103 protein-coding genes and 1 tRNA gene (1 of these 104 only partly in view) are annotated in these 113,841 nt (G+C 59.0%); 60 read left to right on the top strand and 44 right to left on the bottom strand.

The window, feature by feature from the left end:
• From BFP99_RS26640 to minC, 7 genes are all read right to left on the bottom strand, one after another.
• Positions 1 to 1,950, bottom strand: the 5' portion of a protein-coding gene (locus BFP99_RS26640; protein ID WP_065948617.1) for a mechanosensitive ion channel family protein. Its footprint begins 216 nt before the window's first position; only the first 1,950 of its 2,166 coding nucleotides appear in the window; it begins with the start codon at positions 1,948 to 1,950; the stop codon falls past the left edge of the window.
• A 52-nt stretch (positions 1,951 to 2,002) separates the two neighbouring features.
• Positions 2,003 to 2,170 carry a hypothetical protein gene (locus BFP99_RS33365; RefSeq protein WP_162494268.1) on the bottom strand — a complete coding sequence of 56 codons (168 nt, stop codon included), beginning with the start codon at positions 2,168 to 2,170 and terminating at the stop codon, positions 2,003 to 2,005.
• 167 nt (positions 2,171 to 2,337) lie between these two features.
• Positions 2,338 to 3,627 carry a M18 family aminopeptidase gene (locus tag BFP99_RS26635; protein WP_027603907.1) on the bottom strand — a complete coding sequence of 430 codons (1,290 nt, stop codon included), beginning with the start codon at positions 3,625 to 3,627 and terminating at the stop codon, positions 2,338 to 2,340.
• A 116-nt stretch (positions 3,628 to 3,743) separates the two neighbouring features.
• Positions 3,744 to 4,379, bottom strand: a complete 636-nt coding sequence (locus tag BFP99_RS26630) for an RluA family pseudouridine synthase (RefSeq protein WP_027603908.1) — start codon at positions 4,377 to 4,379, stop codon at positions 3,744 to 3,746.
• Between the two features lie 96 nt (positions 4,380 to 4,475).
• Positions 4,476 to 4,730 carry a cell division topological specificity factor MinE gene (gene minE, locus BFP99_RS26625; protein WP_003175252.1) on the bottom strand — a complete coding sequence of 85 codons (255 nt, stop codon included), beginning with the start codon at positions 4,728 to 4,730 and terminating at the stop codon, positions 4,476 to 4,478.
• A gap of 3 nt (positions 4,731 to 4,733) precedes the next feature.
• A complete protein-coding gene (gene minD / locus BFP99_RS26620; RefSeq protein WP_065927233.1) occupies positions 4,734 to 5,546 on the bottom strand; it encodes a septum site-determining protein MinD in 813 nt (270 codons plus the stop codon).
• Between the two features lie 200 nt (positions 5,547 to 5,746).
• Positions 5,747 to 6,484 (bottom strand): septum site-determining protein MinC, encoded by a 738-nt coding sequence (gene minC / locus BFP99_RS26615; protein WP_027603909.1) that lies wholly within the window; start codon positions 6,482 to 6,484, stop codon positions 5,747 to 5,749.
• Between the two features lie 119 nt (positions 6,485 to 6,603).
• Between minC and BFP99_RS26610 the strand changes: the two genes are divergently transcribed.
• Positions 6,604 to 7,539, top strand: a complete 936-nt coding sequence (locus BFP99_RS26610) for a lipid A biosynthesis lauroyl acyltransferase (protein WP_065948616.1) — start codon at positions 6,604 to 6,606, stop codon at positions 7,537 to 7,539.
• A 31-nt stretch (positions 7,540 to 7,570) separates the two neighbouring features.
• The gene (locus BFP99_RS26605) at positions 7,571 to 8,713 is read left to right on the top strand and encodes a patatin-like phospholipase family protein (RefSeq protein WP_065927235.1); all 1,143 of its coding nucleotides are present in this window, start codon (positions 7,571 to 7,573) and stop codon (positions 8,711 to 8,713) included.
• Between the two features lie 109 nt (positions 8,714 to 8,822).
• Here BFP99_RS26605 and BFP99_RS26600 read toward each other — a convergent pair whose 3' ends face one another.
• From BFP99_RS26600 to puuE, 7 genes are all read right to left on the bottom strand, one after another.
• Positions 8,823 to 9,608: an outer membrane protein OmpK gene (locus tag BFP99_RS26600; RefSeq protein ID WP_065927236.1), complete on the bottom strand. Its 786-nt coding sequence runs from the start codon at positions 9,606 to 9,608 to the stop codon at positions 8,823 to 8,825.
• A 230-nt stretch (positions 9,609 to 9,838) separates the two neighbouring features.
• Entirely contained in the window at positions 9,839 to 11,188 is a 1,350-nt protein-coding gene (locus BFP99_RS26595) for a nucleobase:cation symporter-2 family protein (protein WP_065948615.1), read from the bottom strand.
• Positions 11,189 to 11,303: 115 nt separating this feature from the next.
• The gene (locus tag BFP99_RS26590; protein WP_065927238.1) at positions 11,304 to 12,593 is read right to left on the bottom strand and encodes a urate hydroxylase PuuD; all 1,290 of its coding nucleotides are present in this window, start codon (positions 12,591 to 12,593) and stop codon (positions 11,304 to 11,306) included.
• A gap of 51 nt (positions 12,594 to 12,644) precedes the next feature.
• Positions 12,645 to 13,148: an ureidoglycolate lyase gene (locus BFP99_RS26585; protein WP_027603915.1), complete on the bottom strand. Its 504-nt coding sequence runs from the start codon at positions 13,146 to 13,148 to the stop codon at positions 12,645 to 12,647.
• Positions 13,149 to 13,300: 152 nt separating this feature from the next.
• Positions 13,301 to 14,296, bottom strand: a complete 996-nt coding sequence (gene alc / locus BFP99_RS26580; RefSeq protein WP_065948614.1) for an allantoicase — start codon at positions 14,294 to 14,296, stop codon at positions 13,301 to 13,303.
• Positions 14,297 to 14,337: 41 nt separating this feature from the next.
• Positions 14,338 to 14,853 carry a 2-oxo-4-hydroxy-4-carboxy-5-ureidoimidazoline decarboxylase gene (gene uraD, locus BFP99_RS26575; RefSeq protein WP_065927240.1) on the bottom strand — a complete coding sequence of 172 codons (516 nt, stop codon included), beginning with the start codon at positions 14,851 to 14,853 and terminating at the stop codon, positions 14,338 to 14,340.
• Entirely contained in the window at positions 14,850 to 15,776 is a 927-nt protein-coding gene (gene puuE, locus BFP99_RS26570; RefSeq protein ID WP_065927241.1) for an allantoinase PuuE, read from the bottom strand. The genes uraD and puuE overlap by 4 nt, the downstream gene beginning before the upstream one ends.
• 379 nt (positions 15,777 to 16,155) lie before the next feature.
• Here puuE and uraH point away from each other — a divergent pair, with 379 nt between their 5' ends.
• Positions 16,156 to 16,509 carry a hydroxyisourate hydrolase gene (gene uraH, locus BFP99_RS26565; RefSeq protein ID WP_065927242.1) on the top strand — a complete coding sequence of 118 codons (354 nt, stop codon included), beginning with the start codon at positions 16,156 to 16,158 and terminating at the stop codon, positions 16,507 to 16,509.
• Positions 16,510 to 16,664: 155 nt separating this feature from the next.
• Positions 16,665 to 21,734: a dermonecrotic toxin domain-containing protein gene (locus BFP99_RS26560; protein ID WP_065948613.1), complete on the top strand. Its 5,070-nt coding sequence runs from the start codon at positions 16,665 to 16,667 to the stop codon at positions 21,732 to 21,734.
• A gap of 31 nt (positions 21,735 to 21,765) precedes the next feature.
• Here BFP99_RS26560 and BFP99_RS26555 read toward each other — a convergent pair whose 3' ends face one another.
• From BFP99_RS26555 to BFP99_RS26545, 3 genes are all read right to left on the bottom strand, one after another.
• A complete protein-coding gene (locus BFP99_RS26555; protein ID WP_065926605.1) occupies positions 21,766 to 22,392 on the bottom strand; it encodes a LysE family translocator in 627 nt (208 codons plus the stop codon).
• A 14-nt stretch (positions 22,393 to 22,406) separates the two neighbouring features.
• Positions 22,407 to 23,753, bottom strand: coding sequence for an NCS2 family permease (locus BFP99_RS26550; RefSeq protein WP_065948612.1), 1,347 nt, complete (start codon positions 23,751 to 23,753; stop codon positions 22,407 to 22,409).
• Between the two features lie 191 nt (positions 23,754 to 23,944).
• Positions 23,945 to 24,379, bottom strand: a complete 435-nt coding sequence (locus tag BFP99_RS26545; protein WP_065948611.1) for a MarR family winged helix-turn-helix transcriptional regulator — start codon at positions 24,377 to 24,379, stop codon at positions 23,945 to 23,947.
• A gap of 81 nt (positions 24,380 to 24,460) precedes the next feature.
• On the opposite strand from BFP99_RS26545, the gene BFP99_RS26540 reads away from it, so the two are divergent.
• Both BFP99_RS26540 and BFP99_RS26535 read left to right on the top strand, forming a co-directional pair.
• Complete coding sequence (locus BFP99_RS26540) at positions 24,461 to 25,627, top strand: aminotransferase-like domain-containing protein (protein ID WP_065948610.1); 1,167 nt, start codon at positions 24,461 to 24,463, stop codon at positions 25,625 to 25,627.
• A 10-nt stretch (positions 25,628 to 25,637) separates the two neighbouring features.
• Positions 25,638 to 26,240 (top strand): glutathione S-transferase family protein, encoded by a 603-nt coding sequence (locus tag BFP99_RS26535; RefSeq protein WP_065926609.1) that lies wholly within the window; start codon positions 25,638 to 25,640, stop codon positions 26,238 to 26,240.
• Positions 26,241 to 26,300: 60 nt separating this feature from the next.
• Here the strand turns inward: BFP99_RS26535 and BFP99_RS26530 are convergent, their stop codons facing one another.
• On the bottom strand, positions 26,301 to 27,197 hold the full coding sequence (locus BFP99_RS26530) for a LysR family transcriptional regulator (RefSeq protein ID WP_065948609.1): 897 nt from the start codon (positions 27,195 to 27,197) through the stop codon (positions 26,301 to 26,303).
• A 130-nt stretch (positions 27,198 to 27,327) separates the two neighbouring features.
• Here BFP99_RS26530 and BFP99_RS26525 point away from each other — a divergent pair, with 130 nt between their 5' ends.
• Genes BFP99_RS26525 through BFP99_RS26515 form a run of 3 tightly spaced genes read left to right on the top strand, consistent with a single transcriptional unit; the run spans position 27,328 to position 30,270 of the window.
• On the top strand, positions 27,328 to 28,620 hold the full coding sequence (locus BFP99_RS26525; RefSeq protein WP_065948608.1) for a CitMHS family transporter: 1,293 nt from the start codon (positions 27,328 to 27,330) through the stop codon (positions 28,618 to 28,620).
• Between the two features lies 1 nt (position 28,621).
• Positions 28,622 to 29,947: an acyclic terpene utilization AtuA family protein gene (locus BFP99_RS26520; protein WP_065948607.1), complete on the top strand. Its 1,326-nt coding sequence runs from the start codon at positions 28,622 to 28,624 to the stop codon at positions 29,945 to 29,947.
• Complete coding sequence (locus BFP99_RS26515; RefSeq protein ID WP_065926613.1) at positions 29,944 to 30,270, top strand: AtuA-related protein; 327 nt, start codon at positions 29,944 to 29,946, stop codon at positions 30,268 to 30,270. Before BFP99_RS26520 ends, BFP99_RS26515 begins: the two co-directional genes overlap by 4 nt.
• A 46-nt stretch (positions 30,271 to 30,316) precedes the next feature.
• Here the strand turns inward: BFP99_RS26515 and BFP99_RS26510 are convergent, their stop codons facing one another.
• Both BFP99_RS26510 and folE read right to left on the bottom strand, forming a co-directional pair.
• A complete protein-coding gene (locus tag BFP99_RS26510) occupies positions 30,317 to 30,688 on the bottom strand; it encodes a glutathione S-transferase N-terminal domain-containing protein (protein WP_065926614.1) in 372 nt (123 codons plus the stop codon).
• Positions 30,689 to 30,789: 101 nt separating this feature from the next.
• A complete protein-coding gene (gene folE / locus BFP99_RS26505; protein ID WP_019826593.1) occupies positions 30,790 to 31,335 on the bottom strand; it encodes a GTP cyclohydrolase I FolE in 546 nt (181 codons plus the stop codon).
• A gap of 176 nt (positions 31,336 to 31,511) precedes the next feature.
• On the opposite strand from folE, the gene BFP99_RS26500 reads away from it, so the two are divergent.
• Both BFP99_RS26500 and BFP99_RS26495 read left to right on the top strand, forming a co-directional pair.
• Positions 31,512 to 31,922 (top strand): zeta toxin family protein, encoded by a 411-nt coding sequence (locus tag BFP99_RS26500; protein ID WP_256098232.1) that lies wholly within the window; start codon positions 31,512 to 31,514, stop codon positions 31,920 to 31,922.
• 210 nt (positions 31,923 to 32,132) lie between these two features.
• Positions 32,133 to 32,321 carry a hypothetical protein gene (locus BFP99_RS26495; RefSeq protein WP_065926615.1) on the top strand — a complete coding sequence of 63 codons (189 nt, stop codon included), beginning with the start codon at positions 32,133 to 32,135 and terminating at the stop codon, positions 32,319 to 32,321.
• Between the two features lie 52 nt (positions 32,322 to 32,373).
• Here BFP99_RS26495 and BFP99_RS26490 read toward each other — a convergent pair whose 3' ends face one another.
• From BFP99_RS26490 to BFP99_RS26480, 3 genes are all read right to left on the bottom strand, one after another.
• A complete protein-coding gene (locus BFP99_RS26490) occupies positions 32,374 to 32,931 on the bottom strand; it encodes a Smr/MutS family protein (protein WP_016976371.1) in 558 nt (185 codons plus the stop codon).
• Between the two features lie 75 nt (positions 32,932 to 33,006).
• Positions 33,007 to 33,327, bottom strand: coding sequence for a hypothetical protein (locus BFP99_RS26485; protein ID WP_027603931.1), 321 nt, complete (start codon positions 33,325 to 33,327; stop codon positions 33,007 to 33,009).
• Between the two features lie 141 nt (positions 33,328 to 33,468).
• The gene (locus tag BFP99_RS26480; protein WP_065926616.1) at positions 33,469 to 34,059 is read right to left on the bottom strand and encodes a cysteine hydrolase family protein; all 591 of its coding nucleotides are present in this window, start codon (positions 34,057 to 34,059) and stop codon (positions 33,469 to 33,471) included.
• A gap of 240 nt (positions 34,060 to 34,299) precedes the next feature.
• Here BFP99_RS26480 and prmB point away from each other — a divergent pair, with 240 nt between their 5' ends.
• On the top strand, positions 34,300 to 35,208 hold the full coding sequence (prmB, locus tag BFP99_RS26475) for a 50S ribosomal protein L3 N(5)-glutamine methyltransferase (RefSeq protein ID WP_065926617.1): 909 nt from the start codon (positions 34,300 to 34,302) through the stop codon (positions 35,206 to 35,208).
• Between the two features lie 138 nt (positions 35,209 to 35,346).
• On the opposite strand, the gene BFP99_RS26470 is transcribed toward prmB, so the two are convergent.
• Both BFP99_RS26470 and BFP99_RS26465 read right to left on the bottom strand, forming a co-directional pair.
• Positions 35,347 to 36,156, bottom strand: a complete 810-nt coding sequence (locus BFP99_RS26470; RefSeq protein WP_027603934.1) for a hypothetical protein — start codon at positions 36,154 to 36,156, stop codon at positions 35,347 to 35,349.
• 99 nt (positions 36,157 to 36,255) lie between these two features.
• Positions 36,256 to 37,218, bottom strand: coding sequence for an alpha/beta hydrolase (locus tag BFP99_RS26465; protein ID WP_065948606.1), 963 nt, complete (start codon positions 37,216 to 37,218; stop codon positions 36,256 to 36,258).
• Between the two features lie 143 nt (positions 37,219 to 37,361).
• Between BFP99_RS26465 and aroC the strand changes: the two genes are divergently transcribed.
• The 4 genes from aroC (at position 37,362) to BFP99_RS26445 (ending at position 40,630) form a co-directional block, all read left to right on the top strand.
• Entirely contained in the window at positions 37,362 to 38,453 is a 1,092-nt protein-coding gene (gene aroC, locus BFP99_RS26460) for a chorismate synthase (RefSeq protein ID WP_027603936.1), read from the top strand.
• Between the two features lie 10 nt (positions 38,454 to 38,463).
• Positions 38,464 to 39,624: an MFS transporter gene (locus tag BFP99_RS26455; RefSeq protein WP_065926619.1), complete on the top strand. Its 1,161-nt coding sequence runs from the start codon at positions 38,464 to 38,466 to the stop codon at positions 39,622 to 39,624.
• The gene (locus BFP99_RS26450; RefSeq protein WP_065926620.1) at positions 39,621 to 40,151 is read left to right on the top strand and encodes a 1,2-dihydroxy-3-keto-5-methylthiopentene dioxygenase; all 531 of its coding nucleotides are present in this window, start codon (positions 39,621 to 39,623) and stop codon (positions 40,149 to 40,151) included. Before BFP99_RS26455 ends, BFP99_RS26450 begins: the two co-directional genes overlap by 4 nt.
• Before the next feature lie 209 nt (positions 40,152 to 40,360).
• Positions 40,361 to 40,630: a response regulator transcription factor gene (locus BFP99_RS26445; protein ID WP_065926621.1), complete on the top strand. Its 270-nt coding sequence runs from the start codon at positions 40,361 to 40,363 to the stop codon at positions 40,628 to 40,630.
• A gap of 62 nt (positions 40,631 to 40,692) precedes the next feature.
• Here the strand turns inward: BFP99_RS26445 and BFP99_RS26440 are convergent, their stop codons facing one another.
• The gene (locus BFP99_RS26440; RefSeq protein ID WP_027603943.1) at positions 40,693 to 40,971 is read right to left on the bottom strand and encodes a DUF3509 domain-containing protein; all 279 of its coding nucleotides are present in this window, start codon (positions 40,969 to 40,971) and stop codon (positions 40,693 to 40,695) included.
• 395 nt (positions 40,972 to 41,366) lie between these two features.
• Between BFP99_RS26440 and BFP99_RS26435 the strand changes: the two genes are divergently transcribed.
• The 5 genes from BFP99_RS26435 to BFP99_RS26415 all read left to right on the top strand — a co-directional run bounded on the left by BFP99_RS26435 (position 41,367) and on the right by BFP99_RS26415 (position 47,070).
• Positions 41,367 to 43,193, top strand: a complete 1,827-nt coding sequence (locus BFP99_RS26435) for a long-chain-acyl-CoA synthetase (protein ID WP_065948605.1) — start codon at positions 41,367 to 41,369, stop codon at positions 43,191 to 43,193.
• Positions 43,194 to 43,289: 96 nt separating this feature from the next.
• The gene (locus BFP99_RS26430; protein WP_027603945.1) at positions 43,290 to 43,805 is read left to right on the top strand and encodes an ankyrin repeat domain-containing protein; all 516 of its coding nucleotides are present in this window, start codon (positions 43,290 to 43,292) and stop codon (positions 43,803 to 43,805) included.
• 41 nt (positions 43,806 to 43,846) lie between these two features.
• Complete coding sequence (locus BFP99_RS26425; RefSeq protein WP_065948604.1) at positions 43,847 to 44,377, top strand: hypothetical protein; 531 nt, start codon at positions 43,847 to 43,849, stop codon at positions 44,375 to 44,377.
• Positions 44,378 to 44,444: 67 nt separating this feature from the next.
• A complete protein-coding gene (locus BFP99_RS26420) occupies positions 44,445 to 44,636 on the top strand; it encodes a PLDc N-terminal domain-containing protein (RefSeq protein WP_003172956.1) in 192 nt (63 codons plus the stop codon).
• 346 nt (positions 44,637 to 44,982) lie between these two features.
• Complete coding sequence (locus BFP99_RS26415) at positions 44,983 to 47,070, top strand: LTA synthase family protein (protein WP_065926624.1); 2,088 nt, start codon at positions 44,983 to 44,985, stop codon at positions 47,068 to 47,070.
• A gap of 69 nt (positions 47,071 to 47,139) precedes the next feature.
• Here the strand turns inward: BFP99_RS26415 and BFP99_RS26410 are convergent, their stop codons facing one another.
• Positions 47,140 to 47,292, bottom strand: a complete 153-nt coding sequence (locus BFP99_RS26410) for a DUF3309 family protein (protein WP_015885095.1) — start codon at positions 47,290 to 47,292, stop codon at positions 47,140 to 47,142.
• Between the two features lie 328 nt (positions 47,293 to 47,620).
• On the opposite strand from BFP99_RS26410, the gene BFP99_RS26405 reads away from it, so the two are divergent.
• Positions 47,621 to 48,436 carry an SDR family oxidoreductase gene (locus BFP99_RS26405; RefSeq protein WP_027603948.1) on the top strand — a complete coding sequence of 272 codons (816 nt, stop codon included), beginning with the start codon at positions 47,621 to 47,623 and terminating at the stop codon, positions 48,434 to 48,436.
• A 127-nt stretch (positions 48,437 to 48,563) separates the two neighbouring features.
• Complete coding sequence (csrA, locus tag BFP99_RS26400) at positions 48,564 to 48,761, top strand: carbon storage regulator CsrA (RefSeq protein WP_065926626.1); 198 nt, start codon at positions 48,564 to 48,566, stop codon at positions 48,759 to 48,761.
• Between the two features lies 1 nt (position 48,762).
• Here csrA and BFP99_RS26395 read toward each other — a convergent pair whose 3' ends face one another.
• From BFP99_RS26395 to BFP99_RS26380, 4 genes are all read right to left on the bottom strand, one after another.
• Complete coding sequence (locus tag BFP99_RS26395; protein WP_003236706.1) at positions 48,763 to 48,990, bottom strand: YheU family protein; 228 nt, start codon at positions 48,988 to 48,990, stop codon at positions 48,763 to 48,765.
• 59 nt (positions 48,991 to 49,049) lie between these two features.
• On the bottom strand, positions 49,050 to 50,234 hold the full coding sequence (locus BFP99_RS26390; RefSeq protein WP_065926627.1) for an osmoprotectant NAGGN system M42 family peptidase: 1,185 nt from the start codon (positions 50,232 to 50,234) through the stop codon (positions 49,050 to 49,052).
• A 110-nt stretch (positions 50,235 to 50,344) separates the two neighbouring features.
• Positions 50,345 to 52,081, bottom strand: a complete 1,737-nt coding sequence (gene ngg, locus BFP99_RS26385) for an N-acetylglutaminylglutamine synthetase (RefSeq protein ID WP_065926628.1) — start codon at positions 52,079 to 52,081, stop codon at positions 50,345 to 50,347.
• Positions 52,082 to 52,084: 3 nt separating this feature from the next.
• Positions 52,085 to 53,857: an N-acetylglutaminylglutamine amidotransferase gene (locus BFP99_RS26380; RefSeq protein ID WP_065948603.1), complete on the bottom strand. Its 1,773-nt coding sequence runs from the start codon at positions 53,855 to 53,857 to the stop codon at positions 52,085 to 52,087.
• A 310-nt stretch (positions 53,858 to 54,167) separates the two neighbouring features.
• On the opposite strand from BFP99_RS26380, the gene BFP99_RS26375 reads away from it, so the two are divergent.
• Complete coding sequence (locus BFP99_RS26375) at positions 54,168 to 58,988, top strand: NEL-type E3 ubiquitin ligase domain-containing protein (protein WP_065948602.1); 4,821 nt, start codon at positions 54,168 to 54,170, stop codon at positions 58,986 to 58,988.
• A gap of 8 nt (positions 58,989 to 58,996) precedes the next feature.
• On the opposite strand, the gene mnmC is transcribed toward BFP99_RS26375, so the two are convergent.
• Positions 58,997 to 60,991, bottom strand: a complete 1,995-nt coding sequence (gene mnmC, locus BFP99_RS26370; protein WP_065948601.1) for a bifunctional tRNA (5-methylaminomethyl-2-thiouridine)(34)-methyltransferase MnmD/FAD-dependent 5-carboxymethylaminomethyl-2-thiouridine(34) oxidoreductase MnmC — start codon at positions 60,989 to 60,991, stop codon at positions 58,997 to 58,999.
• 141 nt (positions 60,992 to 61,132) lie between these two features.
• Here mnmC and pap point away from each other — a divergent pair, with 141 nt between their 5' ends.
• The 3 genes from pap (at position 61,133) to BFP99_RS26355 (ending at position 65,411) form a co-directional block, all read left to right on the top strand.
• Complete coding sequence (gene pap / locus BFP99_RS26365) at positions 61,133 to 62,647, top strand: polyphosphate:AMP phosphotransferase (RefSeq protein WP_065923921.1); 1,515 nt, start codon at positions 61,133 to 61,135, stop codon at positions 62,645 to 62,647.
• A 498-nt stretch (positions 62,648 to 63,145) separates the two neighbouring features.
• Positions 63,146 to 64,330, top strand: a complete 1,185-nt coding sequence (locus BFP99_RS26360) for a thiolase family protein (protein ID WP_027603956.1) — start codon at positions 63,146 to 63,148, stop codon at positions 64,328 to 64,330.
• Between the two features lie 124 nt (positions 64,331 to 64,454).
• Complete coding sequence (locus tag BFP99_RS26355; protein WP_065923919.1) at positions 64,455 to 65,411, top strand: DMT family transporter; 957 nt, start codon at positions 64,455 to 64,457, stop codon at positions 65,409 to 65,411.
• On the opposite strand, the gene BFP99_RS26350 is transcribed toward BFP99_RS26355, so the two are convergent.
• The gene (locus BFP99_RS26350; protein WP_065948600.1) at positions 65,408 to 66,790 is read right to left on the bottom strand and encodes a class II fumarate hydratase; all 1,383 of its coding nucleotides are present in this window, start codon (positions 66,788 to 66,790) and stop codon (positions 65,408 to 65,410) included. The genes BFP99_RS26355 and BFP99_RS26350 overlap by 4 nt on opposite strands.
• A 192-nt stretch (positions 66,791 to 66,982) precedes the next feature.
• On the opposite strand from BFP99_RS26350, the gene BFP99_RS26345 reads away from it, so the two are divergent.
• The 7 genes from BFP99_RS26345 to BFP99_RS26315 all read left to right on the top strand — a co-directional run bounded on the left by BFP99_RS26345 (position 66,983) and on the right by BFP99_RS26315 (position 74,681).
• Positions 66,983 to 67,501 (top strand): DUF2059 domain-containing protein, encoded by a 519-nt coding sequence (locus BFP99_RS26345; RefSeq protein WP_003236690.1) that lies wholly within the window; start codon positions 66,983 to 66,985, stop codon positions 67,499 to 67,501.
• 6 nt (positions 67,502 to 67,507) lie between these two features.
• Positions 67,508 to 67,804, top strand: coding sequence for a BolA family protein (locus BFP99_RS26340; protein WP_065923917.1), 297 nt, complete (start codon positions 67,508 to 67,510; stop codon positions 67,802 to 67,804).
• A gap of 118 nt (positions 67,805 to 67,922) precedes the next feature.
• On the top strand, positions 67,923 to 68,864 hold the full coding sequence (locus BFP99_RS26335; protein ID WP_065948599.1) for an oxygen-dependent tRNA uridine(34) hydroxylase TrhO: 942 nt from the start codon (positions 67,923 to 67,925) through the stop codon (positions 68,862 to 68,864).
• Positions 68,865 to 68,900: 36 nt separating this feature from the next.
• On the top strand, positions 68,901 to 69,503 hold the full coding sequence (locus BFP99_RS26330; RefSeq protein WP_175539041.1) for a DsbA family protein: 603 nt from the start codon (positions 68,901 to 68,903) through the stop codon (positions 69,501 to 69,503).
• Positions 69,496 to 71,298, top strand: coding sequence for an ABC transporter ATP-binding protein (locus tag BFP99_RS26325; RefSeq protein ID WP_065923914.1), 1,803 nt, complete (start codon positions 69,496 to 69,498; stop codon positions 71,296 to 71,298). The genes BFP99_RS26330 and BFP99_RS26325 overlap by 8 nt, the downstream gene beginning before the upstream one ends.
• Positions 71,299 to 71,369: 71 nt before the next feature.
• Positions 71,370 to 73,832 carry an EAL domain-containing protein gene (locus BFP99_RS26320; RefSeq protein WP_065948598.1) on the top strand — a complete coding sequence of 821 codons (2,463 nt, stop codon included), beginning with the start codon at positions 71,370 to 71,372 and terminating at the stop codon, positions 73,830 to 73,832.
• Between the two features lie 78 nt (positions 73,833 to 73,910).
• Complete coding sequence (locus BFP99_RS26315) at positions 73,911 to 74,681, top strand: TenA family transcriptional regulator (RefSeq protein ID WP_370737680.1); 771 nt, start codon at positions 73,911 to 73,913, stop codon at positions 74,679 to 74,681.
• 21 nt (positions 74,682 to 74,702) lie between these two features.
• On the opposite strand, the gene BFP99_RS26310 is transcribed toward BFP99_RS26315, so the two are convergent.
• A complete protein-coding gene (locus BFP99_RS26310) occupies positions 74,703 to 75,629 on the bottom strand; it encodes a GGDEF domain-containing protein (protein ID WP_065948596.1) in 927 nt (308 codons plus the stop codon).
• 282 nt (positions 75,630 to 75,911) lie between these two features.
• Positions 75,912 to 77,054: an FMN-dependent L-lactate dehydrogenase LldD gene (lldD, locus tag BFP99_RS26305; protein ID WP_065923910.1), complete on the bottom strand. Its 1,143-nt coding sequence runs from the start codon at positions 77,052 to 77,054 to the stop codon at positions 75,912 to 75,914.
• Positions 77,055 to 77,154: 100 nt separating this feature from the next.
• Between lldD and BFP99_RS26300 the strand changes: the two genes are divergently transcribed.
• The 11 genes from BFP99_RS26300 to BFP99_RS26250 all read left to right on the top strand — a co-directional run bounded on the left by BFP99_RS26300 (position 77,155) and on the right by BFP99_RS26250 (position 86,483).
• Positions 77,155 to 78,051: a LysR family transcriptional regulator gene (locus BFP99_RS26300; protein ID WP_065923909.1), complete on the top strand. Its 897-nt coding sequence runs from the start codon at positions 77,155 to 77,157 to the stop codon at positions 78,049 to 78,051.
• Between the two features lie 60 nt (positions 78,052 to 78,111).
• Positions 78,112 to 78,187 (top strand) — tRNA-Asn (locus BFP99_RS26295).
• Positions 78,188 to 78,308: 121 nt separating this feature from the next.
• Positions 78,309 to 79,196: a ParA family protein gene (locus BFP99_RS26290; protein WP_065948595.1), complete on the top strand. Its 888-nt coding sequence runs from the start codon at positions 78,309 to 78,311 to the stop codon at positions 79,194 to 79,196.
• On the top strand, positions 79,193 to 80,539 hold the full coding sequence (gene dnaB / locus BFP99_RS26285; RefSeq protein ID WP_065948594.1) for a replicative DNA helicase: 1,347 nt from the start codon (positions 79,193 to 79,195) through the stop codon (positions 80,537 to 80,539). Before BFP99_RS26290 ends, dnaB begins: the two co-directional genes overlap by 4 nt.
• A complete protein-coding gene (locus BFP99_RS33085; RefSeq protein ID WP_141690829.1) occupies positions 80,536 to 80,886 on the top strand; it encodes a hypothetical protein in 351 nt (116 codons plus the stop codon). Before dnaB ends, BFP99_RS33085 begins: the two co-directional genes overlap by 4 nt.
• Positions 80,886 to 82,613, top strand: a complete 1,728-nt coding sequence (locus tag BFP99_RS26275) for a ParB family protein (protein WP_065948592.1) — start codon at positions 80,886 to 80,888, stop codon at positions 82,611 to 82,613. The genes BFP99_RS33085 and BFP99_RS26275 overlap by 1 nt, the downstream gene beginning before the upstream one ends.
• Before the next feature lie 22 nt (positions 82,614 to 82,635).
• Entirely contained in the window at positions 82,636 to 83,187 is a 552-nt protein-coding gene (locus BFP99_RS26270; protein ID WP_083221261.1) for a DUF2857 domain-containing protein, read from the top strand.
• Entirely contained in the window at positions 83,187 to 84,491 is a 1,305-nt protein-coding gene (locus tag BFP99_RS26265; protein ID WP_065948590.1) for an STY4528 family pathogenicity island replication protein, read from the top strand. The genes BFP99_RS26270 and BFP99_RS26265 overlap by 1 nt, the downstream gene beginning before the upstream one ends.
• Positions 84,492 to 84,752: 261 nt before the next feature.
• Positions 84,753 to 85,535, top strand: coding sequence for a PFL_4669 family integrating conjugative element protein (locus BFP99_RS26260; protein WP_065948589.1), 783 nt, complete (start codon positions 84,753 to 84,755; stop codon positions 85,533 to 85,535).
• Positions 85,522 to 86,094 (top strand): DUF3158 family protein, encoded by a 573-nt coding sequence (locus BFP99_RS26255; protein WP_083221260.1) that lies wholly within the window; start codon positions 85,522 to 85,524, stop codon positions 86,092 to 86,094. Before BFP99_RS26260 ends, BFP99_RS26255 begins: the two co-directional genes overlap by 14 nt.
• 2 nt (positions 86,095 to 86,096) lie before the next feature.
• A complete protein-coding gene (locus BFP99_RS26250) occupies positions 86,097 to 86,483 on the top strand; it encodes a single-stranded DNA-binding protein (RefSeq protein WP_065948587.1) in 387 nt (128 codons plus the stop codon).
• Between the two features lie 98 nt (positions 86,484 to 86,581).
• Here the strand turns inward: BFP99_RS26250 and BFP99_RS26245 are convergent, their stop codons facing one another.
• Positions 86,582 to 86,944, bottom strand: a complete 363-nt coding sequence (locus BFP99_RS26245) for a hypothetical protein (protein WP_141690827.1) — start codon at positions 86,942 to 86,944, stop codon at positions 86,582 to 86,584.
• 36 nt (positions 86,945 to 86,980) lie between these two features.
• Positions 86,981 to 87,865 carry a hypothetical protein gene (locus BFP99_RS26240; RefSeq protein WP_065948586.1) on the bottom strand — a complete coding sequence of 295 codons (885 nt, stop codon included), beginning with the start codon at positions 87,863 to 87,865 and terminating at the stop codon, positions 86,981 to 86,983.
• Between the two features lie 148 nt (positions 87,866 to 88,013).
• Here BFP99_RS26240 and BFP99_RS26235 point away from each other — a divergent pair, with 148 nt between their 5' ends.
• The 13 genes from BFP99_RS26235 to BFP99_RS26170 all read left to right on the top strand — a co-directional run bounded on the left by BFP99_RS26235 (position 88,014) and on the right by BFP99_RS26170 (position 102,095).
• On the top strand, positions 88,014 to 89,054 hold the full coding sequence (locus BFP99_RS26235; protein WP_256098231.1) for a helix-turn-helix transcriptional regulator: 1,041 nt from the start codon (positions 88,014 to 88,016) through the stop codon (positions 89,052 to 89,054).
• Between the two features lie 204 nt (positions 89,055 to 89,258).
• Complete coding sequence (locus BFP99_RS26230) at positions 89,259 to 91,292, top strand: AAA family ATPase (protein WP_065948621.1); 2,034 nt, start codon at positions 89,259 to 89,261, stop codon at positions 91,290 to 91,292.
• Positions 91,289 to 92,605, top strand: coding sequence for an McrC family protein (locus BFP99_RS26225; RefSeq protein ID WP_065948584.1), 1,317 nt, complete (start codon positions 91,289 to 91,291; stop codon positions 92,603 to 92,605). Before BFP99_RS26230 ends, BFP99_RS26225 begins: the two co-directional genes overlap by 4 nt.
• A 321-nt stretch (positions 92,606 to 92,926) precedes the next feature.
• Positions 92,927 to 93,676 (top strand): hypothetical protein, encoded by a 750-nt coding sequence (locus BFP99_RS26220; RefSeq protein ID WP_065948583.1) that lies wholly within the window; start codon positions 92,927 to 92,929, stop codon positions 93,674 to 93,676.
• Between the two features lie 266 nt (positions 93,677 to 93,942).
• Positions 93,943 to 94,764 (top strand): hypothetical protein, encoded by an 822-nt coding sequence (locus BFP99_RS26215; RefSeq protein WP_065948582.1) that lies wholly within the window; start codon positions 93,943 to 93,945, stop codon positions 94,762 to 94,764.
• 682 nt (positions 94,765 to 95,446) lie between these two features.
• The gene (locus BFP99_RS26210) at positions 95,447 to 95,872 is read left to right on the top strand and encodes a LexA family protein (protein ID WP_065948581.1); all 426 of its coding nucleotides are present in this window, start codon (positions 95,447 to 95,449) and stop codon (positions 95,870 to 95,872) included.
• Entirely contained in the window at positions 95,865 to 97,142 is a 1,278-nt protein-coding gene (gene umuC / locus BFP99_RS26205) for a translesion error-prone DNA polymerase V subunit UmuC (protein WP_065948580.1), read from the top strand. The genes BFP99_RS26210 and umuC overlap by 8 nt, the downstream gene beginning before the upstream one ends.
• 257 nt (positions 97,143 to 97,399) lie before the next feature.
• Complete coding sequence (locus BFP99_RS26200; RefSeq protein ID WP_065948579.1) at positions 97,400 to 97,948, top strand: hypothetical protein; 549 nt, start codon at positions 97,400 to 97,402, stop codon at positions 97,946 to 97,948.
• Between the two features lie 296 nt (positions 97,949 to 98,244).
• A complete protein-coding gene (locus BFP99_RS26195; protein ID WP_065948578.1) occupies positions 98,245 to 98,760 on the top strand; it encodes a hypothetical protein in 516 nt (171 codons plus the stop codon).
• A 615-nt stretch (positions 98,761 to 99,375) separates the two neighbouring features.
• Complete coding sequence (locus BFP99_RS26185) at positions 99,376 to 100,089, top strand: competence protein CoiA (RefSeq protein WP_083221258.1); 714 nt, start codon at positions 99,376 to 99,378, stop codon at positions 100,087 to 100,089.
• 355 nt (positions 100,090 to 100,444) lie between these two features.
• A complete protein-coding gene (locus BFP99_RS34205) occupies positions 100,445 to 100,720 on the top strand; it encodes a winged helix-turn-helix transcriptional regulator (protein ID WP_065948575.1) in 276 nt (91 codons plus the stop codon).
• Between the two features lie 602 nt (positions 100,721 to 101,322).
• Complete coding sequence (locus BFP99_RS26175) at positions 101,323 to 101,613, top strand: type II toxin-antitoxin system TacA family antitoxin (protein ID WP_065948574.1); 291 nt, start codon at positions 101,323 to 101,325, stop codon at positions 101,611 to 101,613.
• Positions 101,571 to 102,095 (top strand): hypothetical protein, encoded by a 525-nt coding sequence (locus tag BFP99_RS26170; protein ID WP_256098229.1) that lies wholly within the window; start codon positions 101,571 to 101,573, stop codon positions 102,093 to 102,095. Before BFP99_RS26175 ends, BFP99_RS26170 begins: the two co-directional genes overlap by 43 nt.
• Positions 102,096 to 102,252: 157 nt before the next feature.
• On the opposite strand, the gene dsr1 is transcribed toward BFP99_RS26170, so the two are convergent.
• Together dsr1 and BFP99_RS26160 are read right to left on the bottom strand one after the other, a co-directional pair.
• On the bottom strand, positions 102,253 to 106,065 hold the full coding sequence (gene dsr1 / locus BFP99_RS26165) for an anti-phage defense-associated sirtuin Dsr1 (protein WP_065948572.1): 3,813 nt from the start codon (positions 106,063 to 106,065) through the stop codon (positions 102,253 to 102,255).
• A 148-nt stretch (positions 106,066 to 106,213) separates the two neighbouring features.
• Positions 106,214 to 107,581, bottom strand: coding sequence for an AAA family ATPase (locus tag BFP99_RS26160; RefSeq protein ID WP_065948571.1), 1,368 nt, complete (start codon positions 107,579 to 107,581; stop codon positions 106,214 to 106,216).
• A gap of 200 nt (positions 107,582 to 107,781) precedes the next feature.
• Between BFP99_RS26160 and BFP99_RS26155 the strand changes: the two genes are divergently transcribed.
• Entirely contained in the window at positions 107,782 to 108,144 is a 363-nt protein-coding gene (locus tag BFP99_RS26155) for a DUF3742 family protein (RefSeq protein WP_065948570.1), read from the top strand.
• A gap of 37 nt (positions 108,145 to 108,181) precedes the next feature.
• On the opposite strand, the gene BFP99_RS26150 is transcribed toward BFP99_RS26155, so the two are convergent.
• Together BFP99_RS26150 and BFP99_RS26145 are read right to left on the bottom strand one after the other, a co-directional pair.
• Positions 108,182 to 109,588 carry a conjugal transfer protein TraG N-terminal domain-containing protein gene (locus tag BFP99_RS26150; protein WP_256098233.1) on the bottom strand — a complete coding sequence of 469 codons (1,407 nt, stop codon included), beginning with the start codon at positions 109,586 to 109,588 and terminating at the stop codon, positions 108,182 to 108,184.
• 354 nt (positions 109,589 to 109,942) lie between these two features.
• Positions 109,943 to 110,890: an aromatic alcohol reductase gene (locus tag BFP99_RS26145; RefSeq protein WP_065947525.1), complete on the bottom strand. Its 948-nt coding sequence runs from the start codon at positions 110,888 to 110,890 to the stop codon at positions 109,943 to 109,945.
• A 96-nt stretch (positions 110,891 to 110,986) separates the two neighbouring features.
• Between BFP99_RS26145 and BFP99_RS26140 the strand changes: the two genes are divergently transcribed.
• Positions 110,987 to 111,445 carry a winged helix-turn-helix transcriptional regulator gene (locus tag BFP99_RS26140; RefSeq protein ID WP_003429427.1) on the top strand — a complete coding sequence of 153 codons (459 nt, stop codon included), beginning with the start codon at positions 110,987 to 110,989 and terminating at the stop codon, positions 111,443 to 111,445.
• A gap of 17 nt (positions 111,446 to 111,462) precedes the next feature.
• On the opposite strand, the gene BFP99_RS26135 is transcribed toward BFP99_RS26140, so the two are convergent.
• The 3 genes from BFP99_RS26135 to BFP99_RS33070 form a co-directional block, all read right to left on the bottom strand.
• Entirely contained in the window at positions 111,463 to 112,992 is a 1,530-nt protein-coding gene (locus tag BFP99_RS26135; RefSeq protein ID WP_042944682.1) for an IS66 family transposase, read from the bottom strand.
• Between the two features lie 81 nt (positions 112,993 to 113,073).
• On the bottom strand, positions 113,074 to 113,409 hold the full coding sequence (tnpB, locus tag BFP99_RS33805) for an IS66 family insertion sequence element accessory protein TnpB (RefSeq protein WP_003177794.1): 336 nt from the start codon (positions 113,407 to 113,409) through the stop codon (positions 113,074 to 113,076).
• Positions 113,406 to 113,738, bottom strand: a complete 333-nt coding sequence (locus BFP99_RS33070; RefSeq protein ID WP_003173944.1) for an IS66-like element accessory protein TnpA — start codon at positions 113,736 to 113,738, stop codon at positions 113,406 to 113,408. Before BFP99_RS33070 ends, tnpB begins: the two co-directional genes overlap by 4 nt.
• Positions 113,739 to 113,841: the final 103 nt, after the last annotated feature.

Below are 113,841 nucleotides of genomic sequence, written 5' to 3'. Positions count from 1 at the left end.
CAGCGGCGACCAGATATTGCGGCGTTGCAGCGGATCGTTACGCATTTTCTGGCCGACATCGCGCATCAGCTTGATCGCATCGTCGATTTCCATGTTGTAGGGGATCGCCACCCGGAAGATCGCGTAGCCGAACTCCCGCGAGTAGTTCTTGATGCTCTTGATCTCGCTGAACGGGATGGTGTGCACGATGCCGTCAATGTCGCGCAGGCGTACGGTACGGATGGTCAGACCTTCGACGGTGCCGAGGTGGCCGCCGACGTCCACGTAGTCATCGATGGCCAGGGAGTCTTCGATGATGATGAACAGGCCGGTGATCAAGTCGGCCACCAGTGACTGCGCACCAAAACCGATGGCCAGGCCGATCACACCGGCACCGGCCAGCAGCGGCGTGACGTTCATGCCCATGTTCGCCAGGGCGACGATGGCGGCGATGATAAAGATGGTCACGAACAGCACGTTGCGGATCAACGGCATCATGGTCTGCGCGCGGGCATTGGCCAGGCCTTTGCGCGAGCGGGTGAGGGCGTGATGGATGGCGGTGTCGCTGAGGATCCAGATCAACCAGGCAAATAGCAGCGTGCCGCCCAGGCCGAACAGCTTGACGCTGATTTCATGGCCGTCGCCTTCGGTAAAGCGGATCAGCGACAGGCCCCACACCCGCAGCCCCAGTTCGATAAACACCAGCCACACCACCAGGTGGGCGAGGGTGTAGACGAAGCTTTTCAGGCGTTCGGAGTACAGCGCATGGCGCTTGTGCCCACGCTGCGGCTTGAGCGCATGGCGCCGCACCAGGCCGTTGATCACCATGCACAACACCAGCAACACCGTGCACAACAGCGACTGGCGCAGGGCGGTGCTGGTGTCGCCGGCGGAGACGAACGTGGCGAACAGCGAGATGCCCACCAACAGCAAGGCGGGGATGTACCAGAAGGTGCCGATGATCTCGATGGTGTCGCTGAGGGCCCGGCGGGTCAGGCGGCGCGACAGGGGCTGGTTGCGGATCAGGTGGGCGATCGGCCGCCGGAAACGCAGGATGAACACGCCGGTGGACAGCGCGGCCATCACATTGGCGACCGTGGCCGCCGTGTGGGCCAGGTGTTGGCCGAGCGCAGCCACCAGCCGCGGGTCGCTCAAGGCTTCACCAAAGGCGGCAAAGCTGCCGATCCACCACAACGGGCGGAACGCCTGGTGGCGCAGGATATACAGCGCGCGGTGGCGGTGCGGGCCGTCGAGCAGGGAGAAGGCAATCACACAGATCGCCGAGAAACAGGTACCGACCACCAGCGCATAAGCCAGCACCATTGCCAGGGATTTGCCCAGGGACGAGGGCAGGGCGTAGCTCAGGTACACGGTGATCACCAGTGCGATCAGCCAGGGCCCCAATTTGCGCAGGGCGAAGCGCAGCATGTCCCAGGTACGCGGGTGTTGCGGCAACTCCTCGGGCAGGCCGAAGCGCTCGCGTACCCGGTGGCTCAGCCAGATCAACGCGGCTGCCAGCAGGCTCCATACCGCGAGAATCACTGCAAAGCCGAAAATGATCGGCAGCCATTCGCTGGCCGGCAGCATCAGTGCGCTGAGTTCGTCCTTGGCCAGGTCGATTTCATTCGACCAGCGCCCCAGCGGGCTGTCGGCGCCGGAGAACTGCTGCTCCAGGCCCGACAGCGTACTGCCGATCAGCCCGAGCACGCCTTGCTCGGCGGCGGGCTGGGCCTTCTGGGTAGCGGCGCGCAGCTTCTTCAAGTCGCTCAGCAACTGGGTGCGTTGCTGGTCGTTTTCCAGGGTCTTGATCACCTCGTCCAACGACTGCCCCAACGGCACGTCGGCCTGGGGTTGGGTCTTGGTGGTGCCGAGCAGCCCGGGCAGGCCCACCGCTTGGGCAGACGAGAGCGGCAGCAGCGTGAGCAGGGCGATCAGGAAACAGCAGGGCAGCGCAAACAGACGGGAAAGCACGAGGCGGTCAACCTTGGAAACGACGGGTTGAGCGAGTGTACGAGTGCAAGCGTCATTCGGCCAGTTTGGCGAGGATCTTGTACACAACGGTGCCCAGGATCAGCAGCATGCCGACCCACATGCCGAATACGCCGAGGGGCTTGTCGCGGAAGTTGAAGCCAACGGCGAGCATGATCATGCCGATCAGGATAGGGATAAGCATGGCGTGGAAAGAGGACATGGAGATCATGGGGCGACGGCCTTGTCGGAGTGGGAATACTGACAAGTCTAGGTCGGATTGCAGGAAATGCAGGTGATGCAGATCAGGTGGACGTAAACCAAATGTGGGGGGCAAGTGCGAATCGTCGCACCGCCCCTCCCACATGTTGACGACATCCATTCCTGGTCTTAGGGCAGGTCGTGGCTGGCGTAGAACGCGCCCAACACCTTCACCAGATGCGCCAGGTCATGGCTGCCGCACAGTTCACGAATGGAGTGCATGGCAAACGTCGGCAAACCGATATCCACCGTACGCACACCCAGGTGGCTGGCGGTGATCGGGCCGATGGTCGAGCCGCAGCCCATGTCGCTGCGCACCACAAAGCTCTGCACCGGCACTTCCTGGGCCATGCACAGGTGACGGAAGAACCCGGCGGTTTCGCTGTTGGTGGCGTAGCGCTGGTTGCTGTTGACCTTGATCACCGGGCCGGCATTGAGCTTGGGGCCGTGGTTGGCGTCGTGCTTGTCGGCGTAGTTCGGGTGTACGCCGTGGGCATTGTCGGCCGACACCAGCAGGGATTTCTGAATGGTGCGTACGAATTCATCACCTTCAGGCAACAGGCGACGCAGGGTCTGTTCCAGCATCGGGCCGTCGGCACCGCAGGCCGAGCAGGAACCGACTTCCTCGTGGTCGTTGCACACCAGCACGCAGGTTTCGTCGCTCTCGCTGGTGAGCAAGGCTTGCAGGCCGGCGTAGCACGACAGCAGGTTGTCGAGGCGCGCGCCGGCGATGAAGTCGCCATTGAGGCCGATGACGGCGGCGCTCTGGGTGTCATAGAAGCTCAACTCGTAGTCGAGCACCACATCGGCGTTCAGCCCATGCTCCCGTGCCAACTGCTCGGTGAGCACGGCACGGAAGTCCACGCGTTCATCACCGGCAAATTGCGCGAGGATCGGCGGCAATTCGGTCTGGGCATTGATCGCCCAGCCCTGGTTGGCTTCACGGTTCAGGTGAATGGCCAGGTTGGGGATGATGGCGATGGGCAGCTTGAAGTCGATCAGCTGGCTTTCGACCTTGCCGTCACGGCGGAAGGTGACGCGGCCGGCCAGGGACAGGTCGCGGTCGAACCACGGCGCCAGCAGCGCGCCGCCGTAGACTTCCACGCCGAGTTGCCAGAAGCCCTGGCGTTGCAGCTCAGGCTGGGGCTTGACCCGCAGGCACGGGCTGTCGGTATGGGCGCCGACCAGGCGAATCCCGCCTTGCAACGGCGAATGGCGGCCGAGCTTGAAGGCGATGATCGAGGAATCGTTGCGGGTCACGTAGTAGCGACCGTTGGCTTCGGTGGCCCAGGTCTCGCGCTCGTCGAGGCGCTGGAAACCGGCCGCTTCCAGGCGCTGGGCCAGGGCGGCGGTGGCATGAAAAGGAGTAGGGGAGGCCTTGAGGAAGTCGATCAGGCCTTGATTCAACGCTTCGCGCATAAATAGCTCCAGACAGCAATGCGCGGAGTTTACCGTTCGAGGGCGAGAAGTGCACAGAACAAATGTGGGAGGGGGCAAGTCGCACCGCCCGTCCCACATGTACTGTATTTACAGCTTTAGAAGGGAGCCGGGCACTCAAAGCGCAAGCGCTCGCCGCTTTGCGGGTGAGTGAAGCTCAGCATGCTCGCATGCAGGCACAGGCGCGGCCACGCAGCCAGGGCCTGTTCATGGGCATACAGACCGTCACCGAGCAACGGATGCCCGATGGACAGCATATGCACGCGCAACTGGTGCGACCTTCCGGTAATCGGCGTCAGCTCGACGCGGCACCAGTCGCCACACCGTTCCAGCACTTTCCAGAAGGTCAGCGCGTGCTTGCCGAACTCGTGGTCCACCACATGGCGGGGTTTGGTCGGCGGGTCATAGCGCAAGGGCAGGTCGATGCTGCCGCTGTCCAGTTCCGGCTGGCCCCAGGCCAAAGCGGTGTAGGCCTTTTCGGTTTCGCGGTCGTGAAACTGGCGGGACAGTTCGCGATGGGTATCGGCGTCCCGGGCCAGCAGGATGATCCCCGAGGTTTCCCAGTCCAGGCGATGGACGATGCGGGCTTCGGGGTAGCCGTTTTCCTGCAGGCGGGTGATCAGGCAGTCCTTGTTGTCATCGGCGCGGCCAGGCACCGAGAGCAACAGGGTCGGCTTGTTCACCACCAGGACAGCGTCGTCCTGATGCAGGATATGAATAGTGGACAGCGGCATTAAACAGCCTCGTAACAAACGCCAACGGCGGCTCGACCACCCGGTTCCCGCAAAGGGATCAAGGTGACCGAGCCGCCGTGGCGGCCGCCTGTTCGATCAACGATCAGGCAGGGTGATATTGAGTTCCAGAATCGAGCAGCTGCCGTCATTTTCCAGGGCGACATGCACGTCATCGTTGCCGATATTGACGTACTTGCGGATCACCTCCACCAGTTCCTTCTGCAAGGCCGGCAGGTAATCCGGGGTACTGCGTTGGCCGCGTTCGTGCGCCACGATGATCTGTAGACGCTCTTTCGCGACCGACGCGGTGCTTGGCTTTTTGTTGGCGCGAAAGAAGTCGAGAAATTTCATTGTTTAGTTGCCTCCAAAGATACGCTCGAAGAATCCCTTCTTCTTAACATCGAGGAAGCGATGTTCCACGGTCTTGCCCAGCAAGCGATCAACCGCATCGCTGTACGCCTGGCCGGCGTCGCTCTGGTCGTCGAGAATCACCGGGACGCCCTGGTTGGACGCCTTCAGCACGGCCTGGGATTCCGGGATCACGCCCAGCAGGGTCACGGCGAGGATGTCCTTGACGTCTTCAACACCGAGCATTTCGCCGTTACTGACGCGCTCAGGGTTGTAGCGGGTGAGCAGCAGGTGTTCCTTGATCGGGTCCTGGCCTTCCTCGGCGCGCTTGGACTTGCTGGCCAACAGGCCCAGCATGCGGTCCGAGTCACGTACCGAAGACACTTCCGGGTTGGTCACCACGATGGCTTCATCGGCGAAGTACATCGCCAGGTGAGCACCGGTTTCGATACCGGCCGGGGAGTCGCATACCACGAATTCGAAGGTTTCCTTCAGCTCGGCGAGAACCTTGCCTACGCCTTCCTTGGTCAGCGCATCTTTGTCGCGGGTCTGGCTGGCGGCCAGTACGTACAGGTTCTCAAGGCGCTTGTCCTTGATCAGGGCCTGTTGCAGGTTGGCTTCACCGTTGACCACGTTGACGAAGTCGTACACCACGCGGCGTTCGCAGCCCATGATCAGGTCGAGGTTACGCAAACCGACGTCGAAGTCGACGATGACTGTCTTGTGGCCGCGCAGAGCGAGGCCGGTACCGATAGCGGCGCTGGTGGTGGTCTTACCCACACCACCCTTGCCGGATGTAACCACGAGAATCTTGGCCAAGGTGTTTCACCCCTAAGGAAAAAGGACTTTTCAGCCCCTGAAAAACATCTCTTGGAACTCGCCGCAGGCGGACAGCCTTTGTAGGAAAAAGACGGGTTTTCGCAGGAAAAACGCCAACCTTCAAATGTTCCTACGCAAGTAATGCCAATTTCGCTGTGCTATCAGAGTCTAGAGATGCTTGGAAAATGCGGCAGTATCCGTTAAAGACGGATGATGTTCAACACATCGCCCGACAGGCTGACCTGCACCGCGGCTCCCCACAGTGGATCGCGGCGCAAATCTTCCGAAACCTTGTACTGGCCCGCGATGGACACCAGCTCAGCGGTCAATTGCTGGCAAAAAATGCGCGCCTTGGTATCCCCCTTGATGCCGGCGAGGGCACGTCCGCGCATCGGGCCGTATACATGGATATTGCCATCGGCGAGAAGTTCCGCGCCGGGACTGACCGAAGAGATCACCACCAGGTCGCCGCCCTGGGCGTAAATCTGCTGTCCGCCGCGTACGGGCGTGGTGATTATCTTTGTAGGCTTGATCGTCGGTTCCGCTGGTTTTTCCGGTTTTTTCTGCACTTCGCCGACCAAAGGTTCCAGTGGACGCTCACGCGCGCCGGAGGGTGGCAGTACTGGCAGTTCAATGGCGATGGCTGCGGCAATGTCTTCGATGCGGCTGGCACGAATCGCCAGGGTTCGCAGGCCATGGGAGCGGCACACGCGCATCAGGCCGGGCAGGTCGATGCTGCCCTGGCCGGCCGGCAGTTTGTCCAGGGCCAGTACCAGCGGGGCGTTGTTGAAGAAGTTCGGCGCCAGGGCAACCTTGGCGGCGAGCTGGCGGTCCAGGGCGTCGAGGTCGTTGCGGGCCAGTTCCAGCACGGTGATGGCGAGCATGCTGCCTTTCAGCTGGAACACGGGATCTTGGTCTAGCGGTTCGGTTTGGCTCATGGTCGGCAAAAAGCGGCTTGTCACGAAAAGTGTCGAGACTTATAACGAGAACACTCACTGGCCGCAAGCCGAGTCGAACCGTTGTAGAATGCGCGGCCCTGTCTTTCCCGGAATCTGTAATGGATCGCCCGCGTTTTCGAGCTGTATTTTTTCACCCGCGCTTTTGGCTGTTATGGCTGGGACTCGGCCTGCTCTGGCTGGTGACCCAACTGCCGTACCCTGCGCTGCTGACCATTGGTCGCCTGCTGGGTGCAGGCATGTACCGTGTGGCCGGCGAACGTCGCCGCATCGCCGCACGCAACCTGGAACTGTGCTTCCCGGAAAAAACCGCCGCAGAGCGCAAGAAGCTGCTCAAGGAAAACTTTGCCTCCACCGGCATTGCCTTCTTTGAAATGGCCATGAGCTGGTGGTGGTCGCGCCAGCGCCTGGCGCGCCTGGCCCATGTCGAAGGCCTGGAACACCTCAAGCAGGCCCAACTGGATGGCAAGGGCGTGATCCTCATGGCCCTGCACTTCACCACCCTGGAAATCGGTGCGGCCCTGCTGGGGCAGAAGCACACCATCGACGGCATGTACCGCGAGCACGGCAACCCGCTGTTCGACTATATCCAGCGCCGTGGCCGCGAGCGGCATAACCTCGACTCCCTGGCGGTCGAGCGCGAAGACGTGCGCGGCATGCTCAAGCTGCTGCGTGCCGGTCGCGCCATCTGGTATGCACCGGACCAGGACTACGGCGCCAAGCAAAGTATCTTCGTGCCGCTGTTCGGCATCCAGGCCGCCACCGTGCCTGCCACCAGCAAGTTCGCCAAGCTGGGCAAGGCGCTGGTGGTGCCGTTCACCCAGGAGCGCCTGGCGGATGGCAGCGGTTACCGCCTGGTCATCCACCCGCCGTTGACCGACTTCCCCGGCGAAAGCGATGAAGTCGACTGCCTGCGCATCAACCAGTGGGTCGAAGCCTCGGTGCGTGAATGTCCCGAGCAATACCTGTGGACCCATCGCCGCTTCAAGAGCCGGCCACCGGGCGAACCCAAGCTGTACGAAAAACGTCGTCGCTAAGACCGACTTTCCCCCCACGTGGAGTGATGCAATGCGCGCAGCTGAACCGGTTACAGGCTTGATTCTTTCCGGCGGCGGGGCGCGAGCGGCGTATCAGGTGGGGGTATTGGCGGCGATTGCCGAGCTGTTGCCGCCGGGGGCGCCCAATCCGTTTCCGGTGATCGTCGGCACGTCGGCCGGTGCGATCAATGCGGTGAGCCTGGCCAGCGGTGCGATGGACTTCACGGCGGCCATCCAGCGCCTGACCGCGTTCTGGCAGGGGTTTCGCAGCCACCTGGTATTGCGCAGCGATTGGCCGGGGGTGGTGCGCCAGGCGAGTCGCTTCTTTACCCACAGCTTGCTGGGCCTGGGCCGGCAGTTACCGGTGGCGCTGCTCAACAGCTCGCCGCTGCGGGACTTGTTGCAGGACAAACTGCATTTGGCAGGTATCGACGAGGCCATCCGCCAACAGCACCTGCATGCGGTCGCCGTCACGGCCTTCGGCTATGAATCCGGGCAGGCGGTGACCTTCTATCAGGGCGGCGGCACCATCGACGCCTGGTTGCGCCATCGGCGTATCGGTGTGCCGACGCAACTCACGGTTGAACACCTGCTGGCCAGTTCGGCGATCCCCTTGCTGTTTGCCCCGGTGAAGCTCGACCAGGAATACTTCGGCGACGGCGCGGTGCGCCAGTCGGCGCCCATCAGCCCGGCGCTGCACCTGGGGGCGACCCGGGTGCTGGTGGTGGGTGTCAGCGGTAACCCGCGGGGCAATGAACCGATGGCGCAACGCACCTATACCGGCCAGGAGCCGACGTTGGCCCAGATCGGCGGGCATATGCTCAACAGCACGTTCATCGACAGCCTGGAAAGCGATATCGAACTGCTGGAGCGTCTGAACCAGTTCAGCCATCACCAGCCAGCCGACAGTGCGGCCCGTGGCCTGGCGCCGGTGGAAGTACTGGTGATTGCGCCAAGCCAGCCGATCGACGAAATCGCCGCAAGGCATCGGCAGGAATTGCCGGCGGCATTGCGTCTGTTCCTGCGTGGGCCGGGGGCGACCAAGACGAGCGGGGCAGGGGTGCTGAGTTACTTGCTGTTCGAGGCGGGGTATTGCAGCGAGTTGATTGAGTTGGGCAGGAAGGATGCGCTAGCCAAGCGTGAAGAGATCATGCGGTTCCTGGGCTTGGCATGAACCCTTGTAGGAGCGAGCTTGCTCGCGAAGAACCCATAGGCACCGCTTTTGTTCTGAATAAACGCGGTGATCTCTGGTTTTTCGCGAGCAAGCTCGCTCCTACAGGGGGTCAGAAGTGGTACTTGACCAGGAAGCTCGCCGTGTCCTGGGTCGTCTTGAACGCGCCGGAATCCTCGATCCCGTACTTGTTCTTCCAGTAGTCGTATTCAAAGCCCACGTACAACTGCTTGTCGCCCCAATGCAGTGCCTTGCCCAAGTCGTATTTGACCTGCGGGTTGAAGTGCAGGTTGGCGTGGTAAGTGCCACGGGCGTTCTTGTCGTTGTCCACCACCCAATCCATAAAGCCGTCGATCAGGATGTCGGAGTTGCCCACCGGCAGGGTGTACGACCATACCGGGGTGATCTGCCATACACCGTCGCCTGGGCGATTGCCTTCGGTCTGGCGCTGGTAGAAGTTCAGCTGGAAGTAGTCGAAGCCCGGGATGTTCAGGTCGAAGCCAGGGCCGAGCAGGTACGACTCGTTGTCGCCTTCGCCGAACTCATACGTGAAGGCCAGCAACACATCCTTGATCGGGCCGAAGGACAGGTCCTGGTCGAAAATCTTACCGAACGACAGTCGCGGGCTGATCTCACCGTAGTACGTGCTTGGGCCGACGTTGCCGTCTTCCTTGCCGTTGTAAAAGATGCGGTCGACGAAGACGAAGTTGTCGCCGTACTTCCAGGCATCGGCATGTTCGAACGTGACGGTTTGCTGGATCTGTGGGTTGACGGTAAAGCTCTTGCCCCACAGATACGTCAGGCTGTTGTTCTGCCACTGCAACAAGTCACCGGCCACGGCCTGGCCGCCGGCCAGCAGGGATCCCGCCAGCATCAGGCCTTTGAACAGAGGTTTCATTCGGTTGCTCCCGAGTTAAAGTTTTATGGTTTTTCTTCTACACAAGCGCTCTGGTGCGGCGCCTTTGGTGGTTACAAAAGTGGTCTGAATGGTCAGCTTTATTGCTACAGCAAGACCCGCGCCAAGGCGGCAAACAACCGTCGATTCAAGCGGGCGCGGAGAATACTGGCTCCCACGTCAGGGCTCAAGTGCGCCGTTACAGCGCGCACAGGGCGACAATGGGGCATGTGTCAGGTGTGGGCGGGGTCGACTACGGGGCGTTCGGCCCCGCCGAGAATGTTGAACAGGATATTCAGCGACAGTGCGCTGAGTGTCGCCATGGCGATGCCGCTGTGGGTGATCGGGCTCATCCACACGGGCAACTGTGCGAAGAACTCCGGGCGCACCACGGGGATCAGGCCCATGCCGATGCTCACCGCCACCAGCAACTGGTTGCGACGGTCGGCGATATCGGCCTCCTGGAGGATCTTGATGCCGGTGGCCGCCACCATGCCGAACATGGCGATCGCCGCCCCGCCGAGCACCGCCGGGGGAATCGACGCCACCAGGTACGCGGCCTTGGGCAACAGGCTGAGCACAATCAGGAAGGCACCGGCCATCATTGTCACCGAACGGCAACGCACGCCGGTCATCTGCACCAGGCCGATGTTCTGCGCGAAGGAGGAGTGGGTGAAGGTGTTGAAGAAACCGGCGAAGAACGACGCACCGGCATCACACAGCAAGCCACGGCGCAGCATTTTCGGCGTGACGTCCTGGCCGGTGATCTTGCCCAGCGCCAGGAACATTCCGGTGGATTCGACAAAGATGATCACCACCACCAGGCACATCGACAGGATCGGCGCCAACTCGAACTTCGGCATGCCAAAGTGCAGCGGCGTCACCACTTGCACCCACGGCGCCCGGGCCAGGCCGCTGAGGTCGACCATGCCGATGGCCCCGCACAAGGCGTAACCCAGGCCCATGCCGATCAGCACCGAGATATTCACCCAGAAGCCGCGCATGAAACGGTTGATCAGCAGGATGGTGGTCAGTACCAGGGCGGCAATTGCCAGGTAAATCGGTGAGCCGAAGGTGGCGGCTGCGCTGCCGCCGCCGGCCCAGTTCACGGCCACGGGGAATAGCGACAGGCCGATTGCGGTGATCACGGTGCCGGTCACCAGCGGCGGAAAAAAGCGCACGATCCTGGACATGAACGGTGCGATCAGCATGCCGAAGAACCCGGCGGCGATGGTGGCGCCGAAGATTCCCTGCAGGCCGATACCGGGCATGCCGGCCATGGCGACCATGCTGCCGACAGCGGCGAAACTGGCGCCCATCATCACCGGCATACGGATGCCCACCGGGCCGATGCCGAATGACTGCACCAGGGTGGCGATGCCGGCTACCAGCAGGTCGGCGTTGATCAGAAAGGCGATTTCTTCACGGCTCAGGCCGGCGGCCTGGCCAATGATCAGGGGGACGGCGACGGCGCCGCCGTACATCAGCAAGACGTGTTGCAGGCCTACCAGAATCAGTTGCAAGAGGGGCAGCCGCACCATGGCGGGCGCGGCAGGAATCTGCGGTTCGACTAACTCGGTCATGCAACACCTCGGATCTTTTTTATTTTTGTGTTGTGTGGAACGCAATCTTCAAAACACTGCAGGTCAAAATGTGGGAGGGGGCAAGCCCCTCCCACATTGGAACTATGTGAATCTGTTAGTTGGTACGCGCCCCCTGATTGATCCATGTGCCAATCAAATCCCGCTCCTGCTGGGTCATCTGGGTGATGTTGCCCAACGGCATGATCTGGCTCGCCACCGCCTGCGCCTGGATGCGCGCCGCCTGTTGCTGGATCTGCGCCGGGGTATCGAACATCACCCCGGCCGGTGCGGTGCTGAACAGCGGGCTGGTGGGTTTGGCCGAATGGCACACGGCGCAACGCTCCTGTATCACCCCGTGGACCTTGTCGAAATCAACCGTCGCCTGGGCAGGCGCAGGTGCAGCCGCGGGTTCGGTCGCCGCAGGCGCGGCGGGTTTCAGGCCACCCCCCAATGCGGTTTCCGGCAACGGTTGGTACTCGATGGCCGCAGGTGCCTTGGCAATCGGTTCGGCCGGCTTGGGCCCGGTCACATACGCCAGGCAAATCATGGCCAACGCACCCACCGGCAGGGTCCACGCATACTTCTGGCTGTTATGCCGCGTGTTGAAGTAGTGCCGCACCAACACCGCCGCCACCGCGATCCCCGCCAGGATCAGCCAGTTGTATTGGCTGCCGTAGGTGCTCGGGAAGTGGTTGCTGATCATGATGAACAGCACCGGCAGGGTGAAGTAGTTGTTGTGCCGTGAGCGCAGCAGACCCTTGGCCGGCAGGGCCGGATCGGGGGTGCGGTTCTCGGCGATCGCCGCCACCAGCGCGCGCTGCGCCGGCATGATGATGCGGAACACGTTACCGACCATGATGGTGCCGATCACCGCGCCCACGTGCAGGTACGCACCCCGGCCGCTGAACACTTTGCTGAAGCCGTACGCGGCGGCAATCAACAGCACGAACAGGATCAAGCCGAGCAGGGCAGGGCGTTTGCCCAGGGCCGAGTCGCAGAGGAAGGAGTAGATGAACCAGCCGGCGAAAAGTGAGCCGATGCCCAGCAAGACGCCTTCGCTGCCACTGAGGCTGCTGCCGGGGGCGAGCAGGTACAGCGTCGGGTTGAGGTAGAACACCACGCACAGCAGCGCGACGCCTGACATCCAGGTGAAATAGGCTTCCCATTTGAACCAGTGCAGGTTGTCCGGCATGGTCGGCGGGGCCAGTTTGTATTTTTCCAGGTGGTAGATACCGCCACCGTGGATCGCCCACAAGTCACCGGACAGGCCGTCCTTGGGGTTGACGCGGTTGAGGTTGTTTTCCAGCCAGACGAAGTAGAACGAAGCGCCGATCCAGGCGACGCCAGTGATCATGTGAACCCAGCGCACGCTGAGGTTCAGCCATTCCAACAGATGTGCTTCCACAGTCTTTACCTCTCGCCTGTCACCCTTGTTGTCGGGTGATCCGGCCTTCTCTTATTGGTGGGGGGCGAGGATCAACCGCTCATCCTCTTTGAAAAAATGCTCATCGCAGTTATTGCCTGTGCCACTGCGATCAACCACCAGGAAGTCATCCCGCTTTTCGATCGTCAGCACCGGGTGGTGCCAGACGCCGCGATGGTAATTGATGCCCTGCCTGCCGTTGGTGACGAAGGCGCGGACCAAGCCTGATACAGGTGCATCGCCAAGTGGCGCGACCACGATCAGAAAGGGGTTGCCGAGCAGCGGAATGAAGGCCTGGCTGCCCAGCGGGTGTCTCTCCAGCATGCACACGGTCAGCGGCATATCCAGCGCGTCGGCGCGGAAGATGCTGATGATCGCGTTGTCTTCAGGCTGTGCGGTTTCTACCGTTGCCAGCTTGTGAAAGCGCATGGTCGACCCGTTGTTGATCATGAAGTGATCGCTGCCGTCGGTTTCGATAACGTCTCCGAAAGGGGCGAAGGCTTCTTTGGTCAGGGGTTCGATCATCAGTGTGCGCATGGCTGTCTTCTTTTCCGAATGCTGTGTTGTTTGATCTGCTTGTTTTTGTAGTGAGCGGGCTTGCCCCGCGCTGGGCTGCGTAGCAGCCCCAAAAGACAGGGCCGCTTCGCGCCCCAGCGCGGGGCAAGCCCGCTCACCACAGGGTTCACCGCTTACTTGGCTACTTTGCCCAAAACCCGCAGGCGGCTCACACCGCCATCCGGGAACACGTTCAGGCGGATGTGGGTGATCGGGCCCAGTGCCTTGATCTGCTCGGCGAAGGTGTGTTCGGCGTGCATTTCCAGTTTCTGCGCCGGCAGCAGTTCGCGCCAGAACAGCGATTGGGTTTCGATCTGGCTGTCGGTGCCGCCCTTCACGAAGGCGCCCTGGATCGAGCAGGTGTCCGGGTAGTTGCCCTTGAAGTGCAGGGTGTCGACGATGATTTTCTCGATTTCGCCGGGGTGGCCCAGGGCGACGATCACCCAGTCATTGCCTGGCGTGCGACGGCGGGCGGTTTCCCAGCCATCGCCCATGTTGACGCCACGGCCTGGGTTGAGGATGTTGCTCATGCGCCCGAAGTGTTCATCGGAACACGCCAGTGCGCGGCCACCGTTCAATGCGGCAGCCAGGTCGATCTGTTCGTTGTCGCCCACTGCCGACCAGTCGCGGAACGGCACGCCGTACACCCGCAGACGGGCCACGCCGCCATCCGGGTAGATGTTGAAACGCAGGTGGCTGAACGCCTGGTCGTTGCTGATCTCGTGGTAGTGGTGGCTGTTGCCTTGCAACTCGACGGCCGACAGGACTTCTACCCACTGGGTGTTGTCGTCAGGCTCGCCCGAGGCCAGGAAGCAGGCTTCCAGGGACGCCGACGGCGGATAGTTGCCGGTGAAGAATGAGGTGTCGATGTCCACGCCCTTGATCGAACCCGGTACGCCCAGGCGGATCACTGCGCTGTCGTAGCCTTCGAAGCGCTTGCGGCGTGACTCCCAGCCGTCCATCCACTTGCCGTTGTCATCGAAAACGCCCTCCTTCCACACGGCCGGGGTCGGCTGGAACAGGCGGTTGGCGTCGGCGAACCAGTCATCTGTCACGGAGATGATCTTGGTGCCCAGGCGGGCGTCGGCCAGGTTGACGAACTTTTCGAAAGGTACGGGTTGCGCTTTCATTCTTCTTGTCTGCCTTAAATAGAGTGGCTGGGGATGGTGGTTTAGAGGGTCAGTAAACGGAACAACGCGATCTTGTTGATCTCGTCCAACGCGCACTTGAACTCGGCATCCACCGAGTTGTGAATGCGCGTTTCGAACGCGGCGAGAATCTGGTGCCGGTTGCTGCCTTTTACCGCCATGATGAAGGGAAACTTGAACTTGGCCTTGTAGGCATCGTTCAGCTCGGTGAAGCGTGAGAACTCTTCGGCCGTGCAGTGGTGAATCCCCGCGCCAGCTTGCTCATCGGTGCTGGCTTGGGTGAGTTGGCCCTGGACGGCAGCTTTGCCGGCCAGGTCAGGGTGAGCGTTGATCAACGCCAACTGACTGGCGTGATCGGCGCTCAACAGGATGTCGCTCATGCGCTGGTGCAGGGTTTCGATCTGGTCGATCGAGGCGTCCTGGCCCAGGTCGAAGGCCTTTTCGGCCACCCATGGCGAATGTTCGTAGATGTCGGCGAAGGCCTGGACGAAGGCGTCGCGGCTCAAGGTCGAGGGTTTCAAGGTCTGGAAGGTGCTCATTTGGCCGCTCCATGGAACGGGTGTACGTCATGCCAGTGGCGGGCGATGTCGACGCGGCGGGTGAACCACACCTGGTCATGGCCCTTGGCGTATTCGATAAAACGCTTCAACGAGGCCAGGCGCGCCGGGCGGCCGATCAGGCGGCAGTGCAGACCGATGGACAACATTTTCGGTGCCTCGCTGCCTTCGGCATACAGCACGTCGAAAGCGTCCTTGAGGTACTCGAAAAAGTCATCGCCCTTGTTGAAGCCCTGCACCTGGGTGAAGCGCATATCGTTGGTGTCCAGGGTGTAGGGGATCACCAGGTGCGGCTTGCCGGTGGGGGTGTTGGGTTCCCAGTAGGGCAGGTCGTCGTCGTAGGTGTCGCAGTCGTAGAGGAAGCCGCCTTCCTCCATCACCAGCCGTCGCGTGTTGGGGCCGGTGCGCCCGGTGTACCAGCCCAACGGACGCTCGCCGGTCAGTTCGGTGAGGATGCGGATGGCTTCGAGCATATGCTCGCGCTCCTGGGCCTCGTCCATGTATTGGTAGTCGATCCAGCGGTAGCCGTGGCTGCAGATCTCGTGGCCGGCGTCGACCATGGCGCGGATCACATCCGGGTGGCGCTGGGCAGCCATGGCCACGGCGAAGATGGTCAGCGGAATGTCGAATGCCTTGAACAGCTTGAGGATGCGCCACACGCCGGCACGGCTGCCGTATTCGTACAGCGACTCCATGCTCATGTTGCGCTCGCCCTGCAGCGGCTGGGCCGAGACCATTTCTGAAAGGAAGGCTTCGGACTCTTTGTCACCGTGCAGGATGTTGCGCTCGCCGCCTTCTTCGTAGTTGAGTACGAACGACAAGGCGATGCGTGCCTTGCCCGGCCAGTGGGGGTGAGGAGGGTTACTGCCGTAACCGATCAGGTCGCGTGGGTAGTCAGCGCTCACTGCAGTCTTCCTTCTTGTTCGTGGTAGCAAGTGTGTGGCGGCCAGCGGAAAGACTGGGTGGCGTCACAGCGATGCGCTGATTGTATACAACTTAATGGTCACTTTGTAAGCCTGTATTTCCGCATTTTTTCCGTGGAGTTGCCGCCGTTCAGCGCTGCAAGAAACTTGCCCGATTGGTCAGTAAACGGACAAAAGGTCTTTTAAAAGCAAGGCTTGCTGGGAAATTCCGTTGAGGATCGAGACGTCGCAGCGTGTGCGAAACTTTGTGATTTTTATTGTGTACAATTTTTATTAAAAGTGTCTTAATCGGCCCATCAGCGGCTTTTTGATGCCCCGTAAAGGTGCAGCCTATTTCACTTCATGCAAGGGAGCCCGCCCCATGGGACGACTGACGACACACGTACTCGACGCAGCCCACGGCTGCCCCGGCAGCGCCATCCAGGTTGAGCTGTACCGCGTCGACGGCGCGCAGCTGGAACTGGTCGCCACTGCGCTGACCAACAGCGATGGCCGCTGCGACGCGCCGTTACTGCAAGGTGATGACTACCGCAGCGGTGTCTACCAATTGCAATTCAGCGCCGGCGATTACTACCGCGCCCGTGGCGTGCAATTGCCGGAGCCGGCCTTCCTCGACGTCGTGGTGCTGCGCTTTGGCATCAGTGCCGAACAGGATCACTACCACGTGCCTCTGCTGATTTCGCCTTACAGCTACTCCACTTATCGCGGTAGCTGAGTCGTCAGCTCGCTTCACACCCCCAAAGCTCTTCGTTGGTTTCGCCCGCGCACACTGCGGGCTTTTTTTTGCCTGCCGGTTTTGCGCTCAACTATGTAGCGCCGCAGTGGTCCGTCCGTTGCCTAGCCTTTTCCTTCCATATACAGGGAGGCGATATGAGCACGGTAACGGACAATCAGTTGGACCCCATCAGAGCCGGGTTGACCCGGCGTATCAACGCAACGGCGCAACCGAGCCGGGTCATCAATGAACTGCACAATGCGGGCCTGCGCTGCGAGGTCACGGCCAAGGGCCTTGGGCAGTTGCTCGACCGTGCGCCACGGATTGGCTCGATCATTCGCCAGGCCTTGCGCGACGCATTCGGTGTCGACCCCGACACCCAGTTGCTCAAGGTGCCCCTGGCGCTTGAGGGCATGCCCCACACGCGGGACTTGGTTGAGGCCAGCCTTGGGCTACTGGCGGCGCGGCAGCAGACGCCCCCGGCCCCCGTCCCGGATGATAGGGCCGGGCAGGCGCTGAGCCAAGCCTTAGGGCCGGACTGGCCCGGTCGCTTCGACACCGTAATGGCCCGCTACTGGGACGGCCTGGCCGCAGACTCATGGCGATCAAGGCGAGCCCGCTGGCATGAGTTGTATCAGGCCTTTCTTGCGAGCCAGGCCGTACTCGCCCATGGCGTGTTCGAGTTGTCGGATCATGGCCTGGACATGGTGCAAAGCCTGCTCGACGCGCCGACGGCCGAAGCGCGCCAACGGGCGGGCGGCGACTGGGCGAGCTTGAACGTATCGTCGCTGTACTGGCCACTGAAAGGCGCGACGCCCGTGGCCTTGAGCGGCGGGTTGCACCTGTACCGTGCGGGCCAGCGTCATCAGCGCCAAGTGATTTTTCTACCGGGGTTGGCCCAGGGATTTCACGAATTCGGCTCCTTGGTCCAATTGCAGGAGGCGTTGCCGGCATTGGTCAGTCGCTACCTGGACGGCTGGTGGCAGCGTTTGCCGCTGCGTCAACGACACGCGGTGCCGGACCTGTTCGTTGCTGAATTTCCCGGGTTCAGCCTGCAGCCGGCAGACCCCATTGAAGACGATGCACTGCAACAGGCCGCCGACGCTTTACTCGCCACCCAATGGCAAAACGAATGGGACACCGTGGCGCAGGTCAACCTGGCCTTGTTGTTTCCCCGGGACGCCATCCGCGGTACCCACGGCAGCCTCGTCGAGCGCTTACGCACGGTTGAGCGGCAGCGGCGGCAGTTGATCCCGCTGCGTCCGTCCTTGCATCGAGCGCTGGAGACTTTGCTTGGCTGGGACGCACACCGATGTCGTGATCACATCCACTTTGCCAGCCTGGCCCGCGAGCTGCCCAAGGGTGCCTGTGAACAGACGGTGGCGCGTTATGAGCAAGGCTTGTTGGCGCTGCTGGACCCTGCCGATGCCAGCCAAGAGACCCCAGCCTGGACGCAGATGCAGGTGCTGCATCAGCAATGGCAAACCCATCAATCCCAGGCATTGGCGATGCTGGAGGCGCATGAAGCAAGCCTTGGCGACCTGGATTTCTGGAGTCGAAAAGTCGCGGGGCAACCGCCCAGGGGCGTCCTGTTATTGCGGGCCCGGCGCGGCGCGCTCGAGAGCGAGGCACGGTTGCAGTGCCACCTTAAATTGATCAGCGAGGGCCAGCAGCAACAGGTCGCGCAGGGCATGGTCAATCCCGGCGCCACGTGGGTAACGGGGGTTGTGATTGAACACCAGCGCCTGCTGGGCGCGCTGGTTATCTGCACGGCTGAGGCCGTCCAGCAACCGGTGATGTTGTATGTGCCTGGACGGCAGGGAGGGCTTCAGGCGTTTGCATCGCTGGCAAGGTTGTCCGAAGCACTCAGCGCCAGCTTCAAGGCGATCGACCGTTCGCCGCTGTGGGATTGTCTGCATCGCACCCAGCGCAGTGCCGTCCTGGCCAAGGTCCGAGCGTTGAAGGTCGACGAGCCGGTGAGCGTCGAGTATCCGCAGATCGACGGCGACGGCTTGCTGCTGGCGATCAAAGAGCAGATTAAGGGCTTCAATCAGCTCGACCATCTGTTGGCAGCCGGCGAGCCCGTGTTCAGCGAAGTCAGTGATCCGTCGTTCGCCAGGCTGGCGCTGGCGGATGAGGCGGTCAACAGTCTGCAGGTGCCACCTTGCGAGGCGTTTGAACAGGCCCTCGCCAGCGTGCAACTACTGCGGCTTGCCGCTGCCGAGCGAAAGCGGCTTCCAGCCTGGCTGGAGACCGCGCAGGCTTGGCCGCGCAAGCGTTATCGGCGCCTACAGGCGTCATCCCTGCGCAGTTGGCAGGCGCTGGAGTCAGGCGTATTCGAGCGTTTGCCGGCACTGACGGTGTTTGCCCGCGACGCGTTGATCAAGCGGCTGCAAGATGACGGTTTTTACCCTGGGTTGGATATTGACCAGCCGCTGTTGGACATGCCCGATGATGTCAGCGCCCATTGGGTGGGGCATCCAGAGCGGGCGGTGGGGGAGTCCGGCGCGAAAATCGTGGTCAGCCAGGAGCGGCAGACCTACAGCCTGTTGCAATTGGCGTTGCATAACCTTGATGCGAAAGCGCCCTGGGCACGTTGGCGGCTGCAGAAGGCCCATTATCTGCAGCCAGCCTGGAAGGATCGCCTCAGCCCCGACTACTTGCTGGCCACGCTATCGAGGCTGGACCTCGCACAGCGCTATGCTCAACAGATTCGCCAGGCGTTTTATGGCGACCCCCACAGCGACGATCCACAGACCCTGCGACCAGCATTGCTGCGTGCGTTCAAGCAGGCGGCGCAGTGGCATCTGTTCAGCGCCGCCAACAGTGGCCTGAGCGCGCCCGGCCAGCGTTTGTTCGCGCTGGCATTGGCGGCGCAGAGCCGTGCCGATCTTGAGCGTGACGGCCACAGCGTGCAGTTGTGCACGGTCAGGCTGGAGGCGCTGACACTGCCGGCGCCACGGCATATCGCCGGCGTGGTGGTGATCATTGACGAGGTGGATGATCGCTGCGTGCTGTATTGGCCTGACAGCCCTGAACAACCGAGCATTACCGAATACAGCGGCCTGGCAGAGGCCCGCACGGCGTTGATCGGGCTGGCCTCGACGCCGGGCGCAAAGGCTGCGCTGGCCCAAGGGGTTGCCCCGGGGTGGGAGGCTGATGGCCTCGCGGGGTACCCGAACGACCTGCGTGTTGAGGTCGGTTGGATGGAAGGGCTGCTCCGTTATGCCCTGGGTTCCGACGTGTTTCATCTGGCGCGCTGGTTTAACCGCAGTCGAGTGTTTCCGGCCAAAGACTTGAGTGCGATTGAGGCGGAAATTGACGAGCAGCGCACTCATTCCCCAGACAATTGGTTAGGCATCACTCCCACCGAGGGCAATCACCTGCTTGAGCTACTCGCCCACTCCCGCGTATTGACGGCGCAACGCCAGGCTTATAGCCAGTGCAACTCCGATGACGAATTGAAGGTGTACCGCGCGTGGCGTCTCGGCGAGCAGGCCGATACACGGTGGCGAGGGCTGTTGTCATTCGTGCCGGTGCTGGGGTTGGGGATCAAGCTGTATGAAGTGTTATTGGCTGCGCGGCGGCTTCATCAGCAGCATTCACCTGAAGGAATTTTCGAGTTGGTGACCAGCGTGCATATGTTCGTGCTCGAAGTGGCCATGACGTTGCTCCCCGTGCGGGGTTCCCGAGCCGGCGCCAAGCCGCAGGCGCCCAATATGAGCCGGGTCTTGCAAAGGCTGCATCGTCAGCAGCACTTGGCGGCCGGCGGCAGTTTTTTCATGCGTACCTCATTGCCCGCCAAACGGTTCAAGGGCTTGGAAGGCTACCGCAGTCCGAGCGCAGCAGGCGATGGCATCGCGCTAGGCGGGCGCAACAAAGGCAGCTACCTCAAGGATGGCGAACAATTTGTGGTGGACGGCAGGGACCACTATCCCGTTTATCGTCGGCCGGGTGAGTCTGCTTTGCGTCTGAAAAACCGACAACGCCCAGGAGAAAATGAATGGCTGCTGCAGATCGACGAACCTCGACAGTGGCTGCTGGGCGCCGATGCTCCCGAACCGCAGCCGGGGCCCAGTACGGCGTTGTTCCGGCCCTGGGAGCGGCCTGCACCCGGCACGTTCTGGGCTGTTCGCTCACGCCCGACGGCGGAGCGCGTACGCAGCCAGCCGGTGTTGACCGAGAGCTATTGGCAGGCCTGGGGGCACGAGGTGCCCGGAGTCTCGCCGCAGGTGTTGTCGGCGTCCAAACGCTTGTACCGGGTGTATGGCGAGGCGCCTTTCGATGCCGTGAAGCTGGGGGAGAACTACTTCGAGATAGTGCCCGGTGGCCTGCACGCGCCCCATGATGTGGTCTTTGTAAAAAGCCCCAGGGCCCTGGCCCATAACGCAATGGATGACCTTGACCGCTGGTTGGGCGTCAGTCTGGGTGAACAGCCCATTCCCTTCGTCTATGGCGCAGACGGCCGCTGGACGCCTCATCAACCCCTGTTCAATCGCCCCTTGGCGGAGTCGGTCGGGGCTGTTTTTCCAGGCCTGACCCAGGGGAGTCGGCGTTTCGCCGTGCAGCGTCTGGTGGAAGTGGCCGACAGCAGCCGCTCGATGACAGCGACGCGGTTGTTGAACCTGCGCACCACGCTCGACGATTGGCTGCCCGCCGTGCCGCGAGCGGCGGGGTACACCGATGACTTGCTGAAAATGCTCCGGCCGATCGAGTTAGAGGGCAAGTTCAGTGTGAATATCAGCGTAGATGGCTTAGGGCCTGGGTTTGAGCGGGTGGACTTCCTGGTGCCTTTTAGGCTGGAGCCGCGTCTGCTGGACAAGCGCACAGCGCCGGCCTCAAGCAAGATCATCGTTGCTCAGAATGCAGTCAGGCAGGTGTTGGAGCGTCAGGGGTTTCACCTGGAAACGGTGCCCAAGGGCAATCGCGGCGACTTGAACAACTTTATCGTCACGCACCCTAAATCCAACAACGTATATTTCATCCTTACGCGTTGGACGGATTCGAGCAGCATTCCGTTGTCGTCCAATAGGATCTTGCAGTTATCTGACGTGTGGTTCGACCGCAAGCTCGCCAGCCGGGGCAGCCAACGCAGTGTGCAATACGAAACCGTCAAGAAGGCCATCAAAGAACGTCGCCTGGTCCGGCTGGTGGGGGGCATTCAGCAGGACACGCGCGGGTCGACGTTCACGGTGTTTTTCAGCCGCGTGGCCGGGTTGGACTGACCCCGACGCACCCGCGCCGGGGCTGGCAGGCTCAGCGGCTCAATAGCGAGGCCGCGCCCGCACCACTGAACAGCCCGGCGCTGATGCGGTTGAACCAGCTCTGGCCTTTGCCGCTGCGCAGGTAGCGCGCGGCACCGTGGGCACCCAGGCCGTAGGCCAGCTTGCACAACAGGTCGAGCACGGTCCAGGTGGCGATCATTATCAGCAACTGCGGCAGGAACGGCTGCTGGCTGCTGAGGAACTGCGGCAGGAACGCGGCAAAAAACAGGATGTCCTTGGGGTTGCTGGCCCCCAGCACGAAGGCGCGGCCGAACAGCGCGCGAAAACGCGGCACCGGCGCCGCCTCCGGGACGGTCGCGCCGTGGGACGGCTGGCGCGATTGCTGCCAGCTCTGCCAGGCGAGGTAGAACAAATAGAGCGCGCCGACGATCTTCAACGCGCTGAAGAGTTGTTCCGAAGCGAGCAGCAATGCGCCCAGACCCAGGGCCGACGCGCTCAACAGGCAGATCGAGGCAATCACCCCGCCGAGAAATGCCGGGTACGAGCGGCGCAGGCCGTAGTTCAGGCTGTTGCTGATCATCAGCAACGACAGCGGCCCCGGGATCAGGATCACCACCAGCGCAGCGCCGCTGAACAGCAGCCAGGTTTCCAGACTCATTGCATGCTCCTTTTCTATAGAAAGACGAACTTGGCGATAAAGATCGCGCACAACACCCACAGGCTTACGGAAATCTCGCGGTACTTACCGGTGCCGGCCTTGAGCGCCACATAAGTGATAAAGCCCAGGGCGATACCGTCGGCGACCGAGAAGGTCAACGGCATCATGATCGCGGTGACAATCGCCGGGATGCTGTCGGTGGCCTCATCCCAGTTGATATGGGCCATGCTCGCCATCATCAGCATCGCCACATAGATCAGCGCGCCGGCGGTGGCATACGCCGGGATCATGCCCGCCAACGGTGCGAAGAACATGGCCGCCACAAACAACACGCCGACCGTCACCGCCGTCAACCCGGTACGGCCGCCTGCGGCCACACCGGCAGCGCTTTCCACGTAGCTGGTCACCGGCGGCACGCCCACCATGGCACCGAACACACTGGAAGCGCTGTCGGCCTTGAGGGCGCGGGACAGGTTATCGATCTTGCCGTCGGCGTTGACCAGCCCGGCGCGTTGCGCAACGCCCATCAGTGTACCCGCAGTGTCAAACATGTGCACAAACAGGAAGGCAAATACCACGCTGATCATGCTGACATTGAATACACCTTTTATGTCCATGGCCATCCAGGTCGGCGCCAGGCTCGGTGGCGTGGAGAGAATGCCGTTGTAGTGCACCAGGTCGAGGGACCAGCCGGCCAGGGTCACGGCGATGATGCTGATGAGGATCGCGCCGAACACCCGGTGGTAGCTGAGGATGGCGATCAGCAGGAAACACACCGCCGCCAGCAGTGGCGCTGGCTCGTGCAGTGAACCGAGCTTGATCAGCGTGGCCGGGCTGTCGACGATGATGCCGGCGGTTTTCAGGCCGATCACGCCCAGGAACAAACCGACGCCCGCGCCCATCGCGTGGCGCAGGCTGACCGGGATGCTGTTGAGCAGCCATTCGCGGATGCGCGACAGCGTGAGGATCATGAACAGCACACCGGAGATAAACACCGCACCCAACGCGGTCTCCCAGTGGTAGCCCATGGTGCCGACCACGGTATAGGTGAAAAACGCGTTCAAGCCCATGCCCGGTGCCAGGCCCACCGGCCAGTTGGCGTACAGGCCCATCAGCAGGCAACCCAGGGCGGCGGCGATACAGGTGGCGACAAACGCCGCGCCGTGATCGATACCGGCGTCGGCCATGATGTTGGGGTTGACGAAGATGATGTAGGCCATGGTGATGAAGGTGGTGAGCCCGGCGATCAGCTCGGTCTTCACTGTGGTGCCATGCAGGCGCAGTTTGAACAGGCGTTCGAGCCAGCCGTTCTGTGAGGGGGCAAGGTCCAGCGGCGAGGCTTCGGATTTGCGGCTATCCACAGCGAGTACTCCTCAAGCATTTTATTGTTATGTCCAGCGCGGGGCGCTGTGAGGTACTGGCGGGTTTTGTTGACCAATAGGTCAGGAACTCGCACGAAGCGAATTATGCTTTTGTATACAAAGAAAGCAAATAATGTTTTCTATTTTCTGCGTGAAAAGGATGAAAGGCAAAGCCAGGGCGCCACCGAGGATCAAGGCTGGCCTGCAAGTGCCTGGTTGACTGCGAGCCAACCGTTTACCGCTTCTTCGCCCGCTTCGCCGAAGGCGCGCTGCAACAACTTCACCTGTTCACGGCGCAGCGATTGCTCGAAACGCTGGCCTTCTTCGGTCAATTCCAACAGGCGTTTGCGCTTGTCGGTCTCGGACGCAACGCTGTCCACCAGGTGCATCTCCTGCAATTGGCGCAAGGGCATGTTCAGCGCCTGCTTGCTCACACCGAGCAATTCCAGCAGTTCCTTGACGCTCAGCGCCGGGTAGCGTGCGATAAAAAACACGATGCGCTGATGCACCCGGCTCAGCCCACGGCGCTCAAGCATTTCATCGGCCTTGGCAGTGAACGCCTGGTAACCGAAGAAGAACGCTTCCATGGCTTGTTGCTGGCTGCTTTGGTTTTTAAGGTCAAGCATATTGACGTATCCACTCAAGCTGTCGTAATTTCGGTCAACCAGTTTGACGTATTTCCAACAGGCTTCGCTAGCGGTGACCTTATGGCCTTCTCTGAACGTGTTACTCGCCTCAAAAGCTCCTTGATCCGTGAAATCCTCGCGGCCGCCCAGCGCCCGGAAGTGATGTCGTTTGCCGGTGGCCTGCCGGCCGAAGCCATGCTGCCGGCGCTGGACTGGGATGATATGCCGCTGAACATCGGCCAATACGGCATGAGCGAAGGCGAGCCGCAGTTGCGTGAACTGCTCGCCGCCGAGGCACGTGCGTTGGGTGTGCCGTGCCAGGCCAGCCAGGTGCTGGTGGTCAGCGGTTCCCAGCAAACCCTGGACCTGGCGGCCAAGCTGTATATCGACAAAGGCACCAGGATCCTGCTGGAGGGGCCGACCTACCTGGCCGCCCTACAGATCTTCCAGCTGTTCGGCGCCGACTGCCTTACCGTGCAACTGGAAGCCGATGGTCCCGACCTGACCAGCCTGCGCGCCAACCTCGAGCGCCATCGCCCAGCATTCGTCTACCTGATCCCGACGTTCCAGAACCCTTCGGCCGTGCGTTACAGCGAAGCCAAGCGCGAGGCCGTCGCCGCCTTGCTCGATGAGTTCGGCGTGACCCTGATCGAAGACGAACCCTATCGCGAGCTGACCTTCGACGGCGGCAGTGCGCAGCCCATCGTCGGCCGCTTGAAAAAAGCCAGCTGGATCTACACCGGCACGGTCTCCAAGACCCTGCTGCCCGGCCTGCGCGTGGGTTACCTGATCGCCAGCCCGGACCTGTTCCCGCACCTGCTCAAGCTCAAGCAATCGGCGGACCTGCACACCAATCGCGTCGGCCAGTGGCAGGCCATGCAGTGGATCGGCACGCAGAAATACCAGCAGCACCTGGTGGAACTGCGCGGTTTCTACCGTGAGCGCCGCGACGCATTCCAGGCTGCGCTGGCGCGTCACTTCGCCGATCTGGCCGACTGGCAAGTGCCCCAGGGCGGATTATTCTTCTGGCTGACCTTGAAACAGCCGCTCGATACCCGCACCTTGTTGGCACCTGCGCTCGATCAGGACGTCGCGTTCATGCCCGGTGAACCGTTCTTTTCCGAGCCGGACCAGCATTTAGGCTCACTGCGACTCAATTTCAGCCATATCGACCCGGCCCGCCTGGACGAAGGGCTCAAACGCCTGGCCGCGGTGGTCCGTCAAGCACAGCACGCGCAAGCGGCATAAGGGGAGCCCCATGTACAAGGTTTATGGCGATTACAAGTCGGGCAACTGCTACAAGGTCAAATTGATGCTCAACCTGCTGGGCATCCCGTATCAATGGGTGGATATCGACATCCTCAACGGCGATACCGAGACCCCTGAATTCCTGGCCAAGAACCCCAACGGCAAGATCCCGGTGCTGGAACTGGAAGACGGCACCTGCCTGTGGGAGTCCAACGCGATCCTCAACTTCCTTGCCGATGGCAGCGAATTCCTGCCCACCGAACCGCGCCTGCGCACACAAGTGCTGCAATGGCAGTTCTTCGAGCAGTACAGCCACGAGCCTTACATTGCGGTGGCGCGGTTTATCCAGTTCTACCTGAACATGCCGGAAGATCGCCTGGAGGAATACAAGACCACCCACAAGCGCGGTTACAAGGCCCTGAAGGTCATGGAGCGTCAGCTGCAAACCACGCCATACCTGGTGGGCGAGCAGTATTCGATTGCCGATATTGCGCTGTATGCCTACACCCATGTGGCCCATGAAGGTGGGTTTGACCTGACGCCTTACCCGGCCGTGCAGGCCTGGTTGAAGCGCGTGGCCAGCCATCCCAGGCATGTGGGCATGCTCGACTGATCACCGCGGTGAAAAAATGTGGGAGGGCGGTGCGACGATTCGACTTGCCCCCTCCCACATTCAGCTCGATGCCGTGCCAGATAATTCATCGTTCAGCAGGTCGAAACAGCGCTGTGCCGCCGGGCTCAATCCCATCCCGCTACGACTGATCAAGCCGATCTCGCGGTTCACCCCGGGATGATCGATGTGGATGCGCTTCAACCCCTCCAGACTGTCCGCCGCCGACTCCGGCAGTACGCTGATCCCCAGGCCCTGACGCACCAGCGCCAGCACCGTCGACATGTAGTTGGCCTCCATCCCGGCGTTCATCGTCAGCCGCGTCTCATCGAACAGCGCATCCACTTGCTCGCGTACGCTGCTGTCGCGGCCGGTGAGGATGATCGGCTGGTCCGCCAGTTGCTCCAGGGTCAATTGGCGATGGTGGGCGAGGGTGTGATCCAGGGGGACGAACGCACACAATCGATCATTCAGCACCGGCACGAACTCCAGGCCATGGCTTAGCCGCGCCCGTACGCCAATACCGAAATCCACTTCGCCTGCGCGGACCTGGGCATGAATGCGATGGGCCACCAGGTCCTGCAGGCGCACTTCGATCCCGGCAAAACGCTCGCGAAACAGGCGCAAGGCCGGGGGCAGGACGCCGGCGCAGACCGACGGCAGGGCCGCGAGGGTGACCACACCACGGCGCAAGGCCGCGAGGTCGCGGGAGCCGGTGACGATGTTGTCCAGGTCCAGCAGCAGTTTTTCCATCGGCCCGCGCGCGTCCTGGCCGGCAGCGGTGATGCTCACATGCCGGGGGCTGCGGTCGAGCAGGGCGACGCCGAGCCAGTCTTCCAGTTGTTGCACCTGCACGGTGAGTGCCGAAGGCGAAAGATGCAGCTCATGGGCGGCCTTGATAAAGCTGCCGGTGCGGGCCACCGCAAGGAACGCCTGAATGTGCTGGATCGAATTTTTCATTGTTGTTGTTCTCGAGCGTTTTGTTTTTACGAACATGACTGGCTGAACATTCCAATTTACAAAGAGTAACGCGCTTCCAATACTCCAGGGAAAACAATAACCGGCCACCAAGGCCGCTCTGGAGTAACCCATGCTCGCAACCCTGGGTGTCATTACCATCCTGTGCCTGCTCGCTGCCGTCATGAGCAAACGCCTTTCGCCACTGGTGGCTCTGATCGCATTGCCGATCATCGCCGCGCTGCTCGGTGGATTCGGCCTGCAAACCAGCGCCTTCATCATTACCGGCATCAAGAACGTCGCCCCCGTGGTGGGCATGTTCGTGTTCGCGATCCTGTTTTTCGGGATCATGACCGATGCCGGTATGCTCGATCCCATCATTGATCGCATCCTGCGCACGGTAGGGACACGTCCTACACGGATTGTCGTTGGGACTGCGACCCTCGCCCTGTTGGTGCACCTGGACGGTTCCGGTGCCGTGACCTTTCTGGTGACGGTGCCGGCGATGCTGCCGTTATATACGCGGCTGGGCATCGACAAACGCATCCTCGCCTGTGTTTGCGCGATGGCCGCCGGGGTCAATTTCCTGCCGTGGACCGGCCCGGTGTTGCGCTCTTCGGCGGCCTTGCACGTGCCGGTGGCGGACCTGTTCCAGCCACTGATTCCGGTGCAGATCGTCGGCCTGATCTTCGTCTTCGCCTGCGCCTGGTGGCTCGGCCGGCGAGAAGAAAAACGCCTCGGCCTGGGCGCCGGCTCCAGCGTGGACGCTGTGCCGCAACGAGTGCTCAGCGACGACGACATCAAGCTGCGCCGCCCCCGCCTGTTCTGGGTCAACCTGATCCTGACCGTGCTGGTCATGGTGGTGATGATCGCCGGCTGGGTCGACCCGGTGGTGATGTTCATGCTCGGCACCGTGGTAGCGCTGTGCATCAACTACCCGAACGTGGACGCCCAACGCGCACGCATTGATGCCCATGCGAAAACCGCCCTGACCATGGCCAGTATCCTGCTCGCCGCCGGGGTGTTCACCGGCATCATGCAAGGCACCGGCATGCTCAAGGCCATCGCTGAAGTGGCGGTGGCGCAGATTCCGGCGGGCCACGGCAAGTTGATTCCGGCGGTGGTGGGCTTTTTGTCCATGCCGCTGAGCATGCTGTTCGACCCCGATTCCTATTATTTCGGCGTGATGCCGGTGATCGCCGAAGTCGGCAAGGCCCTGGGCGTCGACCCGCTGCAAGTGGCCCAGGCGTCGTTACTGGGCGTGCACACCACCGGTTTCCCGGTCAGCCCGCTGACCCCGGCGACCTTCCTGTTGGTGGGCCTGTGCAAGATCGAATTGGCCGATCACCAGCGCTTCACCATCCCTTTTCTGTTTGCCGCGTCGGTGTTGATGACCCTGACGGCGTTGCTCTTGGGAGTGATTTGAAATGAAAACCTTGCGCATCGGTTCCGGCGCCGGCTACTCCGGCGACCGCATCGAACCTGCCGTGGAACTGGCCGAGCTGGGCGACCTGGATTACCTGGTGTTCGAGTGCCTGGCCGAACGCACCATCGCTTTGGCGCAACAGGCGCGAATCAGTGACCCGCAGGGGGGGTATGACCCGCTGCTCAGCGAGCGCATGCGCCGGGTGTTGCCCTTTGTCGGCCAGCATGAGGGGCGCCGTCGCCTGCGGGTGATCACCAATATGGGCGCGGCCAACCCGGTGTCGGCGGCGCTCGAAGTGCGGCGGATTGCCCATGAGCTGGGCCTGGGCCTCAAGGTGGTGGCGGTGGTCGGCGATGACGTGCTGGACGTCTTGCGCCCCGAGCAGGTACTGGATAACGGCCGAACCCTGGGTTCACTGGGCGCGCGACTGATTTCCGCGAATGCCTACCTGGGCGTCGACGGCATTCTTGATGCCTTGCGCGCCGACGCCGATGTGGTGATCACCGGGCGGGTGGCCGACCCGTCGCTGTTCCTCGCCCCGCAGGTGTTTGAATTCGGCTGGGCGATGGACGACTGGCAGCGCCTGGGGCGCGGCACGTTGGTCGGGCATCTGCTGGAGTGTGCCGGGCAGGTCAGCGGCGGCTATTTTGCCGATCCCGGTTTCAAGGATGTGGATGACCTCGCACGCCTGGGTTTCCCGTTGGCTGAAATCGATGCTGAGGGTGAGGCCGTGATCACCAAGGTTGCAGGCTCCGGTGGGCGGGTCAGTCGCGCCACCTGCACCGAGCAATTGATCTACGAAGTGCATGATCCTGCGGCGTATCTCACCCCGGACGTGACCGCCGATTTTTCCCAGGTGGGGTTTGACGAGGAGGGCGTTGATCGGGTGCGTGCCCACGGTGCTGCTGGCCGCGCACGGCCCGAGCAGTTGAAGGTGAGCGTCGGTTACCTGGATGGCTGGATTGGCGAAGGGCAGATGTCCTACGGCGGCCCCGGCGCGGTAGCACGGGCGCAGTTGGCGCGGGATGTCGTACTCAAGCGTTTGCAACTGATGGGTGTGAAGATGCAGGACGTACGCGCCGAACTGATCGGCATGGACTCGCTGCACGGTCCGCGCAGCAGCGTAGAGCCCTGGGAAGTGCGCCTGCGCGTGGCGGCCCGCTGTGAAGACCGCAGTGAAGCGGTGCGGGTCGGCAATGAAGTGGAAACCCTCTACACCAACGGCCCGTCCGGCGGCGGCGGTGCCAGCAAGAGCGTACGGCAGGTGGTGGCGGTGGCGTCATTGCTGCTGCCCCGTGACGCGGTCAACCCGAGGATCGAAGCATGAAACTGCACACGCTGGCCCATTCCCGTACCGGCGATAAGGGCGACACCTCGAACATTTCGATCATTGCTTACCGAGCCGAGGATTATCTGCTGTTGTGTGAACAGCTTACCGCCGAGCGCGTGGCCGACTTTTTTGCCGGCCTGCTGGAGCCTTACGCTGCCCCGGTGCGGCGCTATGAACTGCCGAATGTGCAGGCGCTGAACTTCGTACTGCCGGGGATATTGCGCGGCGGCGTAACCCGCTCGCTGGCACTGGATGCCCATGGCAAGTGCCTCGGCTCGGCGTTGCTGGAGCTGGACCTGGATTTGCCAACACCGAACTGAATGTGGGGGGGCAAACTCCCTCCCACATTGGATCTCAGCAGGTCTGTCAGACCGCAGCGAAACGCTTGTCCAGGTAATCGATGATCACCTTGGAGTCATACATCCAGGTGGTCTGGCCATTCTCTTCGATACGCAGGCACGGCACTTTGATCTTGCCGCCTTGCTCCAGCAGGGTCTGGCGGTCCTGCTCGTTGTTCTTCGCATCCTTCAGCGCCACCGGCACATTCAGGCGGTGCAGGGTGCGGCGGGTCTTCACGCAGAACGGGCAGGCGTGGAATTGATACAGGGTCAGGTCCTTGGCCGCTGCGTTCACCTGTGCCTGTTGTTCGGCAGGGCGCTGCTTTTTGCGCGGACGGGTAAGTAAGTCGCCGGCGATGATGACGTGGCCGAGGCCCACTCGAAGTGCTTTGACGAACATGGCTGAAACCTCTTGCCCATGAAGAAGGGGCCGCAGCTTACCTTAATTCTGCAGGCGAAAAAAAACCGGCGATGAACGCCGGTCTTTTCCTACGCAGCCTGTTACTTGATCAGGCTGAGGAATTCACTGCGGGTGGCCGCGTTTTCGCGGAACTCACCCAGCATCACCGACGTGATCATCGACGAATTCTGTTTCTCCACACCGCGCATCATCATGCACATGTGCTTGGCTTCGATCACCACGGCCACGCCCAAGGCGCCGGTCACTTGCATCACCGCGTCGGCGATCTGGCGGCTGAGGTTTTCCTGGATCTGCAGGCGGCGCGCATACATGTCGACAATCCGCGCGACCTTCGACAGGCCCAGCACTTTGCCGCTTGGGATATACGCCACATGCGCCTTGCCGATAAACGGCAGCAGGTGGTGTTCGCACAGCGAGTACAGCTCGATGTCCTTGACCAGCACCATTTCGCTGTTGTCGGAGCTGAACAAGGCACCGTTGGTGACTTCTTCGAGTGTCTGTTCATAGCCGCGGCAAAGGTACTGCATCGCCTTGGCGGCACGCTTGGGCGTGTCGAGCAGGCCCTCGCGGGAGACGTCCTCGCCGAGTTGGCCGAGGATCGCGGTGTAGTTTTGTTCCAATGTCACAGGACTGTTTCCGTATGGGTTTCAGAACGGTACGGTGTATGCCTGTACCAATGTGAAGCGCTGCCCGGCGCGCAACAGCGGCGGGTGATGTGGCGCACATAGTAGCGTAGGTGCGCCGACAGTTGTATTCCCGGACGATACCGATGTTAGAGTCGGCCTCCGTTGAGGAGGACGTGATGACCCCGCTGGAGCGAAGTATTTCTGAGCGCGCCCTGATCTTTGCCAAAGCAAATCGGACCCGCATTGCCCGTGAACTTGCCTGCCTGACTAAGTACCCAGGTGAAAATTATCCGGTTTCAGTGTTTATGGCGGGCTCGCCTGGCGCCGGCAAGACAGAAGTGTCCAAATCATTTATTCGCTTGATGGAGGAGGGGGGATCCAGTGCATTGCGAATCGACCCCGATGACTTCAGGGAATACTTTCCTGACTACACAGGCGCAAACTCCAGTCTTTTTCAACGTGGCGTAACTGCCATGGTGGAGAGGACTGTCGACCTCGTTTATCAGCAGCGCCAGTCTTTCCTGTTGGACGGAACGCTGGCCAACTTTGCCGTGGCTCGGAAAAATATCCAGCGCGCCCTTGATTAGGAAAACCGGTCTGCACAGGTTATCTACGTCTACCAGAAGCCTGAGCTGGCGTGAGTTTCTGGGGCGTCTTCAAGTCGATGTGCTCATCAAGGACACTGATGGCGGGGAGTCATACATCGGCATCGACCTATCGGCTGAGGAAATTGACGAACTCGTTATACAGCCCTACCATCCTGATCAACTTGAGCAAATTTTGACCGGAGTAGCCTTATGAAAGGCGAAATTACGGAAGTTGTAGAAAAATATTCATCCACCACCATGTCAGATTTTTTTCGAAGTGGTTCGGTAGAAGAAAAACGTGCTGTTTACAGAAGCGCAGCCGATACTGCGATCACCATGCAAAAGGCAGTGATCTCGCTGGCGAAAGAGAAAAAAGCGAAAGAGCTTTTCGACAACTGACGTTACTGGCAATACCACAATAGCCCAGCTCAATTGCTGGGCTTTTTATTACTTATTCGTCGCGCCCTTCCATCATCGTGCGCTTGAGCATCACATACACCGCACCCGCGCCCCCATGACGGGCCTGGCACGAGGTAAAGCCGAGCACCTGGGCATGCTGGCGCAGCCAGGTGTTGACGTGGCTCTTGATCATCGGCCGCTTACCGTCCAAGCGCACCGCCTTGCCATGGGTGACGCGCACGCAGCGAATTTCGAACTTGGTGGCTTCGGCGAGGAAGGCCCACAGGGTTTCCCGGGCTTTTTCCACGTTCATGCCGTGCAGGTCGAGGCTGCCTTCGAACGGGATCTGACCGGCCTTGAGCTTGCGCATCTGGCTTTCCTGTACGCCGTCGCGGGCCCACATCAGCTCGTCTTCGGGGCCGACGTCGATCACGAACTGGTCTGACAGGCCATCCACGGTGGTGGCATCGGTGCGCACGGTAGCAGCCTGGCGCAGCTTGGCGATCTGTGCGCGGTCGGCCTTGGGTTTGCCGGTGTCGGCGCGGTCGTGCTTGATCGGCTTGACGCCGCGCAGCTCGTTTTTGAACAGGGAAAAATCGTCGTCTTGCATGTCAGCCTCCGCGAAGGGCGGGCAGTTTACCTAAATCGCGGCGGCCGGGGCGCAGGAAACGCTATCCAAGCGCCATCAGTCGTGCTTTTTCATCAGGTGCGAGGCGATGTTCAGTGACAACGGCTGGCGCATCTTCCGACGGCTGCGGCGCCACAGCCACACGCCCAGCCACAGCACCAGCAGCCCGATCCCCAACAGAATCGCCGAGCCGCCAGGGCTGGCATTCAGTTCGCCAAGGGCCGGCGAGTGGCCAAACAAACCGGCGCCACCAGCGCCGGTCAACAGCAAACCTACTACCGCCAGCAGCGCGGCAATGCCGGCCACCAGGCGCAGACGCCAGTTGCTCGGGCCCTTGGGGCGCAAGCGACGAGCGTCAAAACCATCGGATATCTTCATTCCGACCTTTCCTCCAGGGTATCGGCCCTTCGACCGGAAGATACACAGGTTGTTCCTGTACCCGAGGTAAATGCGCCAAATGAGAGGGCTTTGCGGATGAGCGGGACCTTCAACAGGCCGCACCGCTCACCCGAAGGGCGATCAGATCAGGTCTTTAGTCAGTGCGAGAGTGGCAAAATTGTCAGCCATGATGGCCATCTCGGTCTGCTGCACATGCTCGGCGCTCAGGATGCCACCTTTGTAAGGCAGGTCGCGGGTGGCGCAGGCGTCTTCCACCAGGGTGCAGCGAAAGCCCAGGTTCTTCGCGGCACGCACGGTGGTGCTGACGCTGGAGTGGCTCATGAAGCCGCAGACGATCAGGTCCAGGGAACCGAGGTCCTGCAGGTGTTTTTCCAGGCCGGTGCCGTGGAAGGCGCTGGGCAGCAGCTTGCCGATGATGGTTTCGTCACCTTGAGGTTCGAGGCCGGGGATGAACTCACCGCGCTCGCCCTGGGGGTCAAACAGGCCGCCCACGGTACCCAGGTGGCGCACGTGCACGATCGGGCGCCCGGCGTTGCGCGCGGCGGCGACCAGTTGCTTGATATTGCCGACCGCCGCGTCCATGCCGGAGAGGGCGAGCGGGCCACTGAGGTATTCCTTTTGAGCGTCGATGATCACGAGGGTCGCATGGCCAAGGTTGGCAGCTGCGTAACCACGACCGCTGAGTTGAAACATCGTCTTTGGAACGGACATTCTGGGGCTCCTGTGAGGGGGGCTTTTGCGTCATTGTCCACTGGCTGAGCGGTTCTGTGAATCGCTACTATCGTAAGGTACGCCGTTGCTGGCGTGCAGCCATGTCAAGTGGCGGCGATGTTTAACCGAATGATGGCGATTTGGATGAAATCCGACGTATGGCAACAGCTTTTCGTACATCGTCGGTACAGGCGAAGGCTGTTAGAATCGCCAGTCGTTTTTTCCAGGAGTCTGCCCCCCGTGATCACATCTCGCCTGCGCACCTTGCGCGACCACATCCGTTGGGCCGTCAGCCGTTTCCATGGGGAAGACCTGTTTTTTGGCCATGGCACCGACAATGCCTGGGACGAAGCCCGGCAGTTGGTGCTCGGCGCTTTGCACCTGCCATGGGAAATTGCCGACAGCTACCTCGATTGCAACCTGGAAGAAGAGGAAATCTCTCACGTACAGCGTTTGTTGCATCGCCGTATTCATGAGCGGGTGCCCACGGCCTACCTGTTGAAAGAGGCGTGGTTCTGTGGCATGTCGTTTATCGTTGACGAGCGCGTGCTGATCCCGCGTTCACCCATCGGCGAGTTGATCGAAAACCGCTTCGAGCCTTGGTTGGCCCAACCGCCGGCGCGCATCCTCGACCTGTGCACCGGCTCCGGTTGCATCGGCATTGCCTGCGCCTACGAGTTCCAGGACGCCGAAGTGGTACTCGGCGACCTGTCCTTCGAAGCCCTGGAGGTGGCCAACCAGAATATCGAGCGCCATGGTGTCGACGAGCGCGTGTACACCGTGCAGGGCGACGGTTTCGACGGCCTGCCGGGCCAGCGCTTTGACCTGATCGTGTCGAACCCGCCGTATGTGGATGCCGAAGACTTTGCCGACATGCCGGACGAATACCAGCACGAGCCGGAGCTGGGCCTGGCCTGCGGCGACGATGGCCTGAACCTGGTGCGACGCATGCTGGCCGAGGCGGCGGACCACCTGACCGAGAAGGGTTTGCTGATTGTCGAGGTGGGCAACAGCCAAGTGCATGTTGACGCGCTGTACCCGGAAGTGGACTTCGCCTGGCTGGATTTCCAGCGGGGTGGGCATGGGGTGTTCATGCTCACGGCCGAACAGTGCCGGGAACACCAGGCAATCTTCGCCGCTCGGGTTTAACCAACCTTAGGGTAGAAAATGTGGGAGGGGGCAAGCCCTAATGCCAGTCAGTTAAGCGTACATCGCCTCCTACAAAAAGCCTTAACTGACTGGCATTAGGGGCAAGCCCCTCCCGCATTTCGATGGCTTTCCAGCCGGCTAGCGGTGCGTGGCAATCCAGATCAACAGCCCCGCCTGAAACACGGTGAACGCCACCAGGCAGGTGATGGTAAAGCGCAACCCGCTGTCCTCACGCTTGAACTTGGTGACCTTTTCTTCTTCCTTGCGCAGTTTCACTTCCTGCTCCAACAGGTTGTGCTCGGCCTGTTGCAGCATCTGCGCGGCTTCAAGGATCTCCACGAACTGCACCTTCTCGGTGTTCCAACTGTCCAGTACATCGCTGACCTTGCCCGGCTGCACGTTGCCTTTGAGGTGCTGCACATCGGCGTAGGCCACATCGAAACCCTGGACGCGCAGGAAGTGATCGCGGCGCAGGCGTGTGGCTTCGTTGAGTGCGTCCTTGTTGGCCAGGTCCACGCCGTCGACGCGGTAGCTTGACCATTTTTTCTTCGCCCACGCGGCGCCCTGGGCCACCAGGAAGCGACCGATGCCGCGGTTGGCCGGTTCGATTTCCAGGCTGTTGCCCGGGCCGAAGTGCACGCGGTGTTTATCGTGATCCACCCAGATATCCAGATGGTTCTGCTCGCGGCGCACCCGCTGCCCCGGTAATTGGATCACCATGCGCAACAGGCTGTGGTGTTTGTCATGGCGCTCGGCATAGCCGAACTGTACGAACCGCAGCGGCCGCAGGCCGGTGGCGCGGTCGGTGGCCAGCGGTGCCAGGCGCAGCATCTTGAAATGCTCGGCCTGAACATCCGCCCACGGCAGGGGCGCCGCCGTGTCGATAGCCTCGGTTTTTTCAGCCGGGGTGTCGGCGGTCGGTTCCGGTGTTGCTTCAGTGGTTGTCATGCGGTGCGATCCTGTCCAAGCCCTGCCAGTCGACAGTCTTTTTGCTGTCGACTCTGGGCTTATCGGCCGCTTTTTGCAGGACTGGAGGCAAATTGTCGCTTAACGGGGTTGAAGTCCGTCGATAAAGCCTGCCAAGCGGGTGCCCAGCTCAGCGGCGAGCGGCAATTGCGGGTCATTGTAGGAGGCCAATTGTTGCTTTACGTCGTTGGGCACGATGCGCATCACGTGGTTCATGCCTTCGATCACCGCCAGTTCGGCATCGGGCTTGGCCCTTTTGAGTTGCTCGGCGTCGCCCACACCGACCTGAATATCGTTGGTGCCCTGGATGATCAATGCCGGCATGCGCAGTTTTGCAAACGCCGCTGAAGGGTCGGCGCGAAACAGGCTGATCAGATACGGCTGCACGCTGGGTCGGAAAATGCCCTCCAGCGGGCCAGGCACATCGGCATCCACCTGGCCGGCCTTGAGGTGATCGAGGATTTCATTGCTGCGCAGCAGCAGGGCAGGGGGCAGGTGATCGGCCAGTTGCTGGCGGATGACCTGGTCGACCGGGCGGGCGCTGCCGGACAGGGATATCACCCCGGCCGGGTCGAGTTGCGGTGCGGCCAGTGCCGCCACCAGCGCGCCTTCGCTGTGGCCCAGCACAATCAGCGGGCCCATGCGTGTGTCGGCCTTGAGCAATTTGCCCCAGGCCACCGCGTCGGCCACGTAGGCCTCCAGGGTCAGGTTGCGTTCGTCGGGCGTGGCGGCGAGGCTGGCGGCCACACCGCGCTTGTCGTAGCGCACGCTGGCGATGTTGTGCCGGGCCAGCACCCAGGCCAGGCGCTTGAGGCTGTCATTGCGAGCGCCGTCGGCGCTGTTGCCGTTGCGGTCGGTGGGGCCGGAGCCGGCGATGATCAACACCACCGGCACCGGTTTATCGGACTGCGGCAGCAGCAGCGAGCCAAACAGTTCGCCGCTGCCGGTGTCCAGGCTGATCGGGCGTTGCAGTACGACAGGGGAGGCGGCGTCGGCCACGGCGGTAAACAGGGTCAGGGTAAACAGAAGAACTCGCAGCATCATCGCGCCATCATGAGGAAGGTGCCGGTTGGACCAAGGTCTACCGGTAAGGTTTCGAGGATGAACTAGTCGGTTAGCCTGCGTATACTGGCCGCCTTAAGTTATTACGGTTGACTTGATTCAACTGATTTCACGGAGCGCCCTGCATGTCCGGCAATACCTTCGGCAAGCTGTTCACTGTCACCACCGCGGGCGAAAGCCATGGCCCGGCGTTGGTCGCCATTGTCGACGGCTGCCCGCCCGGCCTCGAGCTGTCCCTGGAAGACCTGCAGCGTGACCTCGACCGCCGCAAGCCCGGCACCAGCCGCCACACCACCCAGCGCCAGGAGCCCGATGAAGTCGAGATCCTTTCCGGGGTGTTCGAAGGCCGTACCACCGGGTGCGCCATCGGCCTGCTGATTCGCAACACCGACCAGAAGTCCAAGGACTACTCGGCGATCAAGGATCTGTTCCGCCCGGCCCATGCCGACTACACCTACCACCATAAATACGGCGAACGCGACTACCGTGGCGGCGGCCGCAGCTCGGCGCGCGAAACGGCCATGCGCGTGGCAGCCGGGGCCATCGCCAAGAAATACCTGGCGACCCAGGGCATCGTCATCCGTGGCTACATGAGCCAGTTGGGCCCGATTGAAATCCCGTTCAAGACCTGGGACAGCGTTGAAGACAACGCCTTTTTCTGCCCTGACCCGGACAAAGTGCCGGAGCTGGAAGCCTACATGGACCAGCTGCGCCGCGACCAGGATTCGGTCGGCGCCAAGATCACCGTGGTCGCCGAAGGCGTCAAGCCGGGCCTGGGCGAGCCGATTTTCGATCGCCTCGACGCCGAACTGGCCCATGCGCTGATGAGCATCAATGCGGTGAAAGGCGTGGAAATCGGCGCCGGGTTCGCCTGCGTGTCCCAGCGTGGCACCGAGCACCGCGATGAACTGACGCCGGAAGGTTTCCTCAGCAACAACGCGGGCGGCATCCTCGGCGGTATTTCCTCCGGCCAGCCGATTGTTGCGCACCTGGCACTCAAGGCCACCTCGAGCATCACCACCCCGGGCCGTTCGATCGATGTACACGGCAACCCGGTGGACGTGATCACCAAGGGCCGTCACGACCCGTGCGTGGGCATCCGGGCCACGCCGATTGCCGAAGCGATGATGGCCATCGTGTTGATGGACCATCTGTTGCGCAATCGCGGGCAAAATGCCGATGTGCGCGTGAGTACCCCGGTGCTGGGCCAGCTGTGACGGCGCGGCGGTGACAGCCCTCCCGTACTGGCGCCTCTCCAGCTTCTACCTGTTCTACTTCGCCCTGCTCGGGGCGACGGCGCCGTTCCTGGCGCTGTACTTCGACCACCTGGGGTTCTCCAGCGCGCGCATCGGCGAGCTGGTGGCCATCCCCATGCTGATGCGCTGCGTGGCGCCCAACCTGTGGGGCTGGCTGGGCGACTACAGCGGCCGACGCCTGGCTATCGTGCGCTTCGGCGCGGTGTGCACCCTGCTGAGTTTTTCCCTGATCTTCGTCAGTCACACCTACGCCTGGCTGGCCCTGGTGATGGCCCTGCATGCGTTCTTCTGGCACGCGGTGCTGCCGCAGTTTGAAGTGATCACCCTGGCCCACCTGCAAAAACAGACCTCGCGCTATAGCCAGGTGCGCCTGTGGGGCTCCATCGGTTTTATCCTCACCGTGGTGATCATGGGCCGCCTGTTCGACTGGCTGAGCCTGGATATCTACCCGGTGGTGGTCGTGGTGATCATGGCCGGCATCATCGGTGCCAGCCTGTGGGTGCCGAATGCGCAGCCCGCCAGCCACGGCAATCGCCTGGCCGCTGATGGTTTCCTCAAACAGCTGCGCAGCCCCGGCGTACTGGCGTTTTACGCCTGCGTGGCGCTGATGCAAATGAGCCATGGCCCGTATTACACCTTCCTGACCCTGCACCTGGAACACCTTGGCTACAGCCGTGGCATGATCGGCATGCTGTGGGCCCTGGGGGTGGTGGCGGAAGTGCTGATGTTCCTGGGCATGAGCCGCATCCTCACACGTTTTTCGGTACGCCGGGTGCTGCTGGCCAGTTTCCTGCTGGCGGCCCTGCGCTGGCTGTTGCTGGGCTCGTTTGCCGAACTGCTGTGGGTGCTGTTGCTGGCGCAGGTCATGCACGCTGCCACGTTCGGCAGTTTTCACGCGGCGGCGATTGCCTTTGTGCAGCGCAGTTTTGGCGATAAGCAACAAGGCCAGGGCCAGGCGCTGTACGCCGCCCTGGCCGGCACCGGCGGTGCGCTGGGTGCGCTGTATTCCGGTTACAGCTGGAACCTGCTGGGGCCGACCTTCACCTTTAGTATTGCCAGCGTCGCCGCCCTGGCCGCGGCCGCTATCATCGGTTTTCGATTGCAAGAGCAGAACCAAGGAACCCTTCAATGAGTTATGTCGCCGTCTACCCCGTCGCTTCACCGGATACCCCGAACAAGGTCCTGACCCATGTCGACGACATCGCCGCTACCCTGGCCGAGCACGGTGTGCGGTTCGAGCGCTGGCAGCCTGCCCTGATCGAGAGGGGCGCCAGCGACGCTGAGATGATTGCCGCCTATCAGCCGCAGATCGATGCCCTCGGCTACGGTGCGGTGGCGGTGCTCAGTGTCACCAGCGACCACCCGCAAAAAGCCGAATGGCGTGCCCGGTTCCTGGATGAACGCCGCTACAGCGAAGACGAAGTGCGTTTTTTCATCGCCGGCCAGGGCTTGTTCAACCTGCATGTTGGCGACTACGTGTATGCCGTGCGTTGTGAGAAAAACGACCTGCTGGTGATCCCGGCTGGCATGGCGCACTGGTTTGATATGGGCGAGAACCCCCACTTGGTCATGCTGCACTTGTTCAACACCGCGCAGGGGTGTGTACCGACGTTCACCGGCGACGATGTTGCCAGCCATTTCCCAGGTTTGGACGATTGAACTCAGGTAATTGGAATCTTCAACCCCGGCGAGTTGGAAGTTGTTGTGGGAATAAGCTTAGTTACGCGTAGGGTTTGGCTGTTTATCCAGGGCAATGCGCACTGAAACCATTCGTTATGTAACTCTCTGCGTCGCCAGTGTTTGTGCCACCTGTCAATAGGAGGAATCCGAATGGTGGTAGGGCATCAGCCAATAAAAGGAGAGATGTAATGAATGGCCCAGAGGAGTCGTGTCCGCCGCCGTGTGTCGTAACCAATGCTGTCAGGAGACGCCTGAGCCTGTCCGGTAAGCCCCTGACTCCAGCGGAATTGGAGATCTTACGCTGGGCCTCGGAGGGCAAGACTGTCTGGGAAATCAGCCAGATTCGTGCCACGTCCGAAGCCACCGTCAAATTCCACCTGCGCAATATCTACGGCAAGCTGGAAGTCACTAACCGCGTGCAGGCGATGAATGAGGCGGCTCGCCAAGGCCTGTGCTGACACACATCAATAAAAAGGCCGCGACGCTCAATAGCGTCGCGGCCTTTTCATGACTGCGGTATTTACGCCGAGTGGTAGGTCGGCAGGGCAAAGCGGTTCTGGCTTTGCAGCATGGAAATTTGCGGCAATTCACTGGCTTGTTCGGCCAAGTCGCGACGAATCGCGCTGATCACCCAGGTCAATTGATCGGCGGTGTGCAACTGCTGGTAAGAGATCGAACGCTTGACCTGCTTGCCGTCACTGTTGCGCAGGGTCAACAGAATGCCGCCGTCGGGACGTGGCTGGGTGGTGACATCGTAGTTGGAGAATACTGAAGCGAATTTATCTTGGATCAGGCTCATGTCTATCAGCTCCTTTGGCTCAAGTTGGCAAGCATGGAGTGATAGGTGCAGTGATTGTGCCAGCTCATGATTTATAAAAATATCGTTATAAATCAATAGATTGAAAATATCTTGGATTTTCGATTTCGTGCAATTTGCATGAATGGCCATCATGCATCCTGCATTTTGCGCTACTCGATAGGGTGGGATGGGCGCGTCGATACTCGTAAAGACTGTTTCTGCGCAGCTAAATTCCTTTTTTGAGGGCATGCCGGTTGGGATACAAAACTTTTCAAATCCCGCGTGTACAGCCGAAGAACGGCTGACGTATTTTCCTGCAATGCATTCGGCCTTCCGCTTACGGAGGTATCGGTGCTTTTGGATCAGACGAAGAATAAGAAAAAGGACGTTCCTCCATGAGTCACCCGCACAACGACATGATCACCTGGGGCAAGCTGCTGAGTAAGGTGCCGGCCATCGTCCGTGCCTTGCCGCGCGTAGTGCGGGGCATGCGTGCCGCCAATGTCACCGACCCCGCGCAGCCTTGCGGGCTGGGCTGGCACTTTGAGCAAGCCACCCTGCGCAACCCCGACGGCAACGCGTTGCTGTACGGCGACCGTGTGCTCAGCTACACCGACGCCAACCAGCGTGCCAACCGTATTGCCCATCACCTGCAAGCCCAGGGCATCGGCAAGGGTGACGTGGTGGCGCTGTTTATCGAAAACCGCCCCGAATTACTCTTGAACGTGCTGGCCGTGGCCAAGCTGGGTGGCATCTGCGCGATGCTCAATACCGCGCAAACCCAGGCGGCGCTGGTGCACAGCCTGACCCTGGTGAGCCCGGCAGCCATTATTGTCGGCGCGGAACTGGTGGCCCCCTATGACGCGGTGCGCGATCAGGTGGCCATCGCGGCTGATCGAACCTGGTTCGTCGCCGATCAACCGTCCAGCCTGGTACCGCAGGGTTATATCGACCTGGTGGCTGCGAGCGCCGAGTGCCCGGTGGACAACCCTGCCAGCACTGCGCAGATCTTCTTTAACGACCCTTGCTTCTATATCTACACCTCCGGCACCACCGGCCTGCCGAAGGCCGGCATCATGAAACATGGCCGCTGGACCAAAACTGCCGTCAGCTTCGGCAGCATCGCGCTGGACATGGGCCCTGACGACGTCCTGTATTGCACTTTGCCGCTGTACCACGCCACCGGCCTTTGCGTGTGTTGGGGCTCGGCGATTGTCGGGGCATCGGGCTTCGCCATTCGCCGCAAGTTCAGCGCCAGCCAGTTCTGGGACGATGCGCGCCGATTCAAGGCGACCACCCTCGGCTACGTCGGTGAGTTGTGTCGTTACCTGCTCGACCAGCCACCCGGTGAAAACGACCTTGATAACCGCGTGACCAAGATGGTTGGCAATGGCTTGCGCCCCGGCGTGTGGGCGCAGTTCAAGGCACGCTATGGCGTGGAGCATATCTGCGAGCTGTACGCGGCCAGTGACGGCAATATCGGTTTTACCAACGTGCTGAATTTCGACAACACCATCGGTTTCTGTCTCCAGCACTGGGCGCTGGTGGACTACGCCCATGACAACGGCGAGCCGCTGCGTGGCAGCGACGGTTTTATGCGTAAAGTCCCCACGGGCGGGCAGGGCCTGTTACTGGCCAGGATCGATGAAAAATCGCCCTTCGACGGCTACACCGACCCGGAAAAGAATCGCCGGGTGGTACTCACCGACGTGTTTGAAAAAGGTGATCGCTACTTCAATACCGGCGATTTGTTGCGCAGCATCGGCTTTGGCCATGCGCAATTTGTGGATCGCCTGGGGGATACCTATCGCTGGAAAGGTGAAAACGTGTCCACCACCGAGGTCGAGAACGTCCTGCTGCAACACCCGCAGATCGCCGAAGTGGTGGCTTATGGCGTCGAGATCGAAAACACCAATGGCCGTGCGGGCATGGTCGCCATCACCCCGAGTGAGTCCCTGGCCTCGCTGGACATGCGCGAGTTGCTGCAATTCGCCCACGGCCAGTTGCCGCACTATGCAGTGCCGCTCTTCCTGCGGATCAAGGTCAAGATGGAAACCACCGGTACCTTTAAGTACCAGAAGGTCAAGCTCAAGGAAGAGGCCTTTGATCCGGACAAGGCCGGCAATGACCCGGTGTATGCCTGGTTGCCGGGGTCGGACTGCTATGTGCCGGTCACCGGGCAACTGTTGGCACAGATCCAGGGTGGTCAGTTCCGCTATTGATTCTGTCTATGGCCGCTTTTGGTAAAAAGGGCATGACAGTGGGGAACTCCCTCGCGACACTGGCGGCCTATAAAGCACCAGACAAGGAGCCCCCACATGTCAGACCACGCCAAACAAATGACTGAAGACGAAGCCGCCGAATTTGCCGAGCAGGTCTTCGACGTCGCCCGCAAAGGCGACGCCGCCATGCTCGCCGCGCTCCTGGCCAAAGGCTTGCCGGCCAACTTTCGCAATCACAATGGCGATACCTTGCTGATGCTGTCTGCCTACCACGGCCATGCCGAAGCGGTAAAAGTGCTGCTGGAGTTCAAGGCCGACCCGCTGATCGCCAATGACAAGAACCAGCTGCCCATCGCGGGCGCGGCGTTCAAGGGCCACTTGCCGGTGGTCAAGGCGCTGATTGAAGGGGGCACGCCGATCGAGGCCGCCTCGTCCGACGGTCGTACTGCGTTGATGATGGCCGCCATGTTCAACCGCGTCGACATGGTCGACTACCTGCTCAGCCAAGGCGCCAACCCCAAGGCCACCGATGCCCAGGGCGCGACTGCGCTGGCGGCGGCGCAGACCATGGGGGCGAAGGACACGGCGGCGCAGCTGGAGAAACTGGTGTAGGCTGTGCGCCCTCAAAAACCAGCCCGCTACAGGATCACCCCATGAAAACCGCCCTCGTCGAACTTATCAGCAAAATCAGCGCCGGGGTCATGGGCGAGGATGAGGTGGCGCGCATCGCCGAAGAGGCCGCCCAGGCCTACGCCGACCCGGCGGCCTTCCTGGCCGCCAACCCGGATATCAACTACGACGACAGCTTTCCGATCCCGCTGGGGGAGTGGGTGGTGGTCGGCAGCCTGCCGGATACCGTGCTGTTCCAGGCCGATACCTATGGCGACCTGTTTGCGCAGATCGTCGCGTCGTTCGGCCCGGGTGTGGCGTTCAACCTCAAGCCCAAGCAACTGGCCAAGACTGACGGCCTCACCGCCCTGAACCGTATCCAGATCCAGATGAGCGCCCTGAGCCCGGAAGACGGCGGTTATGTGCTGCTCAACTTCAGCCAGTTGCTGGACGACGAGATCCAGGCGGTGCTGGTGTTCGGCAATGACCTGCCGCGCGTGCTGGCGTTGTGCGCCGAAGTCGGCATCCAGGCCGAGCCGTCCCTGGAAGCGCTGAAGGTTGCCGTGCACGTCTGAAATAAAACGGAACCCCGGCCAGGGCTGGCTATCCTACAAGGGCATGCCCTCACTTAGGAGCGACACCATGGGTTCCACTTTCAACGGTCTGATCGGGCTGATCATCCTGGCGCTGGATATCTGGGCGATCATCAATGTGTTCAAAAGCGGCGCAAGCACCGGGGCCAAGGTGTTGTGGATCCTGTTGATCCTGCTGCTGCCGGTACTGGGCCTGATCATCTGGGCTATCGCCGGGCCGCGCGGCAACGTGCGGATCTGACCCCGCACCCTCCTTGTAGCAGCTGCCGAGCCTTGGCGAGGCTGCGTCAGCGGTGTATCAGACACACCGCACACGCAGCCTCGCCAAGGCTCGGCAGCTGCTACGGTACTTGCTCGTTTCTTCGCTGCATTTTGTGTATCGAAATATTCGCTGCACACAATTTTCACATCTTATCCAAGACAATCCGCCGGCTCTATCTTTCCCTGCCAAGGCCCTGCCTCAGGTGCTTTTAAAGGCGGCGCAGCGGTGCTCGTTCAGTAATTAATAGCCTTGATGCCGTTGATCGGGCACCATTCGCGCCACTGCACTACTTCGTCACTAAACTTCCAATGGGTCCTGAAACGACATGGCAAACCCGGACGCCCTGAGTCAGCAGCGAGCTTCTAATCGCCTGCTGCAACCGACCGTCAAATCCCATCTGGCGTACACGCTGCTCTGCGCACTGGTCATGATGGTGATGCTCTCCCTGCTGCGCCTGGCGCTGCTGGTCTACAACCGCGAGATGATCCTCGACACGCCGGCCTCGACCTTCCTTGAAGCGTTCGCCAACGGCCTGCGTTTTGACATCCGCCTGGTGGTCTACCTGCTGATCCCGCTGCTGCTGGCACTGTTCAGCGTACGGGCCATGGCCGCGCGTGGGTTCTTCCGCTTCTGGCTGACCCTTGCGTCCAGCATCGCCCTGTTCCTGGGCTTGATGGAGATGGACTTCTACCGCGAGTTCCACCAGCGCCTCAACGGCCTGGTCTTCCAGTATGTGAAGGAAGACCCGAAAACCGTGATGAGCATGCTCTGGTACGGTTTCCCGGTGGTGCGCTACCTGCTGGCCTGGGCCGTGGGCACGCTGATCCTGAGCATCGCGTTCAAAGGTGCCGACCGCGCCACGCGCCCACGTGGTCCGTTCAGTGGTGGCAGCATCGGCACGCGCCAGGTGGCGCCGTGGTACAGCCGCATCGCGGTGTTCGTGGTATGCCTGCTGATCGCCGTGGTTGCCGCCCGTGGCACCCTGCGCCAGGGCCCGCCGCTGCGTTGGGGTGATGTGTACACCACCGATTCGAACTTCGCCAACCAGTTGGGCCTCAATGGCACCTTGTCGCTGATCGCGGCGGCCAAGGCCCGGTTCGGTGAAGACCGCTCCAATGTCTGGAAGGCGACCCTGGACCAGCCGCTGGCCACCCAGACCGTGCGTGACATGCTGGTGCTGCCACAGGAAAAACTGGTCGATACCGACATCGCCGCCGTGCGCCGCGACTACACGCCGCCGGCCGAGAAGACCCTGCCGATCAAGAACGTGGTCGTGATCCTGATGGAAAGCTTCGCCGGTCACTCGGTAGGCGCCTTGGGGCGTCCCGGCAATATCACGCCGTACTTCGACAAACTCTCCAAGGAAGGCCTGCTGTTCGACCGTTTCTTCTCCAACGGCACCCATACCCACCAGGGTATGTTCGCCACCATGGCCTGCTTCCCGAACCTGCCAGGCTTTGAATACCTGATGCAGACCCCGGAAGGCAGCCACAAGCTGTCGGGCCTGCCGCAGTTGCTCAGCGCCCGTGATTTCAACGACGTGTATGTCTATAACGGCGACTTCGCCTGGGACAACCAGTCGGGCTTCTTCAGCAACCAGGGCATGACCAACTTCATCGGCCGCAACGACTTCGTCGACCCGGTGTTCTCCGACCCGACGTGGGGCGTGTCCGACCAGGACATGTTCAACCGTGGCCTGGAAGAGTTGAAGGCCCGTGAAGGCGGCAAGCCGTTCTACGCACTCCTGCAAACCCTGTCCAACCACACGCCGTACGCATTGCCGACGCCGTTGCCGGTGGAGAAAGTCACTGACCGTGGCAGTCTCAACGAGCATTTGACGGCCATGCGTTACTCGGACTGGGCCCTGGGCCAGTTCTTTGAAAAGGCCCGCAAGGAGCCGTACTTCAAGGAAACCCTGTTCGTGATCGTGGGCGACCATGGCTTCGGCAACGAACAGCAGATCACCGAGATGGACCTGGGTCGCTTCAACGTACCGATGCTGATGATTGCACCGGGTGTGCAGGAGAAGTTCGGCGAGCGTGACCACACCGTGGGCACCCAGATCGACATCGTGCCGACCATCATGGGCCGCCTGGGTGGCGACACCCTGCACCAATGCTGGGGCCGCGACCTGCTGAACCTGCCGGAAGGCGACAAGGGCTTTGGCGTGATCAAGCCATCGGGCAGCGACCAGACCGTGGCCTTGGTCACCGCAGACCGCATTCTGGTACTGCCCAAGGAAATGCCACCGAAGCTGTGGCAATACGAACTGGGCGCCAACCCGAGCGGTAAGGTGATTGCCGAATCGCCGGACGAGGCTGCACTCAAGCAGAAACTCGAAGCGTTCCTGCAAACCGCGACCAAGAGTTTGCTGGATAACACCGCAGGTGTTGTAAACGGTAAGCCGGACTAATTAACCGGCAATAAAAAAGAGGCCTTTTTCAAGGCCTCTTTTTTTTGCTTCGTTATTACCGCGGGGCGGTTATATCCGGCCCAGCAACAACAGGACCAGCAGTACCACCAGCACTACACCGAGGATACCCGACGGGCCATAACCCCAATTACGCGAGTGCGGGAATACCGGCAGGCCGCCGACCAGCAGGAGGATCAAGATAATGATCAGAATGAGGCTCATGGTTTTTTCCTTATTGTCTTTCTGCAAAGACCGGTTGTTTAACGATAGGCCTGCAGAGTTAATTACAGACGCCTTAACTACTCCGACTCTGGTGCTTCGCAGAAAATTCCATGTTTTTTTAAAGCATTTCGATCAGTCGCTTATTTCTTTTAATTCGCGCTCATCCAGCACTTATTAGTTGAAAAACATTGAACTTAGGCGGACGGCAGGTATCCGACCCGGCCCACGGTTTGCCTGGGGCATTCATCACTCTGATGGTGCGTGGGTGCAGGAAAAACCTTCGCTACACTGCCGATCACTTCTTCTGTGAACCACAAGGCTACTTCCTATGCAAAATCGCATGATGATCACTGGCGCCGGGTCCGGCCTGGGTCGTGAAATCGCTCTGCGCTGGGCCCGTGAGGGTTGGCAGTTGGCCTTGTCGGACGTCAGCGAGCCAGGCTTGCAGGACACCCTGAAGCGCGTGCGTGAAGCCGGTGGCGATGGCTTTATCCAGCGCTGCGACGTGCGCGACTACAGCCAGCTCACGGCGTTTGCCCAGGCCTGCGAAGTGAAGCTGGGCGGCATCGATGTGATCGTCAACAACGCCGGCGTAGCCTCGGGCGGCTTCTTTGCCGAGCTATCGCTGGAGGACTGGGACTGGCAGATCGCAATCAACCTGATGGGCGTGGTCAAGGGCTGCAAGGCGTTCCTGCCGCTGCTGGAAAAGAGCAAGGGCCGCATCATCAACATCGCCTCGATGGCGGCCCTGATGCAGGGGCCGGCCATGAGCAACTACAACGTGGCCAAGGCCGGTGTGGTGGCGCTGTCGGAGAGTTTGCTGGTGGAACTCAAGCAGCAGGAAGTCGGCGTGCATGTGGTGTGCCCGTCGTTCTTCCAGACCAACCTGTTGGACTCGTTCCGTGGGCCCACACCGGCGATGAAGGCGCAGGTAGGCAAGCTGTTGGAGAGTTCGCCGATCTCGGCGGCGGACATTGCCGACTACATCTACCAGCGTGTGGCGCAGGGCGAATTCATGATCCTGCCCCATGAGCAGGGGCGGATGGCCTGGGCCCTGAAGCAGAAGAACCCGCAGTTGCTCTATGACGAAATGACCACCATGGCCGACAGGATGCGCGCCAAGGCACAGGCTGTTAAGGGCTGATCAGGCAGTAGTCTGTCAGGCAATTTACCTGCATGGGTAGGCATTGCCTGATTTTGCCGCGAGGCATTGCTGCGCCCACACCCAGCGCGCATGGTCGGGGTCCTGTCATTCAATAAGGACAACCGCCATGCTGGTCTTAAGCCGCGCCGTAGGCGAAATCATCGCCATCGGTGATGACATCACCGTGCGCATTCTCGAGCTGAACGGTAATCAGGTGAAATTTGGTGTTGTTGCGCCCGTCGGGGTGCATGTCCATCGCGCCGAGGTGTACCAAAAGATCCTCAAGCGTCAAACCCCGCAATCCCAGCCCGCCACCAACCCCTGAGTCAGTCGAACAGATGCTTGGGCACATCGTGCTTGAGCATCAACTGGCACTGCTCGCTGTCCGGGTCGAACACAATCAGCGCCTGGCCCTTGGTCAGCGCCTGGCGCACCCGCAGCACGCGGGTTTCCAGGGGCGTGTCGTCACCATTGTCGGTGCCGTCGCGGGTCACGAAGTCTTCGATAAGGCGGGTCAGGGTGTCGACTTCAAGTGCGTCGTAGGGAATCAGCATACAAGCCTCAGATGATGGATCCCGGCGATCCTACTGCGCCGGGACCGCAGTTGCCAGCGTCAGGACTTCTGGCCGACCAGGCTGTCCACCGATGGCACACGCGTGTCGCTCTCCATCTGCGTTTCGTGCTCGATCTGATGGCTGAACCGATCCAGTGAGCCCTGGGCCGGTTGTGCGTCACTGGCGAACACCGGCGGGCTGAGGATATACGCGCCCAACAGCCGGCTCAGTGCTGCCAGGCTGTCGATATGGGTGCGCTCATAACCATGGGTCGCATCGCAACCGAACGCCAGCAGCGCCGTGCGGATGTCGTGGCCGGCCGTCACCGCCGAGTGGGCATCGCTGAAGTAATAGCGGAACAGGTCGCGGCGCACGGGCAAGTCGTTATCCGAAGCCAGGCGCAGCAGGTGGCGGGAGAGGTGATAGTCATACGGCCCGCCGGAATCCTGCATGGCCACACTGACCGCGTGCTCGCTGGAGTGCTGGCCGGGAGCGACCGGGGCGATATCGATACCGACAAATTCACTCACATCCCAGGGCAGGGCCGCCGCAGCGCCGCTGCCGGTTTCCTCGGTGATGGTGAACAGCGGGTGGCAGTCGATCAGCAACGGTTCGCCGCTGTCGACGATGGCCTTGAGCGCAGCCAACAGCGCGGCGACGCCGGCTTTGTCGTCCAGGTGGCGGGCACTGATATGCCCGCTCTCGGTGAACTCGGGCAACGGGTCGAACGCCACATAGTCACCGATGCCGATCCCCAGGGAATCGCAATCGGCGCGGGTGGCGCAATAGGCGTCCAGGCGCAATTCCACGTGGTCCCAGCTCACCGGCATTTCATCCACGGCGGTGTTGAACGCGTGCCCGGAGGCCATCAACGGCAACACGCTGCCACGGATCACCCCGTTGTCGGTAAACAGACTGACGCGGCTGCCTTCGGCAAAGCGGCTTGACCAGCAGCCAACCGGGGCGAGGGTCAGGCGGCCATTGTCCTTGATCGCACGCACGGCGGCGCCAATGGTGTCCAGGTGCGCCGACACCGCGCGGTCGGGGCTGTTTTTCTGGCCCTTGAGGGTGGCGCGAATGGTCCCGCGCCGGGTCATTTCAAACGGGATGCCCAGCTCTTCCAGGCGCTCGGCGACGTAGCGCACGATGGTGTCGGTAAACCCGGTGGGGCTGGGAATGGCGAGCATTTCCAGCAGGACTTTTTGCAGGTAGTTGAGATCCGGTTCGGGGATGGTTCGGGTCATAAAGGTTTCCTTTAGTTGCAAGCTTTGAGCTGCAAGCTTCAAGTTAAAAGCGGTATCTGAGGCTTGCCGGCATTGCTCTAGGCTTGAGGCTTGCAGCTTGTAACTTGAGGCTATCCACTGTGGGGGAATAGCAGGTCCACAAACTTCTCCGCCGTCGGCTGCGGTTCATGGTTGGCCAGGCCGGCCCGTTCGTTGGCTTCGATAAACACGTACTCGGGCTGATCGGCAGCGGCCACCATCAGGTCCAGGCCCACCATGGGGATATCCAGGGCGCGTGCGGCGCGCACGGCGGCGTCCACCAGCGTGGGGTGGAGGATCGCCGTGACGTCTTCCAGGCAACCGCCGGTGTGCAGGTTGGCGGTACGGCGCACGGCCAGGGTCTGGCCCCGGGGCAGGATGCTGCTGTAGTCGTAGCCGGCGGCGTGCAGGGTGCGTTCGGTTTCTGCATCCACGGGGATTTTGCTTTCGCCGTCGGTGGCCGCCTGACGGCGTCGGCTCTGGGCTTCGATCAGCGCGCCGATGGAATGCTGGCCGTCACCGGTCACTTCGGCGGGGCGGCGGATCGCGGCGGCGACCACCTCGAAACCGATCACCAGGATGCGCAGGTCCAGGCCTTCGTGAAAGCTTTCGAGCAATACGCGGCTGTCGAACTGCCGCGCCGCTTCGATCGCCTGCTGCACCTCTTCGATGCTCTGCAGATCCACCGCCACGCCCTGGCCTTGCTCGCCATCGAGCGGCTTGACCACGACGCGCTGGTGTTCGTCGAGGAACTCCAGATTGTCATCGGCGCTGCCCGCCAGTTGTTGCGCAGGCAGTTTCAAGCCCGCCGCTTTCAACACCTTGTGGGTGAGGCTCTTGTCCTGGCACAGGGTCATGCTGATCGCGCTGGTCAGGTCGCTCAGCGACTCGCGGCAGCGCACGCGGCGGCCACCATGGCTGAGGGTGAACAAACCGGCATCGGCGTCATCCACCTGCACATCGATGCCGCGTCGATGGGCCTCTTCGACAATGATCCGCGCATACGGGTTGAACCCCGCCTGCGGGCCGGGGCCGAGGAACAGCGGTTGGTTGATACCGTTCTTGCGCTTGATCGCAAAGGTGGTCAGCGCACGGAAGCCGAGCTTGGCGTAGAGGTTCTTGGCCTGGCGATTATCGTGCAGCACAGACAGGTCGAGATAGCTCAGGCCACGGCTCATAAAGTGCTCCACCAAGTGGCGTACCAACACTTCGCCCACGCCGGGGCGTGTGCACAGCGGGTCGACCGCCAGGCACCACAGGCTGCAACCGTTTTCCGGGTCGTGGAAGGCTTTCTGGTGATTGAGGCCCATCACGCTGCCGATCACCGCGCCACTGTCTTCGTCCTCGGCCAGCCAGTACACCGGGCCGCCTTCATGGCGCGGTGTCAGGCGTTCGGCGTCGACCGGCAGCATGCCGCGGCCTTGATACAACTGGTTGACCGCCAGCCAATCGGCCTCGCTCTGCACCCGGCGAATGCGGAAACCGCGAAACACGCGGGTGGACGGGCGATAGTCGCTGAACCACAGGCGCAGGGTGTCGGATGGGTCGAGGAACAACTGCTGCGGATCAATCCCGAGGATCTGCTGGGGCGCGGCCACATACAGCGCGATATCGCGCTCGCCGGGCTGTTCGTTGAGCAGCTCCTGGGCCAGGCTGGCCGGGTCCGGGAAGGTATGGCCGATCAATAGCCGGCCCCAGCCGCAATGCACCGCAATCGGCTCGGCGGCCAGCGGGCTGCCATCTTCGGCCAGGCGCGCTTGCAGGCGCTCGTAGGTCGGCGCCTGGCCCTTTAACAAGCGTTGGCTGTAAGCCGCTGCATGGGGTTTCATCAATCAGATTCCTTGTTCGCTGAGCCACAGGTTCAACGCGGCCAGTTGCCACAGCTTCGAGCCGCGCAACGGGGTCAATTGACCTTGCGGGTCGGTGAGCAGGCGGTCGAGCATGGCCGGGTTGAACAGGCCGCGATCCTGGCTTGGGTCCAGCAGCAGTTCGCGCACCCAATTCAGGGTGTCGCCCTGCAAATGCTTGAGGCCCGGCACCGGGAAGTAGCCTTTCTTACGGTCGATGACTTCGCTCGGAATCACCCGGCGCGCGGCCTCTTTCAACACTTGCTTGCCACCGTCGGGCAATTTGAATTTGCCCGGCACGCGCGCCGACAGTTCCACCAGGCGGTAGTCGAGGAACGGCGTGCGCGCTTCCAGGCCCCAGGCCATGGTCATGTTGTCGACGCGTTTGACCGGGTCATCCACCAGCATCACCGTGCTGTCCAGGCGCAGGGCCTTGTCCACGGCGGCGTCCGCGCCGGGCATCGCAAAATGCTCGCGCACGAAGTCGCCGGCGGCGTCGTTGGCGGTCAGCCATTTCGGTGCGACGGTGGCGGCGTAGTCATCGTAGCTGCGGTCGAAGAACGCCTCGCGGTAGGCGGCATACGGGTCGCTGGCGCCATCCACCTGCGGGTACCAGTGGTAACCGGCGAACAGCTCATCGGCGCCCTGGCCGCTCTGCACCACCTTGCAATGCTTGGCCACTTCCCGCGACAGCAGGTAGAAGGCGATGCAGTCATGGCTGACCATCGGCTCGCTCATGGCGCGGAACGCCGCCGGCAGTTGTTCGATGATCTCGCTTTCGGCAATGCGCAGTTGGTGGTGACGGGTGCCGTAGTGCTTGGCGATCAGGTCCGAATACTGGAACTCGTCGCCGCGCTCGCCGCCGGCGTCTTCAAAGCCGATGGAGAAAGTCGACAGGTCCTGCACGCCGACTTCACGCAGCAGGCCGACGAGCATGCTCGAGTCGACGCCGCCGGAGAGCAGCACACCGACATCCACGGCCGCCCGTTGACGAATGGCCACGGCTTCGCGGGTGCTGTCCAACACGCGGTCGGTCCAGTCTTCCAGGCTCAGGTTTTTTTCATCTTCATGGGGGCCGTAGGGCAGCGTCCACCAGGTTTTCTGCTCGGTGTTGCCTTCGGCATCGATGCGCATCCAGGAGGCCGGCGGCAGTTTTTCAAGGCCCGCCAGCAGCGTGCGCGGAGCGGGCACGACGGCATGGAAATTCAAGTAGTGATTGAGCGCCACCGGATCGAGGATCGGGTTGATATCACCGCCCTTGAGCAGCGCCGGCAGGGCCGAGGCAAAGCGCAGGCGCTGACCGGTGCGCGACAGGTACAACGGCTTCACGCCGAGACGGTCACGGGCGATGAACAGGCGCTGGGCATCGCGCTCCCAGACGGCAAAGGCAAACATGCCGTTGAGCTTGGGCAGCAGTGCTTCGCCCCAGGCGTGGTAACCCTTGAGCAGCACTTCGGTGTCGCCGCCGGAATAGAAGGCGTAACCCAGGGCTTCAAGCTCCTGGCGCAATTCCGGGAAGTTGTAGATCGCGCCGTTGAATGCCAGGGACAGGCCCAGTTGGGCGTCGACCACCGGTTGGGCGGAGCCGTCCGACAGGTCCATGATTTTCAGGCGTCGATGGCCCAGGGCAATCGGCCCTTGGGCATGGAAGCCCCACGCGTCAGGGCCGCGGGGTGCCAAGTGATGGGTAATTCGCTCCACCGCTGCGAGGTCCGCAGGTTGGTGATCGAAACGTAACTCGCCAGCTAATCCGCACATAGGTTCCTTACCGGTTTTTCCGTTGGGGAGGGATAGAAAGACCCGCACCAAAATGGCGGGTACCTAGGGACTGACCCGAGGCTATACGCGGAGTTTTAGATCAATAAGTTATATGGCAAACCGCCGCCCCCCATTCGGAACACCCCTGCAGCCTGTGCGGCGTGGGTGAAAGGGGCGGTAATTAAGTCGAGGCGAGATGCAAAAAATCGACGCTTGCGTGGGCTGAACCTGCAGCTATTTGAACCCTTTTGCGCAGTCGCAGCGCTTATCGTCTGGCGTCATTGTTCAACGCGATAAAGGAACATTGCGAATGACGCAAACCACTGATTTGACCCAGGCGCTCGAGCCGGTGCCCCACGACCAATTGATGGCGGCGCTGCTGAATATCACCGGCGACCTGGATAAAGCGCAGGTCTTGCATGGCACGCTGCCGGCCTGGTTGGTCAAGGCTGACTCCCACGTATTGCAGGCCATCGAGCAGGCGTATGCCGACAGCGAGCGCCCCCGTGAAACCCTGCACCGGGTGCTGAACCGTCTGCAACCGCTGGATAAATTCTGTGCCGAACGGCTCAAGGCTTTCCTGGACGGCAAGGGGCATGGGGGCCTCGACATCGAAAACGACACCCTGGAAATCCCCCGGCGCTCGTTCAGCGGTGTCAGCCAGGACCTGGGCGGCCAGGTGGTCGAGACCGTTACCCTGGAGAAGCACAGCCTGCTGCAAGCGGCCATGCAGAATTTCTCCCAGGCGGCTGCCGAGCCTGGCGGCTCGCCGACCACTGCCGTGGTGCGCATCGGCCCCAGGCGCCGAATTGCGCAAACCCTCAGCGCTCAGGCCTTTATCGGCTACTGCCGCGAGCTGAACCTGGGAGAGGCCTATCAGACCCATGTGCGCGAAGTGTTCAACCTGGTGGCGCCCGACCAGGACTTCAATCCTTCGGTGACGCAGGTCGGCCAATCCCGTTGCGTGGACATGCAGATCGACCTGCATCTGGCCCATGCCAAGGGCGATATCGATGCACCGACCCGCGCGTTGCTGCTGGGCCTGGCCAAGGCGGATATGCCCGCCGGTGACATCCGGCAATTGTGGTTCAACCAGCAGCCGCTGACCTGGCAAGGCCTGAACATCGACGGCGCCTGCCTGTGGGGGGTATTGGTGTTTTCCAGTGCATCGGCCGAAGGGTTCTCCAGCGGCCCGATCGTGGTGTATATGCCCAACGAGCCCGTGCGGCCGTGGTACCGCTATGAATCACTGGAGCATTTCAAGCTCTACCTCACCCTCAAGCTTCACGTCAGTACCTATCGTGATTTCTTCAAGGGTTACCTGGACGAGTCCGAGCGTTTCGGTTTTTTCGAGCGTTTTGACCAGGAGGCCATCGTCGTGCGGGTGGCGCCGCTCCCGGTCACAGACAAGTTGTCGACATTCTTTTTCAATGCCTGCGTTGGCAAGATCCAGCTGGATGCGCAGGTATTGGCGGTTCCCAATGCCCAAGCCGATGACGACGCGCGTCGCAAGCGTATCCAGGATTACCTGGATGTCGGCTTGACGGTGCTCAACGTCGCCGGGTTCGTGGTACCGGTGGTGGGCCAACTGATGACCGGTGTGGCCATTGGGCAATTGCTTGGCGAGATGTTCGAGGGGGTGGATGACTGGCTGCACCATGACAAGCTCGGCGCCCTCAGGCACCTGACGAACATCGCGGAAAACCTCGCTGCCATGGCGTTGTTCGCCGCGGGTACAAAAGTCGTGGGCCGGCTGTGGCGAACCACACCGTCGGCGGCGGGGTTCTACGACAGCCTCGAAGCCGTGCGGCTGCCCGACACGTCCACGCGCTTGTGGCGCAGTCGTACCGAGCCGTATCGTCACACCGTCTCGCTCGAAGGCACAGTGGCCAGCCCGCGTGGGGTCTATCAGCTCAATGGCCAGTCCTACGTGAATGTCGACGGCGCGCTGTATTCGATTGTCTTTGACGCCCGCACCGGGCGCTGGCGAGCCCGGCATCCGCAGCGGGATTCGGCCTATCGGCCACCCTTGACCCACAACTACCAGGGCGGCTGGCAGTTCTCGTTCGAGCAGGCGGATGAATGGCGCAGCCCTGACTATATCCTGAGGCGGCTGGACCCCAGTCTCAGCGCCTTACCGGCCGGACACCTGCAGGAGATCGCCGCTATCACCGGCTCGACCTTACCGCGCTTGCAGCAACTGGCCAGGCAGAACCTGCCGCTGCCGGAGCGGCTGCGCGACTGTGCGCTGCGGTTCAAGCTGAACCAGGGGGTTCGCGACCTGATCTGGCAAATGGAGCATCAAGCACCGCTCGATGCGGCCACCACCCGTGTGCAGATGCTGGCCCTGCCACTGATGGACGGGTGGCCCCGTGGGCGTTTTTTCGAACTGCTCGACGACGAGGGCTACCTGCTTGAGCGCCATCCAGACACCGCGCCGTTCGATTACGAGGACTTGAGCATCCACCTCACCACGCAACAACTGCGGAACGGACAGATCCTGCCTACCCTGCTGGCCGCACTCGATTCCGAAGAAACCGCGCAATTGCTCGGCGGCACCTTCCACGCCGATGAAGCGCAAGCGGTACTGGCGCGGCGTCTCACCGCCTCGCTCAAGACCACGCATCAGGCGGTCTATGAGCGGCTGCGCATGGATGCCGATTTCATCGATCAGACCGATCACGGCCAGCTCAAGCAGCGCTTGCCGCAATTGCCGATCCGGGTGGCCTGGGAGGTCATGACCCAGGCCTCCACGGCCGAGCGCTGGCACTTGCGCCATACCGGGCGTGTGCCGCTGCGGGTCAGCCAGTGGGCCCGGGAAGCCCTGGAAGCGTTGGAGGAAGACGACGCGCTGGCCGGCCTGTATTTGCCGGAGCTGGCCACCGATGTGACACGGCGCGTGGCCACCGGCTTGCTGCAACGGGTTCCAGGCTGGCCCGAGGATCTGTTCTTGCAGGTGCGCCGCGAAAGCGTACAGGGCGCTGTCCTGGGACAGGTGGGCGACCCAGGCGCTGATATCAGTCGTTTCGTGGTGCAGTCGGCCAAGGGCTTTCGCGCCTACGATGGGCAAGGTAAGGCCTTGGGCGCGCTGGCCGGCGGGCCGGAAGGTTTCTACGAGGCGTTGCTCAACAGTTTGTCTGCCGCCCAACTCGACGCGCTGCGCCTGACCGCGAGCGGCAGGGCCAGCCAGTTGCGGCATGCATTGATTGGCAAGGCCCAGGATGAACGCAATCGCATCGGCCGTTACTTATGGCCCGAGCGCGCGGTACCCGAGGAGCCGGCCCTGTCGTGTGTGCAAGGCTCGCCGCCTGCGCTGCCTCCACAGCCTGCGGGCCTGATGCGCAAAGCTCGCAAACTCTTCCCGTTATTCGATGACCGGCGCCTGTCGACCTTCCTGCAGGACTTGGGCACCGATCACCTGTCCCGGGCCAAAGCCGTGCGCACCCTTGAGCAGCACTATGAGGCACTGCAGCGGGCGCTGAGGCTGTGGGCCAAGGGCAAACCGGCGCAGCCACACTCGGACGTCGCGCTGCAAGACTACCGCCTGGCTCGACACCAGGCCGCACGGGCCATCGAGCGCAGTTGGCAATATGCGTCGCTGGCGCCGGATGAACACCATCGGCAAGTGCCGAGCCTGTCCCTGGACGGCATGGCCATCGGGGCGTTGCCGACCTTGCCGGCGCACGTGCAGTTCGAGCATGTCCGGCAATTGTCGTTGAAACGCATGGGGCTCAACGATGACGTCGCGTATTTCCTCAAGCACTTCAAGGGGCTGCGCAGCCTGGAGTTGAACGGTAATCGGCTGACGCGGCTGCCGGAAGTGCTCCAGCACATGCCGTGGCTCAGGCAGCTGTACATGGCCGATAACCACCTGCAACTGACCGAGTACACCCGCACCAAACTTGCGGACCTGAAGAGCCTGGTCGTGCTCGACCTGAGCAACAATCCCCTGGTGGACCCGCCGGTCGTCAACAAGATGTTCGAGTTGCGCAACCTGATGCTGCGCAACTGCCGGCTGACCAGTCTGCCCACCGGCTTTACCCGCGTTCCGTACCTGGAGCAACTCGACCTGCGGGACAATGACATCGCCAGTTTGCCGGCATGGTTGTTCAATGCGCCGCGCGAGCACACCGAAGTCATCAATGTGCGGCATAACCCTTTGGACGCCAGCACTCGTCAGGCCTTGAACCGTTACCGGGACACCATCGGCGTGGGCATGGGCTTCGTGGAGGATGACATTGCGCGACTCAACGAGCAGACCGCACGTGAGCTGTGGCTGGGCGATGAGCGCGCGACGCACTTCGCCGAAAAGGCCGAGACCTGGCTGGGGCTCAAGGATGAACCCGGCTCCGACGGCCTGTTCAAATTATTGGCCGGCCTGGGCGGAGCCGCCGACACCAGCCACGTGCGCGAGGACATGAACCGCCGCATCTGGCGCGTGCTGGATGCCGCCGCAGCCGATACCCGACTGCGTGCCGAGGTCTTCGAGCGCGCGGCCACGCCGTTGAACTGTGATGACGCCGCTGCCGTGAGCTTCAGTAGCCTGGAGGTGCTGGTTGAAATCCACGAGGCCGCGCAGCGGGTGGAGGGCGGCAGGGTCACGGCCAAGCCGCTGCTCAGGTTGGCCAGGGGCTTGTTTCGCCTCGACCGCCTGGAGTCCATGGCCAGCCGGCACAGCGCCGAGCATCCGACGCTCGATCCGCTGGAGGTCAGCCTGGCTTATCGCACCGGGCTGGTGGAGCGCTTTCATTTGCCCGGGCAGCCCCGGCATATGCGCTTCGCCAGCCTGGCTGGGGTAACCGAGCATATGCTGGAGGTTGCCGAAGCGCAGTTGAAGGAGGCCGAGCTTTCCCCGCAACTGCTGAACTATATGGTGAAGCTGCCATTCTGGAGCAGTTACCTGAGGCGCACCCATGGCGGTTCGTTCGACACCCTGACCCAGCCCTTTGGCGAGCGCATGGAAGCGGTGTGGGCGCAAAGGGAAAGCTTGGGTGACGCTGACTATCACACCCAGATGGGCGCGATCCAGCGCGCGCGGGAAAGCGCCGAGCTCGTCGAGCTCAAACGCCTGACCCAGGAGGCGTTGAGGTTCGATGCGCTGGGCACCTGCGAATTGTCCCCGGCGGGTTGAAGCGCCGCCTACGGGGTCGTTTTTGCAACGTTGCTGCGAATCAACCCGCGCACCGCAAAGCGATTCGGGTGACAGGCCTCGGCCACGCTGCGGGGCAGGGGCAGCGGTTCGTTGTCCAGCCATGCCGCCAGCAACTCGCCGGACAGCGGCGCGGTGATCAGGCCCCGGGAGCCGTGGCCGCTGTTGATGTACAGGCCGTCCAGCCACGGGCAAGTGGCCTGTGGCGTGTGGCGGGCATCTTTGCGCAGCACGTCGTAGGCCTGGGCGAATGCCAGGCTGTCGGCCAGCGGCCCGACAATCGGCAAGTAGTCCGGGCTGGTGCAGCGGAAGGCGGCGCGGCCCTCCAGGGTCTCTGCGGCAAGGTCGGCGGCGTGCAGGCGCTGGGCCAGGTCCGGGGAAATCTCTTGCAGCAGCTCAAGGTTACCGGCGTGCTCGGCGGCGGTAGGGGTGAGGTCATCGTTGTTGAAATCAAAGCTGGCCCCCAGGGTGTGTTCGCCCAGGCGAGCCGGCGCCACGTAGCCCTCGGCACACACCACCGTGGCCAGGGCCTGGCTGGCGGCGGTCTGGGGCAGGCGGGTGATCTGCCCGCGAATCCGCTTGAGGGGCAACTCGGCGCCGGCGGCAAATCGTTTGACCTCAGCGGCCCCGGCCAGCACCACCACGGGGGCGCTGGCCAGCAGCCGATCACCGTCCCAGGCCTGCCAGTGGCCGTCGACTTTGCGCAGGTCCAGCACCTCATGATGGGCCAGCACCTCGATACCTGGCTGGCGCGCCTGCCATTGGCACAGCGCGGGGGGATGCACCCAGCCGCCGTCGGGGAAAAACAGCCCGCCCTGTTCCAGGCCCACCCCGGCGCGAGCCTGGGCTTGAGCCTTATCCAGCAGATGCAGCAGCTGCGGGGCGAATGCCTGGGCCAGTTGCGCCTGGCGTTCGGCCTCCTTGGCATTGAAGGCCAGTTGCAGCACGCCGCAGCCGTCCCAATCCACGCCGCGTTGCAGGTGCTCCAGCAGGCGCCGGGTGTACCCGAACCCGCTGACGATCATCTGCGACAACGCCGTGCCGTGTGCCGACAGCTTGAGATAAAGCACCCCTTGCGGATTGCCGGAGGCCTCCTGGGCGAGGCCGCCATGGCGCTCCAACAGGCTGACCTGCCAACCCCGCGCCGCCAGGCTGGCCGCGCTGGCGCAGCCGGCCAGGCCGCCGCCGATCACCAGGGCGTGGCGCTCGCCAGTGGGCATGGTCGGGCGGGCGAACCAGGGTTTGGCGGCGGCCGGTGCCGGCGTGTCGGTCGGCCAGCCGAGAAACTCCCCGCGCAGGATTTCCCACTTGTGGCCGATGCCCGGCGTACGCTTCATCTTGAAGCCTGCGGCGTTGATCAGGCGGCGCACCCAGCCGGTGCTGGTGAAGGTGCTGATGGTCGAGCCCGGGGCCGCCAGGCGTGCCAGCTCGGCAAACAGTTCGGCGCTCCACATCTCGGGGTTTTTCGCCGGGGCGAAGCCGTCGAGAAACCACGCGTCGATCTGCGCATCCAGTTGCGGCAACTGTTCCAGGGCATCGCCGATCAGCAGCGTGAGGGTGACGCGGCCGTTGTCCAGCACCAGGCGCTGGAAGCCTTGGTGGATGGCGATGTAGTGCGCCAGCAGTTGCTCGGCGAACGGCGCCAGCTCGGGCCAGAGGGCGAGGGCGCGTTGCAGGTCGGCGTGGCTCAGGGGGTACTTTTCCACGCTGACAAAATGCAGGCGCGCACCGGCCACGGCGTGTTGCTCGAACAACTGCCAGGTACAGAGGAAATTCAGGCCGGTGCCGAAGCCGGTTTCGCCAATCACCAGACGCCCGCCCGCCGGCAGGGCGGCGAAGCGCTCCTGCAAGCGGTTCTGTTGCAGGAACACATAGCGGGTTTCGTCCAGGCCCGATTGGTCGGAGAAATACACGTCGTCGAACACCCGCGAGTGCGGGCGACCTTGATCATCCCAGTCGAGCTGGGCGTGGGTTACGGGGTTCATGGGCGGCTCGGTAAAGGCAAGGCGGCCATTCTAGCCGATCAACAGGCTTTGAATTGACCCACGGCAAGCCCCGGTGGAATTTCCTCCCGCGCGTTGTTGCCCAATCCGCTAGTCTTGCTCACTTCTGGAACGGAGCCGCCCATGTTCGAATCTGCCGAAATCGGTCACGCCATCGACAAAGACACCTTTGAGGCCGAAGTGCCCGCCCTGCGCGAGGCTTTGCTGGAGGTGCAGTACGAGTTGCAACAGCAAAAGCGCTTCCCGGTGATCATCCTGATCAACGGCATCGAAGGCGCCGGTAAAGGTGAGACGGTCAAACTGCTGAATGAATGGATGGACCCGCGCCTGATCGAGGTGCGCACCTTCGACCAGCAGACCGACGAAGAACTGGCCCGCCCCCCGGCCTGGCGCTACTGGCGCCAACTGCCTGCCAAAGGCCGCATGGGCATTTTTTTCGGCAACTGGTACAGCCAGATGCTGCAAGGCCGGGTGCACGGCGAGATCAAGGATGCGCGGCTCGACCAGGCCATCGCCGGCGCCGAGCGCCTGGAGAAGATGCTCTGCGATGAAGGCGCGCTGATCTTCAAGTTCTGGTTCCACCTGTCCAAGAAGCAAATGAAGGCACGGCTCAAGGCCCTGGCCGACGACCCGTTGCACAGTTGGCGCATCAGCCCGCTGGACTGGCAGCAATCCGAGACCTACGACAAGTTCGTGCATTTCGGCGAGCGCATCCTGCGCCGTACCAGCCGCGATTACGCGCCCTGGCATGTGATTGAAGGCGTCGACGCCAACTACCGCAGCCTCACCGTGGGCAAGATCCTGCTCGAAGGCCTGCAGAATGCCCTGAAGCTGCCCAAGGGCAAGGCCAGCGGGATGAACCCGGCGCCGTTGCCCTCGGCCATCGACCAGATGAGCCTGCTCAACAGCCTCGACATGACCTTGAGCCTGGACAAGGACGATTACGAAGAACAGCTGATTACCGAGCAGGCGCGCTTCTCCGGCCTGATGCGCGACAAACGCATGCGCAAGCACGCGCTGGTGACGGTCTTCGAAGGTAACGACGCGGCGGGCAAGGGCGGGGCGATCCGTCGGGTGGCGGCCGCGCTCGACCCGCGCCAGTACCACATCGTGCCGATTGCCGCGCCCACCGAGGATGAACGGGCCCAGCCGTACCTGTGGCGGTTCTGGCAGAAGATCCCGGCGCGGGGCAAATTCACCGTGTTCGACCGCTCGTGGTACGGCCGCGTGCTGGTGGAGCGTATCGAGGGCTTCTGCACCACGGCCGACTGGATGCGCGCCTATGGCGAGATCAATGACTTCGAGGAGCAACTGCGCGACGCCGGTGTGATCGTGGTCAAGTTCTGGCTGGCCATCGACAAGCAGACCCAACTGGAACGCTTCCAGGCCCGTGAGGAAATCCCTTTCAAGCGCTTCAAGATCACCGAAGACGACTGGCGCAACCGCGACAAATGGGACGACTACCGCGCCGCCGTGGGCGATATGGTCGACCGCACCAGCACCGAGGTTTCGCCGTGGACGCTGGTGGAGGCCAACGACAAGCGCTGGGCGCGGGTCAAGGTGTTGCGCACCATCAACCTTGCCCTGGAGGAAGCGTTCGCCAAGTCCGACAAGCACGACAAGAAGAAAAAGAAATAACCACTGGCCTGGTGTTGTTCAGGATGCAGCCCTCTGTGGTGAGCGGGCGTGCTGTGGTGAGTGGGCCGGTTGTGGTGAGCGGGCCTGTTTTGGTGAGCAGGCTTGTTGTGGTGAGCGGGCCTGTTTTGGTGAATGGGCCTGTTGTGGTGAGCGGGCTTGCCCCGCGCTGGGCTGCGAAGCGGCCCTGACCAAGGCGCCGCGTTATTTCAGGCAGACCTTATTGGCTGGTTTTGGGGCCGCTTCGCAGCCCAGCGCGGGGCAAGCCCGCTCACCACAACAAGCCCGCTCACCACAACAAGCTCGTTTGCCACTACAAGCCTGCTTGCCACGATAAGCTCGCTCACCACAACCGGCCCGCTTGCCACAACTAGCCGGCCAGCCACAGGTTTATGTCCGTCACCATGCTTTTGTATACGCCGGATGAATGATCGTCGCGGTGGGGCAGGCCTGGATCTATCCTCGATCCATCTCCCCACAACGACAAGATCGAGGTAGCCCATGCGTGAAGTAGTGATCGTCGACAGCGTGCGAACCGGCTTGGCCAAATCCTTTCGCGGCAAGTTCAACCAGACCCGCCCGGATGACATGGCGGCCCATTGCGTCAACGCACTGCTGACCCGCAACGGCATCGACCCGGCCAGCGTCGAGGATTGCATCGTCGGCGCGGGTTCCAACGAAGGCGCCCAGGGCTACAACATCGGGCGCAACGTGGCCGTGCTGTCGCAATTGGGCACAGGTACGGCGGGCATGACCCTCAACCGGTTCTGCTCGTCGGGCTTGCAGGCGATTGCGATTGCGGCCAATCAGATCGCGTCGGGTTGCAGCGACATCATCGTTGCCGGTGGCGTCGAGTCCATCAGCCTGACCATGAAAAGCGTCAACACCGATAACCTGATCAACCCGCTGCTCAAGGAGCAGGTGCCGGGCATTTACTTCCCCATGGGCCAGACCGCGGAAATCGTCGCCCGCCGCTATGACGTCAGCCGCGAAGAACAGGACCTCTACGCCCTGCAAAGCCAGCAGCGCACCGCCCAGGCCCAGGCGGAGGGCTTGTTTGATGATGAAATCGTGCCGATGGCGGTCAAGTACAAGGTCGAGGACAAGAACACTGGCGCTGTGCAGATCCTTGACGGCGTGGTCGACCGCGATGACTGCAACCGCCCGGACACCACGTTGGCCAGCCTCTCTGGGTTGAAGCCCGTATTTGCCGAAGACGGCTCGGTGACGGCGGGTAACTCCTCGCAGCTCTCCGACGGTGCCTCGATGACCCTGGTGATGAGCCTGGAGAAAGCCCTGGCACTGGGACTCAAGCCCAAGGCGTTTTTCCGCGGTTTCACCGTGGCCGGTTGCGAGCCGGATGAGATGGGTATCGGCCCGGTTTTCTCGGTGCCCAAGCTGCTCAAGGCGCGGGGCTTGCAGGTGGCGGACATCGACCTGTGGGAACTCAACGAGGCCTTTGCGTCGCAGTGCCTGTATGCGCGCAATCGCCTGGGCATCGATAACGCCAGGTACAACGTCAACGGCGGCTCGATTTCCATCGGCCACCCGTTCGGCATGACCGGCTCGCGGCAGGTGGGGCACCTGGTGCGTGAGCTGCAACGGCGCAATGTGCGTTATGGCATCGTCACCATGTGCGTGGGTGGCGGCATGGGCGCCACGGGGCTGTTCGAAGCCGTGCGCTGATAAGTGTGGGAGGGGCAGTGCGACGATTCGACTTGCCCCTCCCACATTTTAACTGCGGCGTATCCCAATTCGCTCACTTCCCCCTAGAATGCCCGCTCCACTTCCTCTGGCTTCTGGGGCACTCATGCACATCTCTTCCGGCCGCTGGGTCTACGGTTTTCTCCTGACCCTGCTGACCGCGCTGCTCTGGGGCATTCTGCCGATCAAGCTCAAGCAAGTGTTGCAGGTGATGGACCCGATCACGGTCACCTGGTTTCGCCTGGTGGTGGCCGGCAGTTGCCTGTTCGTGTACCTCGCCGCGACCAGGCGCCTGCCCAGTCGTAAAGTACTCGGCCCCAGGGGCGGCTGGCTGGTGGCGATGGCGGTGTGCGGCCTGGTGGGCAACTACGTGTTGTACCTGGTGGGCCTGAAACTGCTCAGCCCCGGCACTGCGCAACTGGTGGTGCAGATGGGCCCGATCTTCCTGATGATCGCCAGCGTGTTTGTGTTCAAGGAGCGTTTCAGCGTCGGGCAGTGCGTGGGCCTGGTGGTGCTGATCGTCGGCTTCGGTCTGTTCTTCAACCAACGCCTGGGAGAGTTGCTGACGTCCCTTGGCGCCTACACCGCCGGCGTGCTGACGATCCTGCTGGCGACTTCGGTCTGGGTGTTCTATGCCCTGGGCCAGAAGCAGTTGCTGACCGTGTGGAATTCGCTGCAAGTGATGATGGTGATCTACCTGTCGTGCGCCGTGCTGCTGACGCCGTGGGCGCATCCGCTGGAGGCCCTGCAACTGAGCCCGCTGCAAGGCTGGCTGTTGCTGGCGTGCTGCATGAACACCCTGGTGGCCTACGGTGCATTTGCCGAAGCCCTGGCTCACTGGGAAGCCTCACGGGTGAGTGCGACCCTGGCCCTGACGCCGTTGGTGACCTTTGTCGCGGTGGCGTTGGCGGCGTGGCTGTGGCCGGACTATGTGCAGGCCGAAGAGATCAATGCCCTGGGCTATTTCGGCGCGCTGGTGGTGGTGCTGGGGTCGGCGGCGGTGGCGCTGGCGCCGTCGTTGCTCGCCGGGCTCAAGGCCCGGCGGCTACGCATGGCGTCCTAGGCACCCAGCATGTTTTCCGGGCGTACCCACTGGTCGAACTCTGCGTCGGTGAGGTAGCCCAGGTCCAGCGCCGCTTCCCGAAGGGTCAAGCCTTCGGCGTAGGCCTTCTTGGCGATCTCTGCCGACTTGTCATAGCCGATGTGCGGGTTGAGCGCCGTGACCAGCATCAGCCCGCGCTCCAGGTGCTCGGCCATTTTCCCGGCGTCGGGTTCGAGGCCGGCGATGCAGTGCTCCTGGAAGTTATTGCAGCCATCGGCCAGCAGGCGGATCGATTCCAGCAGGTTGTGGATGATCACCGGCTTGTACACGTTCAACTGCAAATGCCCCTGGCTCGCTGCGATGCCGATGGTCACGTCATTGCCCAGCACCTGGCAGGCCAGCATCGACAGTGCCTCGCACTGGGTCGGGTTGACCTTGCCGGGCATGATCGAGCTGCCAGGCTCGTTGGCCGGCAGTTTCACCTCCGCAAGTCCGGCACGCGGGCCGGAGCCCAGCAGGCGCAGGTCGTTGGCGATTTTCATCAGGGCCACGGCCAGGGTTTTCAGGGCGCCGTGCAGGGTCACGATCGGTTCATGGCCGGCCAATGCGGCGAATTTGTTCGGCGCGGTGACGAAGGGCAGGCCCGACAAAGCCGCCAATTCCGAGGCGATCGCCTCGCTGAAGCCATGGGGCGCATTCAGCCCGGTGCCCACCGCCGTGCCACCTTGGGCCAGCTCGCATACCTGGGGCAGGGCGCTGCGGATCGCCCGTTCGGCGTAGTCGAGCTGGGCGATAAACGCCGAGAGTTCCTGGCCGAAGGTGATCGGCGTGGCATCCATCATGTGGGTGCGGCCCGTCTTTACCAGCTTTGCATGCCGCGCCGACAGTTCCGCGAGGCCGCCGGACAGTGTATTGATCGCCGGCAACAATTGCTGGTGCACCGCTTGCACCGCCGCAATGCTCATGGCGGTAGGGAAGCAGTCGTTGGAGCTTTGGGAGCGGTTCACATGATCGTTGGGGTGCACCGGGCTCTTGCCGCCACGGGGCTTGCCCGACAGCTCGTTGGCGCGGCCGGCGATGACCTCGTTGGCGTTCATGTTGCTCTGGGTGCCGCTGCCGGTTTGCCAGACGACCAGGGGGAACTGGTCATCATGTTGGCCATCGAGCACTTCGTCGGCGGCCTGTTCGATCAGGCGGGCAATGTCGGCGGGCAGGTCACCGTTGCGGTCGTTGACCCGGGCGGCGGCCTTCTTGATCAGGGCCAGTGCGTGCAGTACCGCGAGGGGCATGCGCTGCTCGCCGATGGCGAAATTCACCAGCGAGCGTTGGGTCTGGGCGCCCCAGTAAGCGTCTTCCGGGACTTCCACGTCTCCCAGGCTGTCGGTTTCGATACGGCTCATCGGGCACTCTCCTTCAGGTTCGTTTGCGCAGTTTAGGCCCTGATCGGCCTGGGGGGTTCCCTAAAAGACTTTTCATCGGATTCATTCACTGCAATCCGCGCCCGGTCAGGCCCGGGGTTGAGCCGCAGCGTTTTTTAGGCGCAGAATGGGCGCCCTTGGGGTCTTACCTCGCCTGCTAGAAAAGGAAACTCGATGACTCGTCTTCGTGCCATCTGTACCGCGGTTGCTCTGGTTTGCGCCAGCGGCCAGGTTTTTGCCGATACCGCCAGCCACAACGCCAGTGCCGAAGCCTTCCTTACCCTGGCCCATGCCGACAAGCTGGGTACCCCGGTGTACATGCAAGTGCAGCAAATGTTCGCCCAGCGTTTCGAACAGACCAAGGCGCCTGCCGCCAAGCAGTCCGTACTGGACAGCTACCAGGCCAAGGCCAACGCCGCCCTGGACCAGGCCATCGGCTGGCCGAAGCTGAAGCCGGACATGGTCAAGCTCTACACCACCAACTTCAGCGAATCCGAGCTCAAGGACCTGGTTGCCTTCTACCAGTCGCCACTGGGCAAGAAAGTCCTGGAAAAAATGCCGCAACTGACCCAGCAATCGGCCCAGATGACCCAGGCCAAGCTGGAAAGCGCCGTGCCGGTGGTGAACAAGCTGTTGGAAGACATGACCAACGAGCTCACGCCAAAAGCCGCCGCACCGGCCAAGAAGAAGTAAGCAGGAATGACCATGCAACAGCGTATCGAAACGGCGCTCGCCGCCCTGGCCCCGGAGCACTTGAGCGTGCTGGATGAAAGCCATATGCACAGCCGTGGGTTGCAGACCCACTTCAAGGCCGTGCTGGTCAGCCAGCAGTTCGAGGGGCTTAACCGCGTCAAGCGCCACCAGAAGGTCTACGCCACCCTGGGTGACCTGATGAGCGAATTTCATGCGCTGGCGCTGCATACCTACACGCCCGAAGAATGGGCGAAAATCGACGCAGCCCCGGCCTCGCCGACCTGCGCCGGCGGGCATAGCTGATACGCGGGTGTCTCTGACACCCTGCATTTGCTAGAATCCGCAGCGCGCCGCTCAGCCGGCGCGTTTTTTTTGCATCCGGTTCACCCCTTACGAGGGTAGCCACCTGGAGAGAACACCCATGACTCAACCGATTGTCGTGGCGGCACTGTATAAGTTCGTCACCCTCGAAGATTACGTCGCCCTGCGCGAGCCACTGCTGCAGGCGATGGTCGACAACGGCATCAAAGGCACCTTGCTGATCGCCGAAGAAGGCATCAACGGCACCGTTTCCGGCAGCCGCGAAGGCATTGATGGCCTGATGACCTGGCTGAAGAACGACCCACGCATGGACGACATCGACCACAAAGAGTCGTACTGCGATGAGCAGCCGTTCTACCGCACCAAGGTCAAGCTCAAGAAAGAGATCGTGACCCTGGGCGTCGAAGGCGTCGACCCGAACAAGAAAGTCGGCACCTATGTCGACCCGCAGGACTGGAACGCGCTGATCAGCGACCCCGAAGTGCTGTTGATCGACACCCGCAATGACTACGAAGTGTCGATCGGCACCTTCGAAGGCGCAATCGACCCGAAAACCACCAGTTTTCGTGAATTTCCCGACTATATCAAAGCCAACTTCGACCCGGCCAAGCACAAGAAGGTCGCCATGTTCTGCACCGGCGGCATTCGTTGCGAGAAGGCGTCGAGCTACATGCTCAGCGAAGGTTTCGATGAGGTCTACCACCTCAAGGGTGGCATCCTGAAGTACCTCGAAGAGGTGCCGCAGGCAGAAACCAAATGGCAGGGCGACTGCTTTGTGTTCGACAATCGTGTCACTGTGCGCCACGACCTGAGCGAAGGCGACTACGATCAATGTCATGCCTGCCGCACACCGGTGAGCGCCTCCGACCGCGCATCCGAACACTATGTGGCTGGCATCAGTTGCCCCCATTGCTGGGATAAGCTGCCGGAGAAAACCCGTCGCAGCGCGATCGACCGGCAAAAGCAGATTGAGCTGGCCAAGGCCCGCAATATGCCGCACCCGATTGGCTTCAACTACAAGCAAACCCCTTCCGAGGCCTGACCCATGCCCGCGCGCCTGCTCTATGTGATGGACCCAATGTGTTCCTGGTGCTGGGGCTTTGCCCCGGTGGCGCAGGCGCTGGTCGAGCAGGCCCAGGCGGCCGGCGTGGACGTGCACCTGGTGGTGGGCGGCTTGCGTACCGGCAGCGGCGCGGCACTGGAACCGACCACGCGGCGCTACATCCTCGAGCACTGGCAGGCGGTCACCGACGCCACCGGCCAGCCGTTCAAGCGCGATGGCGCGTTGCCCGACGGCTTTGTCTACGACACCGAGCCTGCGTGTCGCGCCATTGTTACCGCGCGTAGCCTGGCACCGGATTGCGCATGGACGTTGTTAGGGCTGATCCAGCGCGCGTTTTATGTCGAGGGCCGTGACGTGACCCTCGCCAGTGTGCTGGTGGAGCTGGCTGAAGAGGCGGGCATCCCGCGCATCGAGTTTGCCGGCGCATTCGACCGTGCCGAGCAGCATGCCGCGACGGCCGCTGACTTCACCTGGGTCCAGGACCTGGGGATCGCCGGGTTTCCGACCTTGCTTGCCGAGCGTAATGGCCAGTTGGCGTTGCTGACTAACGGCTACCAGCCGCTGTCCGAGCTGTCACCGTTGTTGGGGCGATGGCTGGAGCGAGCAACCTGTGCATGACCAGTCACCACGCACCGACCGACTGACCTGGGCGGAAATTCGCCGCCTGGCCCTGCGGCACAAGAAGTCCCTGTGGATCGCCAATGGCGTCGCCGTGCTGGCGACCCTGTGCAGTGTGCCGATTCCCCTGCTGTTACCGTTGCTGGTGGATGAAGTGCTGTTGGGACACGGCGATGCCGCGCTCAAGGTCATGAACCACGCATTGCCCCTGGGGTGGCAGAAGGCGGCCGGCTATATCGGCCTGATGCTGCTGGTGACGCTGTTTCTGCGTTGTGGCGCGCTGCTGTTCAACGTGGCACAGGCGCGGTTGTTTGCGCGCTTGGCCAAGGACATCGTGTACCGCATCCGCGTGCGCCTGATCGAGCGGCTCAAGCGCATCTCCCTGGGCGAATACGAAAGCCTGGGCAGCGGGACCGTCACCACCCACCTGGTCACCGACCTGGATACGCTGGACAAGTTTGTCGGTGAAACCCTCAGCCGTTTCCTGGTGGCCATGCTGACCCTGGTGGGTACCTCGGCGATCCTGGTGTGGATGCATTGGCAACTGGCGCTGCTGATCCTGCTGTTCAATCCGTTGGTGATCTACGCCACGGTGCAGTTGGGCAAGCGCGTCAAGCACCTGAAGAAGCTGGAAAACGACAGCACCTCGCGCTTTACCCAGGCCCTGACCGAAACCCTGGATGCCATCCAGGAAGTGCGCGCCGGCAACCGCCAGGGTTTTTTCCTCGGGCGCCTCGGCCAGCGGGCCCAGGAAGTGCGTGACTACGCCATTCACTCGCAATGGAAAACCGACGCTTCGAGCCGCGCCAGTGGGTTGCTGTTCCAGTTCGGTATCGACATCTTCCGTGCGGCGGCGATGCTCACCGTGCTGTTTTCCGACCTGTCCATCGGCCAGATGCTCGCGGTGTTCAGCTACCTGTGGTTCATGATCGGCCCGGTGGAGCAACTGCTTAACCTGCAATACGCCTACTACGCGGCAGGCGGGGCGCTGACGCGGATCAACGAACTGCTGGCGCGTGCCGATGAGCCGCAATATGCCGGCGGTGCTGATCCGTTCACCGGGCGCGACACCGTGGGCATCGAAGTGCGCGGCCTGGACTTCGGCTACGGCGAAGAACTGGTACTCGACCAGTTGAACCTGACCATCGCGCCCGGTGAGAAGGTGGCAATCGTCGGCGCCAGCGGCGGTGGCAAAAGCACCCTGGTGCAACTGTTGCTCGGGCTCTACACGCCCCAGGCGGGCAGTATCCGTTTTGGTGGTGCCACCCAGCAGGAGATTGGCCTGGAGACCCTTCGCGAGCACGTTGCGGTGGTGCTGCAACACCCGGCGCTGTTCAACGACACCGTGCGCGCCAACTTGACCATGGGCCGGGAGCGCAGCGACCAGGCCTGTTGGCAGGCACTGGAAATCGCCCAGTTGGATGCTACCGTCAAGGCACTGCCCTTGGGCCTGGACAGTGTGGTGGGGCGTTCCGGGGTGCGTTTTTCCGGTGGGCAGCGCCAGCGCCTGGCGATTGCGCGCATGGTCCTGGCCGAACCCAAGGTGGTGATACTCGACGAAGCAACCTCCGCCCTGGACGCCGCCACCGAGTACAACCTGCACCAGGCGCTGGCACGGTTCCTCAGCGGGCGTACTACACTGATCATCGCCCACCGTCTGTCGGCTGTTAAGCAAGCGGATCGAGTCTTGGTGTTCGACGGCGGTCACATTGCCGAGGATGGTGACCATCAGCAGCTGATTGCCGATGGCGGGCTGTACGCCAAACTGTATGGACACTTGCAACAGGTACGTTGATTTAGCCTAGGCTGAGCTATCGAAAGCGGGTTTTCGCGTGCGTATCCAGCAGTGCATGTGCAAGGGACTTCATGAAGCAAAAGCGGACTTTAGGAACGCCCCGGTTGTTGGGCATTGTCTGGCCATTTATCGCCGTGGTGCTGTTCCAGGCATTATTGGGCTGCGTCAGTCTCTACGTGCTTTCGGCCGTGCGTGGTTACGTGGCCGGCGAGAGCCTGTGGTCCAAGGGCCAGAAGGACGCCATCTATTACCTGACGCTCTACGCCGATAATCGCGACGCCGGCACGTACCTCAAGTACCAGCAGGCCATTGCCGTGCCCCAGGGCGGGCACGAACTGCGCATTGCCCTTGACCGTCCCGTGCCCGACCTTGCCGCAGCCCGCCTGGGTATCCTCAAAGGGGGCAACCATCCGGATGATGTCTCCAGCCTGATCTGGCTGTACCTCAACTTTCGCCATTTCAGCTACCTGGAAAAAGCCATCCAACTGTGGACCGTAGGCGATGGTTACCTGCTTCAACTGGATGACCTGGCCCGGGAGATGCACCAGGCGATCATTCACGACCAGATCGGCGCCAACGATGTGCGCCAGTGGAAGGCGCATATCATCGCCATCAACGAAGGCGTGACACCCGCCGCCAAGGCCTTCAGCGATGCTCTCGGCGAAGGTTCGCGCATGATTCTGCGGTTGCTGGTCATCACGAACCTGGCGACGGCCCTGGGCCTGATCGTATTGGCACTGTTGCGCACCCATAAGCTGCTGGCCCAGCGCCATGCCTTCGCCGATGCCTTGCAGGAAGAAAAGGAGCGGGCGCAGATCACCCTGGAGTCGATTGGCGACGGGGTGATCACCACCGACGTCGACGGTGCCATTACCTATATGAACCCGGCGGCCGAGGCGCTGACTCACTGGCACTCGGCGCAGGCCCAGGGCCAGCCCCTGGCAGCGTTGTTCAAGTTGCTGGAAGACCACGCACAGCCGGACGGCTTCACCTTGATCGAACACATCGTCAAGGGCCAGCTCAGCGGCGGCAGCGAGCATTCGAAGACGATCCAGCGCCTGGATGGCAGCACGGTCTCGGTCACCCTGGTGGGCGCGCCGATCCGCAGCGCCGGCAAGGTCTCGGGCGCGGTGCTGGTGCTGCATGACATGACCCAGGAGCGCCAGTACATCGCCAATCTGTCATGGCAGGCGACCCACGATGCGCTGACCGGCCTGGCCAACCGCCGCGAATTCGAGTATCGCCTGGAGCAGGTGCTGCACCCGGCAGGGCAGGCGCAGGCCGGGCGGCATGCGTTGATGTTCCTGGACCTGGACCAGTTCAAGCTGGTCAACGACACCTGCGGCCATGCGGCGGGCGACGAACTGTTGCGGCACATCTGCGCGCTGTTGCAGTCGGACCTGCGCGAAGGTGACACCCTGGCGCGCCTGGGCGGCGATGAATTCGGCATCCTGCTGGAGAACTGCCCGGTGGCGGTGGCGGAAAAAATCGCCGAAAGCCTGCGTCATACCGTGCAGAGTCTGCATTTCGTATGGAAGGGGCGGCCGTTCATGACCACCGTGAGTATCGGCCTGGTACACATTGCCAGCACCCCGACCACCCTGGAAGCCTCGCTGCGGGCCGCCGACATGGCGTGCTACATGGCTAAGGAAAAAGGCCGCAACCGCGTGCAGGTGTACCACGCCGACGACTCCGAACTGTCCCTGCGCTTTGGCGAAATGGCCTGGGTGCAGCGCCTGCACATGGCGCTGGAGGAGAACCGCTTTTGCCTGTACTCCCAGGAAATTTCCCCCCTCGGGCATACCGACGGCGGCAATGGGCATATCGAAATACTGCTGCGCCTGCACGATGAGGCGGGGCGTGTAATCCTGCCGGACAGCTTTATCCCGGCCGCCGAGCGCTATGGTTTGATGACGTCCCTGGACCGTTGGGTGGTGGAGAATGTATTTGAGATTATTGCCCGTTGCATTAACGAGCGTCCGGGCCGTCCCATGGCCCTGTGTGCGATCAATCTGTCAGGTATAACGATTGGCGATGATGACTTTCTCGGATTCCTACGAGAGAAATTTCATACTTACGCTATTCCGCCCAGCATGATCTGTTTTGAAATTACCGAAACCAGCGCCATCGCAAACTTGGGCAGTGCCATCCGCTTTATTAATGAACTCAAGGCCTTAGGTTGTCATTTTTCGCTGGATGACTTTTGCGCCGGAATGTCCTCATTCGCTTATCTCAAACATTTACCTGTAGACTTCCTGAAGATCGATGGAAGTTTCGTAAAGGATATGCTGGACGACCCGATTAACCGCGCGATGGTTGAAGTGATCAATCACATCGGCCATGTCATGGGTAAGCGCACAATTGCCGAGTTTGTTGAAACACCGCAAATCGAACAGGCCCTGCTCGATATTGGTGTGGATTACGCTCAGGGCTACCTGATTGAACGACCGCAATTGTTTACCTTCGATAGCTTGCAGTGTCGACCCGTGCGGCCGCAGCCTCTGTTATTCAGGGCGCCCGGCACATTCCGCTGAAACATTTGCCGGTCTGTAAATCACACTTAAAAAGGAGCCTTAATAGTGATCGACACATTCAGCAGAACCGGCCCGCTTATGGAAGCCTCAAGCTACCCCGCCTGGGCTCAGCAATTGATCCAGGACTGCAGCGAGAGCAAGCGCCGGGTTGTCGAACACGAACTGTACCAACGCATGCGTGACAACACGCTCAGCGCCAAGACCATGCGTCACTACCTGATCGGTGGCTGGCCCGTGGTGGAACAGTTTGCCTTGTACATGGCACAGAACCTCACCAAGACCAAGTTTGCCCGCCATCCGGGGGAAGACATGGCGCGCCGTTGGTTGATGCGCAATATCCGTGTGGAGCTGAACCACGCGGACTATTGGGTGCATTGGGCGCGTGCCCATGGCGTCAGCCTCGAAGAACTGCAGGCCCAGGACGTGCCGCCGGAGTTGCATGCGCTGAGCCACTGGTGCTGGCACACCAGCTCGGCCGATTCGTTGATCGTGGCCATTGCCGCGACCAACTATGCGATTGAGGGGGCGACGGGGGAATGGTCGGCGGTGGTGTGCTCCACCGGCGTGTATGCGGCAGCCTTTCCCGAGGAAGAGCGCAAGCGTGCGATGAAGTGGTTGAAGATGCACGCCCAGTACGACGACGCCCATCCTTGGGAAGCCCTGGAAATCATCTGCACACTGGCCGGGATGAACCCGACCAGGGAACTGCAGGCAGAGCTGCGCCAGGCCGTGTGCAAGAGCTACGACTATATGTACCTGTTCCTGGAAAGTTGCATGCGCCTGGAGAAAGAAAAACCGGCGAGCGCTGCTGTGCGCGAGCGCCCTTTGCGCGTCGCCAGCGAAGCGTGATGTAACGGGGATGGCGGGGTTTTACCCCGCCATTGCCAGGCGATTGCGGCCTTCGCGCTTGGCCACGTACAAGGCGCTGTCGGCGCGACGCAACAGGCTCTCGGCCGACTCGGCGGCCAGCAAGGTCGAACAACCGAGGCTCACCGTCAATTCGATCCGTCTTCCTTCCGCCCAATAATCCTGGGCCTGTGCCGCCTGGCGCAGGCGCTCACCGACCATGGTCGCCGCATCCCGGCCGGTGTTGGACAGCAGGATCAGAAACTCTTCCCCGCCAAACCGAAACACCATGTCCACGTTACGCAACTGGCTCTTGATCGCTCCGGCGACGGCGCGCAATACGTTATCGCCGGCCGCATGGCCGTGGGTGTCGTTGATGGTCTTGAAGTGGTCGATGTCCAGCATCAGCAGGGACAGCGGGTTCAGGTGCCGGCGCGCCATGTCGATTTCCCGTTGCAGGGTCTGGTCCATGGCAATGCGGTTGCCCGTTTCGGTCAACGGGTCGCGCAGGGCGCTGCGGGTGGCGACGCGGTAGAGCAGGGCGTTGCGCATCGGGTAGAGCAGGGTCGACAGCAGTGATTCGAGCTGGCCGAGTTCCTCTTCCAGCAGGCGCTGGTTGCGGCGAAAGACCAGCTCGCCGAGGTGCTCGCCTTCGTGGCTGAGGCTGTAGCTCACCGAGTGGTGGCCACGGTGGCCGAACTCCAGGCGCAGGTCACTGGTTTCGTGGCGATATTGCAGGGCATCCAGGGGGACCAGGCGCTGGATCTCACGGAAAAACACCGCGAGGATACGCTGCGGTTCCAGGCTGGTCTGCAATTGCATCCCCAGTTGCTGGCGAAGTTGTGCGACGGTCGTCGGGCGGCGAGGTACGAGTGATGGCTGACCAAAGCCCAGGCGTTGCAATTTTGCACTGTCGAAGTCAATTGCGTTGGTCTGGGTGGGGGTTTTCATAAGCAAACGGCCTCTAAGCACTTAGCTGTCTTACAGGCTGGATGAGAGTGGCAAATGCCAGGCGTCTTACTGTTCCTTCAGTTCCGTAAAACATTGGAAACAGTTTAGACCGCTTTACTGGGGGTTTATAACCCCTGGGCACTGCCGCACGTCTTGTCATCGCTTGACCTGCTTGGAAGGTGTTAGAGCGAGATTCGTGCCATTTCGTTTAAATAAATAAAAAACCTTACAAATCAAAGACCGTTTTTAAAGTAAAAAACGGTCGTTAAGCACTGACGTCAGTTATTTGGCTGATTGCACCAGCGTGTTGTGGTCAATCTGGTCGATGGACGTGACACCGGTCAACGTCATGGCCACGCGCATTTCCTTGGCGAAGATGTCCAGCAGATTCTCTACCCCGTGCTGCCCGTCGGCGGCCAGTGCATAGGCGGTGGCGCGTCCGAGCAGGCACGCCTTGGCGCCGAGGGCGAGCATGCGCACCACGTCCAGCCCGGAACGGATGCCGGAGTCCACCAGCACCGTCAGGTCATCGCCCACGACATCGGCAATTGGTGGCAGAGCCTTGGCGGTGGACAGCACACCGTCCAGCTGACGGCCGCCATGGTTGGAAACCACGATGCCATCGGCGCCGAAACTCACTGCGTCCCTGGCGTCCTGAGGATCGAGGATGCCCTTGATAATCATCGGGCCTTTCCAGAAGTCGCGGATCCACTCCAGGTCTTTCCAACTGATGGAGGGGTCGAAGTTATTGGCCAGCCAGCCGATGTAATCTTCCAGGTGAGTGGGTTTGCCGAGGTACCTGGAGATATTGCCCAGGTCGTGGGGGCGGCCCATGAGCCCTACGTCGAACGCCCATTGCGGCTTGGTGACGGCTTGCAACATGCGCCGCTGCGCCGCGAACGGCCCGGACATGCCCGAGTGGGCATCGCGGTAGCGCGCACCGGGCGTGGGCATGTCCACGGTGAACACCAGGGTGGTGACCCCCGCCGCCTGGGCCCGCTCCAGGGCATTGCGCATAAAGCCCCGGTCCTTGAGCACATACAGCTGGAACCAGATTGACTGCGGGCTCTGCGACGCCACTTCTTCAATCGAACACACCGACACTGTCGACAGGCAGAAGGGGATGCCCTTGTTCGCCGCCGCCTTTGCCGCCTGTACTTCGCCGCGCCGCGCATACATGCCGGTCAAGCCGACAGGGCTGAGGATGACCGGCATGTCCAGGGCCTGGCCGAACAGCGTGGTCTTGAGGCTCAGGTTATCGACATTGCGCAGCACGCGTTGGCGCAGGCTGATCTCGGCCAGGTCCGAACTGTTCGCGCGCATCGTGTGCTCGGCGTAGGCACCGCCGTCGATGTAGTCGAACAGGAAGCGCGGCAGCTTGCGTTTGGCCGCTGCGCGGTAGTCGGAGGCGGACGAGATGATCATTAAGCGTGTCTCCACAAGGCTGGGCGGGTCAGGATAGGCAAATATCTGTCATGATAAAAACAACTTTTATCGCTAGATACCAGTCGCTAAAGGAATACCCATGAACTTGAGAACGTTGCGCACGTTCGTCGAAGTGGTGCGCCAGGGCGGATTCTCCCAGGCCGCCGACGTGGTGGCCTTGACCCAATCCACGGTGAGCAAGGCGGTCAAGACCCTGGAGGAAGAACTCGGCATGCCGCTGCTCGATCGCCTGGGTCACCGCAACGAACTCACCGCTGCGGGTGAGATCGCCTACCGCCGCGCCCTGGTACTGCTCGCCGAACACCATGACCTGGTCGCCGAGATCAACGACCTGCGCGGCCTCAAGCGCGGCGTGTTGCGCATCGGCCTGCCACCGGTGGGGTGCGGGGTGTTGTTTGCGACGATGTTTGCCACCTATCGCAGTCGTTATCCGGACATCGACATCGAACTCACCGAATACGGTAGCAAGAGATTGCGCGAGTGCCTGGAAGCGGGGGAGGTCGACCTCGCTGCGTTGCTGCTGCCGGTGGATGCAGGTTTCGATTATCAGCCCGTGCGCAACGAACCGCTGATGGCCGTACTGCCCAAGGGCCACCCCCTAGCCCAGCGTCAACGCATCGACTTCGCCGACCTGGCGGACTCGCCGTTCATCCTGTTCGAAGCCGGCTTCGCCCTGAACGCCAAGATCCTCGCCGCCTGCGAGCGCAAAGGCGTGATACCCCGCGTGGCGGCGCGCAGCGGGCAGATCGACTTCATCGTCGACCTGGTCGCCGCCGGCCTCGGCGTCGCCTTCCTGCCCCGCATGCTGGCGCACAAGCATCAACACGCAGGCATCGCCCTGATCCCTCTCGACGAACCCCACACCGACTGGCACATCGCCCTGGCCTGGCGCGCCAGCGCCCACCTGCCCCCCGCCGTGCGCGCCTGGCTGGACCTGGCCAAGGAGCAGCAGCTTTCAGCCGGTCATCCGGATTAATCGTCCAGGCCGTCAGGGAAAGCTTGACTTCTCCTTTTCAATCAGTAACATACGGCGAATTCCGCGATAGCTCAGTTGGTAGAGCAAATGACTGTTAATCATTGGGTCCCTGGTTCGAGTCCAGGTCGTGGAGCCAGATAGGGAAAAGCCTGCAGCGATGCAGGCTTTTTTTTGCCTTGGATTTTCCGGGGTGATCAAAGCGCACAGCGTGACCTGCATGAAAGCATCTCAAATCCTACGATTCCGAGGTCAATATCATGAAAGTCACTGCGGTCGTTTCAACCAAAGGCGGGCCGGGTAAAACCACGGTCGGCGTCAATCTGGGCGCGTTCTGCGCCGATGCAGGGATCCGTACCCTGCTCATCGATCTGGATAATCAACCGTCGCTGTCGTCGTTCTATGCGCTATCGCACGAGGCGCCCGGTGGAACCTATCAACTGATCGCGAACAACGAGACCCGGGCCGACCAGGTCATTTCGCACACCTGCATTCCTAATCTCTCACTGATCCATTCCAATGATCCGTTCAATCAGCTGGGAAATTTGTTGCTCCATGCTGCTGACGGGCGCCTTCGTCTCAAGAATCTGTTGCCGGCTTTCGAGCAGGACTTTGATCTGATTCTGATCGATACCCAAGGCGCTCGCTCCATCGTGCTGGAGATGGCCTTGCTTGGGGCACACATGGCTATTTCGCCCATCACCCCGGATATGCTGACTGCACGAGAGTTTCAGCGTGGAATGCTTCAGCTTTATCGAGACCTTGAGCCGTTGGCAGCACTGGGCGCAGTGACGCCAATGCTGAATGTCGTGATCAACAAGCTTGATGCAACCAATGATGCAAACCTGATTTATCACACGCTGACCGAAACCTTTGCTGATCATCCGAAGGTTCAGATGATCCAGACCACGATCCCGGCGGCAGTGAGTTTTCGTCGGGCTGCCACAGAAGGCATTCCTGCGCACCGCCTGGAGTATCGCCTCCCGACTCACCGCCGTTCACCCACCGCCTTCAAAGTCATCAAAGACCTCTCAATCGAGCTATTTCCCGAATGGCGCTCGAAATTTGAAGCGCTGAACGAAGAGCGTCTGAGTCAGAACATATCGTTGTTATCGAATAGGGTGGCCTTGGGGAGAGCTGCGGTATGAGTCTTCTTGATCTAGCCCCACCTCATTCGGTTGAGGCCGAGCAAGGCGTGATCGGTGGCCTGATGCTCGACAATTCCACATGGGACCTCATCGCGGACGTCCTCTCTGCGGACGATTTCTTCAGACGTGATCACCGCCTTATTTACCAGGCAATTGAGCAGCTCGCTTCACGCAGTTCACCTATTGACGTTGTCACTGTCCTTGAGTCCTTGGAGGAACCTGATGAAGTTGGAGGCTTGAGTTATCTGGCAGAGCTGGCAAAGAACACGCCCTCCGTTGCCAACATTTCGACCTACGCCGCTATCGTCCGTGAGCGTTCCCACCTTCGTCGTTTGGTGATGCTCGGTTATGAGTGCAGTCGGGAAGCCTCTTCAAGCCAGGCCAAAAGCGCCGAGGTTCAAGACCTTATCGAACAGAAACTCTTCTTGCTGGGGCAGGATAGAAGTCGGAGTGATTTCGTAGACGTGAGGCAGACACTGATGGAGGTGGTTGAGAGGATCGACTACCACTTCAATGAGGGCGACAGCGTTACCGGCATTCCCAGTGGTTTGGATGCGATGGATCAAGTCACGGGTGGTTTTCAAGATGCCGACTTGATCGTCATTGCGGCGCGTCCTTCTATGGGGAAAACCAGCCTGGCACTTAGTGTCGTGGATGCGGCACTTCAACAGAAGCCAACCAACACGGTCCAGATCTACAGCCAGGAGATGCCGGCTCACGCCCTGATGTTTCGTTTGATTGCCATCCTGGGCGAGCTCAACCTGGCGAATTTGATGCGCGGTCAGTTACGGGATGAGGATTGGCCCAAGGTCATCGCGGCTGTAGGCCGCATCAACGAGTACGGTGAGCGACTCATCATTGATGACACTGCCAGCCTGACACCGTCAGCGCTCAGGTCAAAGGTACGGCGTGCTGCGCGGCGTACAGGAATGCCTCGGCTGATCATGGTCGACTACCTTCAGCTCATGCGGCTGGATGGAAAAGAAAACCGAAACCTTGAAATCGCAGGGATCACCGCTTCCTTGAAGGCGCTGGCCAAGGAATTCAATTGCCCAGTCATTGCGCTGTCGCAGCTCAATCGTTCGGTGGAGCAGCGTGCCGACAAGCGTCCGTTCAATGGTGATCTACGTGAGTCAGGGGCTATTGAGCAGGACGCTGACGTCATTATGTTCATCTATCGGGATGAGGTGTATCGCCCGGAGTCCGCGGATTCTGGCGTAGCAGAAATCATCTTCGGCAAGCATCGTAATGGCCCCACAGGCACCGTTCGTGTTGCCTTCGTTCCTGATCAAACTCGCTTTGCAAATCTGCCCAACGGTTACGAAGCGGGAGTATTGCGATGAGTGTGTTCAATCAACGAGGGCGCTGCTGCGAATGCGGTGCTGAATTTCCTTTGCACACCGCAACTCAGAAATTCCTCGATGTCTGCCCAACTGAGTCTGAAATCGAACTTGATCTGTGCCCAGAGTGCGGCAGTTACAGCGTGGAGGATTCTGCGATGCAGTCATGCACCGACGATAACGTCGAGGACACCTGCACAGTGGTTTTTCGGCTTAGCCGGGAGCAAATGAGCAGCGGCGAGTTTCTCTATGCATTGGCCTGTCGTATCGAAGGCTGGAAGGGCGTCGAAGTGTTACGGGTTCAGATGCCTGATCAGTGTTATGAGGCAGCTATCGGGGAGGTGCGCTGATGGCTACCAAATCCCTGTCTAAAGAACAGGTCAGAGGGAAGCTGCTGCAGGGCACGTTTGTAGCTAGTCCGGCGGCAGCTCGATTGTCTGATCCAATTGTCGACACCCCAATGATCCTGACGTTGGAACAGCTTAGGCCCTATGACCACAACCCAAGGCTTAACCGGAACCCTCGATACGATGATCTGCGAGCATCGATACTGAGTCGCGGCTTAGATGCTCCGCCGCCAGTCACGCGTCGTCCGGGTGAAGAGCATTTCATCATTCGCAATGGTGGCAACACGCGACTGGCCATTCTCAATGAACTGTGGCGTGAAACGGGTGAGGAGCGCTTTTTCCGTGTTCATTGCTTATTCAGGCCTTGGCCCAGCCGTGGTGAGATTCTCGCATTGACCGGCCACCTGGCGGAGAGTGATCTACACGGCGAACTGACTTTCATTGAGCGAGCGCTGGGGGTTGAGCGAGCGAGAGAATTCTATCAACAGGAAGTCGATGCACCTCTTTCTCAGCGAGAACTGGCCAAGTTGCTGAAGCAGGATGGCTACCCTATTTCCCAGCCGCATATCAGCAAAATGCAGGATGCTGTGCGCTATTTGTTACCCGCCATTCCCAACACACTCTATGCAGGATTGGGTAAGCCGCAGATTGAAAAGCTGACGGTTTTACGTCGGGCGAGTGAGAGGGCTTGGTTAAAGCATGCTGGGTCATCGATTCAAGAGCCGAATCATGAACACCTCTTCCAAGAGGTGCTGTCCGCGTTCGATAGCGGCGAATTCATCTACGAGCGCTTCCAGGATGAGTTGCTGCATAAGATGGGGCAATTGTTGGGGCAGGATTACAACAACCTGAGGCTGGATGTACTTGATCCTGATCGTCCTCCCTCGGCGGCACGTGTCCTATCAATCACTCCAACGTCTGAGCTGAGTCAGACGCCTAAAGTTGTTGTGCCTGAAGCTACTCACACTCAGTCAGTATCGGCGTCTGCGGGAGAGCAAGTCTATCCTCCCGAGTCATTGGTGCAGCCTGAGCAGCCCCAGCTCAATTTGTTGCAGGACCAGCAGAACGAGCGGATCGCCTCTAATACGATCTCTCCTATCTCGGGTGCTACAGCACGTACTCAGGCGATTAAAGTGCAGCTGGCTCAAGCCACTGGGGAGACGATTCCCACGTTTGAGCAATCGTGCCTTGAGTCCATTCCCATACAGGCTGGCGGCGTACATCCGGTCGCCGATCTTTGGTACATCGAACGGGCCGTCGACTCACCTGAGGGGTTGCGGCAGGCCGTGTTCGGGTTGGTGCACGACATCGCTTGCGAGGTGGGGTTACCGCTCGATCATCTTGCTGAAAGCGATTGGGGGGTCGGCTTTGTCTGTTTGCGCCCGGAGGACTGGGACAGCGATCTGTTCGCTGGTACGCCCAAGGGGCTCAGCCCTGAAGCCTATACGTTGCTTAACCTTCTGGATGGCTTGAGCGGCCGTTTTGCTCCTGCTCTGAATATGCTTCGGGACGACAGCGACGCCGCTGAGCACCCTGAGATGAATAGCTATCGCTTTCTTGCTGAGTTGGGACACGTCCTGCTTGGTAACGCCCTTCTAAAAAGCCAACCGGCATCGTTGGCTGGCCGTCTGAGTGATGTCGCGCTGGTGAAGTTATTCAGAGTCATTCGGCTGGGGCGCCGGCTTATCGAGTTGGAATCCAACCAAACATCTTGCGATGTCATCCAATAACCACGGAGTGGTGGAGGTTTCTGTGCATCCCTTAAATCTGGCTGTCGCCTTTCAGATTCTAAACAACATCAAAAATGGCCAACTGCGTAGCTGCCTGGCCATGGGCTTTGAAGAACACGACCTGAAGACACTTGTAGATCCGTTGTGCATGGGGGCTTTGGTGAATTCACCGGTACCTTGGTTCAAGGTTGTTGTCGATGGCGTCGCAGTAAGGCGGGTAATTGCTCACGCCAAAAATACTGAAGAAGATGACGTGATCAACCGCGCGTTAACGCTGGGGGCCAGCTCCCCGATGATTCTGGAGCTTTTCGGCTTACCGCCCAAGGAGGTTGCGGTCCGGCGCTCAATTCTTGGTGTGCCACAGCGAAGAGGGCGCTGGCCCCATGTCGGGGCTGAGGATGAGGCTGTTCTCTGGAAGCACTGGGTTAGCCTCACCAAAGAGCTCAACACCAATTTCAAGGATCCTCGGTCGGTTCTTGATGTCGCCATGGTCATGGCTGAGCGGGAGAAAAGTCTAAATCTGGCCATGATCTGGAGTGCCATTCAAAGCTGGTTCATTCAGGACCTCGTGTGATGAGTGGAGGGGGCAATCACCGTTACACCCCGAGTAACCTCGATGCGCTTAATGCGCTGCTCAACTCTGCTAGCGCAGCGCTCAGTGAGGCCCGACCTGGAAAGCGCGTCGTGTCGAACGGGGAGAGGTCACTGGCACGGCCTCTCTCGCTAAATTCAGAGACGGAGAAAGCCGGCATTATCTTCACCGGCAATCCGCATGAGGCTGTGCCTAGGCGCCTGCTGTTGGATAACCGCCTCACACCCCTGGAGCGCAATGCCTGGCAGGTCTTCAGACTGCTGCTCAATGATGATGGCCTGACCTCCTTTCCGACGTATGAGCAACTGCGGCCGTATCTAGCATCCTCTCCCTTCAAGATGGCCTCGCGTGAAACCGTTTCGAAAGCGCTCACGGCTTTGCGTATAACACGCTGGCTTAGCTTGGGAGGTTGCGTGCGCGATGAGGTCACAGGGCAAATGAAGGGCAACATCTACCTGTTGCACGATGAGCCGGTGAGCATCGCTGAAGCAGCCTTATTGGATCGCGGCTACCTGGCGTTGGTGAACGAAGGCTTGGGGCATGCGAACAAATCCATTCGCGACGTAGCCGCTCATGTCATCCAGGAGCTTTCTACTGATCCATACCTCCGTGAAAACGCTTTGCCCTCACACCTGGAACGGATGCAGCAACGCATAACTGAGCAAGGTTGGGCCAAATCCCCGGTTGTTCGATGGGCATCAAGTGAATCCGAACTCAGTGAAAACGATTCCGAACTCTGTGAAAAAGTCCCAGTTCGGAATCGTATTGACCAGAGTTCGGATTCCGAACTCAGCCGGAAACCGGTCGTTGTGAGCCCAGTTCGGAATCCGAACTCATCTAGTACTAGTACAAATACAAATGTTTGTAAAAACACAGTACCGCGGGCGCGCGAGACGCCGCGATTGCCGGAGCAATTCCTGCAGCTTGCGGCAGAGCAGCGACGGAACGCGATGGTGGCGCTGGGCGGCATGGATCCTGAACTGCAGCAGCAGGTGCTGGATCAATGGTCTGCACGGTGTGCCAATGCCGAGGTACGAAACCCGGCTGGCTACCTGTTTGGCATGATCCAGAAAGCGCAGCGGGGTGAATTCAATCAGCCTAGCGACCACGGGAACGTAGCTCCATCGAATGACTCGTGCGGCGCTCTCAGGGCCGCAGTAGCTCGTCCGGCGCCCATCCCGGAGTCAGTCATTCAGCGTGGCAAACCAAGTACCGAGAGCCTCGTAACTGGACGTGAAGGGGTTAAGGCGATACTGGATCTGCTGAAATCAGGCACGAAGCCTTAGATGGAAGTGATTCCAGTGGAATCAAGGTGACGAGTCGAGATGGGTGATTCCAGTGGAATCAGGTTGGCGAGTCGAGGTAAGTGATTCCACTGGAATCATACTGGCACGCGGCTACTGCGATTCCAGTGGAATCAAGTTTATGGTTGCTCAGTGAATTGATGAGCGTTCAAAACAGCACCCTTCCAATTCTGTTTCCTGACTGACGATCCTGATGTTCCTGGCAACACTGATGCTGTGGCATCCACCTCCAGGAGACATTCCATGTCTGACGTTTTCCAACTGAATCTTGGTCCTCTACGTAGCGACAAGAAACTTACGCTTCACACTCACCACGCTGCTCGTGTTTGGCACGGGAGGCCAGCAGGGGAGGGTAAGAACGGCATCATTGGCCTAAGCGGCTTTGTAGCATTGATGAACAGGATCACACGCATGGCTGAGCGGGATGATCCCTATGCCGATTTATGGATGATTCAAATCCACGAAAAACTTGAGTCCTCCAAAACAGAGCTCGAAGACATCAAAGCCCGGTTGGACCAGTCAATGAGTAGGCTGCCGGAGGCTTTAAGTGTGGGTGAAAATGTAAATGTGCACCCGGTCACGCTGCCCGTTTTTATCAATTCACCCTTTGGCTTTTTAGCCGTCTACCTACTCATTGCCTACGACGATATCGTTCGACGCTTATTGTTGGCTCATCACACTGCGTTGATGGGGCGTCGAGATATGGAGATCTGGATCAACGCTGGAGGGAAGGTGCTGCGTAGCCTGTTTGGGTTGGCTCAGCGTTATAAAGTTGCTGGGGTTACTCGTGATGATTTCATCACCAACAACGCTGTGGCTCGTGAGGCCCGGGAAAAATTTGGAGAGTTGCCTCAAGATATTTTGGAGGGGGCTCGGCGCTCGGAATACGCGCCGCCAATCGTTCAGCGACGGCTTCGTGATGGACAGCATGACGAGCATTCTGACGAAGATATTCTGAATTCTGCACCAGACGTTGAAATCGTCCTACCTGAAGCATCGATAGGGGAGCGATATGGCTCATTCTGAGTACCCAAGCATGCCGCCAACCCCTGAAAAAACAATGCAAGGCTCAAAACATACATCCTTCCAACCGTTGCAACAGACTGCCTTCTCCGAACTGGAACACACTGCCTTCCTTAAAGGGCTTTTAAAGCCTTTTAAGGGTAAGGGGGAGCTCATGCAATTTGGCGACGAGTGCAGTCAGTTAGTGAGCAGCCTGATTCTGTTGGCGACTGAGCAGGTACTGGCTCAGGCAGAGCGGTATCCATTTACATTGCTTCCAATTCGAATGACGCGACAGTCGACTGGCGCTGGGACGGTGTTTCTCCGATGGAGCCGAATGGATCGCAGCAGGATGGGCGTCGATCTATGGGGTGACTTGGTCCTGGACGGCAGGACACCGGATAGCCTGGTTTCAGATCTTTTAGAAATGGAGCGGCAGCGCGTAGTGGTCAATATGCAGATCAGCTTGGTTCATAGCATCAGCCGCCAGGCGTTCCTGTGTGCTTCCAAAATTGATACTGCCGAACAGATTTATCAACAGCGAATCTCTCAGTATCTCGAAAAAAACACAGCGGAGGTATGACCATGTCCACCAAGTTTTGGGGAGAGGGGAACATCGGCACGAAGCCAGAATTCAGGGAGTTTCCGAATGGGAACAAAGAACCTCGGCGATTGCTGCGGCTGAATGTCTACTTCGATAACCCCGTTCCGAAAGGCGATGGTGAGTATGAGGATCGTGGTGGGTTTTGGGCCAGCGTGGAGCTTTGGCATAAAGATGCAGAACGATATTCAGACCTCTACAGCAAAAGCATGAGGGTGGTGGTGATCGGTCGGCTGGTGATGGATAAGTGGGAGGATGAGAGCGGTGGAGAGTGCAGAGCAATGAAGGTGCAGGCTAGTCGAGTGGGTATCCTGCCGCACCGTCTCCAGAGTGTAGTAATGACAACAACTGACGCACTTCCTTCAGAATAGTGGATACAAGGTCTGCCTCTTCTCTTGGACCCTGGCAGTGTCCTTGTGCGTGACCATCCGAAAGCTGATATCTAGCTGAGCCTGGAAAGTTGGGAGGGTCATTTGCCTTTTCGGGCTCGTGCTTTTTGCAGCATCTCATCCAACTTCGCAATCATGTCATCCGCATCAATCTCGTGCCATTCACCACAGTCAGCCGCGATGATCATTTCTGCAAATTGTGGGCTGTATTCAAGTGCGTTTTTCTTCAAGTCCTGATCCGATATCGAGTTGAATACCCAGGCCCCCGTTATTTCGTTTCCGACCAATCGCCGCTGGTCCTGAAGTGACATAACTTCACACAGGTATTTGCTATCAGTCAGCTTAGGATGAAGACGCATCACCTCACGCTGCAGTGCAGCGGCGGTAATTCCTTCCTCTGCCAGTCGCATTATCAAGATCTGTATTTCAGTCAATTGGAACACGGGCACCTCGTATCCAGAGTAGTTAGAAATACGGAGTCAGCCGTTGGATACCTGACCGGCATGACCAAGGTCGTAGCCCATCATGAAAAGGGCCTGTTCCAAACCTCGCAACGCGTTTGCAGGGGCGTCAATCTGTTGGAATGGGCTTTGAGCCGCTGCCTGATGAGCTATCACCTGACTCAATACCCAGTTGGCGCGCATATTCCATCGTGCATGGTGAGCCCCGGAGCGCAGACGCGTGAATTGGAGAGTTCCGGTGCTCGGGTTACGACGTTTGGGTGCAGACACGTTCTCGTTTTCTTTTGCGCAGGCCCAAGGGAAGCAGAGTGCAGATGGCACCTGAGTGAGCCCCTTAGCTTTACAGTAATTAACCACTAAAAGTCCGAGTGCTGCTGCCACGCGGCTGTCATAGATCAAAAAGTCGGGACAGATTAGAGAGTAGATTTTGGTCATTCCCGCGTTGAAGCGGAGTGCCTTTGATCGCAGAACTGGAGCGTCAGGGTCTTTTTGGATCAGCGCGATTTTCACTTCCTGAATCATGCGGCCAAGGCCCACCTTGTTTGCCTTGAGCCATCCCACGTTGCGGGCTGTCACTCCCCCCCAAGCCATCACATCCGTAGCAGCCTGCAAAACCAGTGTGTCATCGGTGCCGGCGGCGAGGAGGTCTTGTCGAAGCGCCTCAAGGGCTTTCGCGTTACTTGTGGAGCAGGATCCAGTGTTGTAAGCCAAGCGAGCATTGCCCGGGAAGCTCCAGCTGTAGGACTCGTAAGCATTAAAGAGGCTATCGCACGACCATTCGTTTCCGCTGCGGCGATCCACGTATTGATGATTAAACAATGTCTTGGAGTCCAGCTCCGCGGCTAGCCAATCAATGAAACCACTCACGTGGGGAAGGGTGGCGTAGGCTTGCTTGGTTTTCATAAATACTCCAGCAGTAGGCTGTTCAATTTGAAGGATTGCGTGTCAACGAGGAGATAGTATCTACTGGTAAGACCGCTTTTTGTCCGTGAGAACTTATTCTTTGGCAGCTATGAATTACACCGCACCGAATCGTGAGAGACGCCGAGAATTGCTGCGCAAACTGCTACAGCAAGCAGGCTGTGCGCAATCTACCGAAGAGCTTCACGACAGGATGCAGGACGCGTTTGGAGGTTATTCCATCAGAACCACGCGTCGTGATCTGGAGGCTCTGGCCGCAGGTCCGCAGTTCGCAAAGTCGGCACAGGGCCCGAATCATAAAAGGCGTTATTGGACATCGGGCCGGGGAAGTCTTGATCTTTCACTGACACCGGCAGAATCGATGACGCTGACTGCGATATTCCAGCACGCAGACCGTTTTGGCTTTCGGGTTAAATCCGAGGAACTGATCAAGCTTCGGGAGTATGCGGAGTCGGAGGTTTGGGCACGCTCCCCCCGTAACCTGATTGCTGAGGGTCGAATAACGAGCGGCACCCGATTTATGGTCTTGGAGCCTGGAGACTACAATCCGAGCCACCTCACCACTATTCAAGAAGCAATGCTTGGCGATGAGAGTTTGGAGGTCGTCTATCGGCCAAGAGATGCAGTTGGTGTTGAGACATGCTCGTACAGGCTTAAGCCGCTTGCACTGTCTTATCAGGATTCCAACATCTACCTTTCCGCATTTGTCGCTGACGAGAAATGGCCGGAGGGGATGGAGCCACTCGCAGGCACCCCTCGAGGTAAGTACAGCAGTAATGGCCGTGGCCAAACGTGCGTTCTGATGCTTCACCGAATGGTAGATGTTCGATCACACTGGCAGAAGATACCCGAGCCAGTTGGTTACGATGTGAATGCGATGGATGTCCAGAAAGATTTGATGACGATCCTTGGGGAAGGGGCCATCGATCTAGAGCTCCGTTTGAGCGATAACCTGCGAAATAGGTTGAGCGAGAACCCGCTTAATGTAGACCAGGTCTTGGCTTCGAATGGGGATGAATGGAGGCTCAAGTGCCAAGTGCATGACTCGCAAGGCCTGCGGCTCTTTCTATTGAGTAATGCGGCCGATATTCAAGTTATTGCACCTGATTACCTGCGTGAGGCCATGCGCAATGCCTTAAATGATGCGATCGAAAAATACCGCGCTTTTTGAGCTGGCGTCGGCTCAGCTAAATGCGCTCGGCAGGGGCCCCTATTTCTGCTTCTCCGATGTGGAATGTGTGTGTCGGGCTGCTGTGTAGCGTCGCTATTGGATTCAGTTTTTGACAAGCTCTTTGTGGCTTGTCAGCCAGGCTTAACACCCATTTTTGGAGTCAATGTTTTGAAGTCAACGGACGGTACGAGTTTCAAAGAATGGATGATTCAGTCCGGTAAAGCCGTAAACACAGCCAATAACTATTTGAGTGGCGTTAGAACGGTATCTGAGCACTGCGGTGAAGATATTTTACAGATCACCGATCTTGCCGATCTTCGCGCCTTTTACAAAGAGTATGGGCCGAAGGGCATTCACTCAGGCATAGGCGCCAGCAACAGTGGCAATGTGCAAAGTGGCCTCAAGCAGTGGCTGGATTATCAATCTTTTCTTCAGCAAGGCGGGGAGTCTGCTCCTGTCGCTACTGACCCTGTTCCCAAGACACCGTCTGCGCTCAATCAGATTCTCTATGGGCCACCTGGTACCGGAAAAACTTACGCCACCATCGAGGCCGCTTTGGAGATTCTCGATGCTCAGTGGCTGGCGGGCAATCGTCAGAATCGCAAAGCGCTCAAGGATCGCTTTGATGAGCTGGCAAATGATGAGCGTATCCGCTTTGTCACCTTCCACCAAAGTTTCAGCTATGAAGACTTTGTTGAAGGGTTACGAGCTGAAAGCAGCGAAGAAAACAAGCAGCTTGAATACAAGGTAGAGCCAGGTGTATTCAAGCGCCTTTGCGATACCGCTCGAACGCAGAGTGTGGATTCTGAAACCGGGGTTCGCAGTAACCCCCGTATTTGGAAGATTTCCATCAATGGCTCGGGGAGTTCAACAACCAAGACTTACTGCTTGGAGCACGGTGAGGCGAGGGTAGGGTGGGGAAAAACTGGGGACCTGATGGGTGACCTGGAAAACAGTGAGTATTATCAGAGTCTGGGATCCGGCGACAAAGGAACCTTGGAGCACTTTGCTGAAGGCATGGTGGTGGGTGATATTGTTCTGTGCATTCACTCGGCCTCGCATATAGGCGCAGTCGGCGTGATTACTGGCGACTATCGCTATGAGGCGAATGTGCCTGCGGGCGTGATAAATAACTACTGTCATGTGCGTCCCGTGAAGTGGCTCTATCGTGACGTCAATCAGCCCATCCTGCCGCTCAACGATGATCGTCAGTTCACCTTGAAGACGGTTTATCCAATGCCACGCTTCAGTTGGGCTGATCTGCTCAGCTACTTGGAGAAGCAGGGCGTGGCACCGTCGGTTCCTCTTGTCGTCAAGCAGACAGAGCGCGAGCCTCACGTGTTGATCATCGATGAGATCAATCGGGGCAATGTCTCTAGGATCTTCGGGGAACTGATCACGCTGATCGAAGCTTCCAAGCGCGAGGGGGCCGATGAGGCTCTGAGCGTTGATTTGCCCTATTCGAAAAAGCCATTCAGCGTACCTTCCAACGTTTACATCATTGGCACCATGAACACCGCAGATCGCTCGTTGGCGGGGCTTGATATTGCCTTGAGACGACGCTTTGTATTCCGTGAGATGCCACCTAAGCCCGAGCTGCTTGATGGCGTTCTAGTCGGTGGAGTTAATATTGGGCAGATGCTACTGGTTATAAACCAACGCATTGAGGCATTGCTGGATCGCGACCACTGTCTCGGCCACGCTTACTTCATGCCGTTAGTGACCGATGCTCGACCTGAACAGCTCGGCCTGATCTTCCGAAACCAGATTTTACCCCTGCTGCAGGAGTACTTCTTTGAGGACTGGCAGCGCATTCAATGGGTGCTGAACGATCACCGCAAACCTGAGCCGGATCGTTTTGTGTACGAGCAGGCAAAAGCCTTGCAGACGCTTTTCGGCGACGGTGTGCATGTGGGGTCCGGCAGCAAGACGTGGTGCATAAATGAGGAGGCTTTTGACCGGATGGAGGCTTACGCAGGGATCATTGATCACCAAGCTCGCAGCCTGACTTCAGAGGTACTGCGCGAGGCAACTCATGACGAATTCACTGTTCGTGAGATGAAGACAGGGTCGATTGAGGTACTGCGTGATGGCGCCCGCCTTGCCAAGGTTAAACCATCACTTAGGGAGCTCGCCGCCGCTCTGCAGGTGCGTACTATCAATGGGATGGGCAGTGACCTCAACACCCGAGCACTAGGGCGTGCCGTTTTGGGCGCACTTCAAAGTAATCGCGCGTGACTATGCTCGTCACTATTCGAGAGTACGGGCGGCTCACTACCGCTGCCGTGACGCCTTCGCTGGATGAAGCGCAGGTGACAGTCAGTGCGTTCGACTGGCTATGCGACTTGAGCGCCAATTTCCACAAAAACGGTGCCAGGTTGTTGCACGTGGAAGGGCGCCATTCCTTGAAGTGGGACAGCTATGTCGGTGTGGTCGAAACGCCCTGTGGTACCCGGCTGGAAATCTTGCCCAAACATACTGAGGAGGGTCATTGCGAGAAGAAAAGCCGCGCACTACTGTGCAAGATGATTCAGAACGCATTGAATCTGAAACCCAGGAGCGCCTCTGTCGCCAGCGTGGAACTGTTCGACGCACCGCTTTCTGAATGGGTGATGGAGCAGTTCCTGGCGGAGCTCGACCATCTCATCAAGCGCGGCTTGCGCTCTGATTATCTCAGAGTGGAGGAAGAGCAGTACTTCCTTCGTGGGCAGCTCAATGTCGTCGCACAAATGCGCCAGCCACTTGGTAGGCAGCACTGTTTTCAGATCCGCCACGATATATTCGTGCCTGATCGGCCAGAGAACCGTGTACTAAAGTTTGTGCTTGAGCGCGTGTGCAGGTTGACACAGCATCCTGACAACTGGCGTTTGGCTCACGAATTACGCAGTCTCCTGGTGGAGGTGCCTTCCAGCAAACGACCGGAAAGTGACCTTCGTGGTTGGAGCAATGAGCGGTTGATGGCGCACTACCGTGCAGTGAAGCCGTGGTGTGAATTGATTTTGAATGAGCAGATGCCGTTTGCGGTAGCGGGGCAATGGCAGGGCATAAGCCTGCTATTTCCGATGGAGAAGTTATTCGAGCGGTACGTCGAGAGCTGGTTGAAAGGGCACCTATTGCCTGGTGCTACCTTACGGTCGCAAGCTCGCACTGAATACCTCTGTCAGCACGATAACGATTCAATTTTCCGTCTAGAGCCAGATTTCCTGGTTCATCAAGGCAATCGACAGTGGGTTTTGGACACGAAGTGGAAGCTGATTGACGCGGGAGGTCGGGATAAAAATTACGGTTTGTCGCAGACGGATTTCTATCAGCTTTTTGCCTATGGGCGAAAATACTTGAAAGAGCTTGGGGGAGAGCTGGTACTGATTTATCCCAGCCACTCTGACTTTACTAAGGAGCTTGCGTCATTTGCTTTCGACGATAATTTACATTTGCATGTTTTGCCTTTTGATCTGGAAAGATTTTTCCTGAACATACCTGAACAGACATCATTGCCATTGTTCGGTGGTACCGCATTATCGCATTCACGCGATCGGGAGTCGGGGAGCTAAGCTTTTGTCTACTAACTAGCTCCTGAAAGGTCGCTTTCGGCCGATTCTGTTGAAAAAATCGGCTTCGAATTCCACGCCGGAAAAGTACGCGCCCGAGATTGAAATCTGAATTTTTGGCTGAATGTTCAGGCTCGGATTTCACGTAGCAGCGTGCAACAGAGGTGTTTTCACCCATCAATATTCGAGCGTATTGGAAAAACCGACTTTTCAACAAAATCGGTCCTATGCATCCGATCTGAGCTTGCGACATCAGGGATTATTCATTGAAAATTTGACGCGCGGCATCGCAGATTTCAGTTGGAAGGCATATTTAGGCTGGGCATGCGTGGGCTCCTTAGTTCTGCCCACTCGGCTACTGATGCGTTGGCATACGCTTACGAGAAGTTAATCGACTGGGGCTTCTCGGTTTGCTTTGATGTTGATATGATATCACTCGAGAGCTATGTCGATTTTAAGGTGATTATGGTACTTCAAGACTGGGCAAATATTGCCACAATTACTGCATCGCTCGCGGTCATAGGAGTGGTATTTCAGGTATATCTTGCATATCGTCAGTTAAAAGCGGATCACGAGCGCTCCAGGAGAGAAAAGTCCGTCGATGTGTTAGTTGAATGGTCTAAGAATTTAAAAAAAGAAGGCTCTATTGCGAGAAAAATAATTGAGTGCTTGAGCGAGGAGCAGTGTCGCGAGCTTCTTAAACAACAGGAATTTAAAATCAGTAGTAAACATCAGTCCCTTCTGGCGGAGCTCTTCTCTGAACAAGAGCTCCGAATGGAAGGTGAGCACATTGTGATTTCAGAAGCTCAGTCGTCCGAGCTAAGGTGGCATGCAATATCCTACCTCAATGCACTTGAGTTTACTCTTGTTGCTTGGCAGTATGCTGTTGTCGATAAAGAAATTATTGAATCTCAATTTGCATATTTATTTCGTCCTGCGGACGGTCACGAACTGCTTAAGAATTTCAGGAAGGCCGCTAACGGGGAGGAATCATATCCTGCCATTGAAGTTTTTACAGCCCATGTGACTGAGAAGCGTCGTAGAAATCTTATATCTAAAGCAAACATCGCATGAGTATAGGATGTTCTAGATTGAGCGGAGTATGCTCCTAGTAATCTTCATCGTCGATGAAAGAGGTGTGGCGAAACTACGCTAGAGTCCGCATTTGGCTGACTTCTGCCTTTCACAACGTGTTGAAACTGGCTCCAGCGGGCAGTTCGACTCCAATGCTATCGCGCTGATTTAGTAGTCATTTGACCTTAAGTTCTAACTTTGGCAACCTGCCACAGCTCCCTCAATTGCTTACTAACTCGCGTAACCGAAACACCACTAGGAATAATATGGACTTTAAAAATCTAGACACTTTGCGGCGCGATCTACAGAGTCAGAGCTATGGTATTCAATGGCATAGTATTGCCGAATACATCATCGCAGAGACGTTGGGCGACGACTGGCTGGAGAAAAATATATCCATAAATTCGCGTCGCGTCGCTCCATTCAATCAAGAACTTGATGAAGAAGCATGTGTTCTCGACTACCACTTGAACTGTGTCAGACTCGGACACATGCTCTTTCTACTCAAGGATAGTCCAGGGTTTGACAATCTTCTAGCAGATGCAGCAACTCGTGATTTTGAGCCAGTTTTCTTCGAGATGTACGCTGCTTCCTTATTAGTGAAAAATGGCTATCCAGTCAGATTCGTGTGCCCGACTGGAGTTAGGGGGGAGGACTACGACCTACAGGCCGAAATAGACGGAAAACTTGTTGCGATAGAGGTTAAAGCACGTCGAGGGGGAATGATAGAGAATACTACGACGCTCAGGAATACGCTGAGAAAAGCGAAGAAGCAGCTGCCAGCTGACACCGCGAGTATAATATGTATCGCACTCTCTACAGAATACAAGGATTCGGACTCTAGGAAACATGCCAAAGGAGAAATTGAAAATGCGATTGCTGATTTCCTGCGTGGAACTAAGCAAATAAATGGAGTTCTAGCATTTTGGAACGCTTGGGAGGGCGAACCACTACAATGCACGACCCAAGTGACTGAGTACAGAAATCATGAAGCACGAAACTATCTTGAGTGCCCTTGGCTCATTGCTTCCCAAAAAACTCCAGTCGCAGCGAAAGTTCAGAACAGTTTCCCTTCATTCATGTTGTAAGCCCAAAATTACCTGATACCCCCAGCTAACTACACAAGAAGTGTCCATGGATACCCAACATAAAATATCAGTTGAAAAATCCACTGGTTACTTTGTGACAAAGAAGCCCGCTCGCCGATAGGGAATGGGGCGGGATCTCTGATTTTTTCAACATGGTGCTGCAATGACCGATGATTCCGTCTTCTTTGCTATACAGCACCTGTACACGCGTCGTAGCCACTGAATAATTCGATCTAAGGGCTCAGTTCTTCGATATAGATCGCCATTCCTTCGTACTGCACAAATCGTCCGCACATAGATATCTCCGCACGTTAGAGGCTTGGAGCGGCCAGTACTCAGTGGTCACTACACGATAGACCTCAATGTGAGAGCTTCGTCATCACCTTCAGTGTCCACCCAATAGACGATTGGAAAGCCTGGCTTACCTTCGACCGCGATCCAGCATTCGCCGCAGGAACTCTCGAGTATCGATGTGAGGCGCTCTGGCAATGGCCGATGATCTCAAGTGTCGCGACGTTGTAGACGACTGAGAGTGGGGGAGTTGGTGGAGAGCCCGGAGGGGGTTATGTCGATTAGCTGAGATTATTTGGCCACTTGTCAGATATGTCTTACGTGAAATTGACCGCAAGGCTGCTCCGAGATTAACTGTACACTTGTACAGTATTTGTAGAAGGGCAGTATCATGAGCTTCAACATCCTGGGTCCAATAGGCAATGGGGGCGTCAAGCTGCCTCTGTGCTCTTTTCAGGTGCCGGCTGGCTTTCCATCGCCGGCGGCTGATCATATCGAGCAGCATATTTCTCTGGATGAAGTCCTGAACATTAGGGCGCCCCACGTTTACCTGGTGATGATCACTGGGGAAAGCATGCAGGGCGTCGGGATCTACGAAGGAGACCTGGCGATTGTTGATCGGTCAATTGAGCCCGCCCATGGGCACATCGTTGTGGCGCTGCTGAACAATGATCCCATGTGCAAGCGTCTCTGCAAGCGCGGTAAGGAAGTGATTCTGCTGTCCGAGAATCCGAAGTACCCAGCTCGCTACGTGCTGGAAGGTGATGAACTGTCGATCTGGGGTGTGATCACCAGTACCGTGCGCAGTCATGTCTAAGCCCAGTCCTGTCTTCGCTCTGATTGACTGCAACAGCTTTTACGCCAGTTGCGAGAGGGTATTCCGTCCAGACCTGGCAAAGACACCAATTGTGGTGCTGAGCAACAATGACGGTTGCGTCATTGCTAGAAGCTACGACGCCAAGCCTTTTATCAAGATGGGCGAGCCGTATTTTCAGATCAAGCACAAACTCAAGCAGCACGGCATCGTCCCGTTCTCCTCGAACTACGCGCTGTACGGTGACATGAGTGAGCGAGTGATGACGCTGATCGAGAGCATGGTGCCTGCCGTTGAGATCTACAGCATTGACGAGGCTTTTGCGGATCTGACAGGGATCGGTGATCTTGATCTACTTGGTCGGCACATCCGCTCCCAGGTACTTCGCTGCACCGGCATTCCTGTAGGCGTTGGTATCGCCAATACCAAAACCCTAGCCAAGCTGGCTAACCACACCGCAAAGCGCTTGCAAGCTCAAACCGGGGGGGTGGTGAACATCACCGACCCTGTTAAGCGTGACTGGGTCCTGCGCAATACTGATGTGTCACAAGTATGGGGCGTTGGCCGCAAGATGAAGCTGCACCTTGATGCCCTGGGCATCAAATCTGCCATGGACCTGGCCAAGGCCGATCCTTGGACGCTCCGCAAGAAGTTCAGCATCGTAATCGAAAAGACTGCCAGGGAACTGGGTGGTACGTCCTGCCTGGAACTAGACGAGCCCGATCCGCCAAAGCAGGAGATCTGCTGCAGTCGGATGTTCGGCAAGCGGCTGACGGAGCTGCCGCCTATCAAGGAGGCAGTTGCAACCTACATGATGCGCGCCTCTGAGAAGCTTCGCGCTCAGAATTCGTTGTGCAAGAAGGTTCGCGTGTGTATCCGCACCGGCATGTTCAACCCAGAAGAGGCGAAGTATGCCAATGGGGTGGTGGTGGATATGCCGTACCCGACTGATGATGTGCGTCTGCTCACCCAGGCGGCGGTGAGTGCGCTTGATCGCATATTTAGGCCAGGTTTTAAGTACAGCAAGGCTGAGGTGATGTTGCTCAACCTTTGCCAGCCTGGGGAGTACACCGATGATCTGTTTGCTATATCTCAGCCTGCGGAGGCAACTCGGGTGATGACAGTGCTCGATCAGATCAACGGGCGGTGGGGAAGGGGAACACTGCGCTCCGCCAGTGTGCCGGTAGATCCTGATTGGGGAATGCGCCGCGAGATGATGAGTAGGAGCTACACAACCAGGCTCGATCAGCTTTGGTCGGTGGATTGCAAATAACTCTAGCGTTCAGCCAAAAGCTGGCAGGCACCATAGATCAAAGCTGGGTAAGAACTTAGTCTCGTAATCGCCCGGCCAATGCACCTTGTCCGAACTATCCCAAATATGCCCGATCCTCACCGCTTCTCTTGCATGTCAGCCATCGCCTGAGTTAAACCATCGATACAGCAGGCAGCGCTAGGCTTGTGGTCTAAGTGGTTTTCAGCGCCTTTGACCAATGAAGCACCTTGGAAACGAGTCAGTAGGAGCTTGTAGTGATGATGGATATTGTGGCGGCCAAGGCAATTGAGAATCCGTTGGCGTTAATTGGGATCATTGTTGCGGCGGTATCACTGTTGGTTGCCATTAGTTCGCTGACGCTCACATGGCGACTATGGAGAAAAACAAACAGGCCCATCCTCACTGCTTGGATTGCGAGTGCTTCCGGGGGGAATGAGGGGATGGCGTTGAATATCGTGGTGGAAAACTCTGGGAATCGTCCAGCTAAAGACATCAGGCTCGTTGCGACCGAAAAGCGAGTTCTGGCAGCACTGGATCGCCCGCATGAAACAACGATGCCAGGGGATGCGAGGCGCTGTTTTTTCGCTAATAAACAGATCTCGGTACTGGCCAACGGAAAGCGGATGACAAACGCTTTTGGATACTTTGGCGACAAAGCGGGAGCGTGGCGGAGCGGTGCTGTCATTCCTTTGACCCTTGAGTACAAGGGCCTAGAGAATGAGCGTTATCGAGCCAAGATGAATCTGATCTTGGTCGACGATGGTGGTTTTGCCCAGAGCTCGTGGGGCACCCCCAATGACTTGTAATCTGGAACAGTAACCTTCACCAACGAAAACGCCTCACTTTATCGATTGTGCGTCCACCCTGACGCCTGTGCGCTCCGCCAGGCCTCACTCAATACCGTCGACTCGAGTAATTAACCAGTCTGCGCGTCTCACGAGGCTGTGATCGCGACAATGCTATTGATTTTGCAAGATAATGAGTGGGGATCTGGTTGTGTCCCGGGAACAATTACCTGGGGCACCATGGCCTAAATAGACGCCTCTATTTAGATAGAACGTCACGTTCCGTAGAGTTTTTATAGGAAAGGTAATTCCCAAAAATGAATCAGCCCATTACCAACGTCGCTACAGTATCAATAGCACTCATTGCTCTGATTTTTTCAGCGAGCCAGCTATACATTCAGCGTATCCAAAATCACGTCTCGGTCGAGCCGCGGCTCAACGCCTATTACACCAATGAGGCCAAACTTGATAATGAGGGTGTTCATGTAATCAATAATGGTCTGGGGCCTGCTTTTGTTGAGAGTCTAGATGTAATGGTGAATGGTAAAAAAATTGAGGGAGCCAGGAAGTTTTTTGAAGCTGCCAGATTGTTGGGCCTCAATACAGAGTGTTTATCAATCGGTGAACCTCGCCCTAACGATAGCCTCAAAACCGGTGAGGAAATATTACTGCTGGGCGTGCCGAAAGCCGGCGATCCACTCAAGTGTGCTAAATCAAGGCTGGATCTATTTTTGATGAAACCAGGCAGTTTGGATTTCATCATAACTGTCAAATCAATCTATGGTGACAGATTCACTTATCAACTCTCGAAAAACGTCCAAGTGAACCTGTAAGCGTTACGTGTGCTGATTCGTGGGACGCATAGGGTTAGCGCCATAGGATCAGCATGTACGGTACAGAATGTTCAACACTGGAAGGTGAAATCTTGGAGGCACAAGAAGATCTATTACGACAAGTGAGGTCGCTAGCACTGGTCAGCCGCTTCAGGGGGCTGTTGTCCAAGTGTTGAATGTTAAGGACGAGCCCTCGCATATCCAAAATTTCCAACGCGGATGTTGTGGAATCGTACCAGAGCTTATGCGTGATTATCTGAATACGCTGAGCGTTGGCGACTTTCACTATGTCTGCTCGGAAAAGACGGTGCTAGTCATGCCTGGCTTGAGCGTGATGGACTGATCATGACCGCTGATCAGTTTCCAAGTCGCTCTCAGGTCTACGTCGGCAAGCCAGATGCTTGGTTTGGTCAGTGGGAAAAAGACACAAAGCACTCTGCTGTTCACTAAAGAGTTCAGCTATGTCGATGAACGGGACTTTCTCGACCAGGTTATCGAAAAGCTCAACAATCCTGAAGCGTAATTTCAGCATGACCGCCATCCTTCGGACATTATGATCTGCGTTTGGGCGTGTAGGCTTGGCCCTTCAAACCGTACTTTTTCAACAGTGATCCTATGAGCGAAATGCCTGAAGCCTTCACCAGGGACGAGCAACCCGTCTACGCTGGCCAATACACTCGCGAGCAATGGGACGCCCTCAAGGCCCAGTCACTCAATGACCCGCTTGCATTCAAGATGCCCTGCTGCGCTTCACGCGCAGTTCTGAAGACCAGCATGAACGGTGTGCAGTTCTTTGCTCATTACTCGGAAGAGTGCGCTACGGCGCCGGAGACGGTCTGGCACATCGAAGCCAAAGACTTGGTCTTCGGAGCCCTCAAGCTGTTCGGACTTGCCCCTCGTAGTGAGGTAGCAGGTGGAGCGGGAAAGGACCGGTGGCGAGCTGACGTGTACGTGGAGATGGGTGAACGCAAGGTGGTCATCGAACTCCAGCGGTCGTACCAGCACCTCCGGGACTTTGTCCGCCGACAGGAGCGTTATGCTAGGTCAGGGGTAGAATGCTATTGGCTGGTACGCCATGAGGTCGGGCGCACCTTAGGCAAAGTAATCATGACGAAGCGCTGGAGGGAGGAGTTCGAAAGAAAAAACCCTCCCCATGGTCACATGTTCAACACCTGGCCAGACTTCTATTTCGGTATGTTAATACCTGAGCGTGATCCCAACGTAATAACGCCAGGACTGCAGCTAAGCCATTTCGAATTGCTTGCTTACATTTACCACGGCGATCTCCATTGGAACGGTATGCAATGGGCTGTGAAGCGTGGGGATTGAAACTTCAGAATATGCAGTTTGGAGCCTATAGATTCTGAGATCATTGACGTCTTTATGTTGGCGCTGGCCCTGTGTTGAACCAGTTGCCGACGCAAGACTGTACCATCTCCAAACCTGCAAAAATCCAGCACAGACTATGATTCACGAGGAGTCAGACTGGGGCAGTAAATCTCGGCAACTGGGTCGCCTAGGTGTCGGTGCCGATATTGCTTACCCTGAGGTTGGGTGCAAACACCGCTGATGGCACAGTGTGGGTTATTGGCGCAAACCACTTTGTAAGGTGGAGCCTCCAACAGAAATTATCTCTTTTAGCGACCTAAAGTGAGAGTAGAGAAGCAAGGTGAGATATGACCCTATGCACAAGTCTGTAAGAAACTTATGCATTTCCTCGCTGAAGCTTTACCTGGCGCTGTGCTGCCGAACAGATTTCACCACGGGAAATGCTACCGTGACTTATGAGGATCTGATTCGGCTCACCGACTTGTCTCGGCCAACCGTTGCGAAAGCGTTGAAGCGATTGGAAGCGGAGGGGCTGATTCAGCGCAAAGCGCAGGCACTTAGGAGGGGGGCGAACATTATGATTTGCGGCTGGCTTCAAAGTAAAAGCTGGGCGAAGATCCCGAAACGCTAGCTCTACGACGGCTCGCTTGGTGCCAGATTCTCATGCCGACCTCCGAGATACTCAATATAGGAGAGTTTCGGAGTCGCCTCCCCGCAATTGATGACTGATTTCAGACGCGTGTCTGAATCGATTTCGCAGACATCAAGTTTGCCAGTACCGCTTCGGCTCTGGAGTGAGGTTGCGGGTGGCTGCTCCTGAAGTAGCCTCACCAACTCATGCGATTAGCCAGCCGATCTCAACCTAGCCTGGGCTGCCCCACCTTAGGGGTGAAAATCCAACACCCAGAGCTACGCAATTATCTCGAGTAAGCCGCGAGTGATTGGCGATTACCCCGTCCTCCGCTGCGGTCCACCGCAGATTCCTTTGGTCAGAAAAATGTATAGCGAATGATATACGTATATACGGTTGCTATACGTGTGTTACTCTCTGTGTTCCTTAATCCAATTGGTGACCAACCGTGCAAGACATCCACAAAATCCTGTTTCGGGTTCGAAACGCTTACTCCTGCTCAATGCCGTTAGAAAGTCGTGATCCCGTGACGACCTGAATTAATCGCAGGAGGCTGATGGCCAAAAGTTCTTTACGCGCATGGTGCGCAACCGAGGCAACTCATGAATACCAGTACTGATCGCGGCACTGCCGCGAAACAACAGTTGAACATCCGAGTAGATGTTCAAACACGCGACCTGATCGATGCGGCCGTGGAAGTGCTGAAGATGGATCGGACTAGCTTCATCCTTGACGCGGCGAGTAAGCGGGCTCAAGAGGTGATTATGGACCAGCAGGTATTCCATCTCAGTGACGATGCATTCGACCGTTTCGAGGAGGCGCTCAACGCTGCACCTTTGAGTGAAAACAAATGTCTGCAAATCCTGCTGAATCGCAAAACGAGATGGCGCTAAGCGCGCCCGAAAAGCTGACTGAAAAACACGACGTTTCGGAGTTTGTGAGCGGTGAGCCTTCAATCGACGATTATCTGAAAAAACGCGCTCTTGTGGCTCAGCTTCAAAAGCAGGCAATTGTCTATGTGATCTGCTTTCACGGAACGAATAAGGTTGCGGGCTACTACACGCTATCTAACGGTTCTGCCATCAGGGCTGACGTCGTTCCGAAGAAGTTGCAGAGAAATACCCCAAATGTCCATCCAGTGACCATCTTGGGTCGCATGGGATTGACGCTGGCGGCACAAGGGCAGGGTTATGCGATTGATCTGCTTCATGACGCAATTTCGCGGGCCATTATCGCGTCTGAGACGGTGGCATCATCTGCCATCTTGGTTCACCCCCTTACGGAGCGCTTGGCACAGTTTTACGCCAAGCATGCCGGGTTCGAGCGTAATCCAGATTTGTCTCCTCTGACGATGATGGTATCGCTTCGCCGCTGAGCGGTCCTCCGCCGGCCACGCTAGCGTGCCGGCGGCGCAAGCCGCTCTAGGTGCTGATCAGCCCTTTACCTGCCTTTTCAGCCATTGATTAGTCCATTCGCAACCAAATGCCGTCGGATCGAACCCATCATCCCCCATATCTGGCGCGACGGCACTACTACCGAATCAGCTCCTGAAGCTTTTGAAGCCTTGGGTCATTCCTTAAATCCGGGCTGGCTTGGACGATCGAAGTCAGACAACTTTGAAGCTCTTGAGAATGCCAGCCAGGGTTATCAGCGATTGTGGCAAGCAGCTTTAGTGCGTCTGCTGGGAATCGGGTGCACAGTTTCGACTCTTCAAGGCTGTGCACTATGAAAAAGGGTTGCTCTAATGGACACAGCCAATCCCCTACGGTTTTTAAAGCCGATGGGAATTTATCCCCAGCTGCAATCGTAAGTCGAGCAAGAGATTCCGCAATTCTTGCCGTTCTAAGATCTCTATTTTTAGGCCAAATCTGCTGCCAGAATGGCTGTATACGGTGTTCCCAGTATTCTTCACGCTGATCAGAAGCACTTTCTAGCGCCTGTGAGAGAGCCTGGGCCGACTCCTCCAGTCCCTCACTCGGCAGTGCGGCTAGCGCCGCACGAAGCTCTCCGACGGAATAGCCATCAATTGGCCCTATCGCGGCGTAGGTGAAGAATCCCGCGAACTGCTGCTTGTGTTCTCCCAATTCATCATAGTGATGGGTGGTCTGCAAAAACTCGTTTTTGAACGCTCCTAGCAGCGGTTGGTACAGACGAGGAGACCACAGGAACCCCTCCCATACAGCCTTCGCCTCAAGCGCATCGAGATCCCAGTTCATCAAAGGAAGAAGGTGATGTTCTGTCCATGGTTTATCCACCCGGAAAAGTGAGATCAGGTGCGAACTCAAGATAACTCTCCCATGACGGAATTGGGGGATGCTCGTATCGGTCAGATCGGTGAAGAGGTTGGACAATATGAGGGGAAGACCTTGGTTATCGTGAGGAGCACTAATAAACCAGCGGTTTACAAGTGCTTGCGTGAGCATGCCGATGGGATGGTTGATTGCATCGGTAACAGGCCGAGCCATGTCCTCATCATTTTGCGATTCTTCATGGGGGTCTGAGGGTAGGTCCATCAAGCGCCGGCATAACGTGAATAATGTGTCTTCGTCTTTGAAGATTTTATCGGAGACGAGCTCCAGCCAGTTCGAGACGCTATGAGCGATCTGAAGCAGCACATGATCTGGAAGAGCCATGACAACCGGGGCGGCATGCGTCCAGAAACGGTCATGCAGGCGTTTGTCACACCAGGCACGAAGTGCTTCACGCCACCGCTCAATTGGCCAAACTCCCTGCTGGGAGAGGTCGTGGAGAGCGTAAAGGCTATTCAGGGAATGCTTGCGACAAGTGGAGCTCCATGTGTCGCGCTTGATCTCAGATGAATCGTGGGATGGAAGCTTTAGCCATTCAATCAAATCTATTTTTTTGGTAGGGGCGACTATTTCTATGATGCTCGTTTCAAAATCAGCATCTCCAGTACCGCTCATCCAATGCGAGAATTCGTCACGCTCATTTTCTGAAAGCCGCCAATTTGGGTTGGCAGTTGAGAGCTGCTTAAGACGCTTTATTGAAGCGGTGCTCAATTCAAGCCCTGAGCTTTTGAGCTTAGCCAGAAGAAGCCAGATCCAGCGATCTGCACTGTCTCGCATACGGTCAGGTTCTATATCGTCACGGAAAACCGCACGGGGTGGGCCTTTCAAAATAGCTCGCTGAAGCTGAGCGCCTGCCGCTCCAGATAACTGGCTGCCCTGCATAACTAGAAGGCGTAATACTTCCCGCCTCGCCCCCGGCGTCCATAGCAACCACCCATTGTCAGCCGTTAGCCATGACGCCCATAGCTTGGCAGCAATGCACTTGTCCTGGCTTGCAGCATAGAGCGCCAGTCGTTTGAACGTGGGGTATGGGACGTCGAACCATCGCATGGCAATTTGACTGGCACGTGCCGGATGTTCCTGTCGGATAGCTTGCCACGCATCGCGCAACAACTCGATGAGAGTAACCCAGTCACGAAACCCGCGGTTCTGGGGATGCGGAGTGACTGATGGCAAATCCCAGTGGGATCGATCATAGCGTTCGTTTGCTTCGCCTAGCACGCTCAGGAGATCTAGTGCCTCCATGAGAAGGTGCTCGAAGTCGTGAACTAGTCCAGGAAGGTATTCGCCAAAGTCCGTTCTGATAAGGCCTTTCAATGTCGAGTGGACATTGTTTGCAGCCAAGGCGAGCTCCCAACCCACGCTGTCCTTGATGCGCTTCGGTCCGCTGGTATCGCTAGACTGCTCACCCCATCGGATCGGCATTTTTAGAAGCACCTTGGGAGCCAGTAGCTCGCGAAGTTCTAGCCGCAACAGTAATGTCATCCCTCCCTTTTTGGCGCGATCCAGCCACCGATACAGATCAGCACGCTGCCAGGGCGACTTCACTCGTCCACTGAGCAATATGCGCCATAGCACCTCCATCTCGGGGGTAGGGATAGCATTTGGTGAGTGGGTGATTATCTCTTTGAGGTCCAAACTCTTGCTGTCCCGTTGCAGGGATGCGAGGTGACTCAACCGATCTTCGACCAGCGACCCGAGGTGGCTGTGCATGACTCCGCCTTGAGCTACTATCCACAGTATCAATTGTGGATCATTTAAGTGTCTGACTAACCAGTGCGCCAGTTGAGACATTATTTCATCCAGTCGGACACTATTGAAGTCGCCAGAGGCAAGCCGCATCCTGGGCGCCATTGTGTGAGGAGGAGGGCGATCAACCAGGCTAAATTGCAGCTTCTCATCTACCTCTTGCGGGGTGGAAACGCCAAAGCGGTTGAGGTCGCTGTGCTTAAAGCCGGGGTGAGAAAATGCTTCTGTCAGCCATTCAAGGGGAGGTGCAGGGTTGAACTCTGCGAACTGACGAGCCGGAGCGCCAGTTTTGTCTGAAAGCGCCCATAGCATTCTTCCGACAAAGTTATCCTCCTTGGTGCTGGCTGAAGGGCGTGCAAGGGCATTCACAGATACCAGTTGCTTCTTTCCGGTAATCCCGTCCCGGTAGGTCTCGCTCCATGCGAGGAGTGTCTTGTGTAGACGGAAATGATCGTGGGTGACCGTATCAACATCATAGAGTATTGGGGTTACACCTTTAGCCTCCCACTCGGTGGTTTTACGGGCTTCGTGCCCAGGCTCGCAGTCGCCAAAGGCCCACGCCTTAGGGGTGATTTCACCTTGCATACGATCTGCTGCCAGAGCGTCCATCATGTAGCGCAGCACCGGGTCGTTGATGCTGTATCCGATAAAGCAAACAATGTAGTTGCGGAACAGCTCGCTGACAAATCTTGCCGCCCAGCGCTCGGTCAGATATGCCAGGCCGAAATCACCGCTGGTAATGACTAGGCGATTCAATGCGTTTTCATCGGCTGGTTTAGGTAGAACGCCATGTAAAAAAACCAAGCCATCCCAACGACTTTTTTTAGGAATGGGGAGCATTGGCGCGGTATAGGTCTGAAATTTCTGATCGGAGCGCTTGGCTGCAGTGTCGAATAACCGGTCGAAGTTGGTGGTCACCAATCGAAGGGGGCCCGATCTTGTTCGAGCAAGCTTCAGTAAGGCGGCGTGAGTATCCGTCGCCCCTTTGAGCCTGAGATTGGGTTTCAACGCATTAGCCAGTGCGGATCTCACTGTTTTCCGCTGGCCGGGGATTCGCCGCTCTAGAAGGTCTAGCACCGCGTCGTATTTTTCACTATTGAACGCTTCTTGCTCTATGGCCGTTTTCGTTGTTTCCGCGAGGTCATAAATTTTGTTGACCAGCCCTTTGAAGCCTGGAAGCCCAGCAGGATATGAGATCCCTGCGCCACAAAAGAAAACGACTCGCCCTTCTTCGTGCGCTTGCAAGAGCTCTTCGGGGACATCTGGCCCATCTGCTACAAATTGCATTCCGTTGCTCCCAGAACAAGGCGATTGAGTAATCTCAGCGGTGGTCGACTTAGAGTTATTCTAACCATATGGCCGAGGCGATGCCTCTCGACGTGAATCGCTCCGGGTTCGCTAGACATCTTGCAAGAAAAGTTGGCTCTAATGGCCTTCAATCGTCTTTCAGACCAATACCAATAGGAATACTTGATTGATATCTACGGCTGCCGCCCATGGGGCTAGGCCGCGGATTTATCAGTTGTTTGGGTACCTTCGCTTCATCCATCCAAAGCTGAACACCGTTTGTTTCTGCCAGTAGCCTGACATAGCCCCGGAGCATGTTTTCACTGAACTGGTACCAGCCTGTGCGGTTGTCGCTCATTTTTCTAAGTACTGAGCCATGACTGGGTTTGGTTAGTGTATTGAGCCTCTGACTAAATTTTCTGCGATCAATCGGGATCAGTTTTTCCTGTGGATTCGCATGGTTTAGATCGCGAATTATTCGCCCGTAGGACGCGTAGATGCTATCGATATTGCGGTACAAAATTGAAGTGTCAGCAGCGGCCCATAAAGCATGGTGGAAGTCATGGCTATGCCGAGTCGTCGCTAAGTCGTATGGCTTGCGGATGTGCTCTTGAACTGTTTCTACGGCTTTTTTTAGAGCCTCGTTGTAATGAGTGAAGTCAGCAATCCGTGAAGTGTCAGGGTCATCGTAGATTGCCCACAGTAGGTGCTCAGTGATTAGGTGAACATAGTAGGGAAATCCATCGCTGATACCCGCGACCCGGTATTTGATGTCGTCGTCGAACTCGATATTGAAGGCTTCAAGTGCTTCCACCAGAATATCCCAACGCGAATCCCAAGAAATAGGTGAAAGCTGTATGGGGAATAACTGACGAATGCTGGATTGATGCCCACCGAGGACATCGTCCAGTGATGCTGCGATGCCGCTGAAAATGATGGGAACGTAGATACCGGAGTCTCCCATTTTTTTTAAAAATTCGGCGAATTTGTACCTTTCTTCAGTTCCTTGAATCGCGTCAAATTCGTCAATGACGATGATCGGTTTTTCCGAGTGAATCTCCCTGACATCGGATATGACGTTGAGAGCTTGTTCCATGTTAGCTACTGATGGTATCTCAGGTTTTGACGCGGATTTGACAAGCAGCTCAAAGCTGAAGAATTTAAGATTAATCCCGGTTTTTGCCTGTATTTCCTTGCTCTCAAGGTTATCAACCAAGCTTGCAGCGATACTCTGCATAATCTCGTAGAAAGTGCTCGTACGTGTACATCCGATCTGAATAATATCGGAGTCAGAGGACTGATATTGTAAAGCAGCAGTCTGTGCGAGCGACGATTTACCGATACCACGATCACCGTAGATGAACATGTGACGGCCTTTAGCAAACAGAGCACGACGGATCTCCTCAAGCTCCTTATGCCGCCCCTTGAGCAGCTCAATTGAGCTAATTGGTTCTGCCGGACGCACATGTGCGTGGACGGTGATGCCAAACTCTTCCTCTGAGTAGCCTTCAATCATCGTAAATCTTCTCGGTGTGATAAACACATGCTGTGCTGTGCGTTGTGTGCAGCATCATATCATTTGTAGCAGCCCCACAGCCTGAGGCAAACATAAAGAGAAATCCGTTGTGAAAAAAGGAATTTTCCCGCAACCACTTCAGCTGGACTTCTGCAAACCTGTTTTTGCCCATTTCATCATGGAGACGAAGAAAATTCGAAATGACAAAACAGGACGAACACGATATGAAAAAAAACGGATTCGCTCATCGTATAGGCTATAGCCTTGGAAGGCTCCTTAGAGGCAACACGTTTCGCGAAGCGATTCTCATAGATTGGCTGGTAGCGAAGGGCGCGCCAGTTGTGATGGCGAGAATAATGTTGTGGATTGTTAAGATTTTGTTACTCGGAGCTCTTTTGTATTTTGTGTTTTGGCTAGCACTGGTTTTTATTGCATTTCTGTTCTTTGCAGTTTCTTTAAAGTCTAGATTTGATGCTGAAGACCCGGTCGTGGGTTTTGATGGCGAAGATCTCTTTCCCGATCACGACTCGCCCGAAAAATCCGATGACCCGAAGTATGATTAGCTATGGGTGATTTTCTGTTTTCGAGATTATCTAAGAGCTAAATCACTTTCTGGATGGTGTCCTTGCCTTTACCTCCCTGTTGTTGAGCACCAATTGTACTGTCGCTCATTCCCTTAAGGGTTGAGCCAGCTTTGATGCCCGCGTAGGCAAGTGAGGTCATCCAGAAGGCCGGTAATACGATGAAGAGCGTAGCCATCACGTAATTCAACAGCATGTCGGCTTGCGTGTTGTTCATGCCCATCAGCGGATTCAGTGTGGAGTGAGGCGAGCTGGCTCCATATAGCGCGTCCAGGATGGTGGTATCAATCCAGCGTGCGATCTGCAGCCAGAAGTCGACGAAGATCATTGCGAACTGTACGACGGAAACAGTGATGGTTGCCTTCAAGTCGTAGGTGCTGAACATAAGCACCAGTGGGATACAGATCACCAGAGCCATCTTGAGAGCGGCGAGCACCATAGGCAGTGCCTGGCGTACAACGTCCATCGCCGGAAAGTAGGCCAGGGTACCCACCGTCAATCCAACGGTTCCTGTCACACGACTCATGTCATTGAACAGTGAGCCCCCGGCCTGGCCACCGTAGTCGGTGTAAACCTTGCCCTGGGTCATCCTCTGACTACTCGGCGAAACCACCTGCCGAATGATTGCGTCGTTGACCTCATCTTGGGACATGAAGCTGGCCCAGCGAATGAAGCGCTCCAGCAAAGTGCTGTCGACCTGGTTGAGCAATCGAGCGCGTAGGCCTCGGTCGCCGTCAGCCCACCACTGGCTGCATGTTGGGTAACCGCCGCCATTCTTAACTTGGGCGAGTCCCATGTCTCTAACTGGATCGTAGGGCCACTCCGAACGTGGTGTTCTTGAGTGGTAGGTGTCGTAGTAGCCTGATTGGCTGGAGAAGTACTTGGAGCCAATCCAATTGATATCGTTTGTCAGCTCGTCAGTGAGGCTCGGGCGATTCATGAATAGCTTTGCTCGGGAGTAGCCGTAGCAGTCATTGGTGAAGTCGGCGACCTCTTGGGCGAGCACCGGATCATGCAAGCGCGTGTTATTCACCTGCATGCGCATCTGCCTGAGATCAGTGCCGCACGGAATGGCCGCCACGGCCGCGCCGGTCACTGCTTTTGACATCGAGTGTACAAAGAACCACCACACAGGCACTTGTGCACTCTGATTGTTTAGGGTGGTGAAGGATCGGCCCCACCCCGTGTCAGCAGGAGCAGGAATCTGGTACTGACATTGTTCGGAGCGGCTCTCATCGAACTGCAGCGTACTGAGATCAAGGTGGATGAAGGGCATGCCTGCAAACATGATCACAGCGGTCGCCAACCAAAGACGGCTTTCGATTCGTGTGCTGGCCAGCAGGCCTTTGTTACCCTCATCAGCCCCTTCGCCACGCGCTTTGAGCCACTCCTGGAGGAGGATGGCGAAGATAGGGAGGGCGAACATGCCGGAGTCGAGTAAGACATCCCAAATGCCGTTGCTGAGTAAGCGTCCGGCAGACACACCTTGACCACACCATTCTCCCCCGTGCTCCTCAAAACCACGCTCATTTGCAAGGCTTTAGTAAGCGCTTGGTTAAGTCACCGTGGTTCGGAATTCGCGCTTAGAAAACTCAATAGATAGTGAAGTGGGACGCCTCAGACCTCGGCAGATGGTGCGGATAAGATAAAGATTCGGTCGTCTTGGATTACCAGACCCATTCTCCGCGCCTTAGCTTCGGTTATCAGCGCCCATTATCAGACTGAGGAGCTTTTTAGCAGGTCAACTCCGAGCGCGAGAACGTTCGTTCAGCTACTGCCCTTATGCTGATGAGGTTGCCAGATTTGCACGGGCCCACTCCTCAGCGGTCGTGACTTGAGTCGACTGCTGCGCGTTGAAAGTGCCTGCTTTAGGCCAGGCCACGCCTCTGCCCTGGGCGAACACAGCGCGGTACTTCTTGATGTGATGCGTTGGGTCTCTCTCCAATTCTTGGAGCAAGTACGGAACAGTCCACACGTTACGTTTGAACGGGCGACCCAGTACACGTTCGAGGAGGCTCGCAACCTCTCCGTACGTCACTGTATCTCCCGAGAGGTACACAATCTGATCGCGGAAGCGAGGTTCGAAGAAAACAATTTCCGCTGTCAACGCACCAATGTCTTCTGGAGTCGTGAGCGTCACGCTGGTCTCAAGACTGCCTAGCGCGTTCACGGTATCGTTTTCGAAGTCAACCACCTCGAATACTGGCTCGAATAGAAAGCTGGTGAACATACCCGTCGAGATGATTACCCATTCAGTTTTATCCTGGGCGCGAAGCAATTCGCGTACATCAAGCTGAGCATCGAACAGATCTTGAGGACTGCCCCGACCGATTACCTCGAAGTCGACACCAAACTGCCAAGGAAAGTAGCGCTTCACACCGGACTTGAGAGCTGCTGTAGCCAGCTTCATCGGGGTTTCCCGGCCTGCAACCATGCCTGCGCAGCCTATTACGGTATCGAACCGTGCGAACACTTCAGCCAACTGATCGATTGAATTATTCACGAGATCTGCGGCCACCATCTGGATGCCAAGACCTCGAAGCTCATCGATTTCGACCTTTTTCTCGGGCACCTGAGTGTTGATGGTCGAATCCCTGAGCAGGACGCTGATTGTGGAGCCGGGCGCGCGCTTTGCTACTCGCGCAAGATTGCGCAGAACCGGCAGCCCAAGCTCACCGGCGCCTAGAACGAGAATGGATTGGGGGGAAAGCTGGGTCACTTCGGTCATGATTTCTCCTGAGACCTGTTGCCTGTAAGATGAACAAATGCTTGCACGATTAGGCAACGTTCGTAAGAAGGCACACCTGTGATACCAGAGAATGAAATGACCGATCAGGAGGCTCTCAGCCAGGCAGAAACAATTTGCCGAACGCTTAGAGAAGACGATGATGGCGTCAGACGAGAAGTGCTTGCTCACGCAGGTAGCCGCTGGTCGTTAGGTATTCTGCATGCCCTGGGGGTTTACGGCACGATGCGCCATGCCGAAATAAAAAGGCAGATGACTGGGGTGACTCAGCGGATGTTAACCAAGACGCTACGCTCCATGGAGCGGGATGGGCTAGTGGTTCGGCGGGAGTTCGGTGAGATTCCGCCACGTGTCGAGTATGAGCTGACGCCGCTGGGTATGGGACTGTTGATCCGCATGTCACCTATCTGGACTTGGGTTGTCGAGAACGTTGAGGATTTCCGCAAGGCGCGGCGTATTTTCGACAGTCAGGATGACAAAAAACCCGCATGGCAAATACCTCCATCGACACCATTAGATTCAGACGCGTCGGACTGAATGTAGCTCATAGCGTGTTAGGAGCCCTGTGCCCATTGATGCGGTAGTAATTGGTCAATTGCACTGGCCCTCTGTGTCGGCAACCGCGTCAGTACATCCTTGAGATACGCGAACGGATCATGCCCATTCATGCGTGCCGATTGAATCAAGCTCATAATTGCCGCCGCTCGTTTACCGCTGCGCAGTGATCCGGCGAAGAGCCAATTCGAACGGCCAAGGGCCCAAGGCCGGATCGTATTTTCGACCCGATTGTTGTCGATGGGCACAGCACCATCATTGAGGTAGCGCGTCAGCGCTACCCAGCGTTTCAGGCTGTAATCCAGAGCCTTGGCTGTGGCCGAGCCCTCGGGCACAAGTTCGCGCTGAGCCAGCATCCACTCATGCAACTTCTCCGCGATAGGAATCGCCATTTCTTGACGTAATCGCCAGCGATCTTCATCGCTCATCTCTTTGGCCTTTCGTTCAACCTCGTATAGGCCGCCGATTGAGTGCAGCGCCTGTTCGGCCAGTTGGCTTTTGTTCGCCACATGCAGGTCGAAGAACTTGCGGCGAGCATGGGCCATGCAGCCGATTTCGGTGATGCCCCCTTCGAAGCCGGCCTTGTAGCCTGCGAAGCCATCGCAGACCAGCTTGCCGTTCCAAGTGCCCAGGAAGTTGCGCGCATGTTCGCCAGCACGGCTCGGGCTGAAGTCGTAGACTACCGCCTTCAGTGCCGAGAATGGTGTCGTGCAGTAGGCCCAGACATACGCTCGGTGCGTTTTCTTTTCACCCGGTGCCAGCATCTGCACGGGTGTTTCATCGGCATGGACGACTCGCTGGGCCAGCACTGCCTCGCGCAGTGCTTCCACGAGCGGTTGCAGTTGTACGCCGGTTTGACCCACCCACTGCGCCAGTGTCGAACGGGCGATGGGCAGCCCGGCGCGGCCGAAGATTTTCTCTTGGCGATACAGCGGCAGATGGTCGGCGAACTTGGCCACCATGATGTGGGCCAGCAGGCCTGCGGTCGGGACGCCTTTGTCGATGACGTGCGCCGGTACCGGCGCCTGGATTAGCGTTTCACACTGCTCGCAGGCCCACTTTCCACGGATGTGACGCTCGACGGTGAATACGCCGGGCGTGTAGTCGAGCTTTTCGCTGGCGTCTTCGCCGATGCGCTTGAGGGCGCAGCCGCACTGGCAGTGGCTGTTGTCCGGTTCGTGATGGATCAGTGTGCGAGGAAACTGCGGTGGCAGCGGTGCGCGCTTGGGTTGCTGGCGCACTTTGGCTTCGACAGGTGCCGGTTGCAGCGCCTCAAGTTCGGCTTCGATAGCGGCGATATCCGTATCGATCAAGTCGTCGAGCAGGCTGGCTTGATCCGGGCTCAACTGCTCGCTGCGCTTGGCAAACTTGAAGCGTTTGAGCAGCGCGATCTCGTGGGCCAGTTTCTCGTTGACCGACTTGTGATGAGTGATTTGCTTGTCCATTGTCTCGACGCGCTGGATCAACTGCGCCGCCAGGGCACGCAGCTGTTCAGGGTTTAATTGATCGAGATTTGGATGCAAAGTCATGCCGCCGATTTTGCCAGAGAGGGCTGATGGCGACGATAGACTGATGGGCCAATTGCGCTGGCAAGCACGCCATGGCAGATGTTAAAGCATCGAGATGATTCCGCCTGCACCGACGCGCTGCCAAGGTAAACCGAGCACCAGGGCCTGAAGTTGCTCGGCATCCAACTCAACTTCGGAGCCGTGTCGCACACCCGGCCAGAAGAAGCGTCCTTGATTCAAACGCCGGGCGGCAAGCCAAATCCCCACGCCGTCATGCACCAGCACTTTCATTCGATTGGCGCGGCGGTTGGCGAACAGATAGGCACAGTGCGGCTTCGCCGCACCGAACACCGCCACGACTCGTGCGAGCGCGGTTTCAGTGCCGGCGCGCATGTCCATGGGCTCGGTGGCGAGCCAGATGGAATCGACGCGGATCATCGCAGCAGGTCTCGTAGGAAAGCAGAACACGCCGCTGCATTTTCTGCTGGCCAACTCACCACGACTACACCTTTTGGATGCGGCACTTCGATTCGGATCGTGGCAGGAAGGGCCTGATGCATCGGCACCGGCGGCGAAGTCTTGACCGGGATGAAGGCAGTTTGCAGTGCCAGGTTTTTCTGCGCATGCACCCGAATCCATTTATGGACGAGGTTTGCATTGAGGTTGTGGGTCAAGGCGACATTGGCAATTGAAGTGTCAGGATGGGCGCACTCAGTAATGACCTGGGCCTTGAAGGACTTGGAATAGGAACGGCGTTCTTGTGGCATGGGCGTCCGCTTAAAAAGGCTAAAAATGGTGTCCACTTAAATTTAGGTGGACACCATCGCCTTAACCGATGGCATCAGGAAGATGTGTTGCTCGGACGGTTAC

The sequence above is a fragment of the Pseudomonas sp. 1 R 17 genome (assembly GCF_900067035.1).
GTDB classification, from domain to species: domain Bacteria; phylum Pseudomonadota; class Gammaproteobacteria; order Pseudomonadales; family Pseudomonadaceae; genus Aquipseudomonas; species Aquipseudomonas marginalis.
The sequence above is the reverse complement of the archived record's forward strand: the minus strand, read 5'-3'. Positions and strand labels throughout refer to the sequence as shown.

What these genes read in the sequence shown, in the direction of transcription:
- BFP99_RS33085 (WP_141690829.1), top strand. Translation starts at nt 80,536, where the DNA reads ATGAGTGTGTTCAATCAACGAGGGCGCTGCTGCGAATGCGGTGCTGAA.
- BFP99_RS26540 (WP_065948610.1), top strand. Translation starts at nt 24,461, where the DNA reads ATGGCCTTCTCTGAACGTGTTACTCGCCTCAAAAGCTCCTTGATCCGT.
- BFP99_RS26255 (WP_083221260.1), top strand. Translation starts at nt 85,522, where the DNA reads ATGGCTCATTCTGAGTACCCAAGCATGCCGCCAACCCCTGAAAAAACA.
- BFP99_RS26360 (WP_027603956.1), top strand. Translation starts at nt 63,146, where the DNA reads ATGCGTGAAGTAGTGATCGTCGACAGCGTGCGAACCGGCTTGGCCAAA.
- BFP99_RS26560 (WP_065948613.1), top strand. Translation starts at nt 16,665, where the DNA reads ATGAGCACGGTAACGGACAATCAGTTGGACCCCATCAGAGCCGGGTTG.
- BFP99_RS26415 (WP_065926624.1), top strand. Translation starts at nt 44,983, where the DNA reads ATGGCAAACCCGGACGCCCTGAGTCAGCAGCGAGCTTCTAATCGCCTG.
- BFP99_RS26395 (WP_003236706.1), bottom strand. Translation starts at nt 48,990, where the DNA reads ATGCTGATTCCCTACGACGCACTTGAAGTCGACACCCTGACCCGCCTT.
- BFP99_RS26380 (WP_065948603.1), bottom strand. Translation starts at nt 53,857, where the DNA reads ATGTGCGGATTAGCTGGCGAGTTACGTTTCGATCACCAACCTGCGGAC.
- BFP99_RS26185 (WP_083221258.1), top strand. Translation starts at nt 99,376, where the DNA reads ATGAGCGAAATGCCTGAAGCCTTCACCAGGGACGAGCAACCCGTCTAC.
- ngg (WP_065926628.1), bottom strand. Translation starts at nt 52,081, where the DNA reads ATGAAACCCCATGCAGCGGCTTACAGCCAACGCTTGTTAAAGGGCCAG.
- BFP99_RS26510 (WP_065926614.1), bottom strand. Translation starts at nt 30,688, where the DNA reads ATGTTCGTCAAAGCACTTCGAGTGGGCCTCGGCCACGTCATCATCGCC.
- pap (WP_065923921.1), top strand. Translation starts at nt 61,133, where the DNA reads ATGTTCGAATCTGCCGAAATCGGTCACGCCATCGACAAAGACACCTTT.
- BFP99_RS33070 (WP_003173944.1), bottom strand. Translation starts at nt 113,738, where the DNA reads ATGCCACAAGAACGCCGTTCCTATTCCAAGTCCTTCAAGGCCCAGGTC.
- umuC (WP_065948580.1), top strand. Translation starts at nt 95,865, where the DNA reads ATGTCTAAGCCCAGTCCTGTCTTCGCTCTGATTGACTGCAACAGCTTT.
- BFP99_RS26335 (WP_065948599.1), top strand. Translation starts at nt 67,923, where the DNA reads ATGACTCAACCGATTGTCGTGGCGGCACTGTATAAGTTCGTCACCCTC.
- BFP99_RS26500 (WP_256098232.1), top strand. Translation starts at nt 31,512, where the DNA reads ATGACCCCGCTGGAGCGAAGTATTTCTGAGCGCGCCCTGATCTTTGCC.
- BFP99_RS26530 (WP_065948609.1), bottom strand. Translation starts at nt 27,197, where the DNA reads ATGAAAAATTCGATCCAGCACATTCAGGCGTTCCTTGCGGTGGCCCGC.
- BFP99_RS26275 (WP_065948592.1), top strand. Translation starts at nt 80,886, where the DNA reads ATGGCTACCAAATCCCTGTCTAAAGAACAGGTCAGAGGGAAGCTGCTG.
- BFP99_RS26630 (WP_027603908.1), bottom strand. Translation starts at nt 4,379, where the DNA reads ATGCCGCTGTCCACTATTCATATCCTGCATCAGGACGACGCTGTCCTG.
- uraH (WP_065927242.1), top strand. Translation starts at nt 16,156, where the DNA reads ATGGGACGACTGACGACACACGTACTCGACGCAGCCCACGGCTGCCCC.
- BFP99_RS26375 (WP_065948602.1), top strand. Translation starts at nt 54,168, where the DNA reads ATGACGCAAACCACTGATTTGACCCAGGCGCTCGAGCCGGTGCCCCAC.
- BFP99_RS26520 (WP_065948607.1), top strand. Translation starts at nt 28,622, where the DNA reads ATGAAAACCTTGCGCATCGGTTCCGGCGCCGGCTACTCCGGCGACCGC.
- dsr1 (WP_065948572.1), bottom strand. Translation starts at nt 106,065, where the DNA reads ATGCAATTTGTAGCAGATGGGCCAGATGTCCCCGAAGAGCTCTTGCAA.
- BFP99_RS26545 (WP_065948611.1), bottom strand. Translation starts at nt 24,379, where the DNA reads ATGCTTGACCTTAAAAACCAAAGCAGCCAGCAACAAGCCATGGAAGCG.
- BFP99_RS26525 (WP_065948608.1), top strand. Translation starts at nt 27,328, where the DNA reads ATGCTCGCAACCCTGGGTGTCATTACCATCCTGTGCCTGCTCGCTGCC.
- BFP99_RS26410 (WP_015885095.1), bottom strand. Translation starts at nt 47,292, where the DNA reads ATGAGCCTCATTCTGATCATTATCTTGATCCTCCTGCTGGTCGGCGGC.
- BFP99_RS26610 (WP_065948616.1), top strand. Translation starts at nt 6,604, where the DNA reads ATGGATCGCCCGCGTTTTCGAGCTGTATTTTTTCACCCGCGCTTTTGG.
- BFP99_RS26345 (WP_003236690.1), top strand. Translation starts at nt 66,983, where the DNA reads ATGACTCGTCTTCGTGCCATCTGTACCGCGGTTGCTCTGGTTTGCGCC.
- BFP99_RS26390 (WP_065926627.1), bottom strand. Translation starts at nt 50,234, where the DNA reads ATGACCCGAACCATCCCCGAACCGGATCTCAACTACCTGCAAAAAGTC.
- BFP99_RS26290 (WP_065948595.1), top strand. Translation starts at nt 78,309, where the DNA reads ATGAAAGTCACTGCGGTCGTTTCAACCAAAGGCGGGCCGGGTAAAACC.
- uraD (WP_065927240.1), bottom strand. Translation starts at nt 14,853, where the DNA reads ATGAGCACCTTCCAGACCTTGAAACCCTCGACCTTGAGCCGCGACGCC.
- BFP99_RS26320 (WP_065948598.1), top strand. Translation starts at nt 71,370, where the DNA reads ATGAAGCAAAAGCGGACTTTAGGAACGCCCCGGTTGTTGGGCATTGTC.
- dnaB (WP_065948594.1), top strand. Translation starts at nt 79,193, where the DNA reads ATGAGTCTTCTTGATCTAGCCCCACCTCATTCGGTTGAGGCCGAGCAA.
- minE (WP_003175252.1), bottom strand. Translation starts at nt 4,730, where the DNA reads ATGAAATTTCTCGACTTCTTTCGCGCCAACAAAAAGCCAAGCACCGCG.
- aroC (WP_027603936.1), top strand. Translation starts at nt 37,362, where the DNA reads ATGTCCGGCAATACCTTCGGCAAGCTGTTCACTGTCACCACCGCGGGC.
- BFP99_RS26495 (WP_065926615.1), top strand. Translation starts at nt 32,133, where the DNA reads ATGAAAGGCGAAATTACGGAAGTTGTAGAAAAATATTCATCCACCACC.
- BFP99_RS26490 (WP_016976371.1), bottom strand. Translation starts at nt 32,931, where the DNA reads ATGCAAGACGACGATTTTTCCCTGTTCAAAAACGAGCTGCGCGGCGTC.
- BFP99_RS26310 (WP_065948596.1), bottom strand. Translation starts at nt 75,629, where the DNA reads ATGAAAACCCCCACCCAGACCAACGCAATTGACTTCGACAGTGCAAAA.
- BFP99_RS26155 (WP_065948570.1), top strand. Translation starts at nt 107,782, where the DNA reads ATGACAAAACAGGACGAACACGATATGAAAAAAAACGGATTCGCTCAT.
- BFP99_RS26240 (WP_065948586.1), bottom strand. Translation starts at nt 87,865, where the DNA reads ATGAAAACCAAGCAAGCCTACGCCACCCTTCCCCACGTGAGTGGTTTC.
- BFP99_RS26220 (WP_065948583.1), top strand. Translation starts at nt 92,927, where the DNA reads ATGCGTGGGCTCCTTAGTTCTGCCCACTCGGCTACTGATGCGTTGGCA.
- BFP99_RS26250 (WP_065948587.1), top strand. Translation starts at nt 86,097, where the DNA reads ATGTCCACCAAGTTTTGGGGAGAGGGGAACATCGGCACGAAGCCAGAA.
- BFP99_RS26535 (WP_065926609.1), top strand. Translation starts at nt 25,638, where the DNA reads ATGTACAAGGTTTATGGCGATTACAAGTCGGGCAACTGCTACAAGGTC.
- BFP99_RS26445 (WP_065926621.1), top strand. Translation starts at nt 40,361, where the DNA reads ATGAATGGCCCAGAGGAGTCGTGTCCGCCGCCGTGTGTCGTAACCAAT.
- BFP99_RS26605 (WP_065927235.1), top strand. Translation starts at nt 7,571, where the DNA reads ATGCGCGCAGCTGAACCGGTTACAGGCTTGATTCTTTCCGGCGGCGGG.
- alc (WP_065948614.1), bottom strand. Translation starts at nt 14,296, where the DNA reads ATGAAAGCGCAACCCGTACCTTTCGAAAAGTTCGTCAACCTGGCCGAC.
- BFP99_RS26485 (WP_027603931.1), bottom strand. Translation starts at nt 33,327, where the DNA reads ATGAAGATATCCGATGGTTTTGACGCTCGTCGCTTGCGCCCCAAGGGC.
- BFP99_RS26585 (WP_027603915.1), bottom strand. Translation starts at nt 13,148, where the DNA reads ATGCGCACACTGATGATCGAACCCCTGACCAAAGAAGCCTTCGCCCCT.
- BFP99_RS26135 (WP_042944682.1), bottom strand. Translation starts at nt 112,992, where the DNA reads ATGACTTTGCATCCAAATCTCGATCAATTAAACCCTGAACAGCTGCGT.
- mnmC (WP_065948601.1), bottom strand. Translation starts at nt 60,991, where the DNA reads ATGAACCCCGTAACCCACGCCCAGCTCGACTGGGATGATCAAGGTCGC.
- BFP99_RS26465 (WP_065948606.1), bottom strand. Translation starts at nt 37,218, where the DNA reads ATGATGCTGCGAGTTCTTCTGTTTACCCTGACCCTGTTTACCGCCGTG.
- BFP99_RS26440 (WP_027603943.1), bottom strand. Translation starts at nt 40,971, where the DNA reads ATGAGCCTGATCCAAGATAAATTCGCTTCAGTATTCTCCAACTACGAT.
- BFP99_RS26435 (WP_065948605.1), top strand. Translation starts at nt 41,367, where the DNA reads ATGAGTCACCCGCACAACGACATGATCACCTGGGGCAAGCTGCTGAGT.
- csrA (WP_065926626.1), top strand. Translation starts at nt 48,564, where the DNA reads ATGCTGGTCTTAAGCCGCGCCGTAGGCGAAATCATCGCCATCGGTGAT.
- BFP99_RS26145 (WP_065947525.1), bottom strand. Translation starts at nt 110,890, where the DNA reads ATGACCGAAGTGACCCAGCTTTCCCCCCAATCCATTCTCGTTCTAGGC.
- BFP99_RS26450 (WP_065926620.1), top strand. Translation starts at nt 39,621, where the DNA reads ATGAGTTATGTCGCCGTCTACCCCGTCGCTTCACCGGATACCCCGAAC.
- BFP99_RS26420 (WP_003172956.1), top strand. Translation starts at nt 44,445, where the DNA reads ATGGGTTCCACTTTCAACGGTCTGATCGGGCTGATCATCCTGGCGCTG.
- BFP99_RS26260 (WP_065948589.1), top strand. Translation starts at nt 84,753, where the DNA reads ATGTCTGACGTTTTCCAACTGAATCTTGGTCCTCTACGTAGCGACAAG.
- BFP99_RS26635 (WP_027603907.1), bottom strand. Translation starts at nt 3,627, where the DNA reads ATGCGCGAAGCGTTGAATCAAGGCCTGATCGACTTCCTCAAGGCCTCC.
- BFP99_RS26355 (WP_065923919.1), top strand. Translation starts at nt 64,455, where the DNA reads ATGCACATCTCTTCCGGCCGCTGGGTCTACGGTTTTCTCCTGACCCTG.
- tnpB (WP_003177794.1), bottom strand. Translation starts at nt 113,409, where the DNA reads ATGATCCGCGTCGATTCCATCTGGCTCGCCACCGAGCCCATGGACATG.
- lldD (WP_065923910.1), bottom strand. Translation starts at nt 77,054, where the DNA reads ATGATCATCTCGTCCGCCTCCGACTACCGCGCAGCGGCCAAACGCAAG.
- BFP99_RS26555 (WP_065926605.1), bottom strand. Translation starts at nt 22,392, where the DNA reads ATGAGTCTGGAAACCTGGCTGCTGTTCAGCGGCGCTGCGCTGGTGGTG.
- BFP99_RS26480 (WP_065926616.1), bottom strand. Translation starts at nt 34,059, where the DNA reads ATGTCCGTTCCAAAGACGATGTTTCAACTCAGCGGTCGTGGTTACGCA.
- BFP99_RS26470 (WP_027603934.1), bottom strand. Translation starts at nt 36,156, where the DNA reads ATGACAACCACTGAAGCAACACCGGAACCGACCGCCGACACCCCGGCT.
- BFP99_RS26175 (WP_065948574.1), top strand. Translation starts at nt 101,323, where the DNA reads ATGAATACCAGTACTGATCGCGGCACTGCCGCGAAACAACAGTTGAAC.
- BFP99_RS26600 (WP_065927236.1), bottom strand. Translation starts at nt 9,608, where the DNA reads ATGAAACCTCTGTTCAAAGGCCTGATGCTGGCGGGATCCCTGCTGGCC.
- BFP99_RS34205 (WP_065948575.1), top strand. Translation starts at nt 100,445, where the DNA reads ATGCACAAGTCTGTAAGAAACTTATGCATTTCCTCGCTGAAGCTTTAC.
- BFP99_RS26215 (WP_065948582.1), top strand. Translation starts at nt 93,943, where the DNA reads ATGGACTTTAAAAATCTAGACACTTTGCGGCGCGATCTACAGAGTCAG.
- BFP99_RS26265 (WP_065948590.1), top strand. Translation starts at nt 83,187, where the DNA reads ATGAGTGGAGGGGGCAATCACCGTTACACCCCGAGTAACCTCGATGCG.
- BFP99_RS26405 (WP_027603948.1), top strand. Translation starts at nt 47,621, where the DNA reads ATGCAAAATCGCATGATGATCACTGGCGCCGGGTCCGGCCTGGGTCGT.
- BFP99_RS26195 (WP_065948578.1), top strand. Translation starts at nt 98,245, where the DNA reads ATGAATCAGCCCATTACCAACGTCGCTACAGTATCAATAGCACTCATT.
- BFP99_RS26315 (WP_370737680.1), top strand. Translation starts at nt 73,911, where the DNA reads ATGGAAGCCTCAAGCTACCCCGCCTGGGCTCAGCAATTGATCCAGGAC.
- BFP99_RS26340 (WP_065923917.1), top strand. Translation starts at nt 67,508, where the DNA reads ATGACCATGCAACAGCGTATCGAAACGGCGCTCGCCGCCCTGGCCCCG.
- BFP99_RS26350 (WP_065948600.1), bottom strand. Translation starts at nt 66,790, where the DNA reads ATGAGCCGTATCGAAACCGACAGCCTGGGAGACGTGGAAGTCCCGGAA.
- BFP99_RS26210 (WP_065948581.1), top strand. Translation starts at nt 95,447, where the DNA reads ATGAGCTTCAACATCCTGGGTCCAATAGGCAATGGGGGCGTCAAGCTG.
- BFP99_RS26595 (WP_065948615.1), bottom strand. Translation starts at nt 11,188, where the DNA reads ATGACCGAGTTAGTCGAACCGCAGATTCCTGCCGCGCCCGCCATGGTG.
- BFP99_RS26515 (WP_065926613.1), top strand. Translation starts at nt 29,944, where the DNA reads ATGAAACTGCACACGCTGGCCCATTCCCGTACCGGCGATAAGGGCGAC.
- BFP99_RS26160 (WP_065948571.1), bottom strand. Translation starts at nt 107,581, where the DNA reads ATGATTGAAGGCTACTCAGAGGAAGAGTTTGGCATCACCGTCCACGCA.
- BFP99_RS26425 (WP_065948604.1), top strand. Translation starts at nt 43,847, where the DNA reads ATGAAAACCGCCCTCGTCGAACTTATCAGCAAAATCAGCGCCGGGGTC.
- BFP99_RS26140 (WP_003429427.1), top strand. Translation starts at nt 110,987, where the DNA reads ATGACCGATCAGGAGGCTCTCAGCCAGGCAGAAACAATTTGCCGAACG.
- BFP99_RS26200 (WP_065948579.1), top strand. Translation starts at nt 97,400, where the DNA reads ATGATGGATATTGTGGCGGCCAAGGCAATTGAGAATCCGTTGGCGTTA.
- BFP99_RS26430 (WP_027603945.1), top strand. Translation starts at nt 43,290, where the DNA reads ATGTCAGACCACGCCAAACAAATGACTGAAGACGAAGCCGCCGAATTT.
- minC (WP_027603909.1), bottom strand. Translation starts at nt 6,484, where the DNA reads ATGAGCCAAACCGAACCGCTAGACCAAGATCCCGTGTTCCAGCTGAAA.
- BFP99_RS26150 (WP_256098233.1), bottom strand. Translation starts at nt 109,588, where the DNA reads ATGTTCGCCCTCCCTATCTTCGCCATCCTCCTCCAGGAGTGGCTCAAA.
- BFP99_RS33365 (WP_162494268.1), bottom strand. Translation starts at nt 2,170, where the DNA reads ATGTCCTCTTTCCACGCCATGCTTATCCCTATCCTGATCGGCATGATC.
- BFP99_RS26330 (WP_175539041.1), top strand. Translation starts at nt 68,901, where the DNA reads ATGTGTTCCTGGTGCTGGGGCTTTGCCCCGGTGGCGCAGGCGCTGGTC.
- BFP99_RS26300 (WP_065923909.1), top strand. Translation starts at nt 77,155, where the DNA reads ATGAACTTGAGAACGTTGCGCACGTTCGTCGAAGTGGTGCGCCAGGGC.
- BFP99_RS26230 (WP_065948621.1), top strand. Translation starts at nt 89,259, where the DNA reads ATGATTCAGTCCGGTAAAGCCGTAAACACAGCCAATAACTATTTGAGT.
- BFP99_RS26170 (WP_256098229.1), top strand. Translation starts at nt 101,571, where the DNA reads ATGTCTGCAAATCCTGCTGAATCGCAAAACGAGATGGCGCTAAGCGCG.